The sequence below is a fragment of the Lederbergia lenta NBRC 16444 genome (assembly GCF_001591545.1).
In the GTDB taxonomy this organism is placed as follows: domain Bacteria; phylum Bacillota; class Bacilli; order Bacillales; family Bacillaceae_C; genus Lederbergia; species Lederbergia lenta.
This window is the reverse complement of record NZ_BCVC01000001.1, coordinates 1,614,155-1,729,497: the sequence shown is the minus strand read 5'-3', so window position 1 is coordinate 1,729,497 and position 115,343 is coordinate 1,614,155. Positions and strand designations below refer to the sequence as shown.

The following is a 115,343-nucleotide window of genomic DNA, read 5'->3' as shown; positions in this document are numbered from 1 at the left end:
GTATTTTAAACTAAAAAAAGGAACGTCGGCGTTGTCACGTCCGGGGCAATGCTGACGTGACCCACAGAATGTGGGCCAAAAGGGGATGACTTTGTCATGAGCTCAGAATTATTAGATGCTCTGATTATTTTGGAAAAAGAAAAAGGCATTTCGCGGGACGTATTAATAGAAGCAATAGAAGCCGCACTTGTTTCGGCTTACAAGCGGAATTTTAATCAAGCCCAAAATGTCCGTGTCGATTTGAACTTGGAAACTGGCACGATGAGAGTTTTCGCTCGTAAAGAAATTGTGGATGAGGTTTTCGATTCTAGATTAGAGATTTCACTTGATGAAGCAAGAAGTATAAATCCAGCTTATGAAGCAAGTGACATTGTAGAACTAGAAGTAACACCGAAAGATTTTGGTAGAATCGCAGCGCAAACCGCTAAGCAAGTTGTTACACAACGTGTAAGAGAAGCGGAACGCGGTATTATATACACAGAGTTCGTTGATCGTGAAGATGATATCATGACGGGGATTGTTCAACGACAAGACCCAAGATTTATTTATGTGAGTCTTGGGAAGATTGAAGCTCTTTTGCCTCAAAGTGAACAAATGCCAAATGAAACATATAAACCACATGACCGTATTAAAGTGTATATTACGAAAGTAGAAAAAACAACAAAGGGTCCACAAATTTATGTATCTCGTACACATCCTGGCCTTCTAAAAAGATTATTTGAAGTGGAAGTTCCAGAAATTTATGATGGTACGGTTGAAATAAATTCAGTAGCTCGCGAAGCAGGAGATCGATCTAAAATATCTGTTAGCACGGATAATTCGGAAGTCGATCCAGTAGGATCATGTGTTGGACCTAAAGGTTCACGTGTACAAGCAATTGTAAATGAACTAAAGGGTGAAAAGGTAGACATAGTTGAATGGTCTCAAGATCCTGTTATATTTGTTGCTAACTCATTAAGTCCTTCAAAAGTTTTGGATGTAATAGTACATGAGGAGGACAAAGCAACAACAGTAGTAGTGCCTGATTATCAATTGTCACTCGCAATTGGTAAACGAGGACAAAACGCTCGACTTGCAGCCAAATTAACGGGATGGAAAATCGATATAAAAAGTGAAACAGATGCTCGCGAAGCTGGCATTTATCCGCGTGAGAACGCTAATAACTTTTTTATGGATGATGAAAATGAAGAACCTTTCGATTTACAGGATGAAGAAATCGAATAGAGGTGAGATATAATGGCGATTCAAAAGAAAATACCAATGCGTAAATGTTTGGCAACAGGAGAAATGAAGCCCAAGAAAGAGATGATTAGAATCGTCCGTTCCAAAGAAGGTGACGTTTCTATCGATCTAACTGGTAAGAAATCAGGCAGAGGCGCTTATATTTCGAAAGATCGTGAGGCAATTCTATCTGCTGAAAAGAAAAATGTATTAGCAAGTCAATTACATGCTCAAGTTGATAACTCTATATATGTGGAGCTCCTGAAACTCATTGATGGAGATAATAAATAATAGATGAAACAAGAAAAATGGATGTCACTGCTTGGATTGGCAACCAGAGCGAGAAAAACGATTTCGGGAGAAGAATTAGTAATTAAAGAAATTAAACAAGCAAGAGCTAAGCTTGTTATTATTTCAAGAGATGCTTCTTCTAACACATTAAAAAAATTACAAGATAAATGCAATTTTTATAAAGTCCCTTATCTCTTTGTTGAATCGCGAGAACAACTAGGCCATGCGATTGGAAAGGAAGCCAGAGTAGTAGTAACACTCACAGATGAAGGTTTTGCAAAGAAACTGGCTTCAATGCTCGATGAATAAAACGGGGGTGACCATATGAGTAAATTACGCGTATATGAATATGCAAAAAAACAAAATACTTCAAGTAAGGCTGTAATTGAGAAATTAAAAAGTATGAATGTTGAAGTTTCTAATCATATGTCTACAATTGATGGAGAAACGATCGTAAAACTGGATTCTTCATTTAATGCTAAATCTTCTCAAAATAATGACCGCGCTAGTGAACCGGCGAGCAAATCGGTAACACAAGCTAAAAAAGACGAATCGAATAAACCAAGACAACAAACGAATCAAAATCAACATACGTCTCCGCAGCGCAGAAATGATAAACCACAGACACAATCAACTGCGAACCAACAAAAAAGCGGAAGTCAACGTAATAATGAGATGGGGCAGAATAAAACGAATATGAAGAATAGTACATCCAACCAAAAACCAAATAAACCTCAACAACAGAAACCAGGTAATAAAGGATTTAATAAAAATCGTAGAGGAAATACGAATAAAAACATCAAACAAAGACAGAAACCACAGCAGCATCAACCAGCTCCGCAAAAGCAAAAGGAGCTTCCAGAAAAAATTACTTTTACTGGTTCATTAACAGTAGGCGAATTGGCGAAAAAACTTCATAAAGAGCCATCTGAATTAATAAAGAAACTATTTTTACTCGGGGTAATTGCGACAATTAACCAAGATTTGGATCATGATTCCATTGAGTTAATCTGCACAGATTATGGAGTTGAAGTCGAAGAAGAAATTCAAATTGATGAAACAGATCTGGAAGTTTACTTCACAGAGGATTCAGAAGAAAGCTTGGTAGAGCGTCCGGCAGTTGTTACAATTATGGGGCACGTTGACCATGGTAAAACAACATTACTCGACTCATTACGCCATACGAAAGTAACAGCTGGTGAAGCTGGTGGGATTACACAGCATATCGGTGCATATCAAATTGAATCAAATGGTAAAGAGATCACATTTTTAGATACTCCAGGCCATGCTGCGTTTACAACGATGCGTGCCCGTGGAGCTAAAGTGACTGACATCACAATACTTGTAGTTGCCGCGGATGATGGAGTTATGCCACAAACAATCGAAGCGATTAACCATGCTAAAGCAGCGGAAGTGCCAATCATTGTAGCTGTTAATAAAATGGATAAACCAACTGCAAACCCTGATCGAGTAATGCAAGAATTGACAGAACATGGATTAGTATCTGAAGCTTGGGGTGGGGATACTATATTTGTTCCCATATCTGCTTTGAATGGGGAAGGTATCGACAGCTTGATCGAAATGATATTACTTGTAAGTGAAGTAGAAGAATTTAAAGCAAATCCTAATAGAAACGCTATGGGTACTGTTATCGAGGCACAATTGGATAAAGGAAGAGGATCCGTTGCCACTTTATTAGTTCAAAACGGAACTTTGAAAATAGGTGATCCAATCGTAGTCGGAGATACATTTGGCCGTGTTCGTGCAATGGTAAATGATATAGGCAGACGTGTAAAAGATGCAGCGCCATCAACGCCAGTAGAGATTACTGGATTGAGTGACGTTCCACAAGCTGGAGACAGATTCGTTGTATTTAATGATGAGAAAACAGCGAGACATGTCGGTGAAATTCGTGCTCAAGAATCATTACAGGCATCTCGTAATGAAAGTTCTCGCGTAAGCTTGGATACATTATTTGATCAAATGAAACAAGGCGAAATGAAGGATTTACACGTTATCGTTAAAGCAGATACACAAGGTTCAGCAGAAGCATTAGCTGCTGCGCTTAGACAAATAGATGTTGAAGGTGTCAATATCAAGATCATTCATACCGCTGTAGGAGCAATTAATGAATCAGATGTAACATTAGCCGCTGCATCTAATGCTATTATGATCGGTTTTAATGTGCGTCCAGATGTCAATGCAAAACGTGTCGCTGATACGGAAAATGTGGAGATTCGTTTGCATCGTGTAATCTATAAAGCAATCGAAGAAATCGAAGCAGCAATGAAAGGTATGCTTGATCCAGAGTACGAAGAAAAAATCATCGGTCAGGCAGAAGTAAGACAAACATTCAAAGTGTCGAAAATTGGTACGATCGCTGGATCTTATGTAATAGATGGAAAAATTACACGTGATAGCGGTGTGCGTTTAATTAGAGATGGTATCGTAATTTTCGAAGGCGTAATAGATGCTTTGAAACGTTTTAAAGATGATGCTAAAGAAGTAAATCAAGGCTATGAATGTGGTATTACTATTAAAAACTTCAATGATGTGAAAGATGGAGACATCATCGAAGCTTATATAATGGAAGAAATCGAACGAAAATGATCGGGTATTGTGAGTGTGAGTTTAAAATTTACAGTTCACAATCATTAAAAGAAAAACGTGCAGTCCTTCAGCGGGTAATAACTAGAACGAAACAAAAGTTCAATGTCTCCATTGCTGAAGTAGATCATCAGAATCTATGGCAACTGTCAAAGCTTGCCATAGTAACTGTTTCTTCTTCACGGCAAGCAGCTGAGCGTGAGCTTGATCATGCCATTAAATTTCTTGACTCTTTTCCAGAGTGGGAAAGAACATCTACGATATTTGAATGGCTGTAATGTGAGGTGTTTGAAATGAGTTTGCGTGCCAATCGAGTGAGCGAACAAATGAAAAAAGAACTCGGCGAGATTATTAGCCGGAAAATTAAAGACCCAAGAATTGGCTTTGTCACCGTTACAGATGTAAAAGTAACTGGCGATCTCCAACAGGCTGTAATATACATTTCTGTTCTTGGAGACGAAGAACAGAAGCAAGATACTTTAAAAGGTTTAGCAAAAGCAACGGGATTTATCAGAGCTGAAATCGGCCAAAGAATTCGCTTGCGTAAAACCCCTGAAATTAGTTTTGAATTTGACGAATCAATTGCGTATGGTAATAAAATTGAAACATTGCTTAAACAAATTAAAGAAGATTGATTGATGTACAGAAAAAAATGGGTAGACGTCATGTCTATCTTTTTTCTCGTTAAGGAAATTATAAAACAATCGTGAGTGGTAACTAACTTTTAAAAGAAGTTATTCTTCGTCCAACTACGACGCACTTGCATCTTGAGAGTGTAGTTCGTATGTTGCTAAACGGATGCCTGCGTTTATATTCTGTTTTATCTATAAGCGCGATATTCGCACAAAGTGTAAAAAGGGGGTAAACTAATGGAGGGCATATTACCGTTATGGAAGCCAAAAGGACTTACATCGCATGACTGCGTTTTTAAAATCAGAAAGATGCTTAAAATGAAAAAGGTAGGACATACAGGAACATTAGATCCAGATGTAGAAGGGGTACTTCCTATTTGTCTTGGTAGGGCTACAAAAATTGCCGAATACATTACAGATGCTGGAAAGGTGTATGAAGGGGAGGTAACAATAGGATTTTCTACTACAACAGAAGATGCTTCTGGTGAGATCGTAGAAGAAGAAAAAGTTACTCGTTCTATATCAAGAGAAGAGATAAATGATGTACTTAGCTCTTTGACAGGGCAGATCACCCAAATCCCACCGATGTTTTCAGCAGTAAAAGTAAACGGTAAAAAGCTTTATGAATATGCTCGGGCTGGAATAGAAGTGGAAAGACCAGTAAGGGAAGTAATGATATATGAACTCATACTTCTTGATGATCTACATGAAGAAAACGAGAAACTATCTTTTAAATTTCGTGTAAAATGTAGTAAGGGGACTTACATTCGTACTCTCGCAGTGATGATAGGAGAAAAATTGGGCTATCCAGCACATATGTCAAGTTTGGTTCGTGTTGCTTCTGCAACATTTACAGAGAAAGATTGCGTAACATTTGAGCAATTGCAGAGTAAAATCGACGCCAACAATGTAGATGAGATTCTTTTCCCACTGGAAAAAGGACTGGAACAATTGCCTTTTTATTCAATGGATAATGCTACTATGTCTAAAGTTAAAAATGGTGCAGTCTTAAATAAACCAGAGCACTGGTCTGAAGGTCAAGTTACGATGTTGTATAACGATAAAGCAATGGCTATTTATCATGTTCATCCAGAAAATGAAACTGCCATTAAACCAGTCAAAGTGTTAAGGATTAATGAAGAATAACTATATGTTCGAAAAAGGTGACAAATAATGAATGTAATAATGATTCATCATCCGCAAGTAAACAATAAAGAAGACTTTCCAGCGCTATCTATAGCTCTTGGATTCTTTGATGGGGTTCATAGAGGTCATAAAGAAGTGATTACTACTGCAAAAAATATTGCGAAGCAAAACGGATGGAAAAGCGCTGTAATGACCTTTGATCCACATCCATCAGTTGTTCTAGGAAAGAAAAATACGTCTATTCAATATATTACACCATTGCAAGACAAGATTGATTTAGTTGAAGAACTTGGAATAGATTATTTATTTATTATTCGATTTACTTCTGCTTTTGCTAGTCTTTCTCCACAGCAATTTGTCGATGATTATCTTGCTGAACTAAATGTTAAGCATGTTGTTGCCGGATTCGATTATTCATACGGTAAATTCGGGAAAGGTACGATGGAGACATTACCGACCCATGCTCGTGGCAGGTTTGACGTTACAACTGTAGATAAATTAGAAGACAAGCAGGAGAAAGTTAGTTCTACGGCTATTCGGAAGCTGTTAAGTGAAGGCTCGATGATTGAAGCAAAAGAATTAATCGGACGTTTTTACACTACGAAAGGGACAGTTATCCACGGTGAAAAACGAGGAAGAACGATCGGTTTTCCAACTGCTAATATTCAGTTGCATAATGATTATATTATACCGAAAACTGGTGTTTATGCTGTTCAATTATTAGTAGCGGGAAGTTGGCAGGAAGGGGTTTGTAATGTTGGATATAAACCAACATTTAAAGATCCTAGTAAATCCAACTTATCGATTGAGGTACATATACTTAATTTTGATCAATCCATTTATGGAGAAGAAATTGAATTAAAATGGCATATTAGAATAAGAGATGAGCAAAAGTTTAATGGGATTGATGAATTAAAGGCACAAATAGCAAAGGATAAGATAACAGCTATAGATTACTTTCATTCAATCGATAAATAAACTTGATTTTTTTCAGAGAAAGATGTATTCTAATACAGTATCAAGAACCTTTGCTTGGCAAAACGACTCACCGACGATTGCTAGGTAACAGGGGATTGTAAAAACAGGAGGTGAAACAGGATGGCGATTTCTCAAGAACAAAAAAACGAAATCATCAACCAATATAAGATTCATGAAAATGATACTGGGTCTCCAGAAGTGCAAATTGCAGTTCTAACAGCAGATATTAATAAGCTGAATGAACATTTGCGTACGCACAAAAAAGACCATCATTCAAGACGTGGTTTGATGAAAATGGTAGGTCGACGTCGTAATCTTTTGACTTATCTACGAAACAATGACGTACAACGTTATCGTGAATTGATTAACAGCCTTGGTCTCCGTCGTTAATTTGTATGGAACCAATAAAAAAAAGCGGGATTATTCCCGCTTTTTTGTTAGGTTAAACACAGATGTAGAGACGAGATGAAAATTAATGGTTTCATAATTGCCGACTGCGGCTATACTGCTAAGGACTGTCATTTAAAACATGACAGAACTGAACATTGGACATGCATATGAATTTAAGGATTAGTTGTTAAGGAGTAAAATCATATTTATGTCTAATGTTCAGTGTGTAGTAGGCAATTATGTTATCGACAAACCTAAAATAAATTATGTATGACGGTAAAAATGTTTTCCGTCCATGAAAGAGAGGCGTTTTTTATATGGAGCAAGAGAAAAAAATATTCAGCATCGACTGGGCTGGACGTAAGCTAACAGTAGAAGTCGGTCAATTAGCAAAGCAAGCAAATGGAGCAGCACTTGTTAGATATGGTGATACAGCTGTTCTTTGTGCTGTAACAGCATCTAAGGAAGCGAAATCAGTAGATTTCTTTCCGTTAACAGTTAACTATGAAGAGCGTTTATATGCAGTAGGTAAAATCCCTGGGGGTTTTATTAAAAGAGAAGGGCGTCCAAGTGAGAAAGCAATTCTTGCTAGTCGATTAATCGACCGTCCAATCAGACCATTATTTGCAGATGGCTTCAGAAACGCAGTACAAGTTGTCAGCGTTGTAATGAGTGTAGATCAAGATTGTTCTTCAGAAATGGCTGCTATGTTCGGCTCATCTCTAGCATTAAGTATCTCTGATATCCCATTTGAAGGACCGATAGCAGGAGTTGCTGTTGGTAGAATAGATGGAAACTTTATCATTAATCCTTCTGTTGAACAAATGGAAAATAGCGATATTGATCTGATTGTAGCGGGAACAAAAGATGCTATAAATATGGTAGAGGCAGGGGCTAAAGAGGTATCGGAAGAAACAATGCTTGAAGCCATTATGTTTGGACATGACGAAATAAAACGTTTAATTGCATTCCAAGAAGAGATTGTTGAGCAAATCGCGAAACCTAAAAGAGAAATAGAACTATTTGAAGTAAATGAGGAACTTGATGCTGAAGTGCGTAGCATGTGTGAAGAAAGCCTTGTTGAAGCAATTCAAGTAGAAGAAAAGCATGCGCGCGAAGAAGCAATTCAAAGTGTAAACGAACGAGTAATTGCTGAATTTTCAGAGCGAGAAGATATCGATGAGGAAACAATTAAAGAAGTAAAACAGATCTTGGGTAATTTAGTGAAGGAAGAAGTGCGCCGATTAATTACGGTTGAAAAGATCCGACCAGATGGACGTAAACCAGATGAAATCCGTCCACTCGCTTCTCAAGTTAGATTATTGGCCAGAACACATGGTTCAGGATTATTTACCCGTGGTCAAACACAAGCTTTGAGTATTTGTACACTTGGTGCATTAGGGGATGTACAAATTCTTGATGGACTGGGGATTGAAGAGACGAAGCGTTTCATGCACCATTATAATTTCCCACATTTTAGTGTCGGTGAAACAGGGCCAATCCGTGGACCAGGTCGTCGTGAAATTGGTCATGGTGCACTTGGAGAACGTGCATTAGAGCCAGTAATCCCAAATGAGGTAGATTTTCCTTATACAATTAGACTTGTTTCAGAAGTATTGGAATCAAATGGTTCATCTTCACAAGCAAGTATTTGTGCAAGTACTTTAGCAATGATGGATGCAGGTGTTCCAATCAAAGCTCCAGTAGCAGGTATTGCAATGGGTCTAGTAAAAACAGGTGAACATTATACAATTCTAACTGATATTCAAGGCATGGAAGACCATTTGGGTGATATGGACTTTAAAGTAGCGGGAACAGCAAATGGAATTACCGCTCTACAAATGGATATTAAAATAGCTGGTCTTTCTCGAGAAATTCTTGAAGAAGCAATGACTCAAGCAAAACATGGTCGGATGCATATTCTTGATTCCATGCTTCAAACGATAGACGAGCCAAACAAACGCTTATCACAGTACGCGCCAAAAATCCTAACAATGAATATTAATCCTGATAAAATCAGAGATGTTATTGGGCCAAGCGGTAAACAAATTAATAAAATCATTGAAGAAACTGGCGTGAAAATTGATATTGAACAAGATGGTAAAGTATTTATTGCATCAGCTGATGATGAAATGAATGAAAAAGCGAAGAAAATTATTGAAGATATTGTACGTGAAGTCGAAATTGGCCAAATGTATTTAGGTAAAGTAAAGCGCATTGAAAAATTTGGTGCTTTCGTTGAACTTTTCCCTGGAAAAGATGGTCTTGTACACATTTCACAACTTGCTGAAGAAAGAGTGAATAAGGTAGAAGATGTAGTAGCAATTGGTGACGAATTACTGGTTAAAGTAATTGAAATCGACAACCAAGGCAGAGTGAATATCTCAAGAAAAGCCGTTTTAAAGGAACAAAAAGAAAAAGAACAACAGAAATAAATAAAAAAAAGAAAAGCCAGGGAAACCTGGCTTTTTTGCAAGGGGAAAATTCTAGAATATATTTGAAATTTAGCCTTGACTTTCAAGATGTATGCCACTGGCCTAGCGGACATAACGGTTCTAAGGTTGTTCATGCCCAGTGACTAGTAGTAAACTCCAAGATTCTTCCTATAGTAAGAAACATCGGTCGTCTAGACGTCAACACTTACTGTGTATCCTATAAGTAAGGCCGGTTCCACATTGGGTAGTAGTGTCAAGGATTCGCATTAAGCGATCCCAGTTTGTTCGTCGTTTAACGATACTTACGTATTTCTTGTTCTTTCTCAGCATAAATTAATGCTGAAGGAGGAGCGCGTATATGAGGCATACAAAAAACTTGCTAGGAATTGGCATGGTTGGTATCCTATTATTGTTGGTTATTTATAACCCTTATACAGGTACGTATTTATCCAGTTTGAAAAATAACGAAATATATGTAAGTGCAAAATATGATGAATTATACGAGGAAATTGAACAAGCTGCAGAAAAATATTATATCCCTCCTCAGAATGCAAAAATTGATAGTGTCTGGAAAGCTACTCCTGGCTATAATGGTATGGAAGTAGATGTGAAATCATCTTTTAAAATAATGAAAAAAGATAAGCAGTTTGATAAGCGGAAATTAGTATTCGTTCAAATCACTCCAGATGTACATTTAGAGGATTTACCACCATCTCCAATCTTTCGAGGACATCCAGATAAGCCAATGGTCAGCTTTTTAATCAATGTAGCTTGGGGAAATGAGTATTTGCCTGATATGCTTGAAACATTGGAAAAGAATAATGTTCAAGCAACTTTTTTCCTTGAAGGTAGATGGGTTAAAAAAAATCCTGATTTAACAAAATTAATTGTCGACAATGGCCATGAACTTGGCAATCAATCTTATAGTCATCCGAATATGGAGCTCTTAGGAAATGCAGAAACAAAAACCGAAATAGTAAAAACAAATGAAATAATCGAAGCGATCACAGAGAAAAAGGTGACTTGGTTTAGTCCTCCGCGTGGAAGTTATCGCGAAGAAACAATACAAATTGCACACTCTCTAAATCAACGAACCGTGATGTGGACGGTAGATACCATAGATTGGAATAATCCTTCGCCTGAAGAATTAAAACAACGTGTATTATCAAAAGTGCATCCTGGAGCCATGATTTTAATGCATCCTACGGATGCATCTTCAAAAGCGCTTGGGGACCTCATCATTGAGTTGAAAACAAAAAATCTACGGATCGGCACCGTTTCGAGATTATTAGATGAAGAAAGAATTGTTAAATTGCAAAATAATAAACATAAACGATTAAAGAACGAGCAATAATATTAAGAATTCATGGATACAAACTAGAGCTTTTGGCACCATGAACAGGAGGATTTTTAATGATAAAGAAACATACATGTCAAAACGGTGTAAGAATCGTATTAGAAGAAATTCCAACAGTCCGTTCTGTAGCAATTGGAATATGGGTGGGAACAGGTTCAAGTGATGAAAATGAAAAAAATAATGGTATATCGCATTTTTTAGAGCATATGTACTTTAAGGGAACAGAAACGCGTAATGCTAGAGAGATTGCAGAATCATTCGATTCTATTGGTGGTCAAGTGAATGCTTTTACATCAAAAGAATATACTTGCTATTACGCAAAAGTGCTTGATAACCATGCTCCATTTGCATTGGAAATTTTAGCAGATATGTTTTTTAACTCTACTTTTGATAGCGAAGAACTGAATAAAGAGAAAAATGTGGTGTTAGAAGAAATTAAAATGTATGAAGACACACCAGATGATATTATTCATGACTTGCTCAGTAATGCTGTATATAAAAATCATCCGCTTGGGTATCCAATTTTGGGTACTGAAGCAAGCTTGCAATCTTTTACAAGTGAGTTATTAAAGGAATATGTACACAATATGTATGTGCCGGAAAACATTGTAATTTCCATTGCCGGAAATGTAAAAGAGTCCTTTATCAAAGAAATTGAACGTTATTTTGGCTCATTTGAGAGAGGAAATAAACCACAAACTAATACAAAACCGATATTTCAAGCAAATGACGCAGTGAAACAAAAAGAAATTGAACAGGCGCATTTATGTATTGGTTTTGAAGGTTTACCTATTGGGCATGATGATGTATATGATTTAATCGTAATGAATAATATCTTTGGCGGTAGCATGTCATCACGCCTTTTTCAAGAAGTACGTGAGGAAAAAGGGTTAGCTTATTCCGTTTTCTCTTATCATTCCTCGTTTAAGGACAGTGGTCTAGTTACTATTTACGGTGGAACAGGGTCGAATCAAATGAATGAATTGTATGAGACAATCCAAAACACATTGGAAGTTTTAAAAGATAACGGAATTACTAAAAAAGAACTCGTAAACAGCAAAGAACAATTAAAAGGAAATCTAATGCTCAGTCTGGAAAGCACGAATAGTAGAATGAGCCGAAATGGGAAAAATGAATTAATATTGGGTAAACATCGGACTTTAGATCAAATTATTGAAGAGATTGACAAAGTGACAATAGATAGTGTAAGTGCAATCACAAACGGAATATTTACCGATAAATATTCCGTAGCATTGATTAGTCCAGATAACAGACTGCCAGATCGAATGAATTAAATATATTTCCCTCCTTTATAAAGATAGGGTCTCCGACTGTAGACAACGAAAATACGAGCCGTCTACAGTTTTTTTATTTCACAATGGATATAGTGAATGAAAATCGTGCGGACGCTGGAATCGAAACTCAAGGATACCAAATCCGGAAAGTTACAGAAAAGGGGAAATGAAAGTTTGAGGAAAATTCATTAATCCATGGTAATGGCAATGATTTCACTACGTGCAATAATTAAAAATACGATAGTGGATCATTATGATTAATAAAAAAAGCAACCTCAAAGTAAGCATCATAAGGTTGCAGTAATCGCATGTGTGAATAAGTTCCTGAAAGTGACATTTCACCTTATTCAACACGTCTTCTTACGAATTAGCTAAAGGCAATTCATAAGAAGAAAATTCATTATAGACAAAGGCCCTTGCGAAAAATATTCGTTAGGTTTATTTGTCATGTAGATTTCTCAGAAGGTTAAAAATTTAACTACGTTTATGAAGGGAACAAAACATTTTTGTGAAAAAGAAAACCAAGTTGATTGAGGCCTAAGCTGGCGACCCCAAGGGGATCAAGCGGCTCACGGCACGCCCTCCCGAAGCGGAAATAACAGTATTCCACATCATTTTTTTCAGTGGTCCAGATTTGCTTCATGGAAGCCTAGTCTGTACAACACTTAACAGATACTTTGCGCTTTTCTTATTCTAAATGTAGGCCAAGTTACTTATATATAACTAATACAGGCAAAAGGAGGATGAATATGCGTCTGAGTGAACTTGGGGGAAAAGAGATAGTAGACTATCGAAAAGCGGAAAGATTGGGAATTTTAGGGCAGACAGACTTAGAAATTAATAGCCGCACAGGGGAAATTAATCATTTGATTATTCCTTCAGGTAAATGGATGAGAAAAGGTGGAGATGAAATCATCGTACCTTGGCACTTTATAAGGACAATAGGTACGGATATGATCATTCTGGAAGTGCCAGAGAAAAATGAAGAAAAGAATTATAGATAATCGCTCGTTTTAGTTCTGAAATAGAAAACAAAAGTCACTCTTCAAAGGGGGAATCCCCAATTTGGCAGAGTGGCTTTTGTTTTTATTTATGCACAGCCTTATTCTTGTGGTCATACACTGATTGTGCGGTAGTTTTCTAGTATGTATAAAAAGAAGGTGAAGAAATTTGATGTTAACAGATATGCAAATAGCTATTCTAGGTGGAGATGCAAGACAGCTTGAAATCATCAGAAAATTGACTGAGTTAGATGCTAGGCTATATTTAATTGGATTTGAACAATTGGATCCCTTAGTTTTAGGAACATCCAAAGAGAAAATTAAGGAATTAGATTTTTCGAAAATGGACGCCTTAATTCTTCCTGTACCTGGAACAAGCCTGGAGGGTGAATTGGAAACAATTTTTTCAAACGAAAAAGTAATCTTGACAGAGCAAATGCTTCAACAAACTCCTTCACACTGTACGATTTATTCTGGGATAAGTAACAGTTATCTGAATCAAATTTCCAATAACGCAAATCGTAAATTAATTCAACTTTTCGAAAGAGACGATGTGGCCATTTATAATTCAATACCAACAGTGGAAGGAACTATTATGATGGCCATTCAAAATACGGATATTACGATCCACCAATCAAAAGTGGCTGTGTTAGGGCTAGGAAGAGTCGGAATGACAGTTGCAAGGGTATTCTCTCTCTTAGGAGCCCAAGTTAAAGTAGGTGCCCGTAAAAGCGAACATCTTGCGAGGGTAACAGAAATGGGTCTTAAACCTTTTCATTTAGAAAATTTACATGATGAAATAAAAGATATCGATATTTGTATAAATACAATCCCCCATCCAATTTTGAATGCAGGGGTTATAGCGAAAATGCCTTTAGATGCATTAATTATTGATTTAGCTTCTAAGCCAGGCGGGACGGATTTCCGTTACGCGGAAAGACGGGGCACTAAAGCATTGCTAGCACCAGGGTTACCAGGCATCGTTGCACCTAAAACAGCCGGTAGAATACTGGCAAATGTTTTGTCACAGCTACTTGGTGATGACTTTGATAAAGGAAAGGGGAAAGAAAAATGAGTTTATCTGGAAAAAAAATCGGTTTTGGCATGACTGGATCCCACTGCACATACGATGCTGTGTTGCCTGAAGTTGAAAAGTTGGTGCAATTAGGTGCCGAAGTTGTTCCAGTAGTAACGTACACTTTAGCTAATACGAATACAAGGTTTGGAGAAGGTCTTGAATGGTTGGAGAAGATTGAAAAGATAACCGGGCGCAAAGTAATTGCAAGTATAGTGGATGCAGAGCCACTAGGTCCGAAAGAACCATTGGACTGTATGGTTATCGCACCACTTACAGGTAATTCAATGAGTAAATTTGCTAACGCTTTAACTGATTCTCCAGTACTAATGGCAGCTAAAGCTACTTTAAGAAACAGTAAGCCAGTTGTTTTAGGTATATCAACGAATGACGCCCTTGGATTAAATGGAATTAATTTAATGAAATTAATGGCTGCTAAAAATATATATTTTATTCCATTTGGTCAAGATGATATTCATTTGAAACCGACTTCGATGGTAGCACAGATGGATTATCTATCGGAAACAGTGATTGCTGCATTAAGTAATAAGCAATACCAGCCTGTCATCATCGAGCGTTATAGACAATAACTGGATTTAAATGTCGATGTATATATGAAAACTATGTGTATTAATAGTGTATTCGAGCGATTTTTGCTAAAATAATAACGATAGTGTGATCAAATGTGATAATATAATAATTATTAATGAAATTCAAATATCAACGTCGGAAAGTCAGTGTTGGATTGGAAGGGGAAATCTATATGTCAAATTTACCAGGATACCATCTAGCTGTTATGGGTGCAACAGGTGCAGTCGGACAGCAGATTTTGAAAACATTGGAGAATAGAGATTTTCCGATAAAAAAATTAACGTTGTTATCATCTGCCCGCTCGGCAGGAACGGAAATAGAATTTAAAGGTCAAAAAATAACTGTGCAAGAAGCTGTTCCAGAAGCTTTTGAAGGTGTGGATATAGCTTTATTTAGTGCAGGTGGTAGTATTTCTGAAAAATTTGCGCCTGAAGCTGTAAAACGCGGAGCGATTGTAGTCGATAACACGAGCGCATTCAGAATGGATCCGGAAGTTCCACTAGTTGTACCAGAAGTAAATGAAGAAGCAATTTTAAAACATAATGGAATTATTGCGAATCCCAATTGTTCTACGATACAAATGGTTGCAGCGCTTGAACCAATTAGACAAGAGTATGGTTTGAAAAAAGTGATCGTTTCCACATATCAAGCTGTATCTGGAGCTGGAGCTGCTGCTATCAATGAGATGAAGGACCAAGCTACTGCTATTTTAAATGAGCAAGAATTCTCTCCAGAAATTTTGCCAGTCGGCGGTGCAGATAAACATTATCAAATTGCTTTTAATGTTATTCCACAAATAGATCAGTTTGCTGCTAATGGATATACACTAGAAGAAATGAAAATGATTAATGAAACGAAAAAAATCATGGAAATGCCTGAGCTCAAAGTTGCAGCAACTTGCGTCAGACTTCCAGTAGAAACGGGTCATTCAGAATCAGTTTATATTGAATTGGATAGAAATGATGTAAAAGTTACAGATATTCAACAGATTTTATCTGTTGCTCCTGGACTTACCGTTCAAGATGAACCTGAAAACCAACTTTATCCGATGCCAGCAATGGCTGCTGGGAAAGAAGATGTTTTTATTGGTAGAATACGTAAAGATTTAGATGAAGATACAGGGTTTCATATGTGGATTGTTTCCGATAATTTAATTAAAGGTGCAGCATTAAATACAATCCAAATTGCAGAGAGCCTAATTAAATTAAAAGTTGTTACTGAAAAGTAAATTTGTTAATGGTTAAGATGAGGTGTTGATATGAAATTAATCGTCCAAAAGTTTGGTGGAACTTCTGTTCAAAATGCTGAAACAAGACAACATGCAATGAATCATATTCAAAGGGCGATTGAACTAGGATACAAAGCAATAGTTGTTGTATCTGCAATGGGAAGACAAGGCGATCCGTATGCGACCGATACTTTATTATCGCTCGTTGGTGGGCAAAGTACTGGATTAAATAATAGAGAACAGGATATGCTTTTATCTTGCGGAGAAACGATTTCAAGTGTCGTTTTCACCCATTCTTTAATAGAAAAAGGAATTAAAGCAACGGCAATGACTGGAGCTCAAGCGGGTTTTGTCACAAATGACGATCATACAAATGCAAAGATATTAGAAATGAAATGTAACCGTCTTTTGCGTGAATTAGAACACAATGATGTAGTAGTCGTTGCCGGCTTCCAAGGAGCAGCACAAAATGGTGATATAACAACGATTGGCAGGGGCGGTAGTGACACGACTGCTGCTGCGCTTGGCGCTGCAGTAAACGCAGAGTGGATTGATATATTTACTGATGTTAATGGTATGATGACAGCCGATCCGCGAATCGTTGATAAAGCTCGTCCATTAGAGGTCGTTACTTATAATGAAGTGTGCAATATGGCTTATCAAGGCGCAAAAGTAATCCACCCAAGAGCTGTAGAAATTGCCATGCAAGCAAAAATACCAATTAGAATTAGATCTACTTATTCAGATTCACCTGGTACGCTTGTTACATCATTAAATAAACAACAAGGGGCAAATATTCGTGAACGTCTTGTAACTGGAATTGCTTATGTCCCGAATGTTTCTCAAATAAAAGTGACAGCCAAAGAAGGTCAATATGATCTTCAAGCCGATGTTTTTAAAGCGATGGCCACTGAAAGCATAAGCGTCGATTTTATTAATATTTCTCCAAATGGGGTATTATATACCGTCGCTGCTTCTGCATCAGAACGTGCTATTGCTATTCTAAAAAAGCGTGGCTATGTTCCTTCAGTTGAAGAAAATTGTGCGAAAGTTTCCGTTGTAGGAGCAGGTATTGCTGGTGTGCCTGGAGTCACTGCTAAAATAGTGACTGCACTCTCGGAGAAGGATATCCGTATTCTGCAATCGGCCGATAGTCATACTACAATATGGGTACTTGTAAGTGGAGAAGAATTAGTGGAAGCTGTTAATGCACTACATGATGTATTTCAACTTCAAGAAGAACAAATTTAATATGAAAGATAGATAGGATTGAGGTGTAAGGAATGGTTCATTTTGGCCGTGTATCAACTGCAATGGTCACTCCTTTTGATAATAAAGGAAATATTGATTTTCCTAAAACGACGAAACTCGTCAACCATTTAATTAATAATGGCACTGACTCATTAGTCGTGGCTGGAACAACAGGCGAATCGCCTACATTATCTAATGAAGAAAAAACTGCTTTATTTCGTCATGTTTTAAAAGTTGTTGATGGTCGAGTGCCGGTCATCGCTGGAACAGGTAGCAATAATACGTATGCTTCAATTGAATTAACAAAACAAGCAGAAGAAATAGGCGTAGATGGTGTTATGCTAGTGGCGCCGTATTATAGTAAACCTAATCAAACTGGATTATATGAGCACTTTTATTCAATCGCTAAGGAAACAACATTACCTGTAATGGTTTATAATATACCAGGCAGATCCGCAGTTAATATTTTGCCAGAAACAATGATCAAACTCGCTAAAGTTGATAATATCGTAGCTGCAAAAGAAGCGAGTGGAGATTTGAATGCAATGGCTGAAATCATTTCTCAAACAGATGATGATTTCATGCTTTATAGTGGAGATGATGGGCTTGCATTACCAGTTATGGCAATTGGTGGGCATGGTGTCGTTTCTGTTGCTAGTCATGTAATAGGACCAGAGCTTCAGGAAATGATTCGTTTATTTGAACAGGGCGATCATCAAGAAGCTGCTTCTCTTCATAGAAAGTTATTACCTCTAATAAGAGGGTTATTCCAGGCACCTAGTCCTACGCCTGTTAAAACAGCTTTACAACTGAGTGGCTTGGATGTTGGTTCAGTTAGACTTCCACTCGTTCCACTTACTGAACAAGAAAGATCTGATTTGTCGGCATTGATAGAATCTATAAAATCATAAAGACGTAATGAATTAGTCAAGCAGAATAAAGCTGATTCCGATTATGGAATCAGCTTTATTTTAAGAGAAAAAGAAGTAGCGCCCTGCGGCAAGTAAACTTCAAGTTCATCTGTTCCTCGATTAATAGCGCAACACTCTGTGGCAATGTCGACGGACCTTATCTGTGGGCTTAGTTTGTAGATCGCTTTAAGGGCGCTTTCTTCTTTTTTAAATTGTCTAGTTACAAGTGCTAAGAGATAGAGATTAAAACAGCCGGAGCTCTCGCGATCTTGTCTTATGCTTGTCGACCCTAAACGAGCGCCTTTTTTTTTTCTTGTAGGCTAATGGTTGAAGAGAGATTTCACATTCAAGTATAATGAAGATTAACTGATGCAGATCGGGAATATAATAAGGGAGGAAGAAATAATTTGGCCAAAATACAAAATGAAATAATTAAAATAATTCCACTTGGAGGGGTGGGGGAAATTGGGAAGAACATGTACGTCATCGAGGTTGACTCGGAGATTTTTATCATCGATGCTGGACTGATGTTCCCAGAAAACGAAATGCTAGGCATTGATATCGTAATCCCCGACACAACTTGGTTGGAAGAACAAAAAGATCGAATTAAAGGAATATTCTTGACACACGGACATGAAGATGCAATTGGGGCATTACCTTATATTCTTCAGAAAATCAAAGCTCCAGTTTATGGCTCAAGATTGACGATTGCCTTGGCTAGAGAAAGAATGAAAGAAAATGGTACGAAAATAGATGTACAATTCAATACAATTAAATCGAATTCTAAATTAAGATTTGAAGGTGTGACTATTTCATTCTTCCATACGACACATAGTATTCCAGATTCACTAGGCGTATGCATTCATACTTCAGAAGGAAGAATCGTACACACAGGGGATTTTAAATTTGACCAAGCTTCTACAGGTTTGTATCAATCAGAGCTAGGGAAAATGGCTAATATTGGAGATGCTGGCGTTCTATGCTTACTATCTGATAGTACAGAAGCAGAACATCCTGGCTTTTCAACATCAGAATCAGTAGTCGCTAGAGAAATGTCAAATGCATTTTATGCTGCACCAGGAAGAATTATTGTCGCTTGTTTTGCATCGAATTTTATTAGAATGCAACAGACTTTAGATGCTGCCGCTGAAAATGGCAGAAAAGTCGCAGTCGTTGGAAAAAGCATGGAACGTGGTTTTGAAATAGCAATTAAATTAGGTTATATCACAATAGAAGATAAAGAATTGATCATTCCAATTAAACAAATTACTAAATATGATGACCAACAAATTGTAATCATTTCTACGGGGACAATGGGCGAGCCTTTAGAAGCATTGAAAAAAATGGCTAGAAAAAATCATAAAGAAGTTTCTATAAAGGAAGGGGACACAGTCCTTATTACTTCAACACCTTCAGTTGGATTAGAAACAGCAATGGCTAAAACGGTAGATCTGCTATACAGAGCTGGTGCCATCGTTAATTCAATGAAAAGCAAAGTTCATGTTTCAGGTCACGGAAGTCAGGAAGATCTGAAGTTAATGTTAAACTTAATGAAACCTAAGTATTTTATTCCTATTCAAGGGGAATATAGAATGCTTTTCTCTCACTCTAAACTAGCACAAGAGATTGGTATGACAAAAGATCAAATTTTTATTCCTGGTAAGGGAGAAGTAATCGAATATAAAAACGGTAAGATGAGTGCTGGGAATCGTGTATCTGCCGGGAATGTACTTATTGATGGCATTGGTGTGGGTGACGTTGGTAATATTGTTCTTCGTGACCGTAAGCTATTATCTCAAGATGGAATATTTACCGTTGTGGTTACTCTGGATAAAAAGAACCGTAAAATTGCTTCTGGTCCTGAAATCATCTCTCGTGGATTTGTTTATGTGCGAGAGTCAGAGCGATTAATCGACGAGTCAGCAAACATAGTACAAAAAATTGTAGAAGATGCTGTCTCTGCTGATGCTTTCGATTGGTCAAGCATTAAACAAGATATTCGCGATAAGCTTAATCAGTTCTTATATGAAAGAACGAAGAGAAGACCGATGATTCTACCGATTATTATGGAAGTTTAATGTTAGTACAAAGAAAGAAGAGATGCTTGCAACAATTGCATCTCTTCTTTTTGTATGAAACGATTACTTACGTTCATACTATAAGCATCAATTGATAAAAGCAGGAGGATATGATGAAAAATAAACAGACTTCTGAACAGCGTATGGACAGTCAACCAAATGAAGAAACAGAAGAAAAACCGTCTGGGATTCTTGATAAAATTCAACAACTTGGTCAAACGAATGTACCCCAGCTCTCTGCTGATGCGAACATCCATTGTTTAACAATTATTGGGCAAATAGAAGGTCATATGCAATTACCACCACAAAATAAAACAACGAAATACGAGCATATCATTCCACAGCTCGTTGCAATTGAACAAAATCCAAAAATAGAAGGTTTACTAGTAGTACTTAATACAGTTGGTGGAGATGTTGAAGCTGGTCTTGCTATTTCAGAAATGATTTCTACCCTTTCTAAACCAAGCGTTTCAATTGTATTAGGTGGTGGCCATTCTATCGGTGTGCCAATAGCTGTCTCCTGTTCCTATTCCTTTATCGCTGAGACCGCAACAATGACGATCCACCCGATTCGGTTAACTGGTCTGGTTATTGGGGTTCCACAGTCATTTGAATATATGGATAAAATGCAAGAACGTGTAGTAAAATTTGTTACAAAAAATTCCCGCATTTCCGAAGAGACTTTTAAGGATTTAATGTTTGCCAAAGGAAACTTAACCAGAGATATAGGAACAAATGTTATTGGCGAAGACGCTGTAACGTCCGGCCTGATTGATGAAGTAGGCGGTTTAGGTAGGGCACTTGCGAAATTAAAAGAATTGATTGAATTACAATCCAAACATACTGATGAGGAGGAGATCATTCAATGATTCATCACACGATTATACCACCAGAGCTTATTTTTCCAGAACAATTGGAAAGTTTTTCTGATCAGGTTTCATTAACCCGAAATGGTGTACCAATGGTTGTTGAGCAGAGAGGTAATATGTATAAAATAGTAAGGATTATGAGTAGTGATCCAGCAGATTATTTAAACAGTGAATTGCATCCTGGATCATATATACCTATATAAAAAGATCATGATCTTTTCGTAAAAGACTAATACTAAGATTAAACAGTGAAAAGGTAACATACCCTCACAATTTAGGGTATATTACCTTTTTGGCTTTTTAAGCCCCTTAAAATTGATTCTGATTTCTAGCAAGTTCCGTTGTTCTGTATGGAAATAACATTATTCTATAATAACTCCTTACTTAAAAGGATTGACTCATTACTCTCTTCTTGTTGGAAGAGTTATTTTGTTCTTTTGAGTTGATAATTTCTAGCTCAATGAATGCTTATCCCTATGGTATAATATGCTAGAAGCCTGCGCTAAAAACGATACAAGTTTATACGGTTCTGCGGTTGGAATGGAAAAGAGCTCCAAATATGGATAGATAGGTGATAAAATGGCAAAGAAAAAACGAAGAAATAACCGTAAGACGCAAAAAGTGAATAAAACACTGCGCTTTGAAATTATTGGTATTATTTTAATAGCATTAGGTATTATCGCAATCGTAAAAGGGGATAAGCTGTTTTCGCTAGCAATCCCATTTTATTACTTTTTAGGAGAATGGTATATTTTGGGCATCATCGGAGTCATCGTATTGGGTGGTTATATGATGATAAAAAGAGACTTTCCTAATTTCTCCAAGGCCCAACTTCTAGGTATTTATATTATTTTTGGATGTATTCTTTTATTAAATCATGTGCAGTTTATTGATTTAAAGATTGCTAATAATAGTATGGAAGGGCAAAGTGTATTAGGAAATACCCATGCCGAATTCGGTCAAAATCTCAAAAAAAATAAACTGAATGAAAGTTTGGGAGATTTTGGAGGCGGTATGCTTGGAGCAATTTTGCTCACTGTTACATATTTTATTTTCGATTCACTTGGTGCAAAGATATTAAGTTTCTTCCTTATATTAATTGGTATAATCCTCATTACTGGTAAATCAATTGGTGAAGTAATTGGTCGTATAGGGGTGAAAATTGGCATCTTTCTAAAAAAACAATGGAAAATATTTTTACTGGATTTAAAAGAATGGAAAGAAGAGAGAGTGGAAAATAGAAAGAAACAAAAAGAGTCTGGTAATAAAAAGAAAAAGCAGGATAAACCAGCTACGATCATTGACTCAAATATTGAAACGCCTACTAATGAAGAGGATGTCGTGTCTGAGCCACTAATATCTAGTTTTACTGAAAGAGCATTTCCAATAGAGGAAGCTCAGCCAGAAACGACGACAAAGCCAGAAGAACTAGAAGAAACTAGTGAGGAAGAAGACATCGTTCCTTCTATGGCTTTTGTAGAACTTGAAAATAAAGATTATGAGCTCCCACCAATATCATTATTAACTAGACCGAAGGCAACAGATCAAAGCAATGAATACAAGGTAATTCATGAAAATGCTGCAAAGCTCGAACGAACATTCCATAGTTTTGGTGTGAAAGCAAAAGTTACACAGGTTCATTTGGGTCCGGCTGTTACAAAGTACGAGGTGCACCCAGATGCCGGAGTAAAAGTAAGTAGAATCGTTAGCTTAAGTGATGATTTAGCGCTTGTATTGGCAGCGAAAGATATCCGAATAGAAGCCCCGATTCCAGGTAAATCGGCCATTGGCATAGAAGTTCCAAACTCTGAGATTGCCGTTGTTTCACTTCGAGAAGTACTGGACTCCAAAGAAAATAACAAACCTGAAGCGAAGCTACAAATTGGTCTTGGTCGGGATATAACTGGAACAGCAGTAGTAGCTGAACTAAATAAAATGCCGCATTTACTTGTAGCTGGAGCAACTGGTAGTGGTAAGAGTGTTTGTATCAATGGTATTATCACAAGTGTTCTGATGCGTGCTAAGCCACATGAAGTAAAAATGATGATGATTGATCCAAAAATGGTTGAACTAAATGTATATAATGGCGTTCCTCATTTGCTTGCACCAGTTGTAACGGACCCCAAAAAGGCATCGCAAGCATTGAAAAAGGTTGTTAATGAAATGGAAAGGCGTTATGAGCATTTTTCACATACTGGCACAAGAAATATTGAAGGATATAACGAATATATAACTAAAATTAATCTAGAAAAAGAGGAAAAACAGCCATTATTACCGTATATTATTGTGATTGTCGATGAGCTTGCAGATCTTATGATGGTAGCATCAAATGATGTGGAAGATTCGATTACAAGGCTTGCGCAAATGGCGAGGGCAGCAGGTATCCATCTGATCATTGCTACACAACGTCCATCTGTTGATGTTATTACTGGGGTGATAAAGGCGAATATTCCATCGCGTATCGCGTTTGCTGTATCATCGGCAACAGATTCCAGAACAATATTAGATACTGGTGGGGCGGAGAAGTTGCTAGGGAGAGGAGATATGCTCTTCCAACCTGTTGGAGCTTCGAAACCAGTGCGGGTACAAGGCGCATTTTTATCCGACCAAGAGGTGGAAGATATCGTTGATTTTGTCATCGCTCAACAAAAAGCGCAATATCAAGAAGAGATGATTCCTGACGATATCCCCGAGGTAACGAAAGAAGCAGAGGATGAACTTTTCGATGATGCAGTACAATTAATAGCCGAAATGCAAACAGCATCGGTTTCCATGTTACAGCGTCGTTTCCGGGTAGGTTATACAAGAGCTGCCCGCTTAATTGATGAAATGGAAGCTAGAGGTATTGTTGGTCCGTATGAAGGCAGTAAGCCAAGGACAGTTCTAGTACCTAAACCATCGGAGGAGCAAACTTCATAAAGTGACTTTTAAGTATTTGAGTGAAAACATCTAAATTGTCATAATGAACCGAAATTCGACAAAATTCATCACATTTTTATTTATTTATGAGCGAGAAAGTGTTATAGTATTTTCGGTTAGCAGGAATGATATCATCGTAGACAAGAAAAATGAGATGGTGTATTATTTCAGTTAAATCAAAAAAATAGGGGGTTCTCTTAGTGAAAAAGCGTAATTTTGGTTTGACGCTATCACTCGTTTTAGCTGCAGGAACAATTCTTGGAGCCTGTGGAACAAGCGGTAACAAGCAAGGCGGAAATGAAGATAAACAAGAAGATAAAAATTTTACGGTAGCAATGGTAACTGATGAAGGTGGAGTGGATGATAAATCATTTAACCAATCAGCTTGGGAAGGGTTAACAGCATTTGGAGAAGAGAACAATTTGAAAAAAGGTAAAGAAGGCTATAATTATTTTGAATCCAAATCAGAAGCCGACTATGCGACGAACTTAAATACAGCTGTAAGAAATGATTTTGATGTTATTTACGGTGTTGGTTATAAACTTCAAAAAGCAATCGAAAAAATTGCTGATCAGCGAAAAGATAGTCAATTTGCTATCGTTGATGAAGTAATCGAAAATAAGGACAACGTAGCAAGCATTATGTTCAAGGAGCATGAGGGCTCATTTCTAGTAGGCGTTGTAGCTGGACTAATGACAAAGTCTAATAAAGTAGGTTTTGTTGGTGGTATTGAAGGGGACTTAATTAATAAGTTTGCAGCTGGATTTGAGGCTGGTGTTAAAGAAGTGAACCCTAATGCAACAGTACAAATTCAATTTGCAGGTACGTTTTCTGATTCGGCAAAAGGTGCTTCGATTGCCGCTACACAGTATAGCTCTGGAGTAGATATTATCTACCATGCTGCTGGTGGAGCTGGACTAGGAGTGTTCACTGAAGCGAAAAACCTGAAACAAAAAGATCCTGAACGTGATGTATGGGTGATTGGTGTCGACCAAGATCAACATGCTGAAGGCGATGTGAAAGTGGATGGTGAAACGAAAAATGTAACCCTCACATCAATGGTTAAGCGCGTAGATGTAGCAGTGAAAGAAGTTGCTAATTTGGCGAAAGAGGGTAAGTTTCCGGGAGGAGAGCTCGTAGAATATGGGCTTGAAGAAGATGGCGTGAAGATATCCGACTCCCAAGAGCATTTAACTGATGAAGTATTAAAAGCAGTGAAAGAATACGAAACAAAAATTAAAAATGGTGAAATTGATATACCTTCTACATTAAAAAAATAAATGATTTCTCTTATGACGGGCTTGGCTCCACTGCCGGCCCGTTAAAAATGTTAAATGAAGGTCAGTAGATACTGGCTTTCATTTAACATTTTTAAACTAAGAAAATTAGTTCCGAGTGTCCGGCTCGTGCTTTTAAGCCAAATGCTCTGTGCTTTTTAATAAAGGAGTGAATGAGGATGGAATACGTAATTGAAATGTTAGACATTCGTAAAGAATTTCCTGGGATTGTTGCCAATGATCAGGTGACACTTCAAGTGAAAAAAGGCGAAATCCATGCCTTATTAGGGGAAAATGGAGCTGGAAAGTCTACATTGATGAATGTTCTGTTTGGCTTATATCAACCGGAAAAAGGAGAAATTCGGGTGAATGGGCAACCTGCACATATTACAAGTCCTACTATTGCTAACAAGCTAGGAATTGGTATGGTTCATCAGCATTTTATGTTAGTTGATACTTTTACAGTGACTGAAAATATCATACTGGGAAAAGAGCCGAAATCAGGCATATCTATTGATATAAAAAAAGCCGAGCAAGAAGTACAAGAAATCTCTAAAAGGTATGGATTAGCTGTCAATCCAAGCGCTAAGATCGCCGATATTTCCGTTGGCATGCAACAGCGAGTTGAAATTCTAAAGACATTATATAGAGGGGCAGAAATCTTAATTTTTGATGAACCGACAGCTGTTCTAACACCTCAAGAAATTAAAGAATTAAGCCAAATTATGAAAAACTTGATTAAAGAAGGAAAATCAATCATTCTAATTACACATAAATTGAAAGAAATAATGGAGATATGTGATCGTGTGACGGTTATTCGAAAAGGGCGAGGGATTGGTACCGTAGATGTAGCAGATACAACCACAAATGAGTTAGCCAATTTAATGGTTGGTAGAGAAGTTGTATTCACTACAAATAAAGGTAAAGCTAATCCTACCGAAAATGTGTTAGAAATTCACGGGCTAGAAGTCAAAGATTCCAGAGGTATTGATGCGGTTAAGGAGCTAGATCTAACTGTCAAATCTGGAGAAATTGTCGGGATTGCTGGTGTAGACGGCAATGGGCAAACAGAATTAATTGAGGCCATTACTGGACTTAGAAGGGCAGAGAGTGGCTCGGTTAAATTAAATGGGAAAGAAATAACTAATATGAAACCGCGGAAAATTATTGAATCAGGTGTTGGTCATATTCCACAAGACAGGCATAAGCATGGACTTGTTTTGGATTTTCCAATTGGTGAGAATATGGTGTTACAATCCTATTACCAACATCCATATTCCAAAAACGGCGTGTTAAATTTTAAAGAGATTTATAAAAAAGCAAAGTTACTCATTGACGAATTTGATGTAAGAACTCCAAGTGAGTATACTCATGCCCGGGCATTATCGGGAGGAAATCAACAAAAAGCAATTATCGGAAGAGAGGTAGACAGAGATCCTGACCTCCTAATTGCAGCGCAACCTACGAGAGGGCTTGACGTAGGTGCAATTGAATTTATACATAAACGTTTAATTGAGCAGCGTGATAGTGGTAAGGCCGTATTGCTAATTTCTTTTGAACTGGAAGAAATCTTGAATGTGAGTGACAGAATTGCTGTTATTTTCGAAGGTAAAATTGTGGCGATAGTTGATGCCGATAAAACATCAGAGCAAGAGCTTGGTTTACTGATGGCAGGTTCGGCGCTTTCAGAAGTAAGGGAGGATACTCATGTCTAAACGTCTATCAAACTTGCTCATTCCGATCATCGCCGTGTTGCTTGGCTTAATTACTGGGGCTATCATCATGTTGATCAGTGGATACAATCCGATTGCTGGCTATGCCAAACTTTGGCAAGGGGCATTAGGTGAACCTTATTATGTAGGTGAAACATTAAGACAAATGACTCCGTATATATTTGCTGGACTCGCTGTAGCGTTTGCTTTTAGAACTGGTCTTTTCAATATCGGTGTCGAAGGTCAAATGCTTGTAGGTTGGGTGGCTTCCGTTTGGGTCGGTCTTGCTTTTGAATTGCCGAAAGTGATTCATCTACCACTCGCCATTATTGTAGCTGCAATAGCTGGTGCACTCTGGGGGTTTATCCCAGGATTATTAAAAGCTCGACTAAAGGTTCATGAAGTTATTGTTACTATTATGATGAATTATATTGCTTTGCATGTAACTAATTATATTGTTCGATATGTGCTTTCAGATCAAAAAGATTCGACCGATCTTATTCACGAATCGGCCTCTCTAAGTTCAGTATTCTTTGAATCAATTACTGAATATTCGACGCTTCATTATGGCATATTCCTAGCGTTACTCGGAGCGATTGTCATGTGGTTTATTTTAGAAAAGACAAAAGTTGGTTTTGAACTTAGATCTGTGGGCCTAAATCAGCATGCATCACAATATGCTGGCATGAATGTGAGTAAAAATATTATCGCGTCTATGGTAATATCCGGTGCGTTTGCTGGTCTTGCGGGAGCAATGGAAGGACTAGGAACTTTCGGAAGTGCATCTATTCAATCAGGGTTTACTGGAGTAGGATTCGACGGAATCGCTGTCGCCTTGCTTGGTGGGAATACTGCCATTGGTGTTGTGCTCGCAGCATTCTTATTTGGTGTATTGAAAGTAGGGGCATTACTCATGCCTGACGCAAACGTGCCAAAAGAACTTGTAGAAATTGTTATTGCCTTTATCATTTTCTTTGTGGCTTCAAGCTATATGATTCGATTGCTCATCGCACGTTTTAAAAAGGGGGCGAAATAAGTGGATGTCATGACATTGTTAGCTCTCATTATCTCTTCATCTATTATGGCGGCAGCACCACTTATTCTCACTGCGCTCGGTGGCGTATTTTCAGAGCGGTCGGGAATTGTAAACATTGGGTTGGAAGGGTTAATGGTAATTGGCGCATTTAGCTCTATCGTTTTCAATTTAAGTACTGCGCATATTTTCGGCGCAGCAACTACATGGATATCTATACTATTCGCCATGGTTATTGCAGGGATTTTTTCTTTACTCCATGGCCTAGCATCTATTACATTTCGAGCTGATCAAGTAGTGAGCGGCGTAGCGATTAATTTTCTTGCACTCGGACTGTCACTTTTTCTAGTGAAAAAAATATATGGAAAAGGACAAACGGATACGATTCTTGAAAACATTGGAAAAATTGACATCCCACTTTTGAGTGATATTCCAATCATCGGTAAGCTATTTTTTAGTAATGTATCCTATATGGCTTATGTGGCAATTTTATTGTCATTTGTTGTCTGGTTTATATTATTTAAAACCCCATTTGGACTTCGACTTCGCTCTGTCGGAGAACATCCGATGGCAGCCGATACGATGGGGATAAATGTTACCCGGCTTCGCTATATAGGAGTGTTTTTATCTGGAGTGCTTGGTGGTGCAGGTGGGGCAGTATTTGCACAGTCCTTAACACTTAATTTCAGTCATATTACTATTACAGGTCAAGGTTTTATGGCGCTTGCCGCAATGATTTTTGGTAAGTGGCATCCACTTGGAGCGATGGGAGCAGCATTATTCTTTGGATTTGCTCAAAGCTTAAGCATCGTAGCTCCACAAATTCCTTTGCTTGCAAATATATCACCTGTTTTTCTGTTAATTATGCCATATGTGTTAACTATTTTGGCACTCGCTGGATTCATTGGGCGAGCTGATGCTCCAAAAGCACTTGGCGAACCATACATTAAAGGTAAAAGATAGATGAAGGAAGAGATCAGCGATTATAGTCTGATCTCTTTTTTGCGTATAAAAATAACCAACTTTACATAAAATATCAAAGATGTATAGATCTAAAAATCTAATAGAAATCGTATATTCTTGCTCTTTATCTATAAAAGCAGGTATAGTGAATATGTAAAATTATGTTTATTGGAGGTTAGCTGCATGCTGCTTGAGAAGGAACATATTATTAAAAAACAGGGTTTTACATTGCATATCATAAAAACAGACAAGTATAAGACGAACACACTTGTTTGGAAAATGAGGGCGCCACTTCAAGAGGATTCCGCTACATATAGAGCACTTTTGCCACATGTTCTGCAAAGTAGTACGAAGAAATTTCCCACTACGACAGTACTTCGTTCCTATCTAGATGAATTATATGGCACTTCTCTTTATACAGATTTAGCCAAAAAGGGAGAACAGCATGTGATTACATTTGCAATGGATATTGCAAATGAAAAATTTCTTCAAGATCAAACCCCACTTCTACAAAAAGCGATAGATTTATTGCAAGAGGTTTTACTAAATCCAAATATCGTAAATGGAGCTTTTGACGAAAAAACGGTGGGAAAAGAAAAGCGTAATCTGAAACAGCGGATCGAGTCTATATATGATGACAAAATGCGTTATGCTAGCACTCGCCTTGTTGAAGAAATGTGTAAAGGTGAACCATATGCCATCCAACTGAATGGTGAATTAGACCGAGTAGATAGTATTACAGCTACGTCCTTATATAAATATTATCAAGAAGCAATTCGCAATGATGGGCTTGATTTATATATCATTGGGGATGTTGAGATTGAAAAGGTAGAGGAATACTGTAATCAATTTCAGTTCCCAGAACGACCTAATATGGCAATAAAGAAAAGTGACAATGCTATTGTTGGCGAAGTAAAAGAGGTAAAAGAAGTTCAAGATATTAAACAAGGCAAGTTAAATATTGGATATCGGACGCAAATTGCTTATGGGGATCCTGATTATTTTGCCATGCAAATGTTTAATGGAATATACGGCGGATTTCCTCATTCTAAATTATTTATTAATGTACGGGAAAAAGAAAGTTTGGCCTATTATGCGGCAAGTCGAGTTGAAAGTCATAAAGGTTTACTTATAGTCATGTCAGGTATTGAAAATCAAAAATACGACCAGGCCGTTTCAATCATAAGAAAGCAAATGGAATTAATGAAAGCTGGTGATTTTACAGACCAAGAACTGGAACAAACAAAAGCTGTCATTCAAAATCAATTTCTTGAAACCGTTGATTCAGCAAGAGGGTTAATTGAAATACTTTATCATAATGTGGTTGCTGGGACGAATGTGCCATTACAGGATTGGATAGATAAAGTGGTGGAAACAACAAAACAGGACATTATCAAAGTGGGTAAAAAGATAGAACTAGATACGATTTATTTTCTTGCAGGAGAGGATGGTGAACAAGCGTGAAAACGATCGTATTTGAACAATTGAAAGAAACGCTCTATCATGAAACGCTTGAAAATGGGTTAGATGTGTATCTATTACCTAAAGAAGGATTTAATAAGACATATGCTACATTTACAACGAAATATGGTTCGATAGATAATCAATTTATACCTTTGAACCAAGATAAGTTAAAGCTTGTGCCTGATGGAATTGCTCACTTTTTAGAACATAAAATGTTTGAAAAAGAAGACGGAGATGTCTTTCAACAATTTAGTAAGCAAGGAGCATCAGCAAATGCATTCACATCTTTCACAAGAACTGCCTATTTATTTTCAAGTACATCTAAAACAGAGCAGAATTTAACAACATTACTCAATATGGTTCAAGAGCCATACTTTACAGAAAGTACGGTTGAAAAGGAAAAAGGGATTATTGGGCAGGAAATAACGATGTATGATGATAATCCTGATTGGCGTTTATATTTCGGTGTGATTGAAAATATGTATCAACATCATCCAGTAAAAATAGATATCGCCGGTACAATTGAATCTATTTCGCATATTACAGCTGATTTGTTATATGAATGCTATCAAACCTTTTATCATCCTAGCAACATGCTTTTGTTTGTTACAGGCCCGATCGATCCTGAAGAAATGATGACATTTATTAGAGAAGAACAGGCCAAGAAACAATATGAAAAAGCGCCAGAAATCGTTCGGCATTTTGAGGATGAACCTCCGCAAGTAGCAAAAATAAAACAAATACTTGAAATGAATGTACAAACGTCAAAATGTCTCGTCGGGGTAAAAGCCAATCAAGTGAATCAACATGGCGAGGAGATGCTCAAAAACGAGCTGACCATCAATCTTTTATTAGACATGTTATTCGGAAGAAGCTCAAAAAATTATGATAAACTGTATAATGATGGTTTAATTGACGATACATTTCAATTTGATTATACACAGGAAAGTGGATTTGGCTTTGCAATCATTGGAAGTGATACAAAAAATCCAAATGAACTTACAGAGCGACTTCAGAAAATAATGTTAGAGGCTAAAGACGGACAGCATCTGTCAGAGGAAGCAATGGAAAGAGCAAAGAAAAAAAGAATTGGTAGCTTTTTGCGCTCCATTAATTCGACGGAATATATAGCTAACCAATTTACTCGTTATGCTTTTAATGAAATGAATTTCTTTGATATCGTACCTGTGCTGGAGAAACTTACTTTTGATGAAATGAAAGAGGCGGCAAACAGTTTCTTTACAGAAGAAAGAATGACGACATGCCATGTCGTTCCAAAAAAATAAACGATCATACCCGGTATGTTCTACCGGGCTTTTTCTGTTTGATGGGGGAGTATTTGATGGGAAAATATGCATTGATAACCGGAGCTAGTGGGGGGATTGGTTCAGCTATTGCTCAGTTACTTGCTAGTAAGGGCTGGAATTTATATTTACATTATAATAAAGGTGAGAAGCAAATCAATGAATTACTTGCGCGTTTGGATGCGTATTCTATTGAGGTGATGCCGATTCGTGCTGACCTTGAAACAGATAAAGGCTCGGATATCCTTGCTGATAATATTTTTCAGCTAGATGCGATCGTCAATTCGAGTGGAAATGCACCGTATGGTTTATTTACTGATCTGTCGGATACTACAATTGATCAAATGCTTCAACTTCATGTAAAAAGTCCAATTGTATTAATTCGTAAACTACTTCCGAAATTAATGGGCAAACCCTCTGCTCATGTCGTCTTAATTAGTTCGATATGGGGGCAGACAGGCGCCGCATGCGAAGTAATGTACTCGACTGTGAAAGGCGCTCAAATCGCATTTGCAAAAGCCTTGAGTAAAGAAACAGCAAGATCAGGGGTAAGGGTGAACTGTGTCGCACCTGGTGCTGTTAAAACGGCTATGCTTGATTGGCTCTCTTCTGAAGAACTTAGTGACCTTGAAGAAGATATTCCGATTGGACGGTTAGCTGACCCGAAAGAAATTGCTGAAGTAGTGTCCTTCCTTTTATCTAAACAGTCTTCGTATATTACGGGACAAGTAATTGCAGTAAATGGCGGTATGTATACGTAAGAAGCGGGAAAATTGATGTATAATGCCCATGCGGATGCGCATAATACTTTTGAACGTTAAATTCAAAGGGGGTACAAACAATGTCAGTACTTGACAACTGGGATCAGTGGAAAAACTTTCTCGGCGATCGTCTTGATAATGCCCAAGAACAAGGAATGTCACAGGATGTAATTAATCAGTTGGCCCACCAAGTTGGTGACTACTTAGCAAATCAAGTGGATCCAAAAAATGAGCAAGAGCGAGTACTTTCAGATTTATGGTCTGTTGCTTCTGAAGAAGAGCAGCAGGCAATAGCAAGTGTAATGGTAAGACTTGTTGAAAATAACAGTAGCCATTAAAAATAGAGTAAAAAAGAGAGGGAATTATCCTCTCTTTTTTTATGGAACAAATCTTGCAAATTAATATATATTTCTTTCATCTTGATCTAAAATCAGCTATCATATAAGCTAGACATTCTGAGATTATAGATAAGCTTCGCTATTGTGTGATTACCATTTTGGGGAGTTGTTTGTATGGACAGAAAAGAATGGTATCTAGAATATGAAATTACAATCGACCGTCCTGGTTTATTAGGTGATATTTCCTCCTTACTTGGAATGCTATCCATTAATATTGTTAGTATTAATGGAGTAGATAGTGGACGAAGGGGTTTATTGCTTCGTGCCCATAAAGAAGAACAAATCTTACGATTAGAATCAATTTTGGAAACAGTTGAAACCGTTAAAGTAACAAAAATACGCGAACCAAAACTTCGTGATCGTTTGGCAGTACGCCATGGTAGGTACATCCAGAGAGATATGGACGACAAAAAAACTTTTCAATTTGTTAGAGACGAACTTGGTTTATTAGTGGATTTTATGGCAGAGCTATTCAAACAAGAAGGACATAAATTAATCGGTATTAGAGGAATGCCAAGGGTAGGTAAGACGGAATCTGTAGTGGCCGCAAGTGTATGTGCCAATAAAAAGTGGCTATTTGTATCATCTACTCTTTTAAAGCAAACAATAAGAAAACAGCTTATTCAAGATGAATATGATTCAAATAATATATTTATCCTTGATGGCATTGTATCAAGGCACCGAGCGGACGAACAGCATTGGCAACTTGTGAGGGAAATTATGCGCCTACCTGCTGTAAAAGTAATTGAACATCCAGATATATTCGTAGCCCACTCTGAATATTCTATGGAGGACTTTGATTATATTATCGAGCTTCGAAATAATCCAGAGGAAGCAATTACATATGAAATAGTGGAGAAGAACAACTTTTTTAATGAACCTGGAATGGGTTTTGATTTTTAGGATTGGCAGGTGTTTTCATTGACTGAATTAGGAAGCCGTCTGCGCTTAGCGCGGGAAGAGAAGAACCTTACTCTTGATGAGCTTCAAAACATTACAAGAATTCAAAAAAAGTACTTAATTGGAATTGAAGAAGGTAACTATTCTGTTATGCCTGGAAAGTTTTATGCACGCGCATTTATTAAACAGTATGCGGAAGCAGTTGGATTACAGCCGGAAGAAATATTTGATGAATATAAACAGGAAATCCCGATCGCATATGAAGATGATTTGCCAGAACAACTTTCACGTGTGCAAAAAAGAAGTTCCGTTTCCGTCGGAGCAACGAAGCTACTGGAACTATTGCCCAAAATATTAGTCGGTATATTTGTTGTTGCTGCATTAGTCGGAATCTATTATTTAGTCCTTCATTTCGCTGATAATGGCGATACAGACGTTCCAGGTGGTAAGGAAAATGTCGGATTCCAAGAATCTGATAAAGTGACCCCGATAGAGAAGCAAGAGGACGAACAAGAAAAAAGCGAAGATAAGGCGGGGGGATCTGATGCAGAAGATTCGGATGATGAAAAAGTAGAGCAAGAATTGACTATGACAGGTGTTAATGGATATGTGACAACATATAATCTTGTTCAAGCTCCACAATTTGAGCTGGAATTGAAAGCAACTGGCGGAGAGACATGGGTGAAAGTAACCGATAGTAATAATCGAGTAGTTTTCAGCCAAATGCTTAAAGATGGTATAAGTGAGACATTCGATCTTACCAATGAATCGGAAGTATATATCGTTGCAGGTGCTTCAAATTATACAGAAATTATTGTGAACGGAGAAAAGTTGGAGTATGAACTTGCTCCAGAACAATATGTGAGACAAGATATTAAAATTTTATATGAGAAACAAGATTAAATATATTAAGTATGCTTACTTCCGCCGCTTGCCGGCGGTTATTTTTTCAGGAGGATAAACGATGAATTTACCAAATAAAATAACGATTTCACGCATATTATTAATTCCAGTGTTTTTAGTGCTCATGCTTGTTCCTTTTAACTGGGGAGAGATTAATTTCTTAGGAACGATAATTCCCGTTGCACATTTGCTTGGGGCATTACTATTTATTATTGCATCAATTACAGATTGGATCGATGGCTATATAGCTAGAAAGTATAATCTAATAACAAATCTCGGTAAATTTTTAGATCCATTAGCGGATAAATTGCTTGTCTCAGCAGCGCTCATTGTGTTGGTAGAAATGCAGTTTGCTCCTTCTTGGATTGTGATCATTATTATTAGCCGTGAGTTCGCAGTAACTGGTTTAAGACTTATACTCGCTGGAACTGGAGAAGTAGTTGCAGCAAATATGTTAGGAAAAATTAAAACGTGGGCACAAATCATTGCAATCGCTGCTTTACTACTTTATAACGCTCCATTTGAATCAATAGGTATTCCTTTCGCGACAATTGCACTTTGGATAGCGATGATTTTCACCATATGGTCAGGGTATGATTATTTTGCTAAAAATAAAGATGTATTTAAAAACTCAAAATAGATCATTAATGATAGAAAGGACTTATAATTATGAATGCTGAAATTATCGCTGTTGGCACAGAACTATTATTAGGTCAAATCGCTAACACAAATGCTCAATTCCTTTCCGCACAACTTGCTGAAATTGGCGTGAATATTTATCACCACACAGTCGTGGGTGATAATCCTGCACGCTTGAAAAAGGCGATCGTACAAGCCGAAGAAAGAGCGAATCTCATCATTTTCACTGGTGGCCTTGGTCCGACGAAAGATGATTTGACGAAAGAAACCATTGCACAACATTTAGGTAAACAGTTAATAATAGATGAGATCGCCATGCAAACTATTTTAGATTATTTTGATAAAACTGGCAGAGTGATGACTGCTAACAATAAAAAACAAGCACTTGTTATTGAAGGTGGAAATGTATTACCAAATGAACATGGAATGGCTCCGGGAATGTTTATAAATGCTGGCTCAACTTATTTTATGCTACTCCCTGGCCCACCACATGAGATGCAGCCTATGTTTAGAAATTATGGTCGTCCTGCAATTGAAGCAGAAATGGGAGCGACTGAAAAAATTGAATCGCTTGTCCTTCGCTATTTTGGAATTGGGGAAGCTGAGCTTGCTGAAAAACTATCCGATATTATTGATGAGCAAACAAATCCTACGGTAGCACCTCTTGCGGGTGATGGTGAAGTAACGCTTAGAATTACTGCCCGCCATCGTCAAGGATCTGTTGCACGCAGCATGATAAAAGAAATGGAAGAGAAAGTTAATTTACTGGTGGGCGAGTACTTTTACGGATATGATGAAACTTCGCTCATGAGGGAATTATTAAAAACCTTAGAAGAAAAAAAATTAACGATTGCTGCAGCAGAAAGTTTAACTGGTGGTTTGTTCCAGTCTGAAATGACAGCAGTAGTTGGTGTAAGTACAATGTTAATCGGTGGAGTCGTCTGTTATTCTAACCAATCAAAATTGACCCTATGTAATGTGAAAGAAGAAACAATAAATAAATATGGGGTTGTTAGTGAACAGTGTGCAATAGAACTAGCTGAAAATATTCGGTCGATGCTTGGAACGGATATTGGAATTAGTTTTACAGGCGCTGCCGGTCCAGATTCGCTCGAAGGAAACCCGGCAGGCACTGTATGGATCGGTATATCGTTTAAGAATCAACAACCGAAATCTTATTTATTAAAACTTGCAGGCTCGCGAAATGGTAACCGAAAAAGGTCAGTGAAATATGGCTGTTATTATTTACTTCAAGAACTTCAACAGAGATAAAGTACTAAATGGGAAACATTGAAAAAATATGCCCCCTATTTTAAAAGAAAAAGGAGAATAGATCATCTGAATGTTGGATGATTTATTTTCCTTTTTTATTTACTTCACGATTAAGCAGTTAATTGAAAATATACAATTGGGGGAACTATCCATTTGAAAAAGTTTCGTGGGAAAAAGCGTTATTTCCGTAACATATGGCAAGAATCAACAGTGGAGCAATATGATTTAGATTTTGGTAAGGAAGGTTGGTTTGATTTTTGGCATATCCATCTTGATTTTTATGGCTATGGGAATAATAGCTTGAAGATAAGAAGAGAACATATAAAAGCACACATAGCTCTTTATAACGATTTATTAGAAAAGCTCCAAACATATGAAAAAACTTATCAATCGTGGATTGAATTAGTTGAGGAGGATGCTGGATTAGATGCAGTTTGTATCCATACCTCCACTCCTAATGAGGACAGTTTTCCATTTAAAATAGATAGTATAAACTGGGAGTGCAAAGTTCCAATAAAATTTAAGGATTTAATCAATCTAAATGAATTTAATGTAGGGCACTATAAATGGGAATCAAATAACAGCTATATAATCCAGTCCCAAAATAAAGGGATTAAATTGTAGAGGTTATTTTAAAGAGACGAAAAGAAATTTAATGAAGGAACTGAAAAACTACTATATATATAAAGGAAAGTAATGGATACTGAGGGTGTGACCTAATTTTAAATTACTTTGCTATAGAACTAGGCTTTAATTTATGGGGAAACAATCATATACTCAAGATACATTTTTTATTAGAAATACGAAATCAATACTAATAATTGCGATGAAAAAGTGATATTGAATAAGCGGTAATATCATTTTGGTTATATTTACATGATTAAATCGATCGAATAAATGTTCGTATTTTACTTGGCAAATAAGATGAAACATTGTATAATAAAAGTAAGTTATCCAATGAGATGAGATTTAGTCTATAAAACTATAAATTATAACATTTAAGTCCTGAGGAGGAAAATATATGAGTGATCGTCAAGCAGCGTTAGATATGGCTTTAAAACAAATAGAGAAACAATTTGGTAAAGGTTCTGTTATGAAATTGGGTGAACAAACGGATCGTAAGATTTCAACGATTCCAAGTGGTTCGCTAGCATTAGATGTTGCATTAGGAGTAGGCGGATATCCGCGAGGTAGAGTAATAGAAATATATGGTCCGGAAAGTTCAGGTAAAACAACGGTAGCTCTTCATGCTATTGCAGAGGTACAGGCTAATGGTGGTACAGCAGCATTTATAGATGCGGAACATGCACTTGATCCAGTATATGCTCAGAAATTAGGCGTTAATATTGATGAACTATTGCTTTCTCAACCGGATACTGGTGAGCAGGCATTGGAAATTGCAGAAGCGCTTGTTCGAAGTGGTGCAATTGAAATTCTAGTCATTGACTCGGTAGCAGCATTAGTTCCAAAAGCTGAAATCGAGGGAGAGATGGGTGATTCTCATGTAGGATTACAAGCTCGCTTAATGTCACAAGCGCTACGTAAGCTTTCTGGAGCAATCAACAAGTCAAATACAATTGCTATATTTATCAACCAAATTAGGGAGAAAGTTGGCGTAATGTTTGGAAATCCAGAAGTAACTCCTGGTGGACGAGCATTAAAGTTTTATTCTTCTGTACGCCTTGAAGTACGTCGTGCGGAACAACTTAAGCAAGGACAAGATATTGTAGGGAATAAAACAAAAATAAAAATAGTGAAAAATAAAGTGGCACCTCCATTCCGTGTAGCAGAAGTAGATATTATGTATGGAGAGGGAATTTCTCGTGAAGGAGAAATTGTCGATATGGGCTCGGAACTCGATATTGTTGAAAAAAGTGGATCTTGGTATTCTTACAATGGGGAACGCTTAGGGCAAGGACGAGAAAACGCAAAGCTATTTTTGAAAGAAAATCCAGAAGTGCGTAGTGAGATAATGTCCAAAATTCGTGATCATTATAATTTAGATGCGGATAAAACAGTTGTAGAAGAAGAACCAGTAGATAGCCTCCTAGACGAATAATCTATTACTTTTGCAGCAAAGCTTTATGCTTTGCTGTTTTTCTTTTACTAATAGATGAACTATGCTTGACATTAAAACGTCACACCGATAAAATTAATATGTATATATTTTATTTTTTTAGCATGATATTTTTGAGCTTGGCTCTGTATATTGACAAATTGATAACAATGTACCAGCCGACATGTTAGAAGCATGATAAAAGTTGATAGCAAGAGGGGGTGAAAGTATGGATAGTATTCATATCATCTCCATTTTGCTTGCCCTTATCGCCGGTGTAGTTGTTGGCTACTTCATTTTTAAAAAAATTGCCGAAGTGAAAGTAACAGGTGCAAAGCATGCCGCAGAGCATATTATTGAAGATGCTAATCGTGAAGCGGAAGCACTTAAGAAGGAAGCCCTGTTAGAAGCGAAAGATGAAAATCATAAACTTCGCATTGAAACTGAACGTGATCTTCGTGAAAGAAGAAACGAATTGCAAAAACAAGAAAATCGCTTATTGCAAAGGGAGGAAAACCTCGACAGGAAAGATGACACGCTGGATAAGCGGGAAAACGCTCTTGAGAAGAAAGAGGACTCTATTAATGAAAGACAACAACATATTGAAGAGACGGAAAGTAAAGTGGAGGAATTAATCCATAAGCAACAGACTGAACTGGAGCGCATTTCGAGCCTAACTCGTGAGGAAGCGAAATCCATTATTCTTTCTAGTGTAGAAAAGGAATTGGCACATGATACAGCTTTAATGATTAAGGAAAGCGAAATGCGCGCGAAAGAAGACGCTGATAAGAAGGCGAAAAATATTCTTTCACTCGCAATTCAGCGTTGTGCCGCAGAACATGTTGCAGAAACGACCGTTTCGGTTGTAAATCTTCCAAATGATGAAATGAAAGGCCGAATCATTGGGAGGGAAGGTCGGAATATTCGAACGCTTGAAACATTAACGGGTATTGATCTTATCATTGACGATACACCAGAAGCTGTTATACTTTCAGGATTCGATCCGATTAGACGTGAAACTGCAAGAATCGCTCTCGAAAAGCTTGTCCAAGATGGAAGAATCCATCCAGCTCGTATTGAGGAAATGGTGGATAAAGCGAGACGTGAAGTAGATGAGTACATTCGTGAAATCGGAGAACAAACGACATTTGAAGTTGGCATACATGGTCTTCATCCAGATTTAATTAAAATTCTCGGTCGATTGAAATACCGGACAAGTTACGGACAAAATGTGCTGAAACATTCTGTGGAAGTTGCGTATCTTTCCGGATTGCTTGCCGCAGAATTGGGTGAAGATGAAATTCTTGCTAGACGTGCTGGTTTGCTACATGATATTGGAAAAGCAATTGACCATGAAGTAGAAGGAAGTCACGTAGAAATTGGTATTGAACTCGCAACGAAGTATAAGGAGCATCCTGTCGTTATTAACAGTATTGCATCCCATCACGGTGATACCGAGCCAACATCTATCATTGCAGTACTCGTTGCTGCAGCGGATGCATTATCTGCTGCTAGACCGGGAGCGCGCAGTGAAACACTTGAGAATTACATCCGTCGTCTTGAAAAATTGGAGGAGATTTCCGAGTCATATGATGGAGTGGAGAAATCATTCGCCATTCAAGCAGGAAGAGAAGTTCGCATAATCGTTAAGCCTGAACAAATCAATGATTTGGAAGCACATCGATTGGCACGTGATATCCGTAAAAGAATCGAAGATGACCTTGATTACCCAGGTCACATAAAAGTCACTGTTATTCGAGAAACGAGAGCAGTTGAATATGCAAAATAAAGTGGTGTAATCTACACCACTTTTTTTGTTGAAAGATAGAAAAATACACTTTTTATAAGTTCCAATTGAACATAAGCTATTATGTCTAGCTTTAGGGGCCCAGCGACTAATAAATTTAGGAACTCTCCTATGATAAGTCAGCATCGATTTGCCTCCTAGGCTTGATCGTGTTCCTTTATCTGTTCCGAATTTCCAAAGGAAGTACATCGCTATAGGGGTGCCTTATGCTTTTCTAATACTAAAGGTTTTTGAAAGAAAGGGAATAAAATGGATATATTATTTGTTGGAGATGTCGTAGGTTCACCTGGCAGAGAAATGATTAAAGAATACTTACCGAAGTTAAAAAAGAAATATCGCCCTCAATTAGCGATTGTAAATGGGGAAAATGCCGCTGGTGGGAGAGGGATAACGGAATCCATCTATAAACAATTTTTAGAAGCAGGGGCAAATGCCGTTACACTTGGTAATCATGCGTGGGATAATAAGGGGATTTTTGAATTTATTGATCAAGCTAAGTATTTAGCTAGACCTGCAAATTTTCCAGAGGATGTTCCAGGAAGAGGATTAATTTTCGTTAAAATTAATCAAATTGAAGTCGCGATTATCAATTTGCAAGGTAGAACATTCATGTCACCGTTAGATTGTCCTTTTAAAAAAGTAGATGAACTTATCGTGGAGGCGAAAAAACGGACTAATATTATATTTATCGATTTCCATGCTGAAGCGACTAGTGAAATGCAAGCAATGGGTTGGTATGTAGATGGTCGAGCAACTGCAGTGATTGGAACACATACACATGTGCCTACAGCAGATAATCGCGTCCTCCCGCAGGGAACAGCATATATGACAGATGTTGGGATGACAGGGCCTTATGATGCTATTCTCGGCATGGAAAAGGAAGCTGTGTTACATAAGTTTCTTACAGCACTTCCAACTCGATTTGAAGTAGATAAAAATGGAAGAAAACAATTATGTGCTTGCTTAATTACAGTGGATGAAAAAACTGGTATAGCTAAATCGATCAAAACAATTTTAATCAACGACGACCAACCTTTTTTCATCGAATAAAATATTAATTTTGTGTGTCCTCCGTTTCGGACAAACCGGAATAGTTCGGAATTTCTCTGAATATAGTAACAATGGAACGATGGTCCGCGATTGTCATAATTAAGGACAATCGCTATGGGGAAATGACGAGGAGGAACATGAAATGGCAATATTAAAAGTTTCAGCAAAATCTAATCCTAATTCCGTAGCGGGTGCGCTAGCAGGAGTTCTCCGCGAAAAAGGCAATGCAGAAATTCAGGCAATCGGGGCAGGGGCATTAAATCAAGCAGTGAAAGCAGTAGCAATTGCGAGAGGATTTGTCGCGCCGAGCGGAGTAGATTTAATTTGTATTCCTGCATTTACTGATATTTTAATTGACGGGCAAGAAAGAACTGCTATAAAGCTCATTGTGGAACCTAGATAGGTGCTTTGTTTTTGACGTGAATGGTTTGGATTTGATCTGTTTGTATAACTACAAACAGGTCTTTTCGAATTTTTTGCAACAAAATCAAGCTAAAGTTGTTTTAGAAAATAAAAGGCATTATACTAATAGGGTGTATGGACATCATTTTACAAATGAATCAATTCATCATAAATATAATAATTGAGACATTTTCGATTTTGTAGATTTTGTTTTAAAGAAGGAAAGGGGATTTTCATGAACGAGAAACAGCGTTTAGAAAGTCAACAAACAATAAAAGCAGATACAGTAGCATCTAAGCCGGAAAAGGATTATAGTAAATATTTTCAATCTGTGTATACTCCTCCCTCCCTTAAGGACGCGAAAAAGCGTGGAAAAGAGGAAGTAGAATACCATAAAGACTTCGAGATTCCAGAACAATTCCAAGGGCTTGGAAAAGGACGTAAATATTATATACGTACATATGGCTGTCAAATGAATGAACATGATACAGAAGTGATGGCAGGCATATTCATGGAACTTGGCTATGAAGCGGTAGACTCAGTTGATGAAGCAGATGTTGTTCTATTAAATACATGTGCTATTCGTGAAAATGCCGAAAATAAGGTGTTTGGAGAGCTAGGTCATTTAAAACCGTTAAAATTAGAGCGTCCAGATCTACTTATTGGCGTATGTGGTTGTATGTCCCAAGAAGAATCAGTAGTCAATAGAATACTTGAGAAGCACCAATTCGTTGATATGATATTTGGAACACATAATATACACAGATTGCCACAAATTTTAAATGAAGCTTATATGTCAAAAGAAATGGTTGTAGAGGTATGGTCTAAAGAGGGAGATGTGATTGAGAACCTTCCGAAGGTCCGTCGTGGTAATATTAAAGCTTGGGTAAATATTATGTATGGTTGTGACAAGTTTTGTACGTATTGTATTGTCCCTTATACACGTGGGAAAGAGCGTAGTCGTCGTCCAGAAGACATTGTTCAGGAAGTACGACAACTGGCAGCTCATGGATATAAGGAAGTGACATTGCTTGGTCAAAACGTAAATGCGTATGGTAAAGATTTTGAAGATATTGATTTTACACTTGGCGATTTGATGGAGGAGCTAAGCAAAATTGATATTCCAAGAATTCGTTTTACTACGAGCCATCCACGTGATTTTGATGATCGTTTAATTGAAGTCCTAGCAAAACAAGGTAATTTAGTAGACCATATTCACTTGCCTGTTCAATCAGGATCTAGCGACATTTTAAAAATTATGGCTCGAAAGTATTCACGAGAGCATTATCTTGAATTAGTTCGCAAAATCAAAGCTGCAATCCCGAATGTGACATTGACAACAGATATCATTGTTGGTTTCCCGAATGAAACAGATGAACAGTTTGAGGAAACAATGACTTTGTATAAAGAAGTAGGATTTGAAACAGCTTATACCTTTATTTATTCACCACGCGAAGGCACACCTGCAGCACGTATGAAAGATAATGTGTCAATGGAAGTGAAAAAAGCTAGACTTCAACGTTTGAATGATCTTGTGAATGAAATGGCGCGAGAGGCAATGGAGAAGTATGAAGGCCAAGTGGTAGAGGTATTAGTTGAAGGGGAAAGTAAGAATAATCCGGATGTACTAGCAGGCTATACACGTAAAAATAAATTAGTGAATTTTAAAGGACCTAAATCCATCATTGGACAATTAGTTAATGTGAAAATTATCAATGCAAAAACTTGGTCCCTAGATGGCGAAATGATAGAAATAGATGAACAAGTTGAGGTGGTATAACATGGGGAAATATACAAAAGACGATATTTTAAAACAGGCACATGACCTAGCGAAAATGATCGCTGAAACTGAGGAAGTAGACTTTTTCAAGCGAGCAGAAGCTCAAATAAATGAAAATCAAACAGTGAGAGAAATGATTGCAAGTATTAAGAGCCTGCAAAAACAAGCTGTAAACTTTCAACATTATGAAAAAGAACGTGCATTAAAGTTAATTGAAGTGAAAATTGAAAACTTGGAAAAAGAATTAGATGAGATTCCAATTGTTCAGGAATTTAAACAATCTCAAGTTGATGTAAATGATTTGCTTCAATTAGTATCTTCCGCTATTTCAAATAAAGTGACAGATGAAATTTTATTATCCACTGGTGGAGATGTTCTTTCTGGTGAGACTGGTTCTAAATTGAAGAATAGTCCATCAAGCTGTTAAAACAATTTAATTATAAGTGTAAAAGGGCTGTCCAAGAGGACAGCCCTTTTTATATTGCTTATTTCATGTCACCTCCTCCTATCCTGCGGGCGCGGTTTGTACGTCGTTTACCCAGTAATTTCTCATTTCTTTTTAGGCATTAGCACCTTCATCTAGGTGAATGCATAGTATGAAGAGAAAATGAATGAGGAGGGTTCGCTCGAATGGAAGATTACAGAGAGATTATTACAAAGGCGGTCGTTGCGAAGGGGCGTAAATTTACCCAGTCCAATCATGCAATCCAACCGCAGCACCAACCTTCGAGCATTTTAGGTTGCTGGATTATCAATCATAAGTATGAGGCGAGGAAGGTCGGCAAAACAGTCGAAGTATGCGGCTCGTTTGATATTAATGTTTGGTATTCTCATCATGATAACTCAAAGACATCTGTAGCCACTGAAAAAGTCGACTATAAAGATGTTATCAAACTTAAATACCAAGATCCAGACTGTCTGGATGATAAACAAGTCGCAGCCAGAGTTATTCAACAGCCTAATTGTGTCGAAGCGATCATATCCAAAAAAGGAAATAAAATCCTTGTTAGTACAGAAAGAGAATTTCTTGTAGAAGTAATTGGAGAAACAAAAGTTTGTGTAAAAGTTCACCAAGATAAATGTGATTGTGATGATGATGACGATGAATATGGTGCAGAATTAGATGATAGTGAATTTGAAGAGATTGATCCAGATTTTCTTGGTTCTCATAGTACGAAATGATCTCCGGGAAGAAAATTCTTCCCGTTTTTTTATGTTTGGTCATAATGTTCAGTCAGATTTATATATATCGTGAAGCTATAGGTAGGCGCGAAAAAAAGTAAAAACAAGTCAAAGTTATTTTGTCAATATCTGTTCTTGAAGATGGCTGCTCTTTTTTAATGAAGTCACCTAAAGGGATATGATATACTAATCAGGATAGAGTTTTGGAACGGAAAGGGATATGGTACATATGCAACAATATACGCCGATGATTCAACAATACCTACGGATAAAGGCAGATTACCAAGATGCCTTTTTATTTTTTCGTTTAGGTGACTTTTATGAATTATTTTTTGAGGATGCTTTAAAAGCTTCAAAAGAACTGGAAATTACATTAACAAGTAGACAGGGAGGAACGGAGGAACGCATACCAATGTGCGGAGTACCTCATCATTCTTCCACTGGATATATAGAACAACTTATTCAAAAAGGTTTTAAAGTGGCAATCTGTGAACAAACAGAAGATCCAGAAACGGCTAAAGGTGTTGTAAGACGGGAAGTTGTACAATTAATAACACCTGGAACGGTAATGGAAGGGAAAGGATTGCTAGAAAAAGAAAATAATTATATAGCAGCAATCACAGTCACGGATGATTTCCACGCGATTGCCTATGCAGATCTTTCTACAGGGGAAAGTAGAGCAACATTATTTTCTAGTTCAACAGATTTATTATTAAATGAACTTTCAATTATTGGCACAAAGGAAATTATTGTTGACTCTACAACAGATCCGGCTTTGGTAAAGATGATGGAAGATCGTTGTAATGCTGTAATTTCTTATGAAAATAGTACAAGTCATAGCCAAGATTTCAATGAAATTATTAGTGATTTACCAGAAGAAAAGTTACAGAGTACAGTTTATCGATTGCTCCATTATTTGTTAAAAACGCAAAAACGGAGCCTTAATCATTTACAGGATTTTGTTAGCTATGAAATCGATCAATTTATGAAAATCGATTACTATTCAAAGCGTAATCTAGAATTAACCGAACCTATTCGTGGAACAGGTAACAAAGGTACATTACTTTGGTTACTTGATGAAACTGCTACAGCGATGGGAGCCAGAATGTTAAAACGATGGATTGACAGGCCATTGATCAATCAATCGGTGATCGAGAAGCGACTTCAAGTCGTAGAAATTATGATGAATCACTTTTTCGAACGCCAAGAACTTCGCGAACTATTAAAAGGTGTGTATGATCTGGAGAGGCTCGCAGGACGAGTAGCTTTTGGAAACGCAAATGCAAGAGATTTTATCCAATTGAAAAAGTCCCTTTGGCAAATTCCATCGATTCGTCAATTAATCTTTCAATTGGATCACAAAGACACGGAAAGGCTGGCAGAAAACCTTGATCCGTGTGAAGAACTAACCGATTTACTGGAGCAAGCGATTTTGGACAACCCACCGATTACTGTAAAAGAAGGTGGAATCATTAAAGATGGATTCCATGCGGAATTAGATACGTATCGTGATGCAAGTAGAAACGGGAAAAGTTGGATTGCTGAACTAGAAAGTGAAGAAAGAAAAAAGACAGGTATTCGATCATTGAAAATAGGATATAATCGAGTGTTTGGATACTATATTGAAGTGACAAGAGCGAATGTTCATCTTCTTGAAGAAGGCCGATATGAACGAAAGCAAACTTTAACGAATGCTGAGAGATATATCACGCCAGAATTAAAGGAAAAAGAGGCATTAATTCTTCAAGCAGATGAGAAATGTATAGATCTAGAATATGAATTATTCCTGCAAATCCGTGAATCGGTTCGGGAATTTATCCCACGTTTACAGCAAGCAGCTAAAATAATTAGTGAATTGGATGTATACCTTAGTTTCGCTACGATTAGTGAAACAAGACATTATTCAAAACCTACATTTAATAACAAACGCGAAATTAATTTGCTTGATGGTAGGCATCCTGTAGTGGAGAAAGTAATGGGAACACAAGAATACGTTCCTAACAGTTGTACAATGGATAGTAAACGGGAAATGATGCTTGTTACGGGGCCAAATATGTCTGGTAAAAGCACATATATGCGTCAAGTTGCCTTAACAGCTATATTAGCGCAAATTGGTTGTTTCGTGCCTGCTTCCAAAGCGGATATTCCTATTTTTGATCAAGTATTTACACGGATTGGTGCTGCTGATGATTTAATTGCAGGCCAAAGTACATTTATGGTCGAAATGTTAGAAGCTAAAAACGCCATTACACACGCTACAAAAGATAGTTTAATATTATTCGATGAAATCGGACGAGGAACATCAACCTATGATGGGATGGCATTAGCACAAGCAATTATTGAATACATCCATGACCGAATTGGCGCTAAAACACTTTTCTCTACTCATTACCATGAGTTAACAGTACTGGATGAGAGTTTAAAAAGATTGAAAAATATCCATGTAAGTGCCGTTGAGCAACAAGGTAAACTTGTCTTTCTGCATAAAATTAAAGAAGGACCTGCAGATAAAAGTTACGGCATTCACGTAGCCGAGCTAGCCGAGCTTCCTAAGGAACTCATTACACGAGCATCCGAAATATTAAATGAATTAGAAAAAGAAAATGCGATAAAAGTGAAAAATCCCCTCTCAGACTCTGAAAGTGTAGAAATAGAAACTACTGAACAAATGTTAAATGAACAACTAGCGTTATTTGGCGAGCCAAACAAAAAGAATAAAATAGCTAATCATGAGAAAAAAGTGATAGATGAAATGAAAAACTTAAATATTCTTGATATGAACCCTTTACAAGCAATGAATATTTTATATGAAATGCAAAAAAAGTTAAAAAAATAAATGATGGAACAGGAGGATGAAAATGCGGGACATCATTGAACTAGACGATGCACTTTCCAACAAAATAGCAGCGGGTGAAGTGGTAGAACGCCCCTCCTCTGTAGTAAAAGAATTAGTAGAAAATGCACTTGATGCTAATAGCAGTATTATTGAAATCGATATTGAGGAAGCTGGTCTCGGAAAAATCCGCGTTATTGATAACGGAAAAGGTATAAGAGAAGACGATGTGCTTTCAGCATTTAAAAGACATGCTACAAGTAAAATTAAAAATGAGAATGATTTATTCCGAATTAGAACTTTAGGCTTTCGTGGAGAAGCGCTTCCTAGTATTGCTTCCGTCTCTCATCTTGAACTTATCACTGCTCGGGATGGGGAAGATGGAACGAAACTAGTCATGCAAGGTGGCAATATCATTACACAAGAAAAAGCAGTAGGACGAAGAGGCACGGATATAACGATTTCAAATTTGTTTTTTAATACACCTGCAAGGTTGAAATACCTAAGATCTTTACACACTGAAATTGGCCATATATCGGATATTATGAATAGGTTAGCCCTTTCGCACCCTAACGTATCATTCAGACTTCGTCATAATGATCGTTCGCTACTCCATACGAATGGAAATGGAGACGTACTTCAAGTTTTGTCAGCTATTTATGGGATCAATATCGCCAAAAAGATGATTCCTATTCATGCAAGCTCACTGGATTTCACGATAAATGGGTATATATCACTCCCAGAAATTACACGTGCATCTAGAAATTATTTGTCTACAATGGTGAATGGACGGTTTATTAAAAACTATTCACTCGTGAGAGCGATTATGGAAGGCTATCATACGCTACTTCCAATCGGTCGCTATCCGATTGCCCTATTATCGATTGTAATGGATCCATTACTTGTCGATGTGAACGTCCACCCAGCCAAATTAGAAGTTAGACTAAGTAAAGACAAAGAATTAAATGAGCTAATAGCGTTGGAAGTAAAAAAAGTATTTAAACAAAGAGAACTTATTCCGCAAGGAGCTGCACCTGTCAGAAAAACAGCAGCAGTTTCAGAACAGACAAGTTTACGACTTGAAAATAGACAGGAGCCGAAGAGGGAAGCAGAACAAACGTATAAAGCAAAACCTTATACAACAAACCATTTTGAAAAGGCTCCTCTATTACCGACGGAAGAAATGAAGAAATTATACGAACCTGATGAAGAAGACAGTTCCACATCCTCTGTTTTCATCGCAAAAGAACCGGAAGAAAAAATGATACCCGTCCAAAACGATGAGGAACAGCCACCGGAAGAGAATAAGAGGCAAAATTCCCGAATTCCGCAACTTTATCCAATCGGTCAAATGCATGGAACCTATATATTTGCACAGAATGAAGAAGGCTTATATATGATCGACCAACACGCGGCACAGGAAAGAATCAAATATGAGTATTATCGAGAAAAAGTAGGACAAGTGGAGAACGAGCTTCAAGACTTACTCGTACCACTTACATTAGACTTCTCACCTGATGAATATGTAAAGCTTGAAGAATATAAGGATGACTTAGAAAAAGTCGGCATATTTTTAGAGGAATTTGGGATGAACAGCTATATGATTCGGTCACATCCACAATGGTTTCCAAATGGAGAAGAACAAGAGACGATAGAAGAAATACTTGAACAAGTATTAGCAATGAAAAAGATTGATATCAAAAAGCTTCGGGAAGAAGCGGCAATTATGATGAGTTGTAAAGCATCTATCAAAGCAAATCGCTTTTTAAGAAACGATGAGATTCAATCTTTATTGAATGAATTGAGACTTTCTGAAGATCCTTTTACATGCCCACATGGAAGACCGATTATGATCCATTACTCCATTAGTGAAATGGAAAAAATGTTTAAGAGAATTATGTAAAAGTCGACAACGTAAGATCCTTTATTTATAAGGGTCTTACGTTGTTTTTTCTTGATTTATCAACCAAATGACCACTTTTATTGCGTCAAGGATATTTTCTTATATCGTTTGAAAATAAAACTCTATCTTCTTAAAATAAAAATAAGACCGTTAATCTGGCGGTTTCTTCTTATTAAACCAAGCTAAAAATAATCTATATTTTTCTCAATAGATAAAAGGAATGAATATTACCCAAAAATAGGATAACCCTTAAAATACCAAGCTTTGGGATAAAGTAAATGGTATTTATCAGCCTTCAAATTTCAAGTAATCATATTGACTTTGGGTAATAGAATGTTTACAATACAACTATTCAATAAAACAATTGAATAGTTGAGGTGTAGAACGAATGGATGTAGAACGAAAACTAAAGGATATGTTATATCAAGAATTTGCTCGCATTGGTAAAAGTCTTTCTAGCCCTAAAAGATTAGAAATACTCGACCTCTTATCACAAAGCCCAAAATCGGTCGATGGGTTGGCTAAGAGTACGGGAATGACTGTTGCAAATGTGTCACAACATTTGCAAACTCTCTACAATGCAAGATTAGTTGATTTCAAGAAACAAGGGAATTTTGTTATTTATGAACTAGCCGATTCTGCGGTTTCAGACTTTATGAGCACTCTGCATCGATTATCTGAGAAACAATTGCTTCAAGTTCAATATATTAAAAAAGAATTTTTAAATAATCATTTTGAAATGGAAGGATTGTCACTTACAGACCTTAAAAAACGGATGGAAAATCGAGAAGTCTTACTTTTGGATGTAAGACCTAAAGACGAATACGAAGAAGCTCATATTCCCGGGGCTGTATCCATCCCAATTGAAGAATTAGAAGATAAGTTAGCCACTTTACCATCGAATTGTGATGTCGTTGCTTATTGTAGGGGACCTTACTGCTTAATGTCTGTAGAGGCGGTTGAAATATTAAAAACAAAAGGAATAAATGCTTTTCGATTAGAAAATAGTGTTCAAGATTGGAAAGAATTTGTAAAACAAGATAATTAAATAATAGAGGAGGGTACTATGAATAAAGTACAATATGTTAATTCATTTCCCAGGAAAGATGGGACGAAGTGATGTCTCATAAAGATGTGGATTCAAAAACCTTAATAAGTCAGCCAGCTTGGTTACAAAGTTACATTGACTCTCCAAAAAAACAAAGACAGTTATATAGACAAACATTGATCATCGTTGTCATTTCACAAATATTTGGTGGTGCTGGACTTGCGGCAGGAGTAACGGTAGGGGCACTTCTAGCACAAGACATGCTAGGTACGGATAGTTTTGCGGGAATCCCAGCCGCTTTACTCACCTTGGGATCTGCTGGGGCAGCACTATTTGTAGGGGGTCTATCTCAACGTTTTGGACGCCGTATTGGACTCTCTATAGGATTCTTAGCTGGAAGTGCTGGTGCGATTGGGGTAGTAATCTCAGCGGCAACCAATAATATTATATTTCTTTTTGTTTCATTACTAATCTATGGTGCTGGAACTGCAACAAACTTGCAAGCGCGTTATGCAGGAACAGACCTAGCTAGCTCTAGACAACGAGCAACTGCAATCAGTATTGCAATGGTATCAACAACATTCGGTGCTGTTGCAGGTCCAAACATGGTTAATGTAATGGGTGAATTTGCTATGTCAATTGGTGTTCCTGCTCTATCCGGTCCTTTCATTCTAGGTGCTGCAGCATACATGCTTGCTGGTTTGGTACTATTAATTTTACTTCGTCATGACCCTCTTATTGTTGCAAAAGCGATTGCCGATGTGCAAAAATCGGACAATAGTAAACTTTTAGACACGAACTCTAAAAACATGACAATTAACAAACGAGGGATTGTCGTTGGAGCTACGGTAATGGTCCTAACCCAAATTGTCATGGTTGCAATTATGACAATGACACCTGTACATATGGGGCATCACGGACATGGATTAAAAGAGGTAGGAATGGTAATTGGATTCCATATAGGCGCAATGTACCTGCCATCTCTCGTAACCGGAATCCTTGTAGATAAAATTGGGCGTACTTTTATGACAATAGCTGCCGGTGCCACTCTACTTGCTGCTGGTATTCTGGCTGCTGTTACACCCGCTGATTCTATGTTAGGACTGATCATTGCGCTCATTTTGCTTGGGCTTGGTTGGAACTTTGGTTTAATTAGCGGTACAGCGCTCATTGTGGATGCTACTGACCCTTCCACTCGTGCAAAAACCCAAGGATCGGTTGACGTCTTAATCGCTTTGGCGGGAGCAGCGGGAGGAGCACTATCTGGTGTGGTGGTAGCTTATTTCAGTTTTACAACACTTTCAATTGTTGGAGGTGCCCTTTCATTATTGCTTATTCCAGTAGTTGTCTGGTCATTTCACAGCCATTCATCAAGAATATCTAGCAATATCAAGGGAAAAATGTAGAGAGATAAACTAGCGAAATATCGAAATAATTCATTTAGACATCTTGGATGAAAAAAGACTATGATAATGAGTAAAGAAAGTCCATATTATATTTACATTCTTTCATGAAAATGAGAATGGTTCTTCACATACAATGGGTAACAAATATTTGCCTACATAATGATGTACATTATGTAGGTATGTTTTCTTAAACATGCACTAGTAAAATATTTCGATGACTAAAATGATAAATGAATCAATCAAAACAATACCAGAAGCCCTGAACTCGGTGCAATACTTGGACCTTGTAAGTTACCAATAAACAATTTACTCTTTTTTAGAGTCAATTCAACGGGGTATCCATGCCTGTTAGTGACGTGGTGCCAATAAGATTACCGAAACACCAATTAAGCATATTCCTGCACCTAACCAATCGTATAAATCAGGTGTTTGTTTATCAATACTCCATCCCCATAATACAGATAGAACGACAAATACCCCTCCATAGGCGGCATAAACTCTTCCGAACGATGGGAAGGATTGAAATGTAGCAATTATACCGTATAAAGACAAAGCGATGCCTCCAAAGATCCCCCAATAAAACGGCTTACCTTCTCTTAACCATAACCAGATGAGATAACCTCCACCTATTTCAGCAAGTCCAGCAAATATAAATAATACAATTGTATAAGTCATTTTCAATATCCCTTTCTTTAATGCTTATTAATAAAGTTATTATATCGTATCGTAGTTGAATGAACTCCTTTTAGGGGGAATGGTGTATCCCTTACTATTTAAAAATAGTCGGCGTTGACCGAGCTTAAGAATAAAAGCGATCATCCTGAGTGGATGGACCGCTTAATAAGAATGTTTTGGGTGGATTCTCCTTAACTAATTTCCCAATAGTTTAAAAAGAGTACGAAACAGTCAAAAGTATAAATAACTATTTACATTGTTTTGAAGTGTTTATATCTTCGTCCCACCATAAAGATTAACGGGGAGCCAATGATGCTTGGAAGAAACCAAAAAAACAATGGATGCCATTCGTTGACGATAGGTATATTGGAGATGTTAACAACGAGAATTGCTGTACAAATAGCTATATAGGAGCCTAGCATTCCACTAATATGTAATGCTAACCAATTTTTCCATTTGTTCTTGGCAGAAAGGTATCCAATAAAAGCGAAAGAATATGAAAATACCCCAATGAAAAATAGATAAGCACTATTCTCCCAATTCATTATTGCCATTATTAATGATGTGACGAAAACTACAACAAAAGCACTATGGTAAATTTCACCCCAAAGTGAATGCATTCCTCTTTTTTTCTTTGAAGACATAGCACCTATACCACTAATAAGACATACTGTTCCAGCAAAAATATGAATAAGAAGACATACTTTAAAGATAAAGCAACATTCCCTTCCGTACTTATATTAAGTTCTTCATATTAAAGCATCCTGCCAGTTTAACGAAAATAATCAGAGGAAATGTAAGAAAAGACAGGAGTAATACCGCCCTTCCATTTTATAAAAAATAGCGAGGCGCTGACTTGGCCTTATGATTGAGATTTAAATGGAAAGTTCTCTATTAATTGATTGAACTTAATTTCCCATTGTAAGAAATCTGAAATAGGTAGTTTCCCAAAAAACTGTATACCAGACATTTCAAATGAGACGGTTATAAAATATGTATCTCCTTTCTGTTCATCACCGAACCAGCAAGGAAAAGATGTTTTATCCCCCATATAAGAAGGCAAATCTTCATATACCTTTCTCAATATTTCATAAGTATGATTATTAAATTTTCTTTCATCAACCATACACACTCTTTCAAACTCTACTATGTCGTTAACAACATGATACCTATTATTATAATAATGTTCGTCTTCTATAATCATAAAACATCCTCTCCAAATCGCACATTAAGAATGAATAATATAATTACATTATATACTTTTTCCATTTCCAGAATAGGAGATCAGTATATATTAATATATATAAAAGTTTAGGTTCGTGGCTTGGAGTTTGTTAAAATGAATGGTGTAGAACGTATATGGGATAAATGTCATAAAGTCTTCTTATTCTATTCTGTGAAAATGGAGTAAAATAGAGGTAGTAAAACATCTTCCTATTTAAACACTTAGGGGTGATTGGTATGACTGCATTCTTGATCATTGCAGCTATTTTAACAAGTGTTGTTGCCTTAGTTGGAACATTGCTTGTTGGAAAAGACATAAGCGCAAAACTTAAAGACTATGAAAGCGAAGGCGATACACTCCAAGACGAACTTGCGAGGTCTCATGAATATGAATCAAAATCATTAAGTGTAAATATTAAATCATTAAGTTGGATATATGTGGGATTAGCACTTGTTACAATATTTGTTTGCCTTGGTATATTTTTCTATTGAAACACCTAAATATGAATTGCTCGTAGACGTTAGGTAACAAACTAACATCTACGGGTTTTTTTTATTTATAAATCATAATATTGTTATGTAAACTAAAACATGGAGTGACGAATATAAGTCTCATTTTATGGGCAATCATGATATGATAAAACATATTAATGTTAGGAAAGCAGTGAATGTGTTGAAACAAAAAGTGATCGTAATTGTAGGTCCAACAGCGGTTGGAAAAACAAAATTAAGTATTGAATGTGCCAAAGCATTTTCTGGAGAAATTATTAGTGGTGATTCCATGCAAGTATATAAGCGTTTAGATATTGGCACAGCCAAAATTAAACGAGAAGAAATGGAAGGTATTCCGCATCATTTGATTGATATTAAGGAACCGGAAGAATCGTTTTCCGTCGCAGAATTTCAAGCAGCAGTCCGCGGTAAAATAGACGAAATAAGCAGCCGGGGATTGGTCCCAATTATTGTTGGGGGGACAGGCTTATATATACAATCAGTATTAAATGATTATCAATTTCTAGAAATGCCCAGTAATGAAGCATTAAGAAATGAACTTGAAGAAGCTGCTAAAGAGGATAATGGGGAGAAATTATATCAAAAACTTACGATGATTGATCCTTTAAGTGCAGAAAGAATTCATCCTAATAATAGTAGAAGAGTCATTCGTGCCTTAGAAATCTATTATAGTTCTGGAAAAACGATGAGTGAGCTGCAAAAGCATCAGAAAATGGAGCCTGTATACGATAGTGTTATTATTGGCCTTACGATGGATAGGGAAAAGTTATACAGCCGAATTAATCAACGTGTAGATATGATGCTTGACGAAGGACTTCTTGATGAAGTGACTGAATTATTCAATCAAGGCATTAAAAACGTACAATCTGTGCAAGGAATAGGGTATAAAGAATTGTATGATTTTCTAGAAGGAAGAAGCGACTTTGAAGAAGCAATTGAATTATTAAAACAACATTCACGTAAATATGCCAAACGTCAATTAACATGGTTTAGAAATAAAATGGATGTTACTTGGTTTGATATGACCGATCAAAGGGAACAATTGAATAAAACAACAGAAATAATTGATTTCATTGCAGGAAAGTTGAAAATTAACTCGAATACATAGGTATAGAGAAATAAGAGGAGGACATTCAATGAAACATCCAATTAACATTCAAGACCAATTCTTAAATCAACTACGTAAAGAAAATGTACCTGTAACAGTTTTTTTACTAAATGGTTTCCAATTAAGGGGACAAGTGAAAAGCTTCGATAACTTTACCGTTCTATTTGAATCGGAAGGGAAGCAACAGCTTGTTTATAAGCATGCTATTTCAACCTTTGCTCCCCAACGCAATGTGCAAATTAATTATGAAGAACAATCCTAACTAAATCGTAACGCGCATATGACAATATATGCGCGTTTTTATTTTGAATTTTTCCATGAAGGTTTGACATCGGTATTAGATATCAGTCCAATGAATATAATGAGTATGAGTGAATATACCTTGAAAATTAATAGTAACCAATTATTTTTCTGGGCGTATACTGTTTTTGACTGTGAGGTGATGGGGATGGATGAACCGCTCCGTATGAAAAACAATGGGCAGATTAGTATTATGCTCAATGTAAATAAGCGAGAGAAGTTAAAACAAAAACCAAACAATGGGATCTCATCAAAGCCTTTATCACATGAACATGCTATTTTAACTGAATTAGAAAATGAGATGAACGAGCTTGTTGGAATGAAAGAAATGAAGAAAATGATGCAAGAGGTATATGCTTGGATTTATATTAATAAAAAGCGAGATGCCGCTGGTTTAAAGCCTGGTAAGCAAGTCCTTCATATGATGTTTAAAGGAAATCCAGGCACTGGAAAGACAACAGTAGCTAGATTAATCGGAAAACTATTTCAGAAAATGGATGTTCTTCCAAAAGGTCATTTAATTGAAGCGGAGAGAGCAGATTTAGTTGGTGAGTATATAGGACACACCGCTCAAAAAACAAGGGATCTTGTAAAAAAGGCTACTGGGGGCATTCTATTTGTGGATGAAGCTTATTCACTTGGACGTGGCGGTGAAAAAGACTTTGGGAAAGAAGCAATAGATACTTTAGTAAAACATATGGAAGACAAACAGCACGAATTTATATTAATTTTGGCTGGGTACTCAAGAGAAATGGAACATTTTTTAAAACTAAATCCGGGATTACATTCGCGGTTTCCATTAGTGTTTCATTTTCCTGATTATACAGTGAATGAATTAATGCAAATTGGAGAGCGTATGTTAAAAGAGAAAGAATACGTCATTAGTCAAGAAGCAGAAACAAAATTGAAAGATCATTTATTATATGCAAAAGCAATGAATACAAATACTTTTTCGAACGGTCGTTATATTAGAAATATACTAGAAAAAGCAATTAGGGCACAGGCAATGAGACTCTTAAAAGAGCGAGAACTTGATAAAAACACATTATCTATGCTTGTGAGCGCTGATTTTCACTTTCAAGAAGTAGATTAATTTATCCCTCTCGGCAATCCAATTAGGATTGCCGAACTTTATGCACCATTAATTATATAGATTCGTGTTCATATGAGCTTTCTGCTATCATAATAGTATGGAAAGAGGTGGATTATTTGCTGATGAAAGAACATGAAACAGCTATTTTAGTTGGTAGTCAGGTGGATGAATCTGACCAACATTTTCACTATTCGTTACAAGAATTAGAATCACTAACCATTACTGCGCAAGGACAAGTACTTACTATGCTTACGCAAAAACAAAACCGAGTGCATCCGGCAACATATATCGGTAAAGGTAAGTTAGAAGAATTACAAGCGCTCGTAGAGGAAATGGAACCTGATTTAATTATTTTTAATGATGAATTAACACCAAGCCAACTAAGTAATCTTCAAGAAAAATTAAGTGGAAGAGTATTGGACCGCACACAGCTTATATTGGATATATTTGCACAACGAGCGAAGTCAAAAGAAGGGAAGTTGCAAGTAGAGCTAGCGCAGTTACAATACCTTCTGCCACGACTTACTGGACAGGGCATCGCTATGTCGAGGCTTGGTGGTGGAATAGGGACAAGAGGTCCTGGTGAAACGAAACTGGAATCTGATAGACGGCATATTCGTAGACGCATTGACGAAATTAAGAAGCAATTACAAGTAGTCGTGGAGCATAGGGAACGATATAGAGAAAGAAGAAAACGCAATAAAGCCTTTCAGATTGCCATTGTAGGTTACACGAATGCAGGAAAATCTACTTTATTCAATCGCATGTCCACTGCAGAATCATATGAAGAAGATAAGCTGTTTGCTACACTTGATCCAATGACGAGAAAGCTTATCCTACCAAGTGGTTATTCAGCAATTATTACGGATACGGTTGGCTTCATTCAAGAACTCCCCACAGCATTGATTGCTGCCTTCCGATCGACACTCGAGGAAGTGCGAGACGCGGATTTATTGCTTCATGTTGTTGATAGTTCCAATCCCGATTATTCCAATCATGAACAAACAGTTGAGAAATTGCTGGAAGATTTAGAGATGAATCAGTTACCACAGTTGACCGTTTACAATAAAGCTGATGAAAAGCATACAGATTTCATTCCGAAAACTGGAGAAATCTTTATCATGAGTGCTTTTAAAGAAGAAGATCGAAATGAATTAAAGAAGAAAATTGAAGAAATGGCTGTTAGTAACATGCAATATTATCATGCGGTTATCCCAGCAAATGAAGGAAGATTACTATCTGTATTAAAAAGTGATACTATTTTACGTGAACTTGTTTTTCAAGAAGAAAACCAAGAGTATAAATGTAAAGGCTATGTGTTAAAGGACCACCCAGTTTTAGGGGCATTAAAATTATATGAGATTTAAAGGAGCAATAAGTAAATATGTATGAGTACGTAAAAAACAAAAAATTAGTTCCAATGATTGAAGAAGTAGAAGAAAAAATAAGTTCTGTTCACCGATCGATTGATCAAATGATTGAAACAAATCAATACCGGGTTTTAAAAAGCTTTCAAACGCATCGTGTAAATGATACATATTTTACTCCCTCTACAGGGTATGGCTATGATGATGTAGGGAGAGAAGCGCTAGAAAAAATTTATGCGGATGTATTTGGAGCGGAGGCTGGCTTAGTCAGGCCACAGATTATTTCTGGCACGCATGCCATTTCGATTGCGTTATTTGGTGTGCTTCGCCCAGGTGATGAATTGCTATACATGACGGGAAAGCCATATGACACACTGGAAGAAATAGTCGGGCTTCGTGGTGAGAAAAATGGATCATTAAAAGAATTCGGCATTGACTATGCATGCGTTAGTTTAACTGATTCGGGAGCAGTTGATTTCGACGCAGTGCAAAAAGCAATGAAACCAAATACTAAAATGATTGGCATCCAACGCTCTAAAGGGTATGATGATCGCCCGTCTTTCACGATTGCAGAAATCAAAGAAATGATTGATTTTGTCAAAGAAATAAATCCGAATGTCGTAGTGTTTGTAGATAATTGCTACGGTGAATTTGTAGAAGAATTTGAGCCGTGCCATGTAGGGGCTGATTTGATGGCTGGGTCTCTAATCAAAAATCCAGGTGGTGGGATCGTAAAGACTGGTGGATATATTGTTGGTAAGAAAGAATGGGTGGAAGCGAGTTCCTACCGAATGACCTCTCCAGGAATTGGAGCAGAAGCAGGTGCTACTTTATATAGCCTTCTTGAAATGTTCCAAGGATTCTTCCTTGCGCCACATATTACAGGGCAAGCATTAAAAGGAGCGGTGTATACAGCGGCATTACTTGAACGTGTAGGAATGAACTCATTACCAAAATGGGATGAAAAACGCACAGATTTAATCCAATCTGTTCAGTTTGCCAATAAAGAGTTAATGATTGAATTTTGTCAGTCGATTCAAGCCGCTGCCCCTGTTGATTCCTATGTTACTCCTTATCCGAGCTCCATGCCAGGTTATGAGGATGAAGTGATCATGGCTGCAGGTGCTTTTATTCAAGGTGCTAGTATTGAATTATCAGCTGATGGTCCTATTAGACCACCATACACTGCATACGTTCAAGGCGGCTTAACATATGCCCACGTGAAAATTGCTATCACTTCCTCGCTCGATCGGTTAATAGAAAAAGGTTTAATCACTATAGAATAGGGAAATATAATAATTGGCAGTATTTTTTGCTGTTATTTTATTAAAAAATAATGTAAAATCTTTTTATTAATTATATGTTTCATTGATAGAAATATATAATGGTCGAAAAATTAGGAGGAAAAGTAAAACAATGGGGACGCTTACGAAAGAAAGTATTGCACAACTTGCTGAAGAACAAAATGTGAAATTTGTTAGACTTCAATTTACAGATATTTTAGGAACGATTAAAAATGTAGAAATTCCAATTAAGCAATTAAACAAAGCTTTGGATAATAAAATGATGTTCGATGGTTCCTCTATTGAAGGATTTGTAAGAATTGAAGAGTCAGATATGTATTTATATCCAGATCTAGATACTTGGGTCATTTTCCCGTGGACAGCGGAAAAAGGAAAAGTAGCGAGATTAATATGTGATGTGTACAATTCAGATATGCAGCCTTTTGCAGGTGATCCTCGTAGTAATTTAAAAAGAGTTTTGAAAGAAATGGAGCACTTAGGGTTTACTAATTTTAATCTTGGTCCAGAACCAGAGTTCTTTTTATTCAAACTTGATGTGAATGGTGATCCAACATTGGAATTAAATGATACCGGTGGTTATTTTGACCTTGCTCCTACAGATCTTGGTGAAAATTGCCGTCGTGACATAGTGTTAGAACTAGAAGAAATGGGTTTTGAAATTGAAGCTTCTCACCATGAAGAAGCACCAGGACAACATGAAATCGACTTTAAATATGCTGATGCTGTATCTGCTTGCGACCAAATACAAACATTTAAACTTGTTGTTAAAACAGTCGCACGTAAGCATGGACTACATGCAACTTTCATGCCAAAACCTTTGTTTGGAGTAGCTGGTTCTGGAATGCATTTTAATATGTCATTGTTCAATAATGGGGAGAATGTGTTTTTCGATGAAAACGGTGAGTTGCAAATGAGTGAAACAGCTTATCAATTTTTAGCGGGTATCATTAAACATGCTCCAGGATTTACTGCAATTACAAACCCAACAGTTAACTCTTATAAACGCCTTGTACCAGGTTACGAAGCTCCATGTTATATCGCATGGTCTGCTCAAAACCGAAGCGCCTTGGTACGAATACCATCTTCAAGAGGTTTAAGTACAAGAATAGAGGTACGAAGCGTTGACCCAACAGCAAATCCATACTTGGCAATGGCTGTATTATTAAAAGCCGGATTAAGCGGAATTGAAGGGCAATTAACACCTCCACATTCTGTTGACCGCAACATCTATATTATGGACAAAGAAGAGAGAATGGAAGAGGGAGTAATCGACTTACCTGCCAACCTCTATGAAGCCCTCGAAGAATTAAAAAAAGACGAAGTCATTAAAGCTGGCCTAGGCAATCATATCTTCGAGAACTTTATCGAAACAAAAGGAATTGAATGGGATATGTTCCGCTCACAAGTACATCCGTGGGAACGCGAACAATATTTGTCAACATATTAATTAGTGGAACCGTTGGGGCTATTGAGCTCTGGCGGTTTTTCTAGTTCATTATAAAATTAGCTAATGGTCAACACTTAATAATTGACCATTTTTTGACGAATAAAATTTACTCTATTTCCCTCATATAAGCATCAAACTTATCGATGGAACGTGTTTCGATTCGTTTAGACACATGGGCATAAACATCTGATGTTATCTGCATGCTGCCGTGCCCAAGTCTTTCTTGTACCATTTTTGTATCAGCGCCAGCCTCTAACATCATGACAGCATGAGTATGTCGTGTAGAGTGAATTGGAAGCTTTGGACCATCTATTTTTTCAAGGCATGCTTTAAAGGCGTTAAAAAGAGTTGACTTTGGTAGGGGGCTACCATCATCTCTACATAGCCCCAGATTTAAGTCATGATGATAAGTAAGCATCCTCTAGATATAGTTTATGTTGATTCTGATATTTAAGATGAGCTTGTAGTTCGGTCAATATCAATTTTCCCAAAGTAATGAGACGCTCTGAATGATAAGTCTTCGTATCCCCGAATATATCTTCATCTTTTATTGGCCGGAAATCAAGAGTTTGCTTAATTGTAATTGTGTTTTCCTTCCAGTTAATATCAGACCACTGCAGGGCGGGTGCTTCGCCCTTTCTTGTGAAAAATTATAGCCAGATAATTGCAGGAGATTATAGTGGAATGACAGCAGATTGGCGTGAAGTCCCAACAACTCGAAATGGTTGGACGAAATGGGGAACTAGAAAACCGATGTACAATAAATAAGGTAAAGCGACCTATCCATTATGTGGACGGCTAGAGTGCATTTGGCAGCATTATTTTTAAAAGCTAAAGCAACCAATAGTTTAAGTGTGATATTTCACAATCTAAGAAAGTAAGTAGAATCACACTTGTAGCAAGACCTGAAATGATATAAAACAGAATCAGCTAAATTTATGTTTAAGCATAAAATGGAAAAGCATCCAAACTGGTTCATTGGATGCTTTTTTCTACAATCTGAAACTTATTATAAGATGTCCGTCCCAGAATAATAATTATTTTTCTGTTGCTGTATTTCCCATTGCAATAGAAATTCTATTCCAACTGTTGATTTGATTGATTATTAGAATAAGGTCAACATATTGTTTTTCGTCATAATGTTCACGTACTCGTTGATAAATCTCATCTGGCACACGTTTTGCCGGAATTAAAGTCACGTACTCTGTCAACTCAAGAGCTACTTTTTCCACATCTGAATAAAATGTACACTCTCTCCAAGTACTAATACAATATAAACGTTGTTCCGTTTCTCCCATTTTTCTAGCATCTGCCGTGTGCATGTTAATACAGTAAGCACAACCATTTATTTGAGAAGCCCGAATTTTTACAAGTTCACGAAGTTTACGGTCTATACCTGTAGTTTTCGTATACTTCTCCATTTCCATCATGATTTTAAGTGCTTCTGGTGCTACATTGTAATAATCAATTCGTTGTTCCATTTTTAATTCCCTCCTTAAAAAGCTTAGTTAGCTCTGCATTTTAACACCTTTCCCTTTAATTCAAAGGGTCGCAAATTTTTCTAGTTTAGAAAGATTGTGAGTTAATATAACCTACTAATTCTTTTTCAGCTGATTTCATTATTTCTTCTTTGTCGTTAGTAAAAATGTCTAAGCCTTGAGCACGTATTAATTTCATCTGGTTAATTCCCATCATGTGTAGTACTCCGCGCATATATTGGGGCGCAATATCTAAATTTACATATCGGTAATTAGTATCATATTCACTTCCACTCGTGAGGATAAATGTGACCTTGGTAGTTTCGTCTGACATTAATCCAACTGAACCAGTTTCAGTGTATTTGAATGTTTCTCTAGCTGTTAGAATATTATCCAGATAGTCTTTAAACTTTGCAGGCACATTCCAATTATGCAAAGGCATGTAAATATAAATATAGTCTGCTGACTTCCATTGTTTAATTAATTTATATTGTGCTTCATGATTTTTTAATCGTTCAGCAGACATTTCATTAGGATTAGTAAAATTTAGAGTGTCTGCAGTAATTTGCGGGATAAAATTATTTGGATCGTAAATATTTAATACTTCGATTGTTCCTTGACCATTTAATTTTTCTTGTAAAGTTTCTAATGCAACATCTGCTAAACGGTTTGCTGCTCTTTTTTGATTGTTGTAATCAGGATGAGCCATTAATTGTAAAATATTCATTGTTCCACCTCTATTAGTTTGATTATTTTTGTCGTTCCATTCTTTATTCCAATTTATTTCCTCTTAAATAGATTTAATTAAAGATCGGGTTAATCGCCGATTAATATTGTCTATAATATATGCTGTAATTATTTTTGTCAATTGAATAAATTTGCCAAAGAGAGAGGTTTCATTTATTTGACTAGTTATCTAAATCCTCCTAAGATATAGATTGATATTCCTTAATCAAAAGTAGGTGAGTTTATATGCAATATACTGTCGGCGTTGAATATGCTTTACATTGTCTGGTTTATTTAATTGATGTTCCTTCCAAGGAGAGTGTTGGGATAAAGGATTTAGCTGAATTCCAAGGTCTTTCTGAGACATTTTTATCAAAGGTTTTCGGTAAATTATCAAAAGCAGGTATTGTTAGCTCAGTTCCTGGTGTTAAGGGTGGTTATAAACTTGCTAAATCTCCAGAAGATATTTCTTTTTGGGATGTAGTTGAAGCAATTGAAGGTCCTAAGCCTATTTTTCAATGTAAAAATATTAAAGAAAATGGCTATTTGTATCGAGAAGGATGCTGTTCAGCTCCCACTTTTTGTACCATCAATTTAGTTATGCTCTCTGCGGAAGAAAAAATGCGTGATGATTTACGTAGTAAAAAACTTTCATGGTTAAACGAAGAGCTTAATCGTGTCTTACCTAAACAAATACGTGAAGATACCCGGAAATATTTTTCGTAGATTAGCATCTAAAAAAACAAACCTCTTATTAAATTCCCTAATTAAATGGAATTTAATAAGAGGTTTTTTCTAGTTCAAGAAATGTCAATCGTTAAATACAACCACTCCTCAACTAAACTGCACGTTAGTTGAACAAGATAATTCCTACTCTATTACCTCATAAAATAACTCGAACAGGTTTTAGAAATAAGTTCTGTGCAACTGTTATCAACCCTCCATTTTTTATATTGTAATAGCCTCCTCTTAATTGAGGGAAACTTTTTGTTTAGATATCTGATGTTTATTAAATATAAACTATCTATTTATAGGGTAAAGACACTGATGCGCTGATTAAGTAAGAAGATGTTATTAGTAGTAAAATAACCTATAATGAATATAACGCTCTTATTAGTTTCCTCCCTCCATAATTGAAGGTTTTAATTGTGGAAAATAAAAATCCTCTTTTTCACCAGAGTGATTGTCCAGTCAATACCTCGCATACTTCAATATATTATTTATTAAGGTCGGCCGACTTTAATAATATTAAGGGGCGATAAGAATATGTGGTTTGAAGATGATTTTGTTGGTGGAGAAAGAGACCGGCGGAGAAGACGAGTAAGGTTAATTTGTGAATGTAGAGAAGTAAGAGGCGACCGTGAAGATCATTGTGACCATGACCGTGACCGCGACCGCGACCGCAGACGTGATCGTGACTTCGAATGCAGATGTAGAGAACGTAGAGACGATCGCTACTAAGGGATGAGTAAGAAAAAGCCCAGCGCTGACCTAGATTAAAAACTAAAAGCGACCTATCCTATATGGAAGGGTCGCTTTTTTTAGCTTGTTATTGACTCTCCTTCTTATTGAACTAGTGCACCAGTTCGTAAAATAAGGTTAACCAGATTTTAAAATGTACCCTATAGAGTAGACACTTAAAAAAGGTCTGCTTCTAGAGTTACTTTTATGTATAATGAAAAAAATAGGGAATCGGAGAACATTTATATGTCAAAAAAACAATTTACTGAAAAAGAAATAGAATTACTATCTAATAATCGATATGTTCAATCTGTAAGTTCAAAGGGTGTTACATATACAGACGAATTTAAGAGGATTTTTATAACGGAAAATGAGAAGGGGAAATTGCCAAGACGGATATTCGAAGAGAATGGTTTTGATATTGAAGTCATTGGTATCGTAAGAGTACAAAGGTCTACTTCTAGATGGTGTAATGCTAATAAATCAGGCGTATTGGGACTTAGAGATACACGAACACGAAAAGAAAATTCGGGGAGGCCAACTACGAAAAATCTTTCTCTAGAAGAAAAGAATGCTAGATTAGAAGCTCAAATTCAATTGTTTAGGGCTGAAAATGAGTTACTAAAAAAGTTAGACATGATGGAAAGGAGGCTGGAGAGAAACGAGTAAAAGTCTCTTCTGAACAGAGGTTTCTTTTAATACGTTCAGTGATTGAAAAGTACAAACTCAAAAAGATGGTAAGTTTCTTATGCAAGATTTCGGGGATTTCACGCTCAGGTTATTATAACTACTTTACTTCAAAATCTCAGGAAAGAAGAGAAAAACGAGAAAAAGAAGACATGATTATTAAAGGGAATATTTTAAAGGCTTTTAATTTCAAACGCCGAAAAAAGGGTGCACGACAGATTAAGATGACATTAGAAGGACAGTTTCAAATTACTTATAACTTGAAGCGAATTCGAAGAATTATGAAGAAATACAAAATCGTCTGTCCTATTAGAAGAGTGAATCCTTACAAGAAAATGTTAAAGGCCACTCAAGAACACACTGTACTGCCCAATTTATTAAACCGCAAGTTTAAACAAGGAATTCCGGGAAAAGTACTTCTCACTGATATAACTTATTTATATTACAGTGATGGACAGAAGGCTTATCTATACACTATTAAAGATAGTTCAACCAATGAAATACTTGCCTATAATGTGTCCAATAGAATGACATTAGATTTAGCTACAGATACATTAGTAAAATTAATGAAGAATAAACGAGTAAAGTTGGCAGAAGGAGCTTTTATTCACTCTGATCAAGGAGTGCATTATACAAGTCCGACCTTTCAAAAACAGGTGAGAAAACTAGGGATTGGACAAGAAGAGGAAACTGTTGGGATAACGCTCCCCAAGAATCTTTCTTTGGTCACTTCAAAGATGAAGCCTATATAAAGCCGTGTAATACAATAGAAGAACTTAAAAGAGAAATCAAAAGTTATATGACGTACTATAACAATTTCAGGTACCAATGGAACTTAATGAAGATGACTCCTGTACAATACAGAAATCATCTTCTCCATGTGGCATGACCTTTTTCAAAATGTCCTTTACAAAGGGTACAATTTATTTTACTGGTTGACCTTATAGTGGAATATCAAATTATTTTTTATCTCTTATTTCTTCCAGTATTTCTATTACACGATTGTTTTGTTTTTCTAAAGATTTTAACGTTTTTTCAATCACGCTTGAAGAGAAAAACACAATTAATACAATGCTACTCCAATTATTGAATCTATATCCATTCCCCTCCGTCTATGTAAATGTTTGCCTATGTATTTTTATTTAATACTACATACGTTTAAAAAGGCTCAAAGTTACATTCTTGTTCAAGTATTTTGCCCCATTAGTTAAACAAAGGTATTTTATCCTTTATTAACTCGTAAAAACTACTTGGAAACGTCCGGGTTTAAAAGTTAAAAGCAACCTATCAATTATGTGAGGGGCGCTTTTGTGTAAACAACTTACATTTAAATAGACTTGTTAAAATATTCTATACCTAATATTACTAGTCCAAAAATTACAAACAATAATCCTACAATAAATGGGAAGCCTAGGAATAAACTTTCAACAACATCATCCCCATATTGCTTCTCTCCAAAAATTGCAAACCACAACTTTGACTTACCAGACCAACCGGTAATATTAGGAACATATATTGCTGCTGCCAAGATAATAGTTAGCGTAGTAAATAAACCTCCTAGCATTATAAATCCACCAATTACTGTCCTTTTCATTCTTTTCTTCCTCCTCGACAATAAAACTAAATATTCCTACTTTTATTATCTCATAAAAAATAGCCAAACAGGTTTAAGAAAAACGTCATGAGCATAAAGATTTTGTTTCTTTAATTTTAAAATACCTGTTAATCGAGAGGATTTAAAACATATAGTTAAAGCGTATGAAACTTTGTTAGAGAAACAATCGGATAAATAATAGGTTACTGGAGTCTTAAACAATGAAAAAGCGACCTCCTTGGCGAATTGGTAGCCTTTTTGTATTTTTTAGCGTTTAAAACAAGGAGTTTCTTTTATATATCTAGAATCATAAATATTAATGAGGTGACCTATAGAGTAATATTAGAGGAGGGATTGATAGATTGTTTTTTTAAAAAATGACAAATGATGAAAGAAGTAGTACTGAAAAGGCTATAAAAATAGGATTTGTTTTTTATATGATTGCTTTATCAGCAAAGTTCTATATACTCATCTTTTACAAACCCGGGATTTAATATCTCATTTATGATTTTAATGATGGGATTGGTAGTTTTTTTGTAAGTGATTTTATACTAAATAAATTTAAAAGACCTTGGAATGCCAACACAATTATAGTTTGAAGATGAGGAGAGTGTTTATTATGAAAATGATAAAGTTTAGTATTTTGTTTATACTGTTATCAACCCTCTGAATTTAATATATTGTGTAGCTTCTTCGTTATTGAGGAGGTTTTTTATTTACCTAATTTTCCAGTTTTGATCAAACGTACATTCGAGAAATTTTACCTGGAAGGATTATTAAAGTGAGCTGCAGGTACACAAAACCAACTTGAAAAGATTTACCTATCTAATGATGGAACCCGTTTCGCACCGTAATATTAAGGTGCGAAAAGTACCAGAGGATGGCGTATAAGCCTATTGTTACTATAGGAAGAAATCCCGCACATTTTTTATACCTGAAAATAACGAATCCCGCAAGAAATATTAAAACGCAGATTGGTAGAAATATAAATACAATTAATGTTAAAGCATCAATTGTGAAACACCTCGCTTCAATTCTTACTGTACATACTTGGTAAAAGAAGTTACATCTAAATACCAAATATTAAGATAACATTTTATATCAAATTTCTTCATTATGATAATCTCCAAGCAGGAATTAAAGAGTGGAATTTAAAAAAGAAGCTCATGATAATATGCATGACTGCATATAAAACTAACGTTATCAAATATGTCAAAAACCATGTTTGTATAGGCTCATTCAAAAAGAAGAAAAGCAAAAGCATACCGATTGGGAAAGGTACTAAGATAATTAACCACATGGGGGCTTTTAGTGCCTCCGTAACTGCTCCTAATAAGACTACAGAAGTACCAATTATAAAAGATTGCCAAGTTGATAACCCATTACTGAGTATGAGACTACCGAGGAAATAAGAGAAAGCTGTTAATAAGATGGCTAAAAGGAAATCAAAATAATATTTCACGAATGCCCCACCTTTTCGGAAGATAAAATATCTATTACTATGCATATTCTATCATTAATTCCAGATTAAGAAATAGGTAGTTTGTATATATTTACTGCTCCTTCCACAGGAAGTCTGTAATTATTCAAAAAAATAAGCCTCCGATTTAGGAGACTTATTACCAATTTGCCTTCTTTAATCCAGGAATTTGGCCTTTATAAGCAAGTTCCCTGAAGCAAATACGGCAAAGTTTAAATGTGCGATAAACAGAATGTGGTCATCCACATTTCTGACAACGTGTATACGCTTGAACTTTATATGTTGTAGTACGTTTTTGTTTAATGATCATAGACTTTTTAGCCGTATTTTTAAACTCCTTTACAATTGAGGGAGGATACACTTCTAATTATATAGGAGTCTGCTGGTAATTAATTCACTTATAAAAGCTGATTTGTCATGAAAAAGGGGAGCAACCTCCTTAGCATATTTTTTGAATAAGCTCAATTGAATTATTTTTCGGTGAATTGACAAGCGATGATACTTCGTATGCTTCCATTAAGTTTTCATCTAGTGGTGTTAGCAGTTTATTCAGTTGATCTATATCAGTAATTGATTTATCAAGCCAAATTTTCTCGTCAGCTGGATTGAGAATGACAGGCATACGGTCGTGAATGTCTCTAACAAGCTTATTAGGTTTTGTAGTGATAACAGTGCAAGAGTAGATAGACTCACCCTCTGGAGATTTCCACGATTCCCACAATCCAGCCATTGCAAATAGATTATCTGATTTAAGTTTGATGCGCATAGGTGTTTTTGTCTTATCGTCATGGCGTTTCCATTCATAGAAACTATCAGCAAGAATTAAACAGCGTTTATTTTTATAGGCATTGCGGTAGCTAGGCTTTTCGGACAAGGTTTCAGATCGAGCATTAATCATTTTATATCCGATCTTTATATCTTTCGCCCAAGAGGGGATCAGACCCCACCGAAGATATCCTAGTCGGTTGTTGGTCCCATCGTTAATTACAGCTAATACAGATTGGGATGGAGCGACGTTATAGTTCGGGTTGTATAAGTCCGCGTCAATCATTTGTTGAATATCGAATCGATCGATTATTTCTTCAAACGTTGCAAAAAGGGTAAAGCGTCCGCACATAGGATCACCTCGTAAAATGTTTGGTACATTGTATCAAATAAAAAATGGAATTCAAAATTAGGATTGAAGTGTGAGTATATAAATTAGAAATAATATTTTTCAATAGAAAACGGGAGAAGAATGATAGGTATGAAAAAGACGACTCCAAAAAAAAAACGATGACAAGATTGTCATATATATATCGTCTGAATTAAATAGTCTATTGAAAAAAGAGGGTTTAGTGCACTTGCTAAAGAAAATATTACTATGCGCTACGACCTGGGTAAGATAGCAGAAAGAGTGGATCAATTCGTAAAGAAATGGAGGCATCCTTCGAGGTGCTATTTATTAAGCCTAAAATAAATAGCAACAAGCACCGATATTAATGTCGGGGGTGTAATATGCAAAAAATAGATTTTAGTCCAATGAAAGAAACCTTAGATAATATATTATTGCAACTAGTAATATGGTTAGGAATGTCAGCGGTAGCGTATATTGTGGTGTACTTTATTCTTCGTTTATTAAGGATCCCTATAGGTATCTGTCATTTTATATCTGTAATTGTATGTTTGATCGTGATGTATTACACGCTGATGAATGGTTATATACCAGGATTTACTTGAAACGAGAAAAAGGTAGTAGGTATTTATCTTTTTATGTCGAAATGAGTAGACATAGCTTTGAGAACGACAATTCGGAAATAATAATGACACAACTAAGAAATAACAGAGCAATATAAAGTTTTGAAGGGAGTTTTTATTATCGATGAAAAAAAGTTTTCTAGTACTATGTATTAAAAGAATTCAACAGAAGAAATCAAGACAATAAAGAAAATAATGTAAGGCTACTTTATAAAAATTTATAGATACGATGAGATTAGCTAGCTAATAAAAAGTTCAAAATTGTTTTATGATGGCATGAGGATTTGGAGATAGCTCAATTACATCTGAAGGTCAGAAGTACCTATATAACAATTCTAATCGCTCTTAGTGGTGCTATTTTTGTATACCGAAAATAAAACCCCATCATCTGATAGGGTTAAATGCTCTTCATCATTCCGCAGTTCTTACATTTGCGAACGAGATTAGAATCTTGTATATAGCTTTTAAATCCGCCATGTGCGCAATTATCACAACGGCCACTATTTATATCAGGAGAATCTCTTAAATCATAAATAATGTTTAGGTCGTAATCTTTCGTTTCTTCTATGATGATCACCCTTTGCGTTTAAACCACTAGCTAATGATAGCATAAGGGGAACGTTAAGGAAATCCAGTTAAAAGACAGGGTTTTAATTTCTGTGACAAATGTTGTCATAATAGGGAGGAAGGGGGGAAACTAATACCACTAATTAGAACGTACGCAATAAACATAAGGACATATATGAAAAAGAGCTCAGGAAGCATCTGGCGAAGTTGTTAAAATAAGTATTGAGATTGCAAGGGAATTAGGTATTTTATAGTTAGTTAGCAAAAGCATCCTATGGAGTGCTTTTAATTATGTCCAAATGTAAGTATATGTAAATGACGAATTGGGAGGAAATTCAGAATGGGTGGGAAACTACTAAAATAACGTTAGCTGCATTAGCGAAACACATATGATGTAAAAGCTGGTATATAATAAAGAGCGAAATACCGTGAAGCGAGGTTATTAGGGGCAATGATGAAAGTCTTGCTGAATCAAAGTCTTAAACGAATATTTACACAACGAACACATTATATTAGCATTCGATGGGTAAGATAGTTATAAGCTACTATGAAGGTGAGGTGTTTTTCATGTTTGGACGAATCTTTAATATCTTTAAAGGGACAAAAACAGAATACGAAGAACCTCATTTTTACGAAGAGCACTTGGAATTAGATGAAGAAGCAGATTTTGATGAATCTTATGAGGAATATGAGCCTGAAAACAAGCATTATTTTTATTAGGAGCCTTGAAGGGCTTTTTTTTATTTCAATGAAGGATTTCCTCTCCTTATGTCGAATGGTGAGGAGAGGGAGGGGATAATAATGGAACAAGTGGTACACGAAATTTTATCTCCGAGTAATCAATATAAAGTGCAAATTATTAAACGCAAGGATGGTCTTTTTTCCACAGAAGTATATAGGTGGCAGGAAGATTGTGGATATGAGTATTGGAGTCCTATTAAAAAAGGGTTATCTCTTATAGATACAGAGGAAGGTGCAGTGACCTTAGCTTTTGAACATTTAAAAGAGTATTCTGGTGAAAATCTCTCACCTTAATTATTTCACTAACCGTAACCAGATATTGAGTAAGAAAGTACTGTGGACTTGCAGGGTTGCCAAATAAATGAAGGAAATAAGACAAAGCGGCCTGTCCATAAGAATAGGTCGCTTGACAGTGCTTCTTATTCAATTAAGTACATACTTCCTTGTTGGTTATATCTCGATTTTCAAAATTGAATATTTTGAAAGAGTGAAACGGTCAGAATTAGTGTGGATAAGGAAGCCGCGGTCATTAAGGTTATTATTTTTTGTCCGTTCTTTTCTTTTGAGGGCTTTACAAGCTCCCGGGACACTGCAATCCATATAACAATAGAAACTATAGCTACTATGTTAATAATATTTGTAGGCATATTTAATACCTCCTTTCTTATATTTTAGCACAACAAGTTGAATTTTAAGAGTGGCCAATGCCTCCGCAATCTGGATATATTGTAGAACATCGGTTAATCATTGCTCTTACACCAATCTCCTCGTTATATGATTCTACACATTATTAACTCATAACTCGGCACAAACTAAAGGATAGAAGCGATCTATTGAATAATATTTTAAAATGTGTATAATACAAAGTAATTACATACCTTGAATGTTTTCTAGGGTTCCGCAACTGCGAATGTTGGTCTGGTCCAAGAGAAAACTCACAGCTATGCTGTGTCACGGAAGGATAAAAGCCTGGGAGGAACTGTTTTTTAACAGTTATCTCTTGGGCTTTTTTTGTTTTCTTATGGGAAAGAATATAATCGGAGGTGCTATTTGAATGAACACAAACTGGGTTAAAGTAGTAGTCGCTGCTTTTTTCGAAGTGTTTTGGGTGATTGGATTAAAACACGCAGATGATTTTTGGACTTGGACTGGAACAGTTATTGCTATTATCGTTAGTTTTTATTTAATGATTATGGCTGGCAAAAAATTACCTGTTGGAACTGTCTATGCGGTTTTTGTTGGACTAGGTACAGCTGGAACAGTTTTTTCCGATATCGTATTTTTTGATGAACCATTTAAAATAGAAAAAGTTATTTTAATTTTTGTTTTATTAGGAGGGGTAGTTGGTTTGAAATTAGTTACTAAAGACACCGATAAAGAAGGAGTTGAATCTTAATGGCTTGGGTTTCTTTAGTTGTTGCAGGTTTATTTGAAATGTTTGGCGTTTTAATGATAAATAAGTTGCATAAAGATCGTAATTGGCAATCGGTGTTATTTCTAATTCTTGGATTTGGGGCAAGTTTTGTGTTTCTTGCTTATTCAATGAAAACACTCCCTATGGGTACGGCTTATGCAATTTGGACAGGAATTGGTGCGTCTGGTGGAGCAATTTTAGGTATGATTATATATGGTGAATCAAAAGATTGGAGAAGACTTATTTTTATAGGCATGGTCTTAGGTGCTGCAGTAGGTCTAAAACTCGTTTCATAAAAGCTCTTTTAGATCATAATATAAAGAAGATAATCTATTTAATTAAATAAATTATCTTCTTTATATTTGTATTCTTCTTCAACTAAACTGCCCTGTTAGTACAATAAGAAAAGCATTACGTTTGTTGCATTAAAGCACTCGTTATTTTAATGATTCCCAATCTAAAATCATTGTTTTACATTGAACTCTTGCTTTAACAATGAATACATATATAAATCATCAAATTTTCCGCAAGTAAACTCATAACTTCTCAAAAGTCCTTCCCTAACAAACCCCTGTTTTTCTGCTAATTTTTGTGACGGTATATTAGGAGGTTCTATTAACGCTTCTATCCGTTGTAAATTCATCTGATCAAATCCATATTTAATAACAGCTTCAAAAGCTTCACTTGCTATTTCCTTCCCCCAGTGCTCTCGACTTAACTCCACACCAATTTCAGAACGATAATGCTGTGAAACTAAGTTCAGAAAACCACAACTACCAATTACTTCTTCTTGGTCCTTCAACGTAATCCCCCATCTTATTCCTGTTCTCTTTTCGAATATTGATCTATACCACGAAATCTCATCCAATGCGTCATCAATGGACTTAAATGGTTCTAATCCAACGTACATCATGACTTCTTTATCAGACAAATACTTTAGAAGACTATTCGCGTCATCTTTTGTTACTTGTCTTAAAATCAATCTATCTGTTTCAAGTATAGGAAATGCATTTACTGCTACCACGATAAACCTCCCCTAAATAATTATTATCAATAGTCTTTCAAGTCTTTACTTGGATAAAAGAGGAAGTCATTGTTGTTCAAACAAACTGCTCCATTAATGGAAAGGATTAACTGCTTTGTTCTATGCGGAGTAGGACGCTGTTTTTATTAGTTATTAGCGTCTGTTTTATTGAACCAAAGTGCTAGTTGGGGAAGGGATCTTATTTATTTCCTCCCACTTACTCAAATACATACGTTCTGTGAGTTTTTTTGGATTATCCAATTTGCAAATAAATTCTAAACTATTACCATCAGAGTCATTAAAATGAATTTTAGCATGTGCATAATCTTGCTGTGGCATCACAAAAGGTTCAATTGGTTCAAAACCAAATGCCTCTCTGGGTTTATACCCTTTATTCTTGAGCCAATTAACAGAGTTTTTTAATCCTTCTAAGGATACTTGAAAAGCTATGTGTTTTATGGAAGGATGGTATTCAAGTTCTACTTTATCGGTTATCCATAATCCCAACCAACTTTTATCTTTTACTATCCACAAAAATGCCAATCTATCCTCAACGATATGGTCAAGTTCAAGCCCAAGTCCAGTGTAGAATTCTATTGAACGCTTTAAATCCCTTACTGGTAAATGTGCTTCATATAATCCCAGTATCATTCGAAAACCTCCATATTTTATTATGTATCCTTGTTAAATTCCGCTTAGTTAGTTGTTAAAGCTAATTTCTACTTTATTGTCTCATAAAAATAGCCAGGTCGGGTTTTAAAAAAAATAAAATGAGCAATAATGTTATCTTTTTATATGTCATAAAAAAACAGCCCTCACGATTGTGGAGGCTTAATCAATAACGTCTCTCCAAATTCATCAAATGCGTGCTTAAAATCAAATGCAAAAGGAGTGGGACCATGCTGAATATAGTAGTTGAATCTCTTGAATGCTTCTTCCCATGAAACATCCTTCACCTTTTCGGTCCACCAAACTACATATGAAAGGTGTTTTTTAGGATAAGGCTCCATCCAACTGCTCCTATTTTGTAGCGCTTGGATATGCCTACCTGAATAAGTAAAACGATGTAAGGAATGAAGGTTTTTCCAAACAGTTAGTGTCAGGACAGGATAACCCTTTCCTTTGGCTTCTTCAGGGAAAGGCACTCCTTCTGATGAAAATTCCTCTATAAGATCTCCTGATCCATATGCTTGGCGCATTACTTTATATCCCACTTCATAAAACTCACGAGAGGTTGGATGATCATAGGGATAGTTTAGTCTTCCAACAGTATAGATTGAAATTAATCCCATAAACAGCCCTCCATTTACAGACTTTACCTAGATATATTCAAGTAAAACGTGAAAATTCCTTCTTTAACTTACCTGTCTCTTTTATTGGTTTTATCGGGAAGTCCATTCCGCAAGTATCAAACCTATTTAATTCTCTTATACTTATATTCTCTTTCATTTGAATTACTGTCCATTTATGCCTAGTAAAGATATTTTTTGTATACTCTTCAAAGATCTAGTTAGCATTGTTTTTGATTATCTCTGAAAGAAGGGAGTACATATCTGTTCTAATTTGCATAAAACTTTGTCTAATATTTCCTGCAATAAATTTTATTCTTACATTTGATACCAATAATAAACCGAATGAGTGTGACTTAAGCTATGGATACTTAATTGAGGTAAATCTGACTTTTTTAATTTTCTTCTACATGCATTAAATAATGTTGATTCAGGAAGAGGAGATACATTTTTATGGCTAGAAACCAAGTGTAACGCTTGGCTATGTCTAGCAAGGTATGGTTCTTGCGCAACAAGATAAAGTATACGAGAGATCACTAAGGTTATAGAGATGGAGCTACATTGGCATTTAAGTTCATGTGAATGGTGATGAGAGCGAGGCTACTCCGTTTACTAGATACAATATTCCCGCTGTATCACTAGATAGACTTTTCTTCGAGAGATTAACTTGAAAATTGATAAAGGCCGTTTTCTAAAAGAGTGTTGCTTATTATAGATATATTATAATAAAAGAAAGAAATTGAGACTTTTTGGAAAAACAATCGTCTTATTATATAAAGGGGGAGATAATCTGGAAAAATATAATAGTAAATACCGAGTTAAAATTGCATAATATATTCAAGTTTCTGTAAACCCAAGTACACAGCATGGAAAACAAATTGACTATATTATAGATAAGGCCGAATATGATATTTTATCTAGCGTCCTTTAGTATTTCGGGTTCTCATTCGAAAAAAGTCACATATCTTACAACTCATCCAAAACGGTCATTTTAAGTTAGAACAATATAGAGAGTAGAATAATATGAAAAAAAAATCCATACTAATCGTTTTTTTTGCAGTGACCATCATAGCTATCGTATTAGTTTTCAAGTATTTATATTCAGAAGAATATAATATTGAGTATTCCAATTCTTCCATGGAGAAATTTCTAACTAAAAATATTGAGAGAAAATCAATAGAATATATTCAATTAAAAGAGCTAAAGAAAACCAATACAGTCCTATTTCAATTCAAATACACAGATGGTCATTTAGGTTATGCTCATTTTGAAAAAGGTATTAATAAAAAGGTAAAATTTATCAGTAGCAATTCCGTTCCAGAGATTACCTATCAAGAATTTGAAACTAATAATGGTCTGTATGGAGTGATACTGGGTAAAAATGATAACTTAAAAATAAGTCGTATAGAGGCTGAATTAAGTTCCGAAAATATGTATTCATTTACTGTAGATGTATCAGGCTCTGATTACTTTATTGAGTACAATAAGTTACCTGAAGGTATTTCTAACACTTATCTAGGGCAATTGATACTATTTGATAGTAATAAGAATATTATTGATGATTAAAAGGGCAAAATTTGTAAGAAATATGGGCTTAAAAATTCAAGGTAAGGGCCAGTAAGAATACGCAGTTGTTAAATAAGACAAATCGACCTATCCATTTATATGGACGGGTCGATGTTGTAGGGTGTTATTGATGATTTACACTTTTTTAACTATAGCTCAGATACTCAATAAGGAATATGTGTATTGATTTAAATTGCCAGGAAGCAATGGTATCCTTGTCCTGAGATCTTGAAGTGAATATCAATTCAGAATCCACGGATTAAAGCGTTGATTTAGCAATTCTAAAACCGATATCATCTATATTAAAATCAGGCATACTCTTGCGACGACAAGTAGCCCCACACCCACGTTCTTCTTCCGCCCAACTACCTCCTCGAATTATTCTGTAATTACCGAATTTCTCTTCATCATATAAGTCCCAACACCACTCCCAAATATTACCTATCATGTCGTATAAGCCCCATTCATTAGGTGCTTTTTCACCAACTACATGTACACGTTCGTTAGAATTATCTTTATACCATGCAATTTCATCAATTTGACCATACCGATATCCTTTTGATTTTGCTTTACATGCATATTGCCATTCAGCATCTGTCGGTAAACGAAAACCATTAGAGCTATAATTGCATACAACTGATTTACTTTCCATATCACAATCATAAAACCTGTCATAACCCAGCGTTTCAGACAGTAAATTACAAAAAAACACTGCATCTAACCATGAAACATTAACAACGGGTTTTTGATTTTTTTTCGATGTTAAAAGTTCTTTCTGCATAATAAACTCATAAAGTTCTTCTGTTACAGCATATTTGCCAAGATAGAATGACTTTATTTCAACATTTCGAATAACTTCCTTTAAATTTTTTCTTATACCCGGCATTCCAAATTTATAATTTGAACTAATCCATTTTTGGTCGTCTTGAAAATCTCGTATGCGGATTTCTCCTTCAGGAATATACACCATTAATTCTTTTAAATACTCATTTAAGTTATCTATCATCGTCCTCTCCTAGTCATGAATTTTTAATTTTTTTATTAGATTTCTATATAGGAGTTAGAATTTCATTATTTCTTATAAAATATCCAGGGCGGTATAGGAAAAACATAATGAGCAATACTGTTATCAACCCTCCTTTTTATTATGAGGCCAGCCATCCTCACATATGGGTAGGTCGATTTGTCTAATTTACTGAACATCATATTTTAACCCTCGAATAATCCACCTTGATTAATACTCTATTTAATTTAAGCGGTCGCTTTAATTTATCACGAATTACTAATAATTACCCTCTTAAAGTAGAAAACTGTTGTGACACCTAATAATTCCCATCCTTCGGTTCCAAAGGCATTTAACTTTTCAGTTATTATTGTTTCACTTAAAACCTCCTACTAGTAGACGTTAGATTAATTAATTCTGTGTGCAAGACAAAATACCTTCTACAATTATTTACCACTTGCATAAAGAACTTGTGTTCGCATATACTTTATACAAACGCACGTTCGGAGGTTTTGGACATGGATGGACTTTTAAGAAGAGCTGTAGGTACACAAGATAAGATCGAAATGATTTACTTATCTAATGATGGAACTGTTTCTCAACGTACCATTAAAGTACTAAAAGTAACGAATGAATCAATAAAAGCCTATTGCTATTACAGGAAAAAGTTTCGAACTTTTAAACTCACTAATATTCTTTCTGTCGGACCTTTACGACAAAAGAGGGGTGCATAAAATGGCTAAACCCACCAAAAGACAAAAGGATGTAATGAATGTAATTGAATTTTATGTTAGCGACAAAGGATACTCACCATCATGCAAAGAACTGTCAAAAATGATAGGTACCACCTCCGTTTTAACTACAGTGTCTGGCCACCTAGATAAATGGAAAGAAAAAGGATACATTACGTTCGCACCGGGAATACCAAGAACGATTAGAATGGAAAAATCCATTTCTGCGTGAGGGGGATTTCTGGTGAAGGGAAAGATAATATTCCTTGTCGATATGCAATCGTTTTATGCGTCAGTTGAAAAAGTATGTGACAACTCTTTAAAGGATAAACCTGTTATTGTGGCAGGGGACCCAGAGCGTAGGAGTGGTATCGTTTTAGCTGCGTGTCCAATAGCGAAGAAATACGGTATTACCACAGCGGAAACATTAGGATCAGCAAAACTCAAGTGTCCTCACGTTGAGGTAGTACGTCCTCATATGCAACGATATATAGATGTATCAATAGTGATAAGCCGTATCATGGAGCAATTTACAGACTTGGTGGAGCCATTCTCAATAGATGAACAATTTATGGATGTCACTGGCAGCCAAAAGTTATTTGGTAACTATTATGAGATCGCTAAGGCTGTGCAAAAGTGGATCTTAAATGATACTGGCATTTATTCGAGGATTGGTATTGGTCCTAACAAGATACTTGCGAAGATGGCCTGTGATAATTTTGCCAAGAAAAATAAGGATGGAATTTTCAAACTAGATCAAAGCAACATGGATCAACTATGGAAACTACCTGTGGGAAAGATGTTTGGAGTTGGTAGCAAAATGAATCGACATCTCCAAGGCATGGGTATTTACTCAATCGGTGGATTGGCATCCTTTCCAAAAGAGCTACTTAAGAAAAAATGGGGGATCAATGGTGAGGTGCTGTGGCAGACAGCTAATGGAATTGATTATTCTCCAGTCACAGTAAAAACACATAACCAACAAAAGGCGATAGGTCATCACATGACATTACCAAGGGATTATATGGATATTAATGATATAAAAGTCGTATTACTAGAGCTATGTACCGAAGTAGCGAGAAGATGTAGAGCGAAGGGCTACATGGGCGTTACCGTATCATGTGGTATTCGTGGTGCTGACTTTAATTTTCCTACTGGTTTTCATAGGCAGATAACACTGCCGATCCCGACCAATTACGATATGGATATCTTTAATGCTGCCTTTAAATTATTTTTGGAGTTCTGGGATCGTCAGTCAATAAGAAGTTTGGGTGTGACGATGAGTAATTTACAACCAGCTAATAATTATCAAATTGATTTGTTTGATAATTATTTAAACAGGGAACAATTGAATGTAGCTCTGGACACTATTTGGAATAAATATGGACGTACTGCCATATACAGAGCATCATCTCTTACAAGTGCGGGGCAGGCTAATGAAAGAGCACGCAAAATTGGAGGGCATTATAAATGAATATTAATAAACTAACTCCTGGATACAATTTAAGATGGGAATCCAGCAGAATGATGTTGCCTGAACACAGGGAACAGTTTCTATCAAATAAAATAGATAAAAAGAGAATAAATAAGCCGATTCTTGATGAAAACCAGTTAGAGGAGATCGATAACCATTTACACTTAGCTATAGGGTTTCATTATCTTGTGAAATTTTCATTATGGATGGAAGGATTCACAAAAGAAATAACAGGTCATATCCATTATATAGATGTACTCAACAAGCATGTTCGAATTGTAGATTTAAATGGTAAAGTACATAGGATTGAAAATAGATCGATTATTGATATTAATTTTATAGATTAAAGAAAGTCCATTTCATTGGAGGTGGATTTTTTAAAAGGCCAGACCTGGTTAAAAAGTTTCTCCAAAAAACGCCCCAAAATTTCCCCGCTTTTATGAAAAGAAAAAATTAATTTGAAAAGGTTTTATTAATATAACATTCTAGACTGGTTTTAAAATAGAGATATATCGCCAAACATGGTTGGCGATATATTAAGAAATGAAACCGTTGAGCCCAAGATTTTTACTTTTAACAACGGAAGGAAATCATCTGTTTAAAAAGCGTGAATTACATACCGTTGATTTATGCTTCTGAATGGCGCTTACCGAGGGCCTGCGGGTATCATCTGTACTTTAACCCCTAAGAGAGACTCGTTTGTGGTTATGATTGAATCACCTATGAATTGGTCTTACGCCGATGTCTAATCATACAAGAGGACATGTTGAATAAGATTATAATCCGCTTGAAAGCGAGTAAACTGTGTGCGACTGTTCAGTTCCTCATATATTGCACATCAAACTTACTCTTCATTACATTTTTTCTGCTAGGCAAATGAATTTACTGAGATCTTTTCTATCCCCATATTATACAAGTTCCCGTTTTTCTGAATGTTTTTCCCGATTCATTTACCATGTTGCATAGTTAAGTGCAACTGCATAACTAACCCAGGCAGCATATGGCAACATTAGCGTTCCCGCTAGCTTGCTTTTTCGATAAAAGTAATAGGTGTTTAAGTTCACGGATGTCCACAAAAGCATAGCATCTACGAGAGCAGTGCCACGCAAGTTCCAGCGAAAAAATAGAAAAGACCAAAGATAATTAAGGCCAAGCTGTGTGGAATAGGTGATGTCCCCGTATGTTTGCAGACTGCCTTTTTGAGACTTTTGATCAAACTGATATTTAGCAATTCCCATTGTTGTATAAAGACTTGTCCAAGCTACAGGAAAAACCCAACTTGGAGGAGCAAATTTTGGTCTCTCCAAATGTTGGTACTTCGCTTTTGCAGACCTTGTTGCGAGGACGCCAGCAATCGTCCCACCAATGAGAGGAACAGCAATCGATCTTATCATTTTCCATTTGTTTTTATTCGTCATCATACAAGTTCGCTCCTTTATCGTATATTAACAAATCGCTATTACGAGTCTGTGTACAATATTAATTCCCTTTTTTTATTAAAAATAACAAGGTAAATTAATTCTGAGAAAAGATGTAAGGTAATGTTTGATAAAATAGCAGAAATTTCTCCAGAAGAAGTTAATAAACTAACAAACCAATATAAGGCAGAGGTATAGTGAGGTCATAGGAGGGCGTGCTTTCAGTATTGTTGATGCGTACTTTAAAAAGAGCTTTTATAACGGAATTATAAAAGTTCTTTTTAAAGTAATGGTGAAGTAGTTACTGTTAGCGATGAATTTTAGAGGGTTTAATTCTTTTTACAGTCATATATTTAAAGTGAAAAAGGGTAAAGTCATTTTAATCGGAATCAGTGTAATATTAAATGTTGGGTTCTTTCTAATTATCAATAACTCCTCAACAAAAGGAGAAACATCTAAAGTCCTCACTTCAATAAATCATGAAATACAAGCAGAAAATGAAAAGAAACTAAAAGAAGCGGAGGAAATTCAAAACCTACTTTATTAAGAAGATGGCTTTTTTGAACAAGTACACAACGACTTAGAGGAAAAAGGTTATGCTTTTCAACTGTTATTTGCAGTTTATTCAAAAGATGATATTCAGATTAAATTACTCCTAGAAAATAAAGAGGCTACTAAAACAGTTCAAGAGGAAGTAAAATCAATTTTTTATAAGTCAATTGAAAATAACAAACTAAATTCCCATTCATTTAATCTTAAAATCGGTGATAGTTATGATAGGACAGATTGGTAATGAAGCTCTTACTTCACCGATCGGTTCCTATCACAGAATAGCTCTTTTTTCTTATAGGCCGGTTAGTGAACAAAGGGATTTTTAAACAATTTTACTAAGAGAATTCAAACTTGAAGGTGATGCTATTTATTCAGATTAGCGGTAAGAACTCAGATTGATCTTTGTTCAGAATAGGGCCATTATCTAGAAGAAAACTTTATAAATTTAAATCGCATAAATTATCTGAAATAATCAATCCTTTTAATTGAGAATTGTTATCACTTATTGTATAGTAGGTAGTAATGAGATATATAATTGAGTGAGGAGAATGTATAATGCAAATATATTGGACTAAAATAAATAAGATTATTGAGGAAACCCCTGAGGTTAAAACATACCTGCTTGACTGTCCGGAAGGCTTTACATGGGAAGAGGGTTCCCACACCCACTTCGCACTGGAAGGTTTTAATGCCGGAGATAAACCAAACCGCGGCCTGATTCGCCACATGTCCATCTCTACTTTACCGCACGAAAATGCAATCGGTATCTCAACACGCATCAAAGAGCAGTGCTCTGAGTTTAAATCGATTTTAAGAAATCTTGAAGTCGGCAATGAAGTGGCAATATTTAAAACTCATTCGAATGTACCGCTTAAAAGAGAAGACAAAAATGTCTACCTGCTGTCATCAGGTGTCGGCCAGGCAACATTCAGACCGCTTGTACTTGAATATTTCGAACGTGCAGACAACGTCAATCTAATTCATTCTCTGAACATCGATTCATCAAAATATTTTTTATTTACTAATATTTTTAAATCCGCACCTGACAAGAAGTTCACGGCACAGTTCGTCGATAACCGTAAAGATTACTATGAAGAAGTGAAAAATCTTGCTGCAGACAAGGATGGACTCTTCTATATTGTTGGCAGCGATGAGTTCATTGTGCAGAACATTGAAGTATTACGTGAGCAGGGTATCAGGCCGGAACAAATAATGCTCGATAAACGTGAACAACAACTGCCAGAGTTTTTCTCATTTGATTTGTCAATTTAAGCGAGATAAAATATAAACATCAAGTTATTCTAAAGAGTTGGATAACACAGCATTTAGCGTTCCAATTGTAACTGTAACTTAATTGGAATGCTTTTTTATATTAAACTCAGTTGGGAGAATATCGTCAAATCCATATTAAGGCTTTAATAAAATTTGTTTGCAAAAACGTCTAAATCTTGGTACATCTGGGATTAGACGTTTTTTGTTATATCATAATTAATGTTAAGGAGGATTAACGCTTATTTTAAGGGTTAACGCTTTTTCTTGCAGTGATTCTTCAACGAAGCTGGTTCATTAAAAAGGATTTTTAAATGTAAATAGAATTATTTACTATATGCAATGAGTTTAAAGAGGGGGGAGAAAAGGTGAGTGTAACAGAATCGGTTTTAAACAAATATGACTCTGATGAATACGGATTACAGGAATCTAAAAATTTTGTTTTTATATGAGGCTTATTTTAGGCATATTCTCTTCAATAATATCATGAAGAGAATATGCCTACTTAAAGAAAAAAAGAAAAGAATATACCTACATACCGAACAATTACATTTTTACTTATATTTGTTTCCTATTCTAATAGAATAATTAAGAGTTTTTGTTGTCCCGATTCTAACTGTTCGACTCCCACCGTCTCCACTAAATACATAATTATGGTTTCTTTATTTTAGGAACATTTATGTTTTATAATGTCTTAATGAATACCATAACTTGAACCATAATCTTGTCGAATGTGCAAGGATATACTTTAAAGTTATTTTTGGCAAGAATAAACTTGAAAATTAGTTGATATTGGTGTTAAAAAATATTATCCAGGATTTACCCAATCAGAGAAAATGAGGAGACGGATTTTTACAATTCGTTTATCAAAATGAGAACTGTCAATTGCATGAAGGTCAATGAGAGCACCCCCTCCCGAATTCAATTCCACACCCTCTTTGGAAAGTAATTTCATGCCAAGTGCTTGTAACATCCCATCCCCCGTGGCATTCGTCGCACTTTTATAAATGATCTATTGTATCCATCTAAAGGCATTTAGATGGATACTCGTTATTCGAAAATCTGGAGGCCCCCAATTCCTTACACTTTCTGAACAGCTCTCGCTAACAAATCGATTCTTTTTACCGCCTTCTCCATTTGAAGTAATTAGCCTCATCAGTACTACACTAAACAACAACCATTTTCTGCGCATAAAAAAAGTATGTCTTGTCCGTTCAAAACCGATTCATGACATCTCTTTTATTTTTTCTACCTAGACTAGAAACGTCCACTTGATGCCGGCTTTCGTAAATTTATAATAGGGCTTTGTGGAAGGGAATTCACAAATTTATCGTTTTGTCCTGGTTATCTCTCAACCGCTTTACATCTTCTTTAGGTGGTAAACCAAACATACGCGAATATTCACGACTAAATTGTGATGGACTTTCATAGCCAACCCGGAATGCAACATCTGCCGCATCCGCTGATTCGGATAATAACAGACCCCGAGCTTCTTGTAGTCTCAGTTGTTTTTGGAATTGAATGGGGCTCATTGCTGTTATCTCTTTAAAATGCCGATGTAGTGAAGAAACACTCATATTTGCTATTTCTGCAAGTTCCTCAATTTTAAAGGGTTTCTCATAGTTATTCATGATATGTTCAATCACGTCACTTATTTGATTAGTGAAACTCCCTTCTATTGCTATTTGTTTTAGCATTTCTCCATATTCACCTTGCAGGACTCTATAGATGATTTCCTTCCTAATTAGAGGAGCCAGAACCTTGATATCCTTCGGGTTATTTAGAAGTTGAGCTAACCTGGTTACTGCGTCTAAAAGGGATTGTTCTATTTTACAGACATACATTCCTCGTTTAGCTTTTTCCTTCTTGTCAATTCCTATTTGATATTCAAGTAACACCTCCAATATTTCAATCGGTGTGAATTCAAGTTTGAGAGCCAGATAAGGATCTTCAGGAGAGGCTTCTGTGACTTGTCCTGAGATTGGTAAGTTTACGGATGCAATAAGATAATCAGCGGGACCATATTGAAAACGCTCCTGCGAAAGCATTACTTCCTTCATCCCTTGAACAACAATGCACAAGGAAGGATTGTGGACTCCGTAATTTGGTCCAGTATCATTAGAATAACGGGAGAAAAATAAAGACGGAATTGCGGTCCTTTGAGTACCATCCCGTCCTGTGTGATCCTCTATGATTTGGGCAATCTCGACTCTTTGCTTATATAATTGTTTGAACATAAAATCCTCCTTAGTACTCTTCTTCATCCGTGACAGCCCTATTATAAGACAAATTCACTTTCTGCGTAAATGGTTCCGAGAGGATTAGGCAATCACTTGATACGATTATGATACCAGTCGTGATTTTATTTGTTGCATAATAAGGATGCTCAAGTTATTAAACACCTTTATTTTCACCAAAAAAGTAGCAAACTATAGATAAGGAGGTGACAGGGCATCATGAGTAACACATTGAAAATTTACATGCTGGCCATTATCAGTTTCTTGGTTGGCACGTCACAATTTGTTATTCTGTCGATGTTTCGGTTTCTGCAGCGGGGCAGCTTATTACCGCTTTTGCTCTCGGAAATGCGATTGGCACTCCCATTGTCACAGTTGCGATGGCGAGGTTGGATCAGCGAAAGCAACTCCTAACAGCTCTTACTGTCATATTAACCGGTATTATCTCGACGATCACTCTTCCAGGCTTCGGCTTTCTAATGGCTTCTCGTGTCATACTCAGGGTTGGAACCGGCGTCTTTGTGGTCAACGCCTATGGTATCGCATCTAAAGGACATAAGGTAGGAGCAATGGCTAACGTAGCAGTAGGTTATAGTGCTTCACTTGTATTTGGTGTTCCACTCGGTCGGGTTATTGCAGCGGCATCTGATTGGAAGATTATCTTCTGGGGTATCGGGGTCTTTAGCCTGCTGTCAGTCTTTGCCATTGCACGGGCGATTCCAGCAACGGAAGGAGTTGCGCCTGTTCAGCTTGGTAAACAGCTCGCCCTTTTTGAAAAATCCAAGGATTGCTATTGCCTTAAGCGTGACGCTTTTCATGTTTATCGGCTATTCGGCTGTCTATACTTATATTGCACCATTGTTGACCAATTTCATTAGTGAACAAAAAATAAGCGTTGTTCTCTTCATTATAGGGGTTGCTAGCTTAATTGGCTCTAAGCTTGGCGGCTTCTCGGTAGATCGGTTCGGCGTTGGTCACACACTTATCATTGGAATGATGATTCAAGCCCTTGCTCTTGCGCTGTTGTCCGCCGTCACTGAATCGGTTATCATCATCACATTGGCAGTCACTTGGGTTGGTGCAGCTTCGGTCGCGCTCGCAGTCATCATTGCGTTTTTCTTTTTCAGCCGTGCCCGTTCTTTCTCGAAGCAAACAGTGTGATGGGGGATAGCTAAAACAATTGGGTATAAGCGGTGACTAAAAGGTGCTTACCAAAAGGAACAAATTTTACTAAACAAGGAGTAGATATTATGAAAATTTTAATTTTAGGTGCAGCCGGTAAAATTGGCCAAATGCTGACAAATGAACTACTTAATAAAACTGACCATTCTATCGTTCTTTATGCGAGAAATGGTCATGAGCGTTTAACGGTAACGGATAATTGTCGGGAGGCAATTTTTGATGGTGATTTTACAGACAAAAATATGCTAATTGAAGCGATGGAAAATGTTGATCTAGTTTATGTTAATGATATGGGGAATGAGAATTCTACGAAAACGATTATTGATGCCATGAAGGTTGCTGGAGTAAAGAGGGTCATTGCTGCATCTGTTTTGGGAATTTATGATGAGGTACCTGGAGCTTTCGGTGTTTGGAATAATCAAATGATCGGAGTAGACAGTAGCGTGGGCAGTAGAATGAAATCCCAGATTGAATCTGCGAGGTTAATTGAGAATTCAAATCTAAATTATACTTTGTTACGGATATCATGGCTTTATAACCAAGAGGGCAATACTCGATATATGTTTACTCAAAAAGGAGAACCATTCATGGGTACCCAAGTTACGCGTCAGGCAGTAACTCAATTAATCATGCATATCATTGAAGAAAAAAGTGATAAATATCTTCAAGCAAGTCTAGGAGTGAGTGAACCTGATACTGATTGGGCGAAGCCATCATTTTATTAAGAATGAGGGAGATAGTCATGAGACGTATATTTCTAAATGGCAGTATGAATAGTGATGGTAATACTGCTAGATTAGCAAAAGGTGTTTTTCAAGGCCTTGATTATACCCGTATCAATTTAGCCGATCATTATATTAATTAAATTGGACAAAACTCCAGCGAACACCAAGATGATTTTCAAAAGGTTAAGGAACAATTAATAATGGCAGACGATATTGTCATCGGTACTCCAGTTTATTGGTCAAGTATGACTGGTTATTTGAAGACTTTCCTTGATCGTTTTTCAGACGCTTTGGATGCCCCATTATGTAAGCGTGTTTTTCTTATAATCCAAGGCACGGAACCTGGTGATGCTATACCTTATATTACAAATGCAATACAACAACTCTGTCGCCGTTTTCATATGAGTTATATGGGATTAGCAACTAATCCTAAGGAAGCGGCTATATTGCATAAACCAAAGGTTAATATATAGCAGAAAGGATGATAAAGATGAAAAAACGCCAATTAGGGAATAGTGGGCTAGAAGTCTCTGCTATAGGTCTTGGCTGTATGGGGATGAGTCATGGTTATGGTCCTGCATCTGACAAGAATGAGATGATTTCTCTGATTCACGCAGCCATTGATCGAGGTGTTACTTTCTTCGACACTGCCGAAGTTTATGGTCCATATGTGAATGAGGAATTGGTTGGTGAAGCTCTCAAACCCTTTAAGGGAAAAGTATCCATTGCAACTAAATTCGGTATTCAAATGGATAGTTTCAAGCAGGTTCTTGATAGTAAGCTAGAGACCATTCGGCAATCAGTTGAGGGCTCGCTAAATCGTCTAAAAGTTGACAGCATTGACCTCTACTACCAGCATCGTGTTGACCCAAATGTCCCAATTGAAGAAGTCGCGGGAGTAGTACAAGACCTAATCAAGGAAGGAAAGGTTAAACATTGGGGGCTTTCAGAAGCTGGAGTACAAACAATTCGTCGTGCGCATGCAGTTCAGCCTTTGACTGCCATTCAAAGTGAATATTCCATGATGTGGAGAACCCCTGAAGAAGAACTATTGCCTACCCTTGAAGAACTGGGAATCGGCTTTGTCCCATTCAGCCCACTGGGAAAGGGATTCCTTACAGGAAAGATTGATAAGAATGCAACATTTGGTAATGACGACTTCCGTAGCATTGTTCCTCGCTTTAAGCAAGAGAATATCGAAGCGAATCAGGTATTGATTGATTTAATTAAAAAAATTGCTGTAGAGAAAGACGTTTCACCAGCTCAAATTGCACTAGCATGGGTACTTGCTCAGAAGCCATGGATTGTTCCGATTCCAGGTACAAGGAAATTGGAACGTTTGGAGGAAAATCTTAGCGCAACGGAAATTAAGCTGGCTTCTGAAGAACTACATGATTTGAATGACGTGCTATCTAAGATTGAAATTTCGGGAGAGCGCTACCCTGAAGAACACGCAAATAGAGTGGGGAAATAAAAGAAACTCAAAATTTAATCCACAGGAGGAATTTTTAATGCAAAAAGTAACTTTAAACAATGGTGTTGAGATGCCAATTCTTGGATTTGGGGTTTTTCAGATGCAGGACGAAAATGAATGTGAACAAGCCGTTTACGATGCGATTATGGCAGGATATCGTCTGATTGATACCGCTGCCTCTTATCTAAATGAAGAAGCGGTCGGCAGAGCTATTAAACGGAGTGGGGTACCAAGTGAGGAATTGTTTATTACTACGAAATTATGGGTGGAAGACACAGGCTATGAACGCACAAAGATAGCATTTCAAAAGTCGTTAGAGAGATTGCAGCTGGATTACCTAGATCTGTACTTAATTCATCAGCCATTTGGTGATGTATACGGTTCATGGCGTGCGATGGAGGAATTGTACCGTGAAGGTAAGATTAAAGCCATTGGAGTTAGCAATTTCTATCCGGATCGCCTAACAGATTTCATTATTCATAATGAAGTGGTTCCTGCTGTAAACCAAGTGGAAACGCATGTTTTCAACCAACAAATAGAAAGCGCTAAATTGATGAAAGAAAACAATGTTCAAATTGAGTCTTGGGGTCCATTTGCTGAAGGGAAAAATAACATGTTTAAGAATGAACTTCTAACGTCAATAGCTGAAAAATACAATAAATCCGTTGCTCAGGTGGTTTTACGCTGGCTTACACAAAGAGGCGTTGTTGCAATACCAAAATCTGTTCGTAAGGAAAGAATTATCGAAAACTTTAATATCTTTGATTTTGAATTAAGTCAAGAAGATATGGAGAAAATTGCTACCTTAGATACAAAAGAAAGCTTGTTCTTTTCACATCAAGACCCTGAAATGGTGAAGTGGCTCGGGACACGCAAACTTAATATTTAATATTCTTTCCGTCTAAATATTGTTGTATATTAAGGTGTTGAATCCATAGAAAGGCGTGTGAATTAATAACACACGCTTTTTTCATTTACAGTGAAGTTGGCTCTCACAATTGCTTTGAGAACGATTGGTCTGTAATGTGTCAAATTTTTTGTTGCTATTTTAGTGAGGGTTAATTATTGAATAATAGTAACTCAAGGTAGGTACTTTCAAATCACTATGATCTTGAGGGCGAAAAAGGTTTGAGACAGCACACCGAAGGACTGACATATGTGCATGATGAAACAATTATGGGATTGGCTTCAGGAGAAAATTGAAAGAGGTGGTAGTATGCAAAATAGGAAGTACAGAATGGTATTAGCCATCTTTTTGATATTTATTGTACTTCTTACTGGATGTGATAGAAACATGACTGATGAGCAGACTGTCAACGAAAGACAGGATGCAGTAAAAGAATCCGGTACAAAAACAATAGCTGATAATGAGGAAACCACAGACGCAGGTGAGGACAATTTAGAGATGAGCTACACAGCGGACGCAAAAGTATGGGATATCATTAATGATCCTGCCTTTGAAGGATACGGGAGACTGATTTTTCCTGCCGGTAAGACGATTGATAAGAGTATGACTTTGAGTGAGGTCGGTAGAATCCTGACCTGGTACAACTATGTTAATCCAGATCGGACAGTAGAAATTGTAAATTATATGAAAAACAAAGTAGAAGCAGGGGAACAGATTTTTTATGACATCTACACGGATGAAGAAAAAGCCGCTGATCCCGCTAAGGAAAATACCGGACTTTTCTTTTTTCGAGGAAACCCAGGGGAGAAATTTGCCATTGTAAATGCCGGTGGCGGCTTTGTATATGTAGCTGCCATGCATGACAGCTTTCCGCATGCATTGGAAATATCAAAAAAGGGATATAATGCATTCGCACTGATTTACCGACCGGGAGCCGAGACAGCCCTCGAGGATCTTGCACGAGCGATTGCTTTCATTTATGAACATGCGGATGAACTTGAGGTCGACTCAGAGGATTATTCCCTGTGGGGAGGCTCTGCAGGTGCGCGGATGGCGACTTGGCTTGGATCATACGGAACAGCAGCCTTTGGTGAAGTAGAGTATCCGAGACCTGGAGCGGTCATCATGCAATATACTGGACTTTCCGAGGTGTATGGAAATGAGCCACCGACATATGCAAATGTGGGTACAATCGACGGCATTGCAAGCTATCGAACAATGGAACGTCGTATTAATAAGATCAAGGCAAATGGAACAGACGCAGAGATTGAGATACTTGATGATCTACCGCACGGGTTTGGGCTTGGCGATGGGACAATTGCAGAAGGGTGGATAGATCATGCAGTCAGATTCTGGGAGAACCAGATGGACTGAGGAGGAATGGAAAATGAGAGCAAAAGGAATGCTCGGGATTCTGATAGTACCTCTGTTTCTAATCGGTTTACTTGGGGCATGTAACAACTGGCAAGCATCGGATGGTACTGCATTTCGTATTAAGGATGGATATTCACGATGATCTTGCAGCAAGGGAATATACCTATAATGGCCTAATGTTGTTTTGGAACTAAGAAGAGGATGTGTAAAGTGAAATATCAGACTTTAGAAAGTGATCTGAAGGTCAGTGCAGTAGGTAGTGTGTTTCTCTACGCTTTTAGAGAGTAAAATCTTTATTGTTTTAATTTAAGTAAATAGCCTCATTATTACTTGTTATCTAAGTTGTTATGACAAGATTAGGCAATCATTTGATACGATTGTGATACTAGAAGTCTTTTATACTAATGCATAATGAGTTTGTTGGATGATTGATAAGTAGTTTGATATTGTGTTTTCCACCTTTTTGAATTGTAGAATAAAAGTGTTGGGTGTAAACCACCATTAATACCTAGTTGTTGGTCTTGGAGTTGAGTCAAACAAATGGACCTTTGCATACGGTTGAAGAATTTGCATGAGATGAAGTAACTTTGAAGCATCTTTAGAAATTAACAACTTTGATTTTCATCAACTGCCTATACGAAATCCTATATAGAAACTTGGAGGAGGAATAATGTGAAAAAAATAGTATTTATGCTCTTTATATTGCTAGTGATGCCTATTACTCTTATTGCTTGCAGTAACAATAATAATACTGTTCAGCAGGAATCTACGAGTAATGATTCTCAAAATGATAATGCCCAACAAGAGTCATCTGAGGATGGTTCCCAAGAAGATTCTACGGAAGACGGTTCTAGTCTTATCCAATTTCCTGAAGATTATCGAGAGGGAGTTCTTTACACAACAGTGACACGAGGAAACGCTTATGAGGAACTTTTCACAAGTCGGGAAACGATTGAAGCGGTTCAGAATGGGGAGTCGATTCCAAGTGGTGCCGTAATTACCCTTGATATTTACGAGGATGGTGAACTTGACCGAATCTTTGTGATGGAAAAGCGCACAGACCTGGATCCAGAACTGTTAGATAAACAGCATAATGGAGAATGGGCTTTTCAGTCCTTCGCTCCCAATGGAACTGTAAATGAAGAGCGAGATCTTGGTAGTTGCATTTCTTGTCACGCAAGTCAAGAAAGAGATGGTTTTCTATATAAGCTAGATGAAATGAAGAGTTACGACCTTGAAGAGCTTGCCGGAATAATTGAAAGTAATACAGAATCGCAAATCTCAGGTGTCTCTACAGATGAATGGGAGATAAGAAAGGTAGCAGCAGCTCACTTAGATAACTCCTCTACCAATGATGTGAATAGTAAGGAGAATATTGTATTAGAAGGTCAGAAAAAAGGTGAAATATTACAAAATGTACTATTAAGAATGTATCTTAAACAGTTGGAAAGCTGATAGATTTGAAGAATAAGAATTCATTCACCAATTAAATCTAATCATGTATTTAATAAAAAAAGCAGAGGATGAACTATTTGAATCGCAATATAGCAATTAGATTGGCTGTTGATTTAACCATGACCATTCTCATGTTAGTGGCAATGGCTTATCGTATTACTGGGAATACAATTCATGAAGTAGTCGGGCTTTTCCTATTTCTTTTATTTATTGCTCATAATACTCTGAACAAGAGATGGTATAAGGCAATCGCAAAAGGAAAATATAATATTCGTCGTGTTTTAAGCATAACGGTCAATTTGCTTTTTGTTATGTCTATGGTAACCATAATGATAAGCTCTTTACCCATCTCTAGTGATATATTCCCTTTTATTTCTGTCAATAACCAAATGATCTGGAGAGAAATACATGTTTTGACTTCCTATTGGGCATTTCTCTTGATGGCAGTACATATAGGAATGTCGTGGAGGACAATTATCAGTGCAGTAGGAAAGATGAGCGGGATTACGCACACTAGTCGCATACGCACCATTACCTTACGTTTTATCGCAGTAATGATTGTTGTTTATGGTGTGCAGACTTCTTTTGAAAGGGAGATGAGTTACAAGTTAACCATATATAATCCATTTGGTTGGGGTGATGATGATTCCACTTTTAGATTTTTAATCGATCATCTAGCCATTATGGGAATTTATATAAGTGGCGCTCATTATGTGCTTAAATTTGTACAAAGGAAGAAAAAGGCTAGCAAGAAGTAATCCAAAAGTTAGATAATCCGGAATACCGAAAGGGTAGTGAGTATTATTAAGGGAGCAATATTATCAGTTGGTTTAGCTTTTAGTTTCATTCTAGTTGGCTGTCAAAATAATGGATCTAGTGAAACTACAAATGACGATTCTGAAACTCGCTTATCCTCAGGAAATCAAGATTCAACATTACCAATTGAAGATACTGAGTATGGTCGCGGAGCACAATCAGATGGAGTGGACACGAATGCAAAAGAAGAGCCCACACGAATTATTTCAGATGATGCTAATAGCATAATAATCTATTTTTCAAGATCAGGTAACACCCAAAATCTTGCAAGAATGATCTACAACGAAATCGGCGGAGATATGTTGGAATTAACAGTTACAAATCCATATCCTTCAGATTATAGTCAAGCAGTAGAACGAGCTGACGAAGAAAGAGATAATCAAGAGTATCCTGAGATTGATACAGACATTCCTGATCTATCACAATATGATACGGTCTATTTAGGATACCAAACTTGGTCAATGACTTTATCTAATCCTATGATCTCTTTTTTAATGGATCATGGTTCTAATTTTTCAGGAAAAACTATTTATCCCTTCTCAACCAATGCTGGGTATGGAGAAGGTGATACGATAGAACGTATTGAAGAATTCGCACCGGATGCAAGTGTCGCCACAAGTTTCAGTATTCAAGATGAAGATTTATTGGATAATCAGGAACAAGTAACTTCATGGCTAAATGAGAATTAATTATAAAAGGGAAAATAAGTTGTTTTTTGAATGAGGCCTAAATAGACAGTTTAACTCTTAGACTTAAATATAATATAGATAAATTGATGTCCAAATGGTTAAAAGAAAAAAGAGTGAATTTTTAAAAAGATAAAAAGGAATGATACAAATATGGAACAAACAATTATAGATCTTTCAAAGAATAAATGGGACTGGATGAGGGAGAGACGACTAGAAGAATTAAGTAATCTCTTTCATGAAAAGGCTGTTTTCGTGCACATGGGAGCTACATTTTCTAAAAACGAGGAACTTGACGTTCTTAAAAGTGGTTCTATTCTTTATAAGAATGCAGATATTCAAGAAACATCAGTTCAGATAATAGGCTCAACGGCCATCCTTCTAAATAAAATACGTCTGGTAGCTGTTGTTGGGGGCAACGAAGTAACGAATCCATTTGTGGTTACAGAGGTATATGTGCTGCAGGAGGATCAATGGAAACTGGGATCAATGTCTTTCACAAAACTGTTAGTACCATAATGTAATAGCGAGTGGGCAAATAATAGACACACTTAAGATTTAACAAGGGGAGTTTGTTATGCAAAAAATAACTCTAAACAATGGTGTTGAAATGCCAATTCTTGGCTTTGGAGTGTTTCAAATGCAGGACGAAAATGAATGTGAACAAGCTGTATATGACGCTATTAAGGCAGGGTATCGCCTAATCGATACTGCTGCTTCTTATTTAAATGAAGAAGCGGTCGGCAGAGCAATCAAGCGGAGTGGTGTGCCAAGAGAGGAAATGTTCATCACCACAAAACTTTGGATTCAAGATGCTGGTTATGAGAGCACAAAGAGAGCATTTTTCAATTCACTAAAAAAACTTCAATTGAATTATTTAGATTTGTATTTGATTCATGGGCCGTTCGGTGATGCATATGGTTCATGGCGAGCTATGGAGGAATTATACAGAGAGGGAAAAATTAAAGCAATCGGAGTAAGTAACTTCTATTCAGACCGTCTAATTGATTTGATCATTCATAACGAAGTAATTCCTGCCGTAAATCAGGTCGAAACACATGTTTTCAATCAACAAATTGAAAGTCATGACTTTATGAAAGAGAACAATGTTCAGATCGAGTCTTGGGCACCGTTTGCTGAAGGGAAAAATAACATGTTCCAAAACGAAATTTTGGTATCAATTGCTGAAAGTTATAATAAATCTGTTGCACAGGTAGTTTTACGTTGGTTAACACAAAGGGGCATCGTTGCGATTCCAAAATCTGCCTGCAAGGAAAGAATCATCGAAAACTTCAATATCCTTGACTTTGAATTAAGCCAAATAGATATGGAGAAAATCGCTACCTTAGATACGAAACAAAGCTTATTCTTTTCATATCAAGATCCTCAAATAGTGAAATGGATAGGGACCAGTAAACTAAATAATTAAAGTGCACTAACTTCTCATTATAACTTTGATAATGCATTTGACCGCGCTAGGCATAAAATAGATCGTCCCTTTTACTTGCTCTTTAATAATAATTAGATGCATATTGCTCCGTTACATTAATGACATTGAGAAGATTAGGCAATCATTTAGCAAGAATAGGCTACCGGTTGTTACCTCACATGTTACACAATAAGAATACGGATAAATAATTCAACTATTTAAAAAGGTCATAAACAGCTAATTAGGAGAAAAAGCTCATACAAAAGCTTTGATTTGGAAGAAATGATTCAGAAGTTTCCTCTAACAGGCTGCTTGTATGGATCTAATTTAAAATGAAAGGTCGTTATATATTATGTCTAAAACTCGGCAATTATAGTATTGATACTGCTACATACTTCTGCAAGTGAAGAAGTTGTGGACGAAGCAATCAAAAATAGCGGAATTCCTCTGGGAGAGTTATTTTACTAAGAAATTATGGGGTTAAAATCAAAGATATGAAAATACAAAAAGCTTTTGAAACCGCCTAAAAATTGTTTCTTTAGATTTAGGTAAGAGTAACATATTGATCACTGCAATATGTAAGCAGTTTAAATACTAAATAACTTAAAAGTTCAAGATTTAGAGCTGCACTCTTACCAATCTATTAATAAAAATATAACTTTATATGATTAGGAGGATTCTTTGATGAAAGTTATGATTTTAGGAGCTGCTGGGCAAATCGGTAAAATGGTAACAGCTGATTTATTAACTCAGACCGATTTTGATTTGGTATTGTATGGACGAAATGTCTCTTCGCGTTTGTCAGATAAAGTAAGTGATCGAGTTTCATTAGTTGATGGGGAATTTGAGGAATTTGGCAAAATTGCGGATCATCTTGTTGATGTGGATGCAGTTTATCTTAACTTTGTTGCTAAAGACGATCTAATTAAATCGTTAGTTAGGATATTGGAAGAGAACGGTATTAAACGCTTTATTGTGGCTAGTGTTCCCGACTTGTATCAAGAGATTATCGGTAAGTTTCAAGAGTGGTATCGGGCCAATACTGGAATTATGTGGACGTCCCCATATCGTAAAGCTGCTGATATTATTGAAGCTAGCAATCTTGACTATGTTATTCTACGAATAACTTGGCTATACAATGAAGATGGTAACACACGCATTCATATCACCCAAAAAGGGGAACCTTTTGTCGAGGCCCAAGTTACTCGTCAAGCCGTTTCACAATTTATTACTGATTTATTGACCAATCGTGCAGATTATCATCGTGCCAGTTTAGGGTTGGGGGAACCTGGGACGGAATATGAAAAACCAAGTTTTTACTGAACTGGATCTTAACTCCAATGCTATATATGTAACAGATAAAAAAGGAATGAAAGGAATGATAAAAATGGCAGAAAAACAAACTGCTGGAAGAGATAGACTAGGAAAATTCGCACCAAAATTTGCAGAACTTAATGATGATGTATTATTCGGTGAAGTTTGGTCAAGAGAGAAGGAACTCTCTCCACGTGACCGCAGTATGATTACCGTATCGGCATTAATTTCTGGTGGAAACTTTGAACAATTGCCTGCACATCTTCAGAAAGCGAAAGTAAACGGAGTAACGAAACAGGAAATTTCGGAAATTATTACTCATCTTGCGTTCTATACAGGATGGCCAAAAGGTTGGTCAGCATTTAACATTGCAAAAGAAATTTACAACGATTAAAAGTAAGTAGAAACTGAAATATACAAACAAAGCAATCATAGCGTAATGATGAATATCCAATTCAACTCAGCATAAAAAAGGAGGTTAAATAATATGGCATATGAAGAATTAAAAGATAGTACAATCTTTCCTTTAGGAGAAAAAGTGAAAGGCAACTTTATCGGTGACGCATATTTACACATGGTGTTCACGGATAAAACACCACTTAATGCACCAATTGGAAATGTGACTTTCGCACCAAAAGCTCGTAATAGCTGGCACTCTCATAAGGTGGGACAAGTTTTGTTAGTTACAGGGGGAGAAGGTTGGTATCAAGAAGAAGGCAAAAATGCCCAATTACTCAAAACAGGAGATGTAGTGAATATCCCACCGCATGTAAAACATTGGCATGGTGCAACAATAGATAGTTGGTTTGTCCATTTAGCCATGACACCAGGTGAAACAGACTGGTTTGAACCGGTCGATGATGAATGGTTCAATCAATTAAATAAGTAGGTAACGAGTCAAATGATTCGCTCGTTACCTACTTAAAAGTAATGTAATCCTGCAGCATTGATTGGACTAGGAGTTGAGATGTTGTTAAGTCGATTCAAAAATCTATTTCAAATTAAACATTATAGTATTTTTATTATATGTATGCTGCTAATTGGCACGAGTGTTTCCATCACAATGCCTTACCTATCCCTTTATGGTACGAGTGTCATCGGGATGAGTACCGGTGCTTTTGGCGTATTTATGGCAATCAGTTCACTGACTGGTGTTATCGCTAATACGATGATTGCCAATTATTCGGACACTGGCATGGATCGAAAATGGCTTATTTTGGCAGCCATGCTTTCATCCGCTTGTGGTTATGCGTCCTATATTGTATTTGATTCGTTTTTAGGTTTGTTGCTTTCTGTTAGTTTTTTTAATGGATTGGGTGCAGCGGCCATGCCACAAATGTTTGCCTATGCGCATGAATCAGCAACTGAGAGTCAATCCGATGATAAAACGTTTGCCAAGTCCACCTTACGTTCCTTGTTTTCATTGGGTTTTTTAATTGGTCCACTGATTGGAACAATGTTACTTGCTGCTTTTGACTATAACGGTCTCTTTCTTGGAACAACGTCGATTTTTATTTTGCTTAGTGCTCTTGTTTACTTTTTCTTGCCAAAACGAAAAATGGCTAATACTCCTAAACTAAAGGTACAGAAACCAACCTTATTTTCTGAGGAGACTAAACGATTATTTCTTCCATTCATTGCATTTATATTCCTGTTTTCAGTGATAGCAATAAATAGTATGAACACACCATTACTTATCATTCATGAATTAAATGGAACACATGCAGATGTAGGTTTAATGGTCGGATTATGTGCAGGATTAGAAATTCCTATTATGTTAGTCTTTGGGGCATTGAGCAAAAAGTTATCTAATCATAGTTTAGTGATGGTGAGTTGCCTGGTTGGAATTCTTTATTTCATGGTCTTGGGAATTTCGACAGCCTCATGGCAACTTATTGCCGCCCAAATTCTCCAAGCCACTTTTGTCGCAGTGGTGTTGGGAAATGGTTTAAGTTATTTTTCAGACTACCTTCCCGATTCAGCAGGGGTTGCCGCCACAGTTTATGCAAATGCCTCCACTCTTGGTAGATTAATTGGAAGCTTGATGGGCGGTTTTGGTGCAGAGTTGGCAGGATTTCGTTACTTAAACTGGCTTTGTGTTAGTGTGATATTCATCTCTTTCATCGTTTTACTTGTAAAATCACCTAAAGCAATGGAAAAAATGGAAGAGCCGCGACAAATGAGAATAACATGAAAAATTGATTTTAAATGGAACGGGCAAATAATCAATAGATTAGTAAATGGTTAGGCTATGTAAATTTAGAAAAAACGGATACGAGGAGGAATTTTTATGGAAAAAGTTAAGTTGAATAATGGTGTGGAGATGCCGTTACTAGGTTTTGGTGTATTTCAGATCCAAGATGAACAAGAATGTGAACAAGCTGTTTATGACGCTATTACGGCAGGCTATCGCCTAATCGACACTGCTGCTTCTTACTTAAATGAAAAGGCAGTTGGTAAAGCAATCCAACGAAGTGGCGTACCAAGAGAAGAATTATTTATCACTACTAAACTTTGGGTTCAGGATACTGGTTATGAAAGCACAAAGAAGGCTTTTGCTAATTCTTTAGAAAGATTGCAATTGGCTTATTTAGATTTATATTTAATTCATCAGCCTTATGGTGATGTACATGGTTCTTGGCGTGCGATGGAGGAATTGTACCGTGAAGGAAAAGTGAGAGCAATTGGCGTGAGCAACTTCCAGGAAGATCGTTTAATGGATATCATCGTTCATAATGAAGTAGTGCCCGCTGTCAACCAAGTGGAAACACACCCATTCCATCAACAGATTGAAAATGCTGCATTTATGAAAGAAAACAATGTACAAATAGAATCTTGGGGACCGTTTGCTGAAGGAAGAAATAACATGTTTCAGAATGAGACTTTAGTATCTATAGCTGAAAAACATAATAAATCCGTAGCCCAAGTAGTCTTGCGTTGGTTGACACAAAGAGGGGTTATTGCTATTCCGAAGTCTGTTCGAAAGGAAAGAATGATTGAAAACTTTAATATCTTTGACTTCGAATTAAGTCAAGAGAGCATGGATATAATTGCTGAATTGGATCAAAAAGAAAGCTTGTTCTTTTCACATCGGGACCCAGAAATGGTAAAAGCACTCGGTACTCGTAAATTAGATATTTAATTTTCAAATAATGCAGAATGGAAATTGAGAAGGCAAGTTAACCGGTAATAATAAATAATATAATAGAAAACCTCAAGCTTTTTATCATTTTGCTGAATACACATTTTTCTTTTACATGGGCTTACCAATCTAGCAAAGGTAACTATTCAATAAAAAGAGACACTGTGTTTATCGCAGGTTAACTGGAGTAAGTCCTCCATTTTATAATTCTAGGATAAACAAGAATAATAAGTGGGGGACCAATAGCCAGTAAATAGGATGAAGAAGAAAAATAAACTTAATAACTTATTATCACATGAGTCACACAAAATGATTTAAGTTATTTTCCAGACTTTCTTCCCAATTCAGCCAGTGAGTTTACTCAGCATGTTCAAAAACATGGAATCAAGCAGTCTTTCAGCCAGAAAGGCTGTCCTTATGACAATGCTTGTATAGAATCAATTCATGCCATACTAAAGAAAGAAGAAGTTTATCACACGCAATACACAGACTATTTAGCTGCAAAGCTGTCCATGTTTCAGTTTATAGAAGGCTGGTATAACCGAAACAGAATTCATATTAGCATTGGTATCAAACACCTCAGGCCATTGAGGATAAAATTAGAAAAACAGCTTAAGACTTAATTTTTTTGTGTCCGGGTTATTGACTTAAATCCATTACATTATGTTATCAACCAATAAAAATAAATAACAAAATAAAAATCAAGTTATCCCAATGAGTTGGATAACACAGCATTTAGCATTCCAATTGTAACTTAATTGGAATGCTTTTTATATAGTAAAGTAGGTTGTGAATATCATCAAATATTATTGTTCTATTTTACGTTTAATTTATGTATTACCCAAGTAAAGGGTTACAAAGAACAATGTTATACTATGGCTATTTTTAAATGAATAAAATCTATTGATACTGATCAGACATTTTGTCTCATAGTATCTTTTTTTAAATGTATATAAAAAGCTAAATTAGTTAAAGATTATTATAGGTCACCATTGATAGAAAAAGAGAAAGGAGGTTTACAGATGAAAGAATCAAGTGATTACTGGAAGAGTAACCTACAGGATGAATCGACAATGACTATTATGAATGAATATTTGCTAGGTTTAAAACTTGAAAATAAAGCCGAACGAACGATAAGAAATTATCGTTGGTTTTTAGAACGTTACTTTAGCGTGTGTACAGTTCCTTTAAAACTATTAACATCAGAAGATGTGAGAAAGTATTTGAATCATTTTACTAACGGAAAAAAGGAAAGGACTGTGGACGCTTATCTATCAGCACTTTCTTCATTTTTACAATTTTGTCTCGCTGAAGAGTACATAGAAAATGTAGTTATCAAAAAAAGATGGAGACCTAAAATCCCGCAGTCCTTACCAAAGTATTTAAATGAGATGGAGTTTGTTAGGGTAAAAATCGCTGCAGAAATTTCGGCTCCGCGTGATCGTGCTCTTATTCTCTTTTTATTATCGTCAGGATGCAGAAGTTCAGAAGTTTCTAACCTTTCAATTAAAGATTTCAATTTAGAAAAAAGAACAGCAGAGGTAACGGGAAAAGGAAAGCGGATTAGAAAGGTACATTTTTCCGAAGAGTGTGCGATTGCGTTGAAAGAGTATTTACAAACACGCAACAATGATGATGGAATAGATCCATTATTTTTAAACAACTCAGGTCAACGTCTACAAACAAACTCAATCTATTACATTACAAAAAAAGTTGGCAAGAAGGCGGGCTTAAAACAATCGCTACATCCACATATTTGTCGACATACGTTTGCTACGAACATGCTAGCAAGAGGAGCCACGCTTGAATTAATTGCAGATGAGTTGGGACATGCAAATTTAAATACAACACGTATTTATGCACGAATTCTAACGGAGGACTTAATTTTAGCCTATCAAAATAAAATGGGGTAGATAACAATGGATGTAAATGTATTAGAGTCTTTTTTTGATGACCATCATTCTAGATTTAGTAAAGAAACAATTCGAAGTTATAGACTTTCACTCAAACAATTCTTTAGCTTTTGTAGAAAAAATTATAATGAAGTTAAGGCTACAGATATAAGAGCATGGCTTGCTTCAATGGAAGAAAAAGGTCTAAAAAAACGTACGATACATATTAAACTATCGGGTTTGAAATCATTTTACCAATATTGTATGGAAGAGAATCTCCTAAAGAAAAATCCAATGTTAACTGTAAAAACCCCTAAAAAAGATGATGTCCTTCCATACTACTTAAGTAGGCGTCAGTTGGCCCAACTGCAAGAATTAACACGGAATGACTACCAATTTCGCCCCATCATTGAAACCTTATATTCTACAGGAGTAAGGGTCAGTGAGCTATTACAGATCAAACTAGAAGATATTAAATGGGATACCCGGCAAATATGGATACGAAAAGGAAAAGGAACCAAAGAACGTTTTGTCCTTTTTTCGCACGATTGTGCAGAACGCTTAAAGATGTACCTGAAAAAGCGAGAAACAAACAGCATGTTTTTATTTGCGAATCGAAGAGGAGGACCACTACACCGAGAATATATACAAAAAAACTTTCGTAACTTCTCTACATCTCTTGGTTTTAAGGTGACTCCCCATACTTTACGACATACATTTGCAGCACACTTAGCAGAAAAAAATATGCCTCAAAGTTTCATTCAGGATCTACTTGGCCATGTTGATATTAATAGTACTCGTATTTATACACGATTGATGGACCATGCACGTCAAAAACAATATGACCTTTACCATTAGGAGGTGGAAAAATTGAAAAATTACTGGGAGTTAACTAAAGACTTGCCAAATGAAATCAATCAAGAAATCATTGGGGAATTCTTATTAAGTTTAAAAGTATCAAACCGAAGTAAAGGAACGATCATTGTATATCGAAGATTTTTAGAACAATTTTTTGTGGAAATGAAAGAACCATATACATCTCTAACATCAAATACAATCCTAGAATGGTTTAAAAAAAATGAAGACCATCTAAGTGAAGCATACCTCAGACTTCGTTTAAGTATCATTTCTTCCTTTTACAAGTTTTGTTTACAAGAAGAGTATGTAGACAGTTCTCCGATAAAAAGCCGGTGGTTTCCTCGTCTCCCTCAATCTCTTCCTAAGTATTTAGAGAAAGAAGATATTGCCAAAATACGGAACCAAAGCGAACTTACATCACTTCGAAATCAGGTGTTGGTAGAATTCATGCTAACCACAGGGTGTAGAGTAAGAGAAGTCAGTGAGCTAAATCGGGAGGAAGTAGATTTTGAGAACCGTACCGCACGAGTTGTGGGTAAAGGTAAAAAAATCCGCTATGTGCATTTTACGGAGAAGTGTGCGTTTTTATTGGAACGGTACATCATTGCGAGAAATCGGTATCATAAAGCTCAGAAAGCACTGTTTTTAACCTCTTCAGGAAGACGTTTAAGTGTTCGAACAATCCAGTATGTCATTAAAAAGATTGGAGAGGGTGCTAAGTTGAGTACAAACTTACACCCACACCGATTCCGCCATACATTTGCCACAGAATTATTGGCGAAAGGGGCTGATTTGTCGTTTATTGGGGATGAATTGGGTCATAGTGATGTGGGGACCACTCAAATCTATGCTAGACTTCCCAAGAGGGAGGTTATATCACTTTACCGAAAATATATGGGGTAAGAGGGTGAGTTTATTGATCACTTCAGAAATATATTTGCAACAATTTAAAGATGAGTATAGTTTTCGATTGACAGGTGAAACATTATATCAGTATAAACTAGCAGTGGAACAATTAATAACTTATTGCAACAAGCCATTTTCTGAAATCAATTCGAGAGATATTAGGAAATGGATGTTTTCCTTAGAATTAAAAGAATATAAAGCTGTAACTGTGAAAACTAAGTTAGCGGGTATCAAGCTGTTTTTTAAGTACTGTGTAGAAGATGGGTTTATTACTAAAGATCCGGTAAAAAATATCCCTTTCCCAGAAGTCGAGGATAAGCTGCCATTCTATTTGCAAAGAGATGAACTGTTTCAATTGCGTCAATTAGTAAAGGGAAAGCTAGAGCAAAGAGCTGTTATTGAAATGCTTTATGCAACTGGTGTACGCATTAAGGAGTTAGTGGAAATGAAAATAGAGGATATTAATTGGCAGGAACGCATGATAACAATACCAAAAGGGAAACGTAAAAAAGAGCGTATCGTATTATTTACACGAGAATGTGAGGCACACTTAAAAACCTATTTAGATGAACGTGGAGATAACTTACCGTTTGTTTTTGTCAATACTACAAAGACAGGTTTCATGTGTACTCGGACCGTCCAAAATAAATTTACAACCTATTCCAAAAAGCTTGGTATTTACATGACCCCACATACCTTACGTCATACGTTTGCTGCACACTTAGCAATGAAAGGCATGCCGTTAGAATGTATACAAGTCCTATTAGGACATAACGGTCCACATCAAACACAGTTGTATGCACGTTTATATCACCAGGCAAGAAAAGTGATATATGATCAATGGATGTAAGGGGATAGAAGAAGTGCGCTAAATACAAATTAACGCTTTAATAAACTTGGTTATAAAAATGTCTAAAACCTTGGTACATCTGGGATTAGACGTTTTTTTATTATATCATAATTAACGTTAAGGAGGATTAACGCAACCCTTTGTAGAAGTAATCGTTATTGTCCTACCTAGGAAGATAGAAAAACACTCTATAGAACTATTAAATGTGTAGGAGGTACTATAATGGGTCAAGTGAGAATTAGAATGATTGAGGAAAAGGATATCCCTTTCGTTCAAGAGTATGTGTCGAAAGAAAAGATTGCTGATACAACGAATGTACCTCATCCATATCCAAAATATGGAGCAAGACTGTGGTATAAAATCGTTAAAGCAAAAAGAGAAAAAGGCAACCTTTATCCATTTGCAATCTTGTACGATGAAGAATTTGCAGGAAGCATTTCGGTTAGAAAAGAAGATGAAGGGACAGGTGCAATAGATTATTGGGTGGCCCCTAATTTCTGGAACAAAGGAATTGGAACGAAAGCAGTTCACAAAGCGATTGATTTCGGCATTGAGGAATTGAAATTTAAAAAGTTTGAGACTTGCTGTCTTGTTGACAATCCTAGTTCCGGAAGAGTGTTAGAGAAAAATGGTTTTAAATTTGTTAAAGAATTTCAAATAAAAAATAACAATAAACACGAAGGGAAGATTGCTAATTTATACAGATTGGAGATATAAATTTGCGTTAATATTTTTTGAAAAAGGGCGATAGTTCAAAAGGAACAGTCGCCTTTTGAACTATTGATGCAATGTATTGAAGAAAAGTGTAAAGATATATGCTGTATATGCGTTAAATTAGGATGAAATAACAGAAAAAGTATTAATGGTTAATAATCAGCATTCAACTTGGTCACTACTAGGCATAATGAATTTTAGGTGAAATCCCAATTCCTATTTAAATTAACGGGTGGATTGGATAAAGCTTATTTTTGCTGAGCCTAGTCTACTAGCAAGGTAGTATAGTTGAAAAAGTAGACAAGGAAAGGGTATTGGTAAATGAGTAGAAACTATATTGAAACCATTCAACAGGTCTATCCTGACCTTTCTATTGAGAACTTTCAATCTATTGACATAGGGCAAAATAATGACGTGTTAGTAGTAAACAAAACTATGGTATTTAGATTTCCGAAATACAAAAAAGGGATAATAAGGTTGAGGAGAGAGACGGAAATTTTGAAATACATTAAAAGTATCATCTCTGTTCCTATTCCTAATCCAATTTATCACTCCTTTGAAGAGATGGAAACTGGAAAAGTCTTTACTGGCTACAATCGAATAGATGGTGTTCCTATGTGGAGGGAACATTTAGCGGGGGTTAAAAGCGTTGAGTTGATCAAAGGATTAGCATCACAACTCGTCTCTATTCTCTTAGAAATCCATTCTGTTTCTGAAGAAAAAGCTAGTAGCGAATTGAAGCTGAAAGTTAGTCACCCCAAAGAAGAAATGTCTATTCTTTATGAAAAAATTCAAAATAACTTATTTCTTTATATCAGAAAGGAAGCCCAGATTGAAATAACAAAATCCTTTAAGACTTTTCTTGATAGGGAAGCATGTTCCAATTTAGAAGTAACCCTTATTCATGGAGATTTCGGAGCATCTAATATTTTATGGAATCCAGACACAAATAGAATTTCGGGAATAATAGATTTTGGCAGTTCTTGTTTAGGAGATCCTGCGTATGACTTAGCTGGAATACTATCCAGTTATGGTAAAGATTTTTTTGATATGTGTATTAACCTGTATCCTAATGGAAATCAAATTTGTGAGCGTGTAAAGTTTTATAAAAGTACATTCGCATTACAAGAAGCATTGCATGGGTATGAGAATAATGATAACCAGGCTTTTGAAAGTGGAATAAAGGACTATCGTTAGATTACTTTTTCTTCTAACGAGTGTTTTAACTGAAGTCTCTTATTTTATTGAACTAAGCATACAGGGTTGATGAAGAGGACTACCGAAGTCATAAAAAGATAATTAAGTGAAATATATATCAGTAGTTCCTATTGTATTTACGGAGGCTTTTTGGAAAAAAAGAGTTGACCGCGAAAGCTATTCTTGTACCGATAAAGGGGTGGAGAGTTGAGTTATAAATTATTAGCTTTAGATGTTGATGGAACATTGTTAAACGATGATGGAGTTTTAACTCAAAAGACAATTGATACTATCAAAAAAGTTTATAATTCAGGGATTCAAGTAGTTATTTCTACAGGAAGAAGCCTTAATCAAACACGTCCTATTTTGGATGAATTAGGAATTGAAGGGATACTTGTTTCTCATAATGGAGCAACTACTCTAAGGACAGATAACAAAGAAATAATACATGAGTTTTCCTACGATATTAAGGAAGTAGCCGATATTGTTAGATATTGCAGAAAACACGATATTCAGTTTTCAGTTTGTACAGCATTTGATTTTTATGTTGAAAGACTGGATAACTATCAAACAGATTTATATAAAAGGTTTAACCTAGTTCCCATAATGCATAGTGATGTGCTAAGCCTAACGGATAAAGTTATGAAGTTTACTGTTGATGACCAACAAAGAGTCGATGGGTGGAGGGATATAAAATTTAGTAACTTACGTAAAACAAGCGATAGTTTCTTCCAAGACATCATTCATCCTAATGCTCATAAAGCAAGTGCCTTAGAACAAGTCTTATACAAACTAAACATGGATAAATCAGAGATTATTGCAATTGGGGATTTTTATAATGATTTAGAAATGTTAGAATTTGCGGGATTAGGTATTGCAATGGGAAATGCGCCTGATGACCTGAAAGAAAAGGCTGATGTAGTAACTACTTCAAACAATGAAGATGGAGTAAGCCATGCATTAGAAAAATACCTATTTTAGCATACATTAATTTAACTAAAGGGTGCAAAAGGTTAATGTGGGGACTGTTTTGGCAGTCCTTTTCTTATAATGTTATCGAGCAAGATAGTAATAGACTCGTATCTAAAAAGATTGCAAAGGAACCCCTGGTGAGCTAACTGATTAAGATCGCTGAGCTAATTAATGGCTCTTTTATCTTACATAACTAATCACACAGTTTAGTTTAAGAGGCCATTAGGAAAAGCTGAATGTAGAAACAAAATATTTATAAGTAGGTGTGGTAGTGATCATAAAAAACGAGGAAGATATAATTAAAGCAATAAGAGAAGATGAATGGATGATGAATTTATTAAAAGCGGTAAAAACATTAAATTTACCTGATTGGTGGGTTTGTGCAGGATTTGTTCGTTCAAAAATATGGGATGTGTTACACAATTTTAGTTCAAGAACCCCATTACCAGATATTGATGTGATTTACTTTGATTCGAAAATAGTAGATGAATTAGAAGAAATAAAGATGGAAGAAAAATTAAAATCAATTGTTCCTAATATCCCTTGGTCAGTAAAAAATCAAGCAAGGATGCACATTAAAAGTAATATGTCTCCCTATTCATCCTCCATTGATGGAATTTCTAAATTTCCTGAGACAGTTACAGCTTTAGGAGTTAAATTAGATGAAAACGAAGATATTAAATTAACGGCTCCTTGGGGAATTAACGATGTTGTAAATTTAGAAGTAAGACCAACCCCATTTTACGATACAAAAGATAGAATGAAAGTTTACGAAAATCGAGTTAGAAAAAAGGCTTGGAATAAAACTTGGGGAATGGTCAAGATCTATGGTATCAATAATTCTTAGTAGTTAATAAGGTTTTCGTTTAACTTACTAAAAACATAAAAACCTTTTCCATCTTCGCGGTCGCTCATGTCATTCTTTAGCGTAGTGGCGCTATTACACACGTACAAGTTCCAAGTGTCGAAGGTATAAACAATAATAAACAGACGCTTGATTGCTCACGAATGGACCAAGACTAAGAACAATGGACTTAATTCTTAAACATGTAAATTAACTATATGACTAAGTGGTGTAATAACGAAATGTCATTTTAAATTTAAGTGATAGTATTTTTTTGCATTTTTTTAAAACGTCTTTATTTCAAGGAAGGAGGACATAATTCTAATGAATTACAATGAAAAGGAATAACAGTAACTGCTAATAAGTATTATCATACGTATTATTCAACATAATAGGAAATTGGAAAGAGGATTAAAATAAGGGAAAAACCTAATTTTTAAAAATACATCTCGAAATTGAGATATTTCACTTGTATTTTAGTCAGTTGAGTGGTAAAGTGATAATAGTAAGAGGGAGTGATAAACATTATGCAAAAAAATACCCGCGGATCGTTAATATGGTTGCGGCTTACTCGGTTCACGCATCAAAGTAATTTACTATCAAATGATTTCTTAAAACAATTTGATTTAACAACTGCACAATTTGATGTATTAATGCAAATCTCAACATACCAACCATTAACACAGAGTGAGCTAGCTGAGAAAGTAACAGTGACACAAGGCGGTATTTCGCGTATGCTATCTCGCCTTGAAAAAGAAGGACTCATTGAACGTAAGCAAGATTGGAAAACGAAAACCATCTCGTTAACGAATAAAGGACATGACAAACTAGATAATGCATTTGAATCTCAGCTGGAGTTCCAATCCTCATTCTTTGATGAGTGTTTATCTAAAGAAGAACAAAAAATACTGTATTCGCTCATGTCACGTGTACAAAAAAACAGCGAAAAAAAATTGCCAAATAGGTAATTTTTTTTACCGCTTCACTTGATTAGTCAATCAATAAATAGGAGGAATAACTTATGTATACAATCCCAGGACATCATCATATTTCAATGATTACAAAAAACGCAAAGCAAAATAACCGCTTTTATCGTGACGTACTTGGTTTACGGCGTGTGAAAAAGACGGTAAACCAAGATGATCCGTCGATGTATCATTTATTTTACGGAGATAGAACAGGAAGTCCCGGCACAGAGTTATCATTCTTTGAAATACCACTCGTCGGGCGCACATACCGAGGCACAAATGCAATCACCCAAATCGGTTTACTTGTACCAACAGAAGCGAGTTTAACCTATTGGAAAGCACGTTTTGAGAAGTACAGCGTACAACACAGTGGCATCACAACGTATACCAATAAACCAGCCCTTCACTTTCAAGATTCTGAAGGTCTGCGCATGGTGCTGCTTGTATCGAACGGTGAGAAAGTGGCCCATTGGGAAACGTGGGAAAAGTCAAGCGTGCCAGTAGAACATCAAATTCAAGGGATGGGATCTGTAGAAATGACGGTGCGCCGACTCGATAAATTAGCGCGTACACTTACCCAAGTTTTTGGCTATGTAGAAGTATCACGTACGGAAGATGAAGCGATTTTTCAAACGATTCAGGGTCAAGTGTTTGGAGAAATCGTTGTGAAATCTTTAGATGGACCTACTGAAAAACCAGGACGTGGCAGCATTCATCACTTAGCGATTCGTGTGAAGGACGAGATAGAGCTTGCCTATTGGGATGAACAAGTGCGAGCACGTGGCTTCCATTCATCAGGTATTGTGGATCGCTTCTACTTTAAGAGCTTATACTTCCGCGAATCAAATGGTATTCTATTTGAAATTGCTACGGACGGACCGGGTTTTACAATCGACGGTGATATCGAAACACTGGGAGAAAAATTAGATTTACCACCTTTTTTAGAAGATCGACGTGCTGAAATTGAAGAAAAACTACAACCAATTGAGGAGGATGAATGATGGAAAAATATCGTATCGAACCATCAAAAGGCATGGAATTTGGTCTGTACTCTTTAGGAGACCATATTCCCAACCCAATGACAGGTGAGCGTATTTCAGCTGGACAACGAATAAATGAATTAATTGAGGCAAGCAAGCTAGCGGAACAAGCTGGTATTGATGTATTTGGCGTTGGTGAAAGTCATCAAACATACTTTACAACTCAAGCTCATACCGTAGTTCTCGGTGCCATCGCACAAGCAACAAGTAAAATTAAAATTACAAGTTCTGCAACGGTACTAAGTGTAGCAGACCCTGTACGTGTGTATGAGGACTTTTCCACAATCGATTTAATTTCAGATGGCCGCGCAGAAATCGTTGCTGGCCGTGGCTCTCGTGTTGGTGCGTATCACTTACTTGGTGTTGATTTACAGGACTATGAGGAAATTTTCGAAGAGAAACTAGAGCTCCTTAACAAAATAAATGAAGAAGAATATGTGACGTGGCAAGGAGAATTCCGTGCTCCGTTACAAAATGCAAATATACTGCCTCAACCCAAAAATGGCTCCATTCCCATTTGGCGTGCAGTCGGCGGGCCACCTGCGAGTGCTATTAAAGCAGGTGTAATGGGAATGCCAATGATGCTGACTACATTAGGTGGGCCCGCAATCAACTTTAAGGAATCCGTTGACGCATACCGTGAGGCTGCTGAACGCAGTGGATTTGATTCAAAAGCATTACCAATTGCAACAACGAGTCTATTCTATGTAGCGGATACAACAAAAGAAGCCTTGCAAGGTATGTATCCACATATCAATGGTGGGTTCCAAGCGATTCGCGGTGGCGGTTATCCTAAACAGCAATTTGCTCAAGCGCCTGATACAAGAGATGCATTAATGGTTGGAAGTACACAACAAATAATCGAAAAAATGCTTTACCAATATGAACTTTACGGTATGCAGCGCTTTATGGCACAGATTGACTTTGGTGGAGTGCCTTTTGAGAAAGTGATGAAAAATATCGAAATCATCGGGAACGATATCATTCCAGCGATAAAAAAATATACAGCCAAAAAGTAGAATCGAAAAAACAAATGGCTATGAAAAACGGTGTATCTATGATTTAAAATGAATACCCGCCGCCGCATGGTCGCCCTAAAGGAGGCTTGGAGATTTGTTTAAGAAAAAAACGCATAACGATGTCAACAACTTGATAAGTGAAATAGAAAAGCTCAAGCAAGAGTCACAGCGAGAAAACTCTCATTCTTATCAAATATCATTTCAATCAGAAGATCGAGGGTTACAAAAATTAGTAGATTCTATGAATGAATTATTAGGTGCGTTACAAACAAAATATGAGAACCTTTATGAAAAACATCAAATTGTAACAGAACTTAATGGAATTGGAACATGGGATTTGGAAATGGAAAATGGTGTTCCAGCTAAAAGTAATGTTTATAATCAAATTTTCAGAAAGTCACTAGGGTATCAAGATGAAAGGGATTTTCCAAATACTTTTGAAAGCTGGTATAACACCATCGCAGCGGATGAGGTTAATGATGTAACTAGCGTTTATCAGGAGCATTTTTCTAGTAAAACAAGAAAACCATATGATATAGAATATCAAGGTATCAAGAAGGATGGAACGATCGAATGGTTTCGTGCAAAAGCAGAAACATTACGAGATGAACTAGGAGTTCCGTACCGAAATGTCGGCACATTAGTGAATATCCATAAAAATAAAATGAACACAATGAGAATACAAAATCTATTATCTCGCTTAGAACTAATTGAAAAGTCTCTAGGATTTAGTGTTACGACCCTAGAAGGAGCATGGGGGATGGAGTTGACCGAGAGCAATTTGGAAAATCAAGAAGGATGGTTCTCTCCACAATTTAAGCGACTACTTGGGTATGAAGGGGATGAGTTTCAGCCAAAAATGGATTCATGGTTGAATTTGGTTGAAAAAGATAATAGAGAAACCGTAAAGAGTAACTTTAAGTCTCAGCTTTATAATCATACGAATGAAATAGAATTTGATATGAAATTTCGAATGAAAATAAAAAATGGGGATTATAGATGGTTTACCATGTTGGTAAAAACAGTTCGTGATAACGATGGGAAGCCAACACTTGTCTCGGGAGTTCTACGTGATATCAATCATGAGATCAAACGGAAAGCATACGATGAGAAAATCGAAAGAGAGATGAACGATTTTACACACTCTGTCCGGGAACTTGCTGAAAATATTAATGACATATCAAATGAGGCAACAGAAATAGCGTATGAGCAAGAGGTAACATCGAAGTCTGCTGCTCAAGCAACAGAAAGCATCGAATTAACACAATCCGTAGCAGAATTAATTAAAAAAATTTCAAATCAAACGAACCTACTTGGTTTAAATGCATCAATCGAAGCGGCTCGTGCGGGTGAGCATGGAAAAGGGTTTAGCGTGGTCGCTCAAGAAGTTCAAAAATTATCTTCTCATTCCTCTGAAGCGGTTGGACAAATCGAAAATATATTAGATGATATCAATTCTTCTGTACGAAGTATTGTTATAAGTATTAATAATATGAGTAATAAAATCCAATCACAAGCTGCAGTTACTGAAGAAATTAATAACTCGACCGAGAATATTCATGGGATGTCTGGGAGACTATTGACTTTGATACAACAATTAAATGAATAGAAAATTATTTGGCGAAATAGCTATTTTGACATCGAAATTATCTTGAACTATATCATTATTAGCAATTAAAAACATACAACTTTTATCCAAAGGAGAGAATAACATGAAAATTGTAGCACTAGCAGGATCTATCGTCGGTTCAAAGACAAAAACAGCTATGCTTAAAACCGCAGAAATGCTTAAGCAAAAGTACCCAGAGCATGAAGTAACACTTCTAGATTTAGCCGAATATACAGTGGAATTTAGTGATGGGCGTAATTACTTTGAATATGAAGGAGATACGAAATATATTACAGAGACAATAATGACAGCAGATGCCATTATTATTGGGACACCAACATTCCAAGCATCCATTCCGGCAACACTAAAAAACATTTTCGACTTACTACCAGTTAATGCTTTCCGTGACAAAGTCGTTAGTAGCATTGTAACAGCTGGATCAGCCAAGCATTATTTAATGGTAGAGCAACAACTAAAACCGATCTTAGCTTATATGAAAGCTCACATCGTTCCAATTTATGTATTTATTGAAGAAAAAGATTTCTTGCGTAAAGAAATTGTGAATGATGATATCCTTTTCCGTTTAGAACGATTAGTTGAAGATACTGTATTAACAGTTGAAGCATTCGAGGCCATTCGAATGAGAAAAGACGAAGAATATGATTTTTAAGAAGAGTGGCTATCGGCTTTAAATAGTAATCTGTCAAGTTTAATTGGATAAGTAAGATTCTCTGATTTTACGTAAAAAATATCTCTAATCCGAGGTATTTAACTTGATTCTTATTCAGTTGAGTAGTAAAGTTAGAAAGTGCTCATGAAGAGATATTATTTTTTAGCTAAATATCTTTAATTAGAGAATAATTAAATGATTATATTGAAATAAAGAGATTAGGATTAAAGAATGGATTTGAGCATTTCGGCTATGATAATAGCTTCCGTCTATAAACTTGATTCTAAATACTGTCAGCAATAGTCATTATTCCGGGGAATTGGATTAAATCCCTAGCAACAGGATTCATGATTTCCGCAATTATTATGCATTTGAAGATAAAGGGGCAGTAGTTATAGTAAATAATTGGGTTGTTTTATTTAAAAAAATTAAACCAAAGCACCACCTTTCCGAATCGAGGTAATTATTTAAAAGTTATATACAATGCAATAAAATAAATGGATTTTTTCTTGATTCAAAACCAAACTAACTAATGATTAAAATATAACTTTAGTTATTAAGTGAATCATTGATCTCTTATAGGACAGCTGGGGCTTACCTAAAAACGCGGCGAATCAATTTTATAAACAATCACCTCAAATATTGCGTACTGAACGATGTTGCAAGGCATAATAAGAATCGTAAAGTAAAGAATATCTGACTTATTTAAAGGAGGTGGTTCAAACTAAACAAAAAGAGGGTGTCGTATATGGGACTTTTTAGAAAAATATTTGAAAAATCAAAGGAGAATAAACATATGTCAAATGTCAAATTAGCAGTAGTTTTTTACAGCATGGGTGGAACAAACTATCAATTATCGAAATGGGCGGAAGAAGGAGCCAAAGAAGCTGGCGCAGAAGTGAAAGTATTAAAAGTAGATGAATTGGCACCGAAATCCGTTATTGAAGGAAATGAAGGATGGAAAGCTACTGTTGAAGCAACGCAAGATGTTCCAGTTGCAACTTCAGAAGATCTTGAATGGGCAGATGCAATAATCTTTAGTGTTCCAACTCGATTTGGAAACATGCCATCGCAAATGAAACAGTTTCTTGATATTCAAGGCGGGCTTTGGGCTAGTGGTAAAACTGTTAATAAAGTTGTAAGTGCAATGACTTCAGCACAAAATCCACATGGAGGACAGGAGGCCACTCTTTTGTCATTATATACTTCAATGATGCACTGGGGAGCCATTATCGCAACTCCTGGTTATACAGATCAAGTTCTATTTGGAGCAGGGGGGAACCCGTATGGAACAAGTGTAACTGTAGGTCAAGATGGTAAAATGATTGAAGATGTTCAAGCAGCTGTTAAACATCAAGCAAAACGTACAGTGCAAGTTGCAGAATGGGTTAAAAAAGGAAATCAATAATTATAAAGGCTGACCGATAATTTTCGGTTGGCTTTTTTAGTTTGT

General features: G+C 36.4%; 117 protein-coding genes, 3 pseudogenes and 1 riboswitch (1 of these 121 cut by a window edge). Of the genes and pseudogenes, 101 read left to right on the top strand and 19 right to left on the bottom strand.

The genetic code is table 11. The features are described from left to right. The 47 genes from rimP to BLE01S_RS07960 form a co-directional block, all read left to right on the top strand. Positions 1–9: the final stretch of a ribosome maturation factor RimP gene (rimP, locus tag BLE01S_RS08190; RefSeq protein WP_066139569.1), read on the top strand. 459 nt of this gene lie to the left of the window's left edge; only the last 9 of its 468 coding nucleotides appear in the window; its start codon lies beyond the left edge, outside the window; the stop codon is at positions 7–9. Positions 10–96: 87 nt separating this feature from the next. Continuing rightward, positions 97–1,224 (top strand): transcription termination factor NusA, encoded by a 1,128-nt coding sequence (nusA, locus tag BLE01S_RS08185; RefSeq protein ID WP_066139567.1) that lies wholly within the window; start codon positions 97–99, stop codon positions 1,222–1,224. A 12-nt stretch (positions 1,225–1,236) separates the two neighbouring features. Beyond that, complete coding sequence (gene rnpM / locus BLE01S_RS08180) at positions 1,237–1,512, top strand: RNase P modulator RnpM (RefSeq protein ID WP_066139565.1); 276 nt, start codon at positions 1,237–1,239, stop codon at positions 1,510–1,512. Positions 1,513–1,515: 3 nt separating this feature from the next. Beyond that, positions 1,516–1,821: a YlxQ family RNA-binding protein gene (locus tag BLE01S_RS08175; RefSeq protein ID WP_066139563.1), complete on the top strand. Its 306-nt coding sequence runs from the start codon at positions 1,516–1,518 to the stop codon at positions 1,819–1,821. Positions 1,822–1,836: 15 nt separating this feature from the next. Beyond that, complete coding sequence (gene infB / locus BLE01S_RS08170) at positions 1,837–4,122, top strand: translation initiation factor IF-2 (protein WP_066139560.1); 2,286 nt, start codon at positions 1,837–1,839, stop codon at positions 4,120–4,122. Continuing rightward, positions 4,119–4,397, top strand: a complete 279-nt coding sequence (locus BLE01S_RS08165; protein ID WP_066139557.1) for a DUF503 domain-containing protein — start codon at positions 4,119–4,121, stop codon at positions 4,395–4,397. The genes infB and BLE01S_RS08165 overlap by 4 nt, the downstream gene beginning before the upstream one ends. 15 nt (positions 4,398–4,412) lie before the next feature. Beyond that, positions 4,413–4,754 (top strand): 30S ribosome-binding factor RbfA, encoded by a 342-nt coding sequence (gene rbfA / locus BLE01S_RS08160; protein ID WP_066139555.1) that lies wholly within the window; start codon positions 4,413–4,415, stop codon positions 4,752–4,754. Positions 4,755–4,988: 234 nt separating this feature from the next. Beyond that, positions 4,989–5,897, top strand: a complete 909-nt coding sequence (gene truB, locus BLE01S_RS08155) for a tRNA pseudouridine(55) synthase TruB (RefSeq protein WP_066139552.1) — start codon at positions 4,989–4,991, stop codon at positions 5,895–5,897. A gap of 27 nt (positions 5,898–5,924) precedes the next feature. Beyond that, complete coding sequence (ribF, locus tag BLE01S_RS08150; protein WP_066139550.1) at positions 5,925–6,875, top strand: bifunctional riboflavin kinase/FAD synthetase; 951 nt, start codon at positions 5,925–5,927, stop codon at positions 6,873–6,875. 120 nt (positions 6,876–6,995) lie between these two features. After that, on the top strand, positions 6,996–7,265 hold the full coding sequence (rpsO, locus tag BLE01S_RS08145) for a 30S ribosomal protein S15 (RefSeq protein ID WP_066139547.1): 270 nt from the start codon (positions 6,996–6,998) through the stop codon (positions 7,263–7,265). 317 nt (positions 7,266–7,582) lie between these two features. Further along, positions 7,583–9,700 (top strand): polyribonucleotide nucleotidyltransferase, encoded by a 2,118-nt coding sequence (pnp, locus tag BLE01S_RS08140; RefSeq protein WP_066139544.1) that lies wholly within the window; start codon positions 7,583–7,585, stop codon positions 9,698–9,700. Between the two features lie 358 nt (positions 9,701–10,058). Then, positions 10,059–11,054, top strand: coding sequence for a polysaccharide deacetylase family protein (locus BLE01S_RS08135; protein WP_066139541.1), 996 nt, complete (start codon positions 10,059–10,061; stop codon positions 11,052–11,054). Positions 11,055–11,113: 59 nt separating this feature from the next. Further along, the gene (locus BLE01S_RS08130) at positions 11,114–12,352 is read left to right on the top strand and encodes a M16 family metallopeptidase (RefSeq protein WP_066139538.1); all 1,239 of its coding nucleotides are present in this window, start codon (positions 11,114–11,116) and stop codon (positions 12,350–12,352) included. Positions 12,353–13,101: 749 nt separating this feature from the next. Continuing rightward, positions 13,102–13,356 (top strand): YlmC/YmxH family sporulation protein, encoded by a 255-nt coding sequence (locus BLE01S_RS08125; RefSeq protein WP_066139532.1) that lies wholly within the window; start codon positions 13,102–13,104, stop codon positions 13,354–13,356. Positions 13,357–13,525: 169 nt separating this feature from the next. Further along, the gene (gene dpaA, locus BLE01S_RS08120) at positions 13,526–14,428 is read left to right on the top strand and encodes a dipicolinic acid synthetase subunit A (protein WP_066139529.1); all 903 of its coding nucleotides are present in this window, start codon (positions 13,526–13,528) and stop codon (positions 14,426–14,428) included. Further along, complete coding sequence (locus tag BLE01S_RS08115) at positions 14,425–15,018, top strand: dipicolinate synthase subunit B (protein ID WP_066139526.1); 594 nt, start codon at positions 14,425–14,427, stop codon at positions 15,016–15,018. The genes dpaA and BLE01S_RS08115 overlap by 4 nt, the downstream gene beginning before the upstream one ends. A 173-nt stretch (positions 15,019–15,191) precedes the next feature. Beyond that, entirely contained in the window at positions 15,192–16,247 is a 1,056-nt protein-coding gene (gene asd, locus BLE01S_RS08110; protein WP_066139523.1) for an aspartate-semialdehyde dehydrogenase, read from the top strand. A gap of 30 nt (positions 16,248–16,277) precedes the next feature. Further along, positions 16,278–17,498, top strand: a complete 1,221-nt coding sequence (gene dapG / locus BLE01S_RS08105) for an aspartate kinase (protein WP_066139520.1) — start codon at positions 16,278–16,280, stop codon at positions 17,496–17,498. A gap of 32 nt (positions 17,499–17,530) precedes the next feature. Next, positions 17,531–18,409 carry a 4-hydroxy-tetrahydrodipicolinate synthase gene (gene dapA, locus BLE01S_RS08100; protein ID WP_066139517.1) on the top strand — a complete coding sequence of 293 codons (879 nt, stop codon included), beginning with the start codon at positions 17,531–17,533 and terminating at the stop codon, positions 18,407–18,409. Between the two features lie 407 nt (positions 18,410–18,816). Beyond that, on the top strand, positions 18,817–20,487 hold the full coding sequence (locus tag BLE01S_RS08095) for a ribonuclease J (RefSeq protein WP_066139515.1): 1,671 nt from the start codon (positions 18,817–18,819) through the stop codon (positions 20,485–20,487). A 110-nt stretch (positions 20,488–20,597) separates the two neighbouring features. Beyond that, positions 20,598–21,356 (top strand): ClpP family protease, encoded by a 759-nt coding sequence (locus BLE01S_RS08090; protein ID WP_066139514.1) that lies wholly within the window; start codon positions 20,598–20,600, stop codon positions 21,354–21,356. After that, the gene (locus BLE01S_RS08085) at positions 21,353–21,559 is read left to right on the top strand and encodes a YlzJ-like family protein (RefSeq protein WP_066139511.1); all 207 of its coding nucleotides are present in this window, start codon (positions 21,353–21,355) and stop codon (positions 21,557–21,559) included. Before BLE01S_RS08090 ends, BLE01S_RS08085 begins: the two co-directional genes overlap by 4 nt. Positions 21,560–21,935: 376 nt before the next feature. After that, positions 21,936–24,275 carry a DNA translocase FtsK gene (locus tag BLE01S_RS08080; RefSeq protein ID WP_066139508.1) on the top strand — a complete coding sequence of 780 codons (2,340 nt, stop codon included), beginning with the start codon at positions 21,936–21,938 and terminating at the stop codon, positions 24,273–24,275. 200 nt (positions 24,276–24,475) lie between these two features. Beyond that, on the top strand, positions 24,476–25,555 hold the full coding sequence (locus BLE01S_RS08075) for a BMP family lipoprotein (RefSeq protein WP_066139504.1): 1,080 nt from the start codon (positions 24,476–24,478) through the stop codon (positions 25,553–25,555). A gap of 176 nt (positions 25,556–25,731) precedes the next feature. After that, complete coding sequence (locus BLE01S_RS08070; protein ID WP_066139501.1) at positions 25,732–27,267, top strand: ABC transporter ATP-binding protein; 1,536 nt, start codon at positions 25,732–25,734, stop codon at positions 27,265–27,267. After that, the gene (locus tag BLE01S_RS08065) at positions 27,260–28,300 is read left to right on the top strand and encodes an ABC transporter permease (RefSeq protein ID WP_066139498.1); all 1,041 of its coding nucleotides are present in this window, start codon (positions 27,260–27,262) and stop codon (positions 28,298–28,300) included. The genes BLE01S_RS08070 and BLE01S_RS08065 overlap by 8 nt, the downstream gene beginning before the upstream one ends. Beyond that, positions 28,301–29,260, top strand: a complete 960-nt coding sequence (locus BLE01S_RS08060; protein ID WP_066139494.1) for an ABC transporter permease — start codon at positions 28,301–28,303, stop codon at positions 29,258–29,260. Positions 29,261–29,443: 183 nt separating this feature from the next. Continuing rightward, positions 29,444–30,724 carry an EF-P 5-aminopentanol modification-associated protein YfmF gene (gene yfmF, locus BLE01S_RS08055; protein ID WP_066139492.1) on the top strand — a complete coding sequence of 427 codons (1,281 nt, stop codon included), beginning with the start codon at positions 29,444–29,446 and terminating at the stop codon, positions 30,722–30,724. Further along, on the top strand, positions 30,721–32,010 hold the full coding sequence (yfmH, locus tag BLE01S_RS08050) for an EF-P 5-aminopentanol modification-associated protein YfmH (RefSeq protein ID WP_066139489.1): 1,290 nt from the start codon (positions 30,721–30,723) through the stop codon (positions 32,008–32,010). Before yfmF ends, yfmH begins: the two co-directional genes overlap by 4 nt. A gap of 56 nt (positions 32,011–32,066) precedes the next feature. Then, on the top strand, positions 32,067–32,789 hold the full coding sequence (gene ymfI / locus BLE01S_RS08045) for an elongation factor P 5-aminopentanone reductase (protein WP_066139487.1): 723 nt from the start codon (positions 32,067–32,069) through the stop codon (positions 32,787–32,789). A gap of 80 nt (positions 32,790–32,869) precedes the next feature. Then, positions 32,870–33,127, top strand: coding sequence for a DUF3243 domain-containing protein (locus tag BLE01S_RS08040; protein WP_066139484.1), 258 nt, complete (start codon positions 32,870–32,872; stop codon positions 33,125–33,127). Between the two features lie 174 nt (positions 33,128–33,301). Continuing rightward, the gene (locus tag BLE01S_RS08035) at positions 33,302–34,090 is read left to right on the top strand and encodes a YmfK family protein (RefSeq protein ID WP_066139481.1); all 789 of its coding nucleotides are present in this window, start codon (positions 33,302–33,304) and stop codon (positions 34,088–34,090) included. A gap of 9 nt (positions 34,091–34,099) precedes the next feature. Next, positions 34,100–34,990, top strand: a complete 891-nt coding sequence (locus BLE01S_RS08030) for a helix-turn-helix domain-containing protein (protein ID WP_082788624.1) — start codon at positions 34,100–34,102, stop codon at positions 34,988–34,990. Positions 34,991–35,051: 61 nt separating this feature from the next. Beyond that, entirely contained in the window at positions 35,052–35,630 is a 579-nt protein-coding gene (gene pgsA / locus BLE01S_RS08025) for a CDP-diacylglycerol--glycerol-3-phosphate 3-phosphatidyltransferase (RefSeq protein ID WP_066139476.1), read from the top strand. A gap of 29 nt (positions 35,631–35,659) precedes the next feature. Then, positions 35,660–36,901 carry a competence/damage-inducible protein A gene (locus tag BLE01S_RS08020; RefSeq protein ID WP_066139470.1) on the top strand — a complete coding sequence of 414 codons (1,242 nt, stop codon included), beginning with the start codon at positions 35,660–35,662 and terminating at the stop codon, positions 36,899–36,901. Between the two features lie 153 nt (positions 36,902–37,054). Then, positions 37,055–37,525 (top strand): hypothetical protein, encoded by a 471-nt coding sequence (locus BLE01S_RS08015; protein WP_066139467.1) that lies wholly within the window; start codon positions 37,055–37,057, stop codon positions 37,523–37,525. Positions 37,526–37,922: 397 nt separating this feature from the next. Beyond that, positions 37,923–38,960: a recombinase RecA gene (gene recA / locus BLE01S_RS08010; RefSeq protein ID WP_066139464.1), complete on the top strand. Its 1,038-nt coding sequence runs from the start codon at positions 37,923–37,925 to the stop codon at positions 38,958–38,960. A 226-nt stretch (positions 38,961–39,186) separates the two neighbouring features. Continuing rightward, a complete protein-coding gene (gene rny / locus BLE01S_RS08005; protein WP_066139459.1) occupies positions 39,187–40,746 on the top strand; it encodes a ribonuclease Y in 1,560 nt (519 codons plus the stop codon). Positions 40,747–41,013: 267 nt separating this feature from the next. Continuing rightward, on the top strand, positions 41,014–41,814 hold the full coding sequence (locus BLE01S_RS08000; protein WP_066139454.1) for a TIGR00282 family metallophosphoesterase: 801 nt from the start codon (positions 41,014–41,016) through the stop codon (positions 41,812–41,814). Positions 41,815–41,956: 142 nt separating this feature from the next. Next, positions 41,957–42,217, top strand: a complete 261-nt coding sequence (locus BLE01S_RS07995) for a stage V sporulation protein S (protein ID WP_066139449.1) — start codon at positions 41,957–41,959, stop codon at positions 42,215–42,217. A 234-nt stretch (positions 42,218–42,451) separates the two neighbouring features. Then, on the top strand, positions 42,452–43,996 hold the full coding sequence (gene miaB, locus BLE01S_RS07990; protein WP_066139447.1) for a tRNA (N6-isopentenyl adenosine(37)-C2)-methylthiotransferase MiaB: 1,545 nt from the start codon (positions 42,452–42,454) through the stop codon (positions 43,994–43,996). 1 nt (position 43,997) lies between these two features. After that, positions 43,998–44,423 (top strand): YlbF/YmcA family competence regulator, encoded by a 426-nt coding sequence (locus BLE01S_RS07985; protein ID WP_066139444.1) that lies wholly within the window; start codon positions 43,998–44,000, stop codon positions 44,421–44,423. A 203-nt stretch (positions 44,424–44,626) separates the two neighbouring features. After that, complete coding sequence (locus tag BLE01S_RS07980; RefSeq protein ID WP_066139440.1) at positions 44,627–45,178, top strand: outer spore coat protein CotE; 552 nt, start codon at positions 44,627–44,629, stop codon at positions 45,176–45,178. 229 nt (positions 45,179–45,407) lie between these two features. Next, positions 45,408–48,014 carry a DNA mismatch repair protein MutS gene (gene mutS, locus BLE01S_RS07975; RefSeq protein ID WP_066139438.1) on the top strand — a complete coding sequence of 869 codons (2,607 nt, stop codon included), beginning with the start codon at positions 45,408–45,410 and terminating at the stop codon, positions 48,012–48,014. A 22-nt stretch (positions 48,015–48,036) separates the two neighbouring features. Beyond that, on the top strand, positions 48,037–49,914 hold the full coding sequence (gene mutL, locus BLE01S_RS07970) for a DNA mismatch repair endonuclease MutL (protein ID WP_066139435.1): 1,878 nt from the start codon (positions 48,037–48,039) through the stop codon (positions 49,912–49,914). A 388-nt stretch (positions 49,915–50,302) separates the two neighbouring features. Beyond that, on the top strand, positions 50,303–50,962 hold the full coding sequence (locus BLE01S_RS07965) for an ArsR/SmtB family transcription factor (protein ID WP_066139432.1): 660 nt from the start codon (positions 50,303–50,305) through the stop codon (positions 50,960–50,962). Between the two features lie 71 nt (positions 50,963–51,033). Next, positions 51,034–52,368 carry an MFS transporter gene (locus tag BLE01S_RS07960; RefSeq protein WP_066139429.1) on the top strand — a complete coding sequence of 445 codons (1,335 nt, stop codon included), beginning with the start codon at positions 51,034–51,036 and terminating at the stop codon, positions 52,366–52,368. Positions 52,369–52,716: 348 nt separating this feature from the next. Here the strand turns inward: BLE01S_RS07960 and BLE01S_RS07955 are convergent, their stop codons facing one another. The 3 genes from BLE01S_RS07955 to BLE01S_RS07945 all read right to left on the bottom strand — a co-directional run bounded on the left by BLE01S_RS07955 (position 52,717) and on the right by BLE01S_RS07945 (position 54,247). Beyond that, positions 52,717–53,043: a YnfA family protein gene (locus BLE01S_RS07955; protein ID WP_066139426.1), complete on the bottom strand. Its 327-nt coding sequence runs from the start codon at positions 53,041–53,043 to the stop codon at positions 52,717–52,719. A gap of 251 nt (positions 53,044–53,294) precedes the next feature. Further along, the gene (locus tag BLE01S_RS07950) at positions 53,295–53,756 is read right to left on the bottom strand and encodes a DUF2306 domain-containing protein (RefSeq protein ID WP_082788623.1); all 462 of its coding nucleotides are present in this window, start codon (positions 53,754–53,756) and stop codon (positions 53,295–53,297) included. Between the two features lie 149 nt (positions 53,757–53,905). Continuing rightward, positions 53,906–54,247: a hypothetical protein gene (locus BLE01S_RS07945; RefSeq protein ID WP_197713557.1), complete on the bottom strand. Its 342-nt coding sequence runs from the start codon at positions 54,245–54,247 to the stop codon at positions 53,906–53,908. A gap of 257 nt (positions 54,248–54,504) precedes the next feature. On the opposite strand from BLE01S_RS07945, the gene BLE01S_RS07940 reads away from it, so the two are divergent. The 7 genes from BLE01S_RS07940 (at position 54,505) to glnA (ending at position 61,399) form a co-directional block, all read left to right on the top strand. Next, complete coding sequence (locus tag BLE01S_RS07940) at positions 54,505–54,759, top strand: hypothetical protein (RefSeq protein WP_066139418.1); 255 nt, start codon at positions 54,505–54,507, stop codon at positions 54,757–54,759. Between the two features lie 181 nt (positions 54,760–54,940). After that, positions 54,941–55,888 carry a tRNA (adenosine(37)-N6)-dimethylallyltransferase MiaA gene (gene miaA / locus BLE01S_RS07935; RefSeq protein ID WP_066141047.1) on the top strand — a complete coding sequence of 316 codons (948 nt, stop codon included), beginning with the start codon at positions 54,941–54,943 and terminating at the stop codon, positions 55,886–55,888. Between the two features lie 28 nt (positions 55,889–55,916). Further along, entirely contained in the window at positions 55,917–56,150 is a 234-nt protein-coding gene (gene hfq / locus BLE01S_RS07930) for an RNA chaperone Hfq (RefSeq protein WP_066139414.1), read from the top strand. Between the two features lie 186 nt (positions 56,151–56,336). Further along, on the top strand, positions 56,337–57,281 hold the full coding sequence (spoVK, locus tag BLE01S_RS07925; RefSeq protein WP_066141043.1) for a stage V sporulation protein K: 945 nt from the start codon (positions 56,337–56,339) through the stop codon (positions 57,279–57,281). Positions 57,282–57,403: 122 nt separating this feature from the next. Beyond that, on the top strand, positions 57,404–58,648 hold the full coding sequence (gene hflX / locus BLE01S_RS07920) for a GTPase HflX (RefSeq protein ID WP_066139411.1): 1,245 nt from the start codon (positions 57,404–57,406) through the stop codon (positions 58,646–58,648). Between the two features lie 17 nt (positions 58,649–58,665). Beyond that, on the top strand, positions 58,666–59,934 hold the full coding sequence (locus tag BLE01S_RS07915) for a methionine gamma-lyase family protein (RefSeq protein WP_066139409.1): 1,269 nt from the start codon (positions 58,666–58,668) through the stop codon (positions 59,932–59,934). Between the two features lie 130 nt (positions 59,935–60,064). Beyond that, positions 60,065–61,399, top strand: coding sequence for a type I glutamate--ammonia ligase (glnA, locus tag BLE01S_RS07910; RefSeq protein WP_066139405.1), 1,335 nt, complete (start codon positions 60,065–60,067; stop codon positions 61,397–61,399). Between the two features lie 106 nt (positions 61,400–61,505). Here the strand turns inward: glnA and BLE01S_RS21125 are convergent, their stop codons facing one another. Continuing rightward, a complete protein-coding gene (locus BLE01S_RS21125; RefSeq protein WP_066139402.1) occupies positions 61,506–61,817 on the bottom strand; it encodes a tyrosine-type recombinase/integrase in 312 nt (103 codons plus the stop codon). Between the two features lie 224 nt (positions 61,818–62,041). On the opposite strand from BLE01S_RS21125, the gene BLE01S_RS21285 reads away from it, so the two are divergent. Then, a complete protein-coding gene (locus BLE01S_RS21285) occupies positions 62,042–62,167 on the top strand; it encodes a hypothetical protein (RefSeq protein WP_274379905.1) in 126 nt (41 codons plus the stop codon). A gap of 269 nt (positions 62,168–62,436) precedes the next feature. On the opposite strand, the gene BLE01S_RS07900 is transcribed toward BLE01S_RS21285, so the two are convergent. Together BLE01S_RS07900 and BLE01S_RS07895 are read right to left on the bottom strand one after the other, a co-directional pair. Continuing rightward, the gene (locus BLE01S_RS07900) at positions 62,437–62,880 is read right to left on the bottom strand and encodes a carboxymuconolactone decarboxylase family protein (protein ID WP_066139398.1); all 444 of its coding nucleotides are present in this window, start codon (positions 62,878–62,880) and stop codon (positions 62,437–62,439) included. A gap of 85 nt (positions 62,881–62,965) precedes the next feature. After that, complete coding sequence (locus BLE01S_RS07895) at positions 62,966–63,604, bottom strand: FMN-dependent NADH-azoreductase (RefSeq protein ID WP_066139395.1); 639 nt, start codon at positions 63,602–63,604, stop codon at positions 62,966–62,968. A 245-nt stretch (positions 63,605–63,849) separates the two neighbouring features. On the opposite strand from BLE01S_RS07895, the gene BLE01S_RS07890 reads away from it, so the two are divergent. From BLE01S_RS07890 to BLE01S_RS20415, 3 genes and pseudogenes are all read left to right on the top strand, one after another. Next, positions 63,850–64,329 carry an RrF2 family transcriptional regulator gene (locus tag BLE01S_RS07890; RefSeq protein WP_066139392.1) on the top strand — a complete coding sequence of 160 codons (480 nt, stop codon included), beginning with the start codon at positions 63,850–63,852 and terminating at the stop codon, positions 64,327–64,329. 540 nt (positions 64,330–64,869) lie between these two features. Continuing rightward, entirely contained in the window at positions 64,870–65,064 is a 195-nt protein-coding gene (locus BLE01S_RS20770; RefSeq protein ID WP_145981930.1) for a hypothetical protein, read from the top strand. A gap of 246 nt (positions 65,065–65,310) precedes the next feature. After that, a pseudogene (locus BLE01S_RS20415) lies at positions 65,311–66,640 on the top strand (IS3 family transposase). 438 nt (positions 66,641–67,078) lie between these two features. Here the strand turns inward: BLE01S_RS20415 and BLE01S_RS07875 are convergent. From BLE01S_RS07875 to BLE01S_RS21525, 5 genes and pseudogenes are all read right to left on the bottom strand, one after another. After that, the gene (locus BLE01S_RS07875; RefSeq protein ID WP_066139387.1) at positions 67,079–67,345 is read right to left on the bottom strand and encodes a hypothetical protein; all 267 of its coding nucleotides are present in this window, start codon (positions 67,343–67,345) and stop codon (positions 67,079–67,081) included. A gap of 1,114 nt (positions 67,346–68,459) precedes the next feature. Beyond that, positions 68,460–68,807: a hypothetical protein gene (locus BLE01S_RS07870; protein ID WP_066139384.1), complete on the bottom strand. Its 348-nt coding sequence runs from the start codon at positions 68,805–68,807 to the stop codon at positions 68,460–68,462. Positions 68,808–68,964: 157 nt separating this feature from the next. Further along, a pseudogene (locus BLE01S_RS20410) lies at positions 68,965–69,135 on the bottom strand (type Z 30S ribosomal protein S14). A 129-nt stretch (positions 69,136–69,264) separates the two neighbouring features. Continuing rightward, complete coding sequence (locus BLE01S_RS07865; protein WP_066139381.1) at positions 69,265–69,942, bottom strand: SOS response-associated peptidase; 678 nt, start codon at positions 69,940–69,942, stop codon at positions 69,265–69,267. Between the two features lie 1,017 nt (positions 69,943–70,959). Then, complete coding sequence (locus tag BLE01S_RS21525) at positions 70,960–71,139, bottom strand: DUF8096 family protein (RefSeq protein WP_082788622.1); 180 nt, start codon at positions 71,137–71,139, stop codon at positions 70,960–70,962. A 557-nt stretch (positions 71,140–71,696) separates the two neighbouring features. Here BLE01S_RS21525 and BLE01S_RS20765 point away from each other — a divergent pair. Further along, a complete protein-coding gene (locus BLE01S_RS20765; RefSeq protein ID WP_157419487.1) occupies positions 71,697–71,849 on the top strand; it encodes a hypothetical protein in 153 nt (50 codons plus the stop codon). A gap of 81 nt (positions 71,850–71,930) precedes the next feature. Next, positions 71,931–72,164, top strand: coding sequence for a hypothetical protein (locus tag BLE01S_RS07855; protein WP_066139375.1), 234 nt, complete (start codon positions 71,931–71,933; stop codon positions 72,162–72,164). Between the two features lie 170 nt (positions 72,165–72,334). On the opposite strand, the gene BLE01S_RS20975 is transcribed toward BLE01S_RS07855, so the two are convergent. Beyond that, a complete protein-coding gene (locus tag BLE01S_RS20975) occupies positions 72,335–72,517 on the bottom strand; it encodes a hypothetical protein (protein ID WP_066139372.1) in 183 nt (60 codons plus the stop codon). A 232-nt stretch (positions 72,518–72,749) separates the two neighbouring features. Next, a riboswitch (guanidine-I (ykkC/yxkD leader) is annotated at positions 72,750–72,848 on the top strand. 76 nt (positions 72,849–72,924) lie between these two features. On the opposite strand from BLE01S_RS20975, the gene BLE01S_RS07845 reads away from it, so the two are divergent. Then, positions 72,925–73,266, top strand: a complete 342-nt coding sequence (locus BLE01S_RS07845) for a DMT family transporter (protein ID WP_066139369.1) — start codon at positions 72,925–72,927, stop codon at positions 73,264–73,266. Next, entirely contained in the window at positions 73,266–73,580 is a 315-nt protein-coding gene (locus tag BLE01S_RS07840; protein ID WP_066139366.1) for a DMT family transporter, read from the top strand. Before BLE01S_RS07845 ends, BLE01S_RS07840 begins: the two co-directional genes overlap by 1 nt. 167 nt (positions 73,581–73,747) lie before the next feature. Here BLE01S_RS07840 and BLE01S_RS07835 read toward each other — a convergent pair whose 3' ends face one another. The 3 genes from BLE01S_RS07835 to BLE01S_RS07825 all read right to left on the bottom strand — a co-directional run bounded on the left by BLE01S_RS07835 (position 73,748) and on the right by BLE01S_RS07825 (position 75,600). Continuing rightward, complete coding sequence (locus BLE01S_RS07835) at positions 73,748–74,308, bottom strand: GNAT family N-acetyltransferase (protein WP_066139364.1); 561 nt, start codon at positions 74,306–74,308, stop codon at positions 73,748–73,750. A 165-nt stretch (positions 74,309–74,473) separates the two neighbouring features. Beyond that, positions 74,474–74,959, bottom strand: a complete 486-nt coding sequence (locus tag BLE01S_RS07830; RefSeq protein ID WP_066139361.1) for a VOC family protein — start codon at positions 74,957–74,959, stop codon at positions 74,474–74,476. Positions 74,960–75,123: 164 nt separating this feature from the next. Continuing rightward, positions 75,124–75,600, bottom strand: a complete 477-nt coding sequence (locus BLE01S_RS07825) for a DUF3291 domain-containing protein (RefSeq protein ID WP_066139359.1) — start codon at positions 75,598–75,600, stop codon at positions 75,124–75,126. A gap of 1,020 nt (positions 75,601–76,620) precedes the next feature. Here BLE01S_RS07825 and BLE01S_RS07820 point away from each other — a divergent pair. Beyond that, on the top strand, positions 76,621–77,163 hold the full coding sequence (locus BLE01S_RS07820; RefSeq protein WP_066139356.1) for a hypothetical protein: 543 nt from the start codon (positions 76,621–76,623) through the stop codon (positions 77,161–77,163). A gap of 259 nt (positions 77,164–77,422) precedes the next feature. Here the strand turns inward: BLE01S_RS07820 and BLE01S_RS07815 are convergent, their stop codons facing one another. Further along, positions 77,423–78,169 (bottom strand): formylglycine-generating enzyme family protein, encoded by a 747-nt coding sequence (locus BLE01S_RS07815; protein WP_066139353.1) that lies wholly within the window; start codon positions 78,167–78,169, stop codon positions 77,423–77,425. A gap of 515 nt (positions 78,170–78,684) precedes the next feature. Between BLE01S_RS07815 and BLE01S_RS07810 the strand changes: the two genes are divergently transcribed. Genes BLE01S_RS07810 through BLE01S_RS07795 form a run of 4 tightly spaced genes read left to right on the top strand, consistent with a single transcriptional unit; the run spans position 78,685 to position 80,718 of the window. Further along, complete coding sequence (locus BLE01S_RS07810; protein ID WP_066139351.1) at positions 78,685–78,900, top strand: WYL domain-containing protein; 216 nt, start codon at positions 78,685–78,687, stop codon at positions 78,898–78,900. A 1-nt stretch (position 78,901) separates the two neighbouring features. Further along, the gene (locus BLE01S_RS07805; protein WP_066139349.1) at positions 78,902–79,129 is read left to right on the top strand and encodes a LexA family protein; all 228 of its coding nucleotides are present in this window, start codon (positions 78,902–78,904) and stop codon (positions 79,127–79,129) included. Between the two features lie 12 nt (positions 79,130–79,141). Further along, entirely contained in the window at positions 79,142–80,371 is a 1,230-nt protein-coding gene (locus BLE01S_RS07800; protein WP_439950967.1) for a DNA polymerase IV, read from the top strand. Continuing rightward, positions 80,368–80,718, top strand: coding sequence for a YolD-like family protein (locus BLE01S_RS07795; protein ID WP_066139347.1), 351 nt, complete (start codon positions 80,368–80,370; stop codon positions 80,716–80,718). Before BLE01S_RS07800 ends, BLE01S_RS07795 begins: the two co-directional genes overlap by 4 nt. Before the next feature lie 603 nt (positions 80,719–81,321). Here BLE01S_RS07795 and BLE01S_RS07790 read toward each other — a convergent pair. Continuing rightward, positions 81,322–81,792: a TspO/MBR family protein gene (locus BLE01S_RS07790; protein ID WP_082788620.1), complete on the bottom strand. Its 471-nt coding sequence runs from the start codon at positions 81,790–81,792 to the stop codon at positions 81,322–81,324. 1,104 nt (positions 81,793–82,896) lie between these two features. Here BLE01S_RS07790 and BLE01S_RS07780 point away from each other — a divergent pair. After that, positions 82,897–83,613, top strand: a complete 717-nt coding sequence (locus tag BLE01S_RS07780; RefSeq protein ID WP_066139344.1) for a dihydropteridine reductase — start codon at positions 82,897–82,899, stop codon at positions 83,611–83,613. An 805-nt stretch (positions 83,614–84,418) separates the two neighbouring features. On the opposite strand, the gene BLE01S_RS20400 is transcribed toward BLE01S_RS07780, so the two are convergent. Next, positions 84,419–84,619 (bottom strand): glycerate kinase, encoded by a 201-nt coding sequence (locus BLE01S_RS20400; protein WP_274379909.1) that lies wholly within the window; start codon positions 84,617–84,619, stop codon positions 84,419–84,421. Positions 84,620–84,929: 310 nt separating this feature from the next. Next, positions 84,930–85,847 (bottom strand): AraC family transcriptional regulator, encoded by a 918-nt coding sequence (locus BLE01S_RS07775; RefSeq protein WP_066139337.1) that lies wholly within the window; start codon positions 85,845–85,847, stop codon positions 84,930–84,932. Between the two features lie 230 nt (positions 85,848–86,077). Between BLE01S_RS07775 and BLE01S_RS21380 the strand changes: the two genes are divergently transcribed. The 33 genes and pseudogenes from BLE01S_RS21380 (at position 86,078) to wrbA (ending at position 115,298) form a co-directional block, all read left to right on the top strand. After that, complete coding sequence (locus BLE01S_RS21380) at positions 86,078–86,725, top strand: MFS transporter (RefSeq protein ID WP_197713579.1); 648 nt, start codon at positions 86,078–86,080, stop codon at positions 86,723–86,725. Between the two features lie 372 nt (positions 86,726–87,097). Then, the gene (locus tag BLE01S_RS07765) at positions 87,098–87,754 is read left to right on the top strand and encodes an NAD(P)H-binding protein (protein ID WP_066139332.1); all 657 of its coding nucleotides are present in this window, start codon (positions 87,098–87,100) and stop codon (positions 87,752–87,754) included. Positions 87,755–87,771: 17 nt separating this feature from the next. After that, positions 87,772–87,894, top strand: a complete 123-nt coding sequence (locus tag BLE01S_RS21280) for a hypothetical protein (RefSeq protein ID WP_274379904.1) — start codon at positions 87,772–87,774, stop codon at positions 87,892–87,894. Next, positions 87,895–88,227, top strand: coding sequence for a flavodoxin family protein (locus tag BLE01S_RS07760; RefSeq protein WP_274379908.1), 333 nt, complete (start codon positions 87,895–87,897; stop codon positions 88,225–88,227). It abuts the gene before it with no gap. 17 nt (positions 88,228–88,244) lie between these two features. Further along, complete coding sequence (locus BLE01S_RS07755) at positions 88,245–89,228, top strand: aldo/keto reductase (protein WP_066139326.1); 984 nt, start codon at positions 88,245–88,247, stop codon at positions 89,226–89,228. A gap of 37 nt (positions 89,229–89,265) precedes the next feature. Next, on the top strand, positions 89,266–90,117 hold the full coding sequence (locus tag BLE01S_RS07750; RefSeq protein WP_066139324.1) for an aldo/keto reductase: 852 nt from the start codon (positions 89,266–89,268) through the stop codon (positions 90,115–90,117). A 273-nt stretch (positions 90,118–90,390) separates the two neighbouring features. Then, the gene (locus tag BLE01S_RS07745) at positions 90,391–91,509 is read left to right on the top strand and encodes an alpha/beta hydrolase (RefSeq protein ID WP_197713556.1); all 1,119 of its coding nucleotides are present in this window, start codon (positions 90,391–90,393) and stop codon (positions 91,507–91,509) included. Positions 91,510–91,522: 13 nt separating this feature from the next. Then, positions 91,523–91,651: a hypothetical protein gene (locus BLE01S_RS21275; RefSeq protein ID WP_274379903.1), complete on the top strand. Its 129-nt coding sequence runs from the start codon at positions 91,523–91,525 to the stop codon at positions 91,649–91,651. A gap of 530 nt (positions 91,652–92,181) precedes the next feature. Next, entirely contained in the window at positions 92,182–92,964 is a 783-nt protein-coding gene (locus tag BLE01S_RS07740; protein WP_066139322.1) for a cytochrome P460 family protein, read from the top strand. 77 nt (positions 92,965–93,041) lie between these two features. Continuing rightward, complete coding sequence (locus BLE01S_RS07735) at positions 93,042–93,722, top strand: DUF4405 domain-containing protein (protein ID WP_111703483.1); 681 nt, start codon at positions 93,042–93,044, stop codon at positions 93,720–93,722. Between the two features lie 36 nt (positions 93,723–93,758). Then, the gene (locus BLE01S_RS07730) at positions 93,759–94,469 is read left to right on the top strand and encodes a flavodoxin (protein WP_197713555.1); all 711 of its coding nucleotides are present in this window, start codon (positions 93,759–93,761) and stop codon (positions 94,467–94,469) included. A 150-nt stretch (positions 94,470–94,619) separates the two neighbouring features. Beyond that, complete coding sequence (locus tag BLE01S_RS07725) at positions 94,620–94,985, top strand: nuclear transport factor 2 family protein (protein ID WP_082788618.1); 366 nt, start codon at positions 94,620–94,622, stop codon at positions 94,983–94,985. A gap of 58 nt (positions 94,986–95,043) precedes the next feature. Then, the gene (locus tag BLE01S_RS07720; RefSeq protein WP_066139314.1) at positions 95,044–95,895 is read left to right on the top strand and encodes an aldo/keto reductase; all 852 of its coding nucleotides are present in this window, start codon (positions 95,044–95,046) and stop codon (positions 95,893–95,895) included. A gap of 684 nt (positions 95,896–96,579) precedes the next feature. After that, a complete protein-coding gene (locus BLE01S_RS07715; protein WP_066139311.1) occupies positions 96,580–97,218 on the top strand; it encodes an NAD(P)H-binding protein in 639 nt (212 codons plus the stop codon). Positions 97,219–97,282: 64 nt separating this feature from the next. Then, positions 97,283–97,603 carry a carboxymuconolactone decarboxylase family protein gene (locus BLE01S_RS21115; protein ID WP_066141030.1) on the top strand — a complete coding sequence of 107 codons (321 nt, stop codon included), beginning with the start codon at positions 97,283–97,285 and terminating at the stop codon, positions 97,601–97,603. A gap of 93 nt (positions 97,604–97,696) precedes the next feature. Next, positions 97,697–98,098 (top strand): cupin domain-containing protein, encoded by a 402-nt coding sequence (locus BLE01S_RS21110; protein WP_066139308.1) that lies wholly within the window; start codon positions 97,697–97,699, stop codon positions 98,096–98,098. Positions 98,099–98,176: 78 nt separating this feature from the next. Then, on the top strand, positions 98,177–99,403 hold the full coding sequence (locus tag BLE01S_RS07700; RefSeq protein ID WP_066139304.1) for a sugar efflux transporter: 1,227 nt from the start codon (positions 98,177–98,179) through the stop codon (positions 99,401–99,403). Between the two features lie 96 nt (positions 99,404–99,499). Beyond that, positions 99,500–100,351, top strand: coding sequence for an aldo/keto reductase (locus BLE01S_RS07695; RefSeq protein ID WP_066139301.1), 852 nt, complete (start codon positions 99,500–99,502; stop codon positions 100,349–100,351). A 344-nt stretch (positions 100,352–100,695) separates the two neighbouring features. Continuing rightward, positions 100,696–100,967 (top strand): annotated as a pseudogene (locus BLE01S_RS20390) (integrase core domain-containing protein); the annotation flags it as partial. Positions 100,968–101,373: 406 nt separating this feature from the next. Continuing rightward, positions 101,374–102,264: a site-specific tyrosine recombinase/integron integrase gene (gene xerA, locus BLE01S_RS07690; protein WP_066139297.1), complete on the top strand. Its 891-nt coding sequence runs from the start codon at positions 101,374–101,376 to the stop codon at positions 102,262–102,264. A 6-nt stretch (positions 102,265–102,270) separates the two neighbouring features. Further along, positions 102,271–103,101, top strand: a complete 831-nt coding sequence (xerA, locus tag BLE01S_RS07685; protein ID WP_066139294.1) for a site-specific tyrosine recombinase/integron integrase — start codon at positions 102,271–102,273, stop codon at positions 103,099–103,101. 12 nt (positions 103,102–103,113) lie between these two features. Beyond that, complete coding sequence (gene xerA / locus BLE01S_RS07680) at positions 103,114–104,004, top strand: site-specific tyrosine recombinase/integron integrase (RefSeq protein WP_066139291.1); 891 nt, start codon at positions 103,114–103,116, stop codon at positions 104,002–104,004. A 4-nt stretch (positions 104,005–104,008) separates the two neighbouring features. Then, positions 104,009–104,857, top strand: a complete 849-nt coding sequence (locus BLE01S_RS07675; protein WP_231955822.1) for a tyrosine-type recombinase/integrase — start codon at positions 104,009–104,011, stop codon at positions 104,855–104,857. A 222-nt stretch (positions 104,858–105,079) separates the two neighbouring features. After that, the gene (locus BLE01S_RS07670) at positions 105,080–105,574 is read left to right on the top strand and encodes a GNAT family N-acetyltransferase (protein ID WP_066139288.1); all 495 of its coding nucleotides are present in this window, start codon (positions 105,080–105,082) and stop codon (positions 105,572–105,574) included. A 318-nt stretch (positions 105,575–105,892) separates the two neighbouring features. Further along, positions 105,893–106,768 carry a phosphotransferase family protein gene (locus tag BLE01S_RS07665; RefSeq protein ID WP_066139285.1) on the top strand — a complete coding sequence of 292 codons (876 nt, stop codon included), beginning with the start codon at positions 105,893–105,895 and terminating at the stop codon, positions 106,766–106,768. A 207-nt stretch (positions 106,769–106,975) separates the two neighbouring features. Beyond that, complete coding sequence (locus BLE01S_RS07660; RefSeq protein WP_066139282.1) at positions 106,976–107,749, top strand: Cof-type HAD-IIB family hydrolase; 774 nt, start codon at positions 106,976–106,978, stop codon at positions 107,747–107,749. Between the two features lie 262 nt (positions 107,750–108,011). Then, positions 108,012–108,587, top strand: coding sequence for a nucleotidyltransferase family protein (locus BLE01S_RS07655; protein WP_066139279.1), 576 nt, complete (start codon positions 108,012–108,014; stop codon positions 108,585–108,587). A gap of 524 nt (positions 108,588–109,111) precedes the next feature. Beyond that, on the top strand, positions 109,112–109,552 hold the full coding sequence (locus BLE01S_RS07650) for a MarR family winged helix-turn-helix transcriptional regulator (RefSeq protein ID WP_066139276.1): 441 nt from the start codon (positions 109,112–109,114) through the stop codon (positions 109,550–109,552). Positions 109,553–109,605: 53 nt separating this feature from the next. Next, positions 109,606–110,553 carry a ring-cleaving dioxygenase gene (locus BLE01S_RS07645; protein WP_066139273.1) on the top strand — a complete coding sequence of 316 codons (948 nt, stop codon included), beginning with the start codon at positions 109,606–109,608 and terminating at the stop codon, positions 110,551–110,553. Beyond that, positions 110,553–111,611 carry an LLM class flavin-dependent oxidoreductase gene (locus BLE01S_RS07640; protein ID WP_066139270.1) on the top strand — a complete coding sequence of 353 codons (1,059 nt, stop codon included), beginning with the start codon at positions 110,553–110,555 and terminating at the stop codon, positions 111,609–111,611. The genes BLE01S_RS07645 and BLE01S_RS07640 overlap by 1 nt, the downstream gene beginning before the upstream one ends. A gap of 94 nt (positions 111,612–111,705) precedes the next feature. Continuing rightward, the gene (locus tag BLE01S_RS07635; RefSeq protein ID WP_066139268.1) at positions 111,706–113,220 is read left to right on the top strand and encodes a methyl-accepting chemotaxis protein; all 1,515 of its coding nucleotides are present in this window, start codon (positions 111,706–111,708) and stop codon (positions 113,218–113,220) included. Positions 113,221–113,323: 103 nt separating this feature from the next. Beyond that, entirely contained in the window at positions 113,324–113,890 is a 567-nt protein-coding gene (locus BLE01S_RS07630; protein WP_066139266.1) for an NADPH-dependent FMN reductase, read from the top strand. Between the two features lie 796 nt (positions 113,891–114,686). Then, positions 114,687–115,298, top strand: a complete 612-nt coding sequence (gene wrbA / locus BLE01S_RS07625) for an NAD(P)H:quinone oxidoreductase (protein WP_066141024.1) — start codon at positions 114,687–114,689, stop codon at positions 115,296–115,298. The last annotated feature ends 45 nt before the right edge of the window (positions 115,299–115,343 follow it).

Excerpts from the sequence above, each read along its gene's own strand:
- ymfI (WP_066139487.1), top strand. The coding sequence starts at position 32,067 with ATGGGAAAATATGCATTGATAACCGGAGCTAGTGGGGGGATTGGTTCA.
- BLE01S_RS07945 (WP_197713557.1), bottom strand. The coding sequence starts at position 54,247 with ATGATTATAGAAGACGAACATTATTATAATAATAGGTATCATGTTGTT.
- asd (WP_066139523.1), top strand. The coding sequence starts at position 15,192 with ATGTCAAATTTACCAGGATACCATCTAGCTGTTATGGGTGCAACAGGT.
- BLE01S_RS08070 (WP_066139501.1), top strand. The coding sequence starts at position 25,732 with ATGGAATACGTAATTGAAATGTTAGACATTCGTAAAGAATTTCCTGGG.
- BLE01S_RS07665 (WP_066139285.1), top strand. The coding sequence starts at position 105,893 with ATGAGTAGAAACTATATTGAAACCATTCAACAGGTCTATCCTGACCTT.
- dpaA (WP_066139529.1), top strand. The coding sequence starts at position 13,526 with ATGTTAACAGATATGCAAATAGCTATTCTAGGTGGAGATGCAAGACAG.
- BLE01S_RS07825 (WP_066139359.1), bottom strand. The coding sequence starts at position 75,600 with ATGGGATTAATTTCAATCTATACTGTTGGAAGACTAAACTATCCCTAT.
- BLE01S_RS08080 (WP_066139508.1), top strand. The coding sequence starts at position 21,936 with ATGGCAAAGAAAAAACGAAGAAATAACCGTAAGACGCAAAAAGTGAAT.
- BLE01S_RS08115 (WP_066139526.1), top strand. The coding sequence starts at position 14,425 with ATGAGTTTATCTGGAAAAAAAATCGGTTTTGGCATGACTGGATCCCAC.
- BLE01S_RS07805 (WP_066139349.1), top strand. The coding sequence starts at position 78,902 with ATGGCTAAACCCACCAAAAGACAAAAGGATGTAATGAATGTAATTGAA.
- BLE01S_RS08135 (WP_066139541.1), top strand. The coding sequence starts at position 10,059 with ATGAGGCATACAAAAAACTTGCTAGGAATTGGCATGGTTGGTATCCTA.
- nusA (WP_066139567.1), top strand. The coding sequence starts at position 97 with ATGAGCTCAGAATTATTAGATGCTCTGATTATTTTGGAAAAAGAAAAA.
- BLE01S_RS20975 (WP_066139372.1), bottom strand. The coding sequence starts at position 72,517 with ATGCCTACAAATATTATTAACATAGTAGCTATAGTTTCTATTGTTATA.
- BLE01S_RS07940 (WP_066139418.1), top strand. The coding sequence starts at position 54,505 with ATGACTGCATTCTTGATCATTGCAGCTATTTTAACAAGTGTTGTTGCC.
- BLE01S_RS07765 (WP_066139332.1), top strand. The coding sequence starts at position 87,098 with ATGAAAATTTTAATTTTAGGTGCAGCCGGTAAAATTGGCCAAATGCTG.
- BLE01S_RS07840 (WP_066139366.1), top strand. The coding sequence starts at position 73,266 with ATGGCTTGGGTTTCTTTAGTTGTTGCAGGTTTATTTGAAATGTTTGGC.
- BLE01S_RS21275 (WP_274379903.1), top strand. The coding sequence starts at position 91,523 with ATGAGAGCAAAAGGAATGCTCGGGATTCTGATAGTACCTCTGTTTCTA.
- BLE01S_RS07815 (WP_066139353.1), bottom strand. The coding sequence starts at position 78,169 with ATGATAGATAACTTAAATGAGTATTTAAAAGAATTAATGGTGTATATT.
- BLE01S_RS07995 (WP_066139449.1), top strand. The coding sequence starts at position 41,957 with ATGGCAATATTAAAAGTTTCAGCAAAATCTAATCCTAATTCCGTAGCG.
- BLE01S_RS07750 (WP_066139324.1), top strand. The coding sequence starts at position 89,266 with ATGCAAAAAGTAACTTTAAACAATGGTGTTGAGATGCCAATTCTTGGA.
- BLE01S_RS08130 (WP_066139538.1), top strand. The coding sequence starts at position 11,114 with ATGATAAAGAAACATACATGTCAAAACGGTGTAAGAATCGTATTAGAA.
- hflX (WP_066139411.1), top strand. The coding sequence starts at position 57,404 with ATGAAAGAACATGAAACAGCTATTTTAGTTGGTAGTCAGGTGGATGAA.
- BLE01S_RS07715 (WP_066139311.1), top strand. The coding sequence starts at position 96,580 with ATGAAAGTTATGATTTTAGGAGCTGCTGGGCAAATCGGTAAAATGGTA.
- BLE01S_RS08090 (WP_066139514.1), top strand. The coding sequence starts at position 20,598 with ATGATGAAAAATAAACAGACTTCTGAACAGCGTATGGACAGTCAACCA.
- mutL (WP_066139435.1), top strand. The coding sequence starts at position 48,037 with ATGCGGGACATCATTGAACTAGACGATGCACTTTCCAACAAAATAGCA.
- BLE01S_RS21110 (WP_066139308.1), top strand. The coding sequence starts at position 97,697 with ATGGCATATGAAGAATTAAAAGATAGTACAATCTTTCCTTTAGGAGAA.
- rbfA (WP_066139555.1), top strand. The coding sequence starts at position 4,413 with ATGAGTTTGCGTGCCAATCGAGTGAGCGAACAAATGAAAAAAGAACTC.
- BLE01S_RS07745 (WP_197713556.1), top strand. The coding sequence starts at position 90,391 with ATGATGAAACAATTATGGGATTGGCTTCAGGAGAAAATTGAAAGAGGT.
- BLE01S_RS07670 (WP_066139288.1), top strand. The coding sequence starts at position 105,080 with ATGGGTCAAGTGAGAATTAGAATGATTGAGGAAAAGGATATCCCTTTC.
- BLE01S_RS07845 (WP_066139369.1), top strand. The coding sequence starts at position 72,925 with ATGAACACAAACTGGGTTAAAGTAGTAGTCGCTGCTTTTTTCGAAGTG.
- miaB (WP_066139447.1), top strand. The coding sequence starts at position 42,452 with ATGAACGAGAAACAGCGTTTAGAAAGTCAACAAACAATAAAAGCAGAT.
- dapA (WP_066139517.1), top strand. The coding sequence starts at position 17,531 with ATGGTTCATTTTGGCCGTGTATCAACTGCAATGGTCACTCCTTTTGAT.
- BLE01S_RS08125 (WP_066139532.1), top strand. The coding sequence starts at position 13,102 with ATGCGTCTGAGTGAACTTGGGGGAAAAGAGATAGTAGACTATCGAAAA.
- BLE01S_RS08175 (WP_066139563.1), top strand. The coding sequence starts at position 1,516 with ATGAAACAAGAAAAATGGATGTCACTGCTTGGATTGGCAACCAGAGCG.
- BLE01S_RS07900 (WP_066139398.1), bottom strand. The coding sequence starts at position 62,880 with ATGGAACAACGAATTGATTATTACAATGTAGCACCAGAAGCACTTAAA.
- ribF (WP_066139550.1), top strand. The coding sequence starts at position 5,925 with ATGAATGTAATAATGATTCATCATCCGCAAGTAAACAATAAAGAAGAC.
- BLE01S_RS07780 (WP_066139344.1), top strand. The coding sequence starts at position 82,897 with ATGCAAATATATTGGACTAAAATAAATAAGATTATTGAGGAAACCCCT.
- rnpM (WP_066139565.1), top strand. The coding sequence starts at position 1,237 with ATGGCGATTCAAAAGAAAATACCAATGCGTAAATGTTTGGCAACAGGA.
- BLE01S_RS07755 (WP_066139326.1), top strand. The coding sequence starts at position 88,245 with ATGAAAAAACGCCAATTAGGGAATAGTGGGCTAGAAGTCTCTGCTATA.
- BLE01S_RS07865 (WP_066139381.1), bottom strand. The coding sequence starts at position 69,942 with ATGTGCGGACGCTTTACCCTTTTTGCAACGTTTGAAGAAATAATCGAT.
- BLE01S_RS08165 (WP_066139557.1), top strand. The coding sequence starts at position 4,119 with ATGATCGGGTATTGTGAGTGTGAGTTTAAAATTTACAGTTCACAATCA.
- BLE01S_RS07960 (WP_066139429.1), top strand. The coding sequence starts at position 51,034 with ATGTCTCATAAAGATGTGGATTCAAAAACCTTAATAAGTCAGCCAGCT.
- BLE01S_RS07720 (WP_066139314.1), top strand. The coding sequence starts at position 95,044 with ATGCAAAAAATAACTCTAAACAATGGTGTTGAAATGCCAATTCTTGGC.
- glnA (WP_066139405.1), top strand. The coding sequence starts at position 60,065 with ATGGGGACGCTTACGAAAGAAAGTATTGCACAACTTGCTGAAGAACAA.
- wrbA (WP_066141024.1), top strand. The coding sequence starts at position 114,687 with ATGTCAAATGTCAAATTAGCAGTAGTTTTTTACAGCATGGGTGGAACA.
- BLE01S_RS21115 (WP_066141030.1), top strand. The coding sequence starts at position 97,283 with ATGGCAGAAAAACAAACTGCTGGAAGAGATAGACTAGGAAAATTCGCA.
- BLE01S_RS07915 (WP_066139409.1), top strand. The coding sequence starts at position 58,666 with ATGTATGAGTACGTAAAAAACAAAAAATTAGTTCCAATGATTGAAGAA.
- dapG (WP_066139520.1), top strand. The coding sequence starts at position 16,278 with ATGAAATTAATCGTCCAAAAGTTTGGTGGAACTTCTGTTCAAAATGCT.
- rny (WP_066139459.1), top strand. The coding sequence starts at position 39,187 with ATGGATAGTATTCATATCATCTCCATTTTGCTTGCCCTTATCGCCGGT.
- BLE01S_RS07645 (WP_066139273.1), top strand. The coding sequence starts at position 109,606 with ATGTATACAATCCCAGGACATCATCATATTTCAATGATTACAAAAAAC.
- BLE01S_RS08035 (WP_066139481.1), top strand. The coding sequence starts at position 33,302 with ATGGACAGAAAAGAATGGTATCTAGAATATGAAATTACAATCGACCGT.
- BLE01S_RS08085 (WP_066139511.1), top strand. The coding sequence starts at position 21,353 with ATGATTCATCACACGATTATACCACCAGAGCTTATTTTTCCAGAACAA.
- rpsO (WP_066139547.1), top strand. The coding sequence starts at position 6,996 with ATGGCGATTTCTCAAGAACAAAAAAACGAAATCATCAACCAATATAAG.
- BLE01S_RS08000 (WP_066139454.1), top strand. The coding sequence starts at position 41,014 with ATGGATATATTATTTGTTGGAGATGTCGTAGGTTCACCTGGCAGAGAA.
- recA (WP_066139464.1), top strand. The coding sequence starts at position 37,923 with ATGAGTGATCGTCAAGCAGCGTTAGATATGGCTTTAAAACAAATAGAG.
- BLE01S_RS20770 (WP_145981930.1), top strand. The coding sequence starts at position 64,870 with ATGTGGTTTGAAGATGATTTTGTTGGTGGAGAAAGAGACCGGCGGAGA.
- BLE01S_RS07695 (WP_066139301.1), top strand. The coding sequence starts at position 99,500 with ATGGAAAAAGTTAAGTTGAATAATGGTGTGGAGATGCCGTTACTAGGT.
- BLE01S_RS07630 (WP_066139266.1), top strand. The coding sequence starts at position 113,324 with ATGAAAATTGTAGCACTAGCAGGATCTATCGTCGGTTCAAAGACAAAA.
- yfmF (WP_066139492.1), top strand. The coding sequence starts at position 29,444 with ATGCTGCTTGAGAAGGAACATATTATTAAAAAACAGGGTTTTACATTG.
- BLE01S_RS21125 (WP_066139402.1), bottom strand. The coding sequence starts at position 61,817 with ATGCTTACTTATCATCATGACTTAAATCTGGGGCTATGTAGAGATGAT.
- xerA (WP_066139294.1), top strand. The coding sequence starts at position 102,271 with ATGGATGTAAATGTATTAGAGTCTTTTTTTGATGACCATCATTCTAGA.
- BLE01S_RS07810 (WP_066139351.1), top strand. The coding sequence starts at position 78,685 with ATGGATGGACTTTTAAGAAGAGCTGTAGGTACACAAGATAAGATCGAA.
- BLE01S_RS07980 (WP_066139440.1), top strand. The coding sequence starts at position 44,627 with ATGGAAGATTACAGAGAGATTATTACAAAGGCGGTCGTTGCGAAGGGG.
- BLE01S_RS07955 (WP_066139426.1), bottom strand. The coding sequence starts at position 53,043 with ATGACTTATACAATTGTATTATTTATATTTGCTGGACTTGCTGAAATA.
- infB (WP_066139560.1), top strand. The coding sequence starts at position 1,837 with ATGAGTAAATTACGCGTATATGAATATGCAAAAAAACAAAATACTTCA.
- BLE01S_RS07725 (WP_082788618.1), top strand. The coding sequence starts at position 94,620 with ATGGAACAAACAATTATAGATCTTTCAAAGAATAAATGGGACTGGATG.
- BLE01S_RS08040 (WP_066139484.1), top strand. The coding sequence starts at position 32,870 with ATGTCAGTACTTGACAACTGGGATCAGTGGAAAAACTTTCTCGGCGAT.
- xerA (WP_066139297.1), top strand. The coding sequence starts at position 101,374 with ATGAAAGAATCAAGTGATTACTGGAAGAGTAACCTACAGGATGAATCG.
- BLE01S_RS08065 (WP_066139498.1), top strand. The coding sequence starts at position 27,260 with ATGTCTAAACGTCTATCAAACTTGCTCATTCCGATCATCGCCGTGTTG.
- BLE01S_RS07700 (WP_066139304.1), top strand. The coding sequence starts at position 98,177 with ATGTTGTTAAGTCGATTCAAAAATCTATTTCAAATTAAACATTATAGT.
- pnp (WP_066139544.1), top strand. The coding sequence starts at position 7,583 with ATGGAGCAAGAGAAAAAAATATTCAGCATCGACTGGGCTGGACGTAAG.
- BLE01S_RS07890 (WP_066139392.1), top strand. The coding sequence starts at position 63,850 with ATGCAATATACTGTCGGCGTTGAATATGCTTTACATTGTCTGGTTTAT.
- BLE01S_RS07895 (WP_066139395.1), bottom strand. The coding sequence starts at position 63,604 with ATGAATATTTTACAATTAATGGCTCATCCTGATTACAACAATCAAAAA.
- mutS (WP_066139438.1), top strand. The coding sequence starts at position 45,408 with ATGCAACAATATACGCCGATGATTCAACAATACCTACGGATAAAGGCA.
- pgsA (WP_066139476.1), top strand. The coding sequence starts at position 35,052 with ATGAATTTACCAAATAAAATAACGATTTCACGCATATTATTAATTCCA.
- BLE01S_RS08020 (WP_066139470.1), top strand. The coding sequence starts at position 35,660 with ATGAATGCTGAAATTATCGCTGTTGGCACAGAACTATTATTAGGTCAA.
- spoVK (WP_066141043.1), top strand. The coding sequence starts at position 56,337 with ATGGATGAACCGCTCCGTATGAAAAACAATGGGCAGATTAGTATTATG.
- BLE01S_RS07875 (WP_066139387.1), bottom strand. The coding sequence starts at position 67,345 with ATGAAAAGGACAGTAATTGGTGGATTTATAATGCTAGGAGGTTTATTT.
- BLE01S_RS07775 (WP_066139337.1), bottom strand. The coding sequence starts at position 85,847 with ATGTTCAAACAATTATATAAGCAAAGAGTCGAGATTGCCCAAATCATA.
- BLE01S_RS07820 (WP_066139356.1), top strand. The coding sequence starts at position 76,621 with ATGAAAAAAAAATCCATACTAATCGTTTTTTTTGCAGTGACCATCATA.
- BLE01S_RS07790 (WP_082788620.1), bottom strand. The coding sequence starts at position 81,792 with ATGATGACGAATAAAAACAAATGGAAAATGATAAGATCGATTGCTGTT.
- BLE01S_RS07795 (WP_066139347.1), top strand. The coding sequence starts at position 80,368 with ATGAATATTAATAAACTAACTCCTGGATACAATTTAAGATGGGAATCC.
- BLE01S_RS07855 (WP_066139375.1), top strand. The coding sequence starts at position 71,931 with ATGGAACAAGTGGTACACGAAATTTTATCTCCGAGTAATCAATATAAA.
- BLE01S_RS07985 (WP_066139444.1), top strand. The coding sequence starts at position 43,998 with ATGGGGAAATATACAAAAGACGATATTTTAAAACAGGCACATGACCTA.
- BLE01S_RS20765 (WP_157419487.1), top strand. The coding sequence starts at position 71,697 with ATGTTTGGACGAATCTTTAATATCTTTAAAGGGACAAAAACAGAATAC.
- BLE01S_RS07830 (WP_066139361.1), bottom strand. The coding sequence starts at position 74,959 with ATGATACTGGGATTATATGAAGCACATTTACCAGTAAGGGATTTAAAG.
- BLE01S_RS07650 (WP_066139276.1), top strand. The coding sequence starts at position 109,112 with ATGCAAAAAAATACCCGCGGATCGTTAATATGGTTGCGGCTTACTCGG.
- BLE01S_RS07640 (WP_066139270.1), top strand. The coding sequence starts at position 110,553 with ATGGAAAAATATCGTATCGAACCATCAAAAGGCATGGAATTTGGTCTG.
- BLE01S_RS07965 (WP_066139432.1), top strand. The coding sequence starts at position 50,303 with ATGGATGTAGAACGAAAACTAAAGGATATGTTATATCAAGAATTTGCT.
- truB (WP_066139552.1), top strand. The coding sequence starts at position 4,989 with ATGGAGGGCATATTACCGTTATGGAAGCCAAAAGGACTTACATCGCAT.
- hfq (WP_066139414.1), top strand. The coding sequence starts at position 55,917 with ATGAAACATCCAATTAACATTCAAGACCAATTCTTAAATCAACTACGT.
- BLE01S_RS21280 (WP_274379904.1), top strand. The coding sequence starts at position 87,772 with ATGAGACGTATATTTCTAAATGGCAGTATGAATAGTGATGGTAATACT.